This window comes from Streptomyces sp. NPDC047515 (assembly GCF_040643055.1).
GTDB lineage: Bacteria > Actinomycetota > Actinomycetes > Streptomycetales > Streptomycetaceae > Streptomyces.
Map to the genome: position 1 here is coordinate 1 of NZ_JBEYTM010000015.1, position 115,343 is coordinate 115,343.

General features: G+C 70.8%; 99 protein-coding genes and 4 pseudogenes (1 of these 103 running past the window's edge). 60 read left to right on the plus strand and 43 right to left on the minus strand.

Annotated features, from left to right (window positions below):
* Positions 1-258 precede the first annotated feature (258 nt).
* Together ABZ826_RS15135 and ABZ826_RS15140 are read right to left on the minus strand one after the other, a co-directional pair.
* Positions 259-474 carry a DUF397 domain-containing protein gene (locus ABZ826_RS15135; protein WP_361447218.1) on the minus strand — a complete coding sequence of 72 codons (216 nt, stop codon included), beginning with the start codon at positions 472-474 and terminating at the stop codon, positions 259-261.
* Positions 471-1,307 (minus strand): helix-turn-helix transcriptional regulator, encoded by an 837-nt coding sequence (locus ABZ826_RS15140; RefSeq protein ID WP_361447220.1) that lies wholly within the window; start codon positions 1,305-1,307, stop codon positions 471-473. Before ABZ826_RS15140 ends, ABZ826_RS15135 begins: the two co-directional genes overlap by 4 nt.
* Before the next feature lie 279 nt (positions 1,308-1,586).
* Here ABZ826_RS15140 and ABZ826_RS15145 point away from each other — a divergent pair, with 279 nt between their 5' ends.
* The 7 genes and pseudogenes from ABZ826_RS15145 to ABZ826_RS15175 all read left to right on the plus strand — a co-directional run bounded on the left by ABZ826_RS15145 (position 1,587) and on the right by ABZ826_RS15175 (position 8,106).
* Positions 1,587-1,802 (plus strand): hypothetical protein, encoded by a 216-nt coding sequence (locus ABZ826_RS15145; RefSeq protein WP_361447222.1) that lies wholly within the window; start codon positions 1,587-1,589, stop codon positions 1,800-1,802.
* A gap of 484 nt (positions 1,803-2,286) precedes the next feature.
* Positions 2,287-3,051 carry an SDR family oxidoreductase gene (locus ABZ826_RS15150; RefSeq protein WP_361447224.1) on the plus strand — a complete coding sequence of 255 codons (765 nt, stop codon included), beginning with the start codon at positions 2,287-2,289 and terminating at the stop codon, positions 3,049-3,051.
* Positions 3,052-3,274: 223 nt separating this feature from the next.
* Positions 3,275-5,173 (plus strand): LamG-like jellyroll fold domain-containing protein, encoded by a 1,899-nt coding sequence (locus ABZ826_RS15155; RefSeq protein WP_361447226.1) that lies wholly within the window; start codon positions 3,275-3,277, stop codon positions 5,171-5,173.
* Between the two features lie 523 nt (positions 5,174-5,696).
* Complete coding sequence (locus ABZ826_RS15160; RefSeq protein WP_361447228.1) at positions 5,697-6,164, plus strand: hypothetical protein; 468 nt, start codon at positions 5,697-5,699, stop codon at positions 6,162-6,164.
* 6 nt (positions 6,165-6,170) lie between these two features.
* Positions 6,171-6,419: pseudogene (locus ABZ826_RS15165) on the plus strand (toxin); the annotation flags it as partial.
* Positions 6,420-6,496: 77 nt separating this feature from the next.
* Positions 6,497-7,129 carry a hypothetical protein gene (locus tag ABZ826_RS15170; protein ID WP_361447230.1) on the plus strand — a complete coding sequence of 211 codons (633 nt, stop codon included), beginning with the start codon at positions 6,497-6,499 and terminating at the stop codon, positions 7,127-7,129.
* A gap of 128 nt (positions 7,130-7,257) precedes the next feature.
* Complete coding sequence (locus ABZ826_RS15175) at positions 7,258-8,106, plus strand: GNAT family N-acetyltransferase (RefSeq protein ID WP_361447232.1); 849 nt, start codon at positions 7,258-7,260, stop codon at positions 8,104-8,106.
* A gap of 30 nt (positions 8,107-8,136) precedes the next feature.
* Here the strand turns inward: ABZ826_RS15175 and ABZ826_RS15180 are convergent, their stop codons facing one another.
* The 3 genes from ABZ826_RS15180 to ABZ826_RS15190 all read right to left on the minus strand — a co-directional run bounded on the left by ABZ826_RS15180 (position 8,137) and on the right by ABZ826_RS15190 (position 11,223).
* Positions 8,137-9,765: a SpoIIE family protein phosphatase gene (locus ABZ826_RS15180; RefSeq protein WP_361447472.1), complete on the minus strand. Its 1,629-nt coding sequence runs from the start codon at positions 9,763-9,765 to the stop codon at positions 8,137-8,139.
* Between the two features lie 314 nt (positions 9,766-10,079).
* Positions 10,080-10,352 (minus strand): DUF1876 domain-containing protein, encoded by a 273-nt coding sequence (locus tag ABZ826_RS15185; RefSeq protein ID WP_351071777.1) that lies wholly within the window; start codon positions 10,350-10,352, stop codon positions 10,080-10,082.
* A gap of 94 nt (positions 10,353-10,446) precedes the next feature.
* Positions 10,447-11,223 (minus strand): alpha/beta fold hydrolase, encoded by a 777-nt coding sequence (locus tag ABZ826_RS15190; protein ID WP_361447234.1) that lies wholly within the window; start codon positions 11,221-11,223, stop codon positions 10,447-10,449.
* A gap of 97 nt (positions 11,224-11,320) precedes the next feature.
* On the opposite strand from ABZ826_RS15190, the gene ABZ826_RS15195 reads away from it, so the two are divergent.
* The 3 genes from ABZ826_RS15195 to ABZ826_RS15205 all read left to right on the plus strand — a co-directional run bounded on the left by ABZ826_RS15195 (position 11,321) and on the right by ABZ826_RS15205 (position 13,961).
* Positions 11,321-11,806: a peroxiredoxin gene (locus ABZ826_RS15195; RefSeq protein ID WP_361447236.1), complete on the plus strand. Its 486-nt coding sequence runs from the start codon at positions 11,321-11,323 to the stop codon at positions 11,804-11,806.
* A gap of 120 nt (positions 11,807-11,926) precedes the next feature.
* Positions 11,927-12,436: a hypothetical protein gene (locus ABZ826_RS15200; RefSeq protein ID WP_361447238.1), complete on the plus strand. Its 510-nt coding sequence runs from the start codon at positions 11,927-11,929 to the stop codon at positions 12,434-12,436.
* Between the two features lie 70 nt (positions 12,437-12,506).
* Positions 12,507-13,961 carry an SPFH domain-containing protein gene (locus ABZ826_RS15205; RefSeq protein WP_361447240.1) on the plus strand — a complete coding sequence of 485 codons (1,455 nt, stop codon included), beginning with the start codon at positions 12,507-12,509 and terminating at the stop codon, positions 13,959-13,961.
* 80 nt (positions 13,962-14,041) lie between these two features.
* Here the strand turns inward: ABZ826_RS15205 and ABZ826_RS15210 are convergent, their stop codons facing one another.
* Positions 14,042-14,437 (minus strand): nitroreductase/quinone reductase family protein, encoded by a 396-nt coding sequence (locus tag ABZ826_RS15210; RefSeq protein WP_361447242.1) that lies wholly within the window; start codon positions 14,435-14,437, stop codon positions 14,042-14,044.
* Positions 14,438-14,532: 95 nt separating this feature from the next.
* A complete protein-coding gene (locus tag ABZ826_RS15215; RefSeq protein ID WP_361447244.1) occupies positions 14,533-16,086 on the minus strand; it encodes an MFS transporter in 1,554 nt (517 codons plus the stop codon).
* 96 nt (positions 16,087-16,182) lie between these two features.
* Here ABZ826_RS15215 and ABZ826_RS15220 point away from each other — a divergent pair, with 96 nt between their 5' ends.
* From ABZ826_RS15220 to ABZ826_RS15230, 3 genes and pseudogenes are all read left to right on the plus strand, one after another.
* Positions 16,183-16,911, plus strand: coding sequence for a TetR/AcrR family transcriptional regulator C-terminal domain-containing protein (locus ABZ826_RS15220; RefSeq protein ID WP_361447246.1), 729 nt, complete (start codon positions 16,183-16,185; stop codon positions 16,909-16,911).
* Between the two features lie 18 nt (positions 16,912-16,929).
* Positions 16,930-17,253: pseudogene (locus tag ABZ826_RS15225) on the plus strand (DUF6204 family protein); the annotation flags it as partial.
* 365 nt (positions 17,254-17,618) lie between these two features.
* Positions 17,619-18,404: an amidase family protein gene (locus ABZ826_RS15230; RefSeq protein ID WP_361447474.1), complete on the plus strand. Its 786-nt coding sequence runs from the start codon at positions 17,619-17,621 to the stop codon at positions 18,402-18,404.
* 107 nt (positions 18,405-18,511) lie between these two features.
* Here ABZ826_RS15230 and ABZ826_RS15235 read toward each other — a convergent pair.
* Positions 18,512-18,847: pseudogene (locus ABZ826_RS15235) on the minus strand (5-formyltetrahydrofolate cyclo-ligase); the annotation flags it as partial.
* Positions 18,848-19,132: 285 nt separating this feature from the next.
* Between ABZ826_RS15235 and ABZ826_RS15240 the strand changes: the two are divergent.
* From ABZ826_RS15240 to ABZ826_RS15260, 5 genes are all read left to right on the plus strand, one after another.
* Entirely contained in the window at positions 19,133-21,286 is a 2,154-nt protein-coding gene (locus ABZ826_RS15240; protein ID WP_361447248.1) for a VCBS repeat-containing protein, read from the plus strand.
* A gap of 465 nt (positions 21,287-21,751) precedes the next feature.
* On the plus strand, positions 21,752-22,222 hold the full coding sequence (locus ABZ826_RS15245) for a TrkA C-terminal domain-containing protein (protein ID WP_361447250.1): 471 nt from the start codon (positions 21,752-21,754) through the stop codon (positions 22,220-22,222).
* 2 nt (positions 22,223-22,224) lie between these two features.
* Positions 22,225-23,472: a cation:proton antiporter gene (locus ABZ826_RS15250; RefSeq protein ID WP_361447252.1), complete on the plus strand. Its 1,248-nt coding sequence runs from the start codon at positions 22,225-22,227 to the stop codon at positions 23,470-23,472.
* 233 nt (positions 23,473-23,705) lie between these two features.
* The gene (locus tag ABZ826_RS15255) at positions 23,706-24,161 is read left to right on the plus strand and encodes a TerB family tellurite resistance protein (RefSeq protein ID WP_093547903.1); all 456 of its coding nucleotides are present in this window, start codon (positions 23,706-23,708) and stop codon (positions 24,159-24,161) included.
* Between the two features lie 363 nt (positions 24,162-24,524).
* On the plus strand, positions 24,525-24,929 hold the full coding sequence (locus ABZ826_RS15260; RefSeq protein ID WP_361447255.1) for an SAV_915 family protein: 405 nt from the start codon (positions 24,525-24,527) through the stop codon (positions 24,927-24,929).
* Between the two features lie 56 nt (positions 24,930-24,985).
* Here the strand turns inward: ABZ826_RS15260 and ABZ826_RS15265 are convergent, their stop codons facing one another.
* On the minus strand, positions 24,986-26,056 hold the full coding sequence (locus ABZ826_RS15265; RefSeq protein ID WP_361447257.1) for a helix-turn-helix domain-containing protein: 1,071 nt from the start codon (positions 26,054-26,056) through the stop codon (positions 24,986-24,988).
* Between the two features lie 316 nt (positions 26,057-26,372).
* On the opposite strand from ABZ826_RS15265, the gene ABZ826_RS15270 reads away from it, so the two are divergent.
* The 4 genes from ABZ826_RS15270 (at position 26,373) to ABZ826_RS15285 (ending at position 36,566) form a co-directional block, all read left to right on the plus strand.
* Positions 26,373-27,092, plus strand: coding sequence for a hypothetical protein (locus ABZ826_RS15270; RefSeq protein WP_361447259.1), 720 nt, complete (start codon positions 26,373-26,375; stop codon positions 27,090-27,092).
* Between the two features lie 108 nt (positions 27,093-27,200).
* Positions 27,201-29,360, plus strand: a complete 2,160-nt coding sequence (locus tag ABZ826_RS15275) for a flotillin family protein (RefSeq protein ID WP_361447261.1) — start codon at positions 27,201-27,203, stop codon at positions 29,358-29,360.
* Positions 29,361-29,571: 211 nt separating this feature from the next.
* Positions 29,572-34,548 (plus strand): DNA repair ATPase, encoded by a 4,977-nt coding sequence (locus ABZ826_RS15280; protein ID WP_361447263.1) that lies wholly within the window; start codon positions 29,572-29,574, stop codon positions 34,546-34,548.
* Between the two features lie 29 nt (positions 34,549-34,577).
* Entirely contained in the window at positions 34,578-36,566 is a 1,989-nt protein-coding gene (locus tag ABZ826_RS15285; RefSeq protein WP_361447265.1) for an NAD-binding protein, read from the plus strand.
* 54 nt (positions 36,567-36,620) lie between these two features.
* Here the strand turns inward: ABZ826_RS15285 and ABZ826_RS15290 are convergent, their stop codons facing one another.
* A complete protein-coding gene (locus tag ABZ826_RS15290; protein WP_361447267.1) occupies positions 36,621-37,892 on the minus strand; it encodes a choice-of-anchor A family protein in 1,272 nt (423 codons plus the stop codon).
* A gap of 302 nt (positions 37,893-38,194) precedes the next feature.
* The gene (gene trpS / locus ABZ826_RS15295) at positions 38,195-39,274 is read right to left on the minus strand and encodes a tryptophan--tRNA ligase (RefSeq protein WP_361447269.1); all 1,080 of its coding nucleotides are present in this window, start codon (positions 39,272-39,274) and stop codon (positions 38,195-38,197) included.
* 675 nt (positions 39,275-39,949) lie between these two features.
* Between trpS and ABZ826_RS15300 the strand changes: the two genes are divergently transcribed.
* From ABZ826_RS15300 to ABZ826_RS15310, 3 genes are all read left to right on the plus strand, one after another.
* Positions 39,950-40,159 (plus strand): hypothetical protein, encoded by a 210-nt coding sequence (locus ABZ826_RS15300; RefSeq protein ID WP_361447271.1) that lies wholly within the window; start codon positions 39,950-39,952, stop codon positions 40,157-40,159.
* A gap of 166 nt (positions 40,160-40,325) precedes the next feature.
* Positions 40,326-40,454 carry a hypothetical protein gene (locus ABZ826_RS15305; protein ID WP_361447273.1) on the plus strand — a complete coding sequence of 43 codons (129 nt, stop codon included), beginning with the start codon at positions 40,326-40,328 and terminating at the stop codon, positions 40,452-40,454.
* 90 nt (positions 40,455-40,544) lie between these two features.
* Positions 40,545-41,303, plus strand: coding sequence for a hypothetical protein (locus tag ABZ826_RS15310; protein WP_361447275.1), 759 nt, complete (start codon positions 40,545-40,547; stop codon positions 41,301-41,303).
* Positions 41,304-41,481: 178 nt separating this feature from the next.
* Here ABZ826_RS15310 and ABZ826_RS15315 read toward each other — a convergent pair whose 3' ends face one another.
* The 3 genes from ABZ826_RS15315 to ABZ826_RS15325 all read right to left on the minus strand — a co-directional run bounded on the left by ABZ826_RS15315 (position 41,482) and on the right by ABZ826_RS15325 (position 43,339).
* Entirely contained in the window at positions 41,482-42,621 is a 1,140-nt protein-coding gene (locus ABZ826_RS15315) for a Fic family protein (protein ID WP_361447277.1), read from the minus strand.
* Positions 42,622-42,675: 54 nt separating this feature from the next.
* Positions 42,676-43,086, minus strand: coding sequence for a VOC family protein (locus ABZ826_RS15320; RefSeq protein WP_361447279.1), 411 nt, complete (start codon positions 43,084-43,086; stop codon positions 42,676-42,678).
* 115 nt (positions 43,087-43,201) lie between these two features.
* Positions 43,202-43,339: a DUF6126 family protein gene (locus ABZ826_RS15325; protein ID WP_361447281.1), complete on the minus strand. Its 138-nt coding sequence runs from the start codon at positions 43,337-43,339 to the stop codon at positions 43,202-43,204.
* 161 nt (positions 43,340-43,500) lie between these two features.
* Here ABZ826_RS15325 and ABZ826_RS15330 point away from each other — a divergent pair, with 161 nt between their 5' ends.
* From ABZ826_RS15330 to ABZ826_RS15340, 3 genes are all read left to right on the plus strand, one after another.
* Complete coding sequence (locus ABZ826_RS15330; RefSeq protein WP_361447283.1) at positions 43,501-44,589, plus strand: LLM class flavin-dependent oxidoreductase; 1,089 nt, start codon at positions 43,501-43,503, stop codon at positions 44,587-44,589.
* A gap of 23 nt (positions 44,590-44,612) precedes the next feature.
* Positions 44,613-45,266 carry an FMN reductase gene (locus ABZ826_RS15335; RefSeq protein ID WP_361447476.1) on the plus strand — a complete coding sequence of 218 codons (654 nt, stop codon included), beginning with the start codon at positions 44,613-44,615 and terminating at the stop codon, positions 45,264-45,266.
* 174 nt (positions 45,267-45,440) lie between these two features.
* Positions 45,441-45,863 carry a universal stress protein gene (locus tag ABZ826_RS15340; protein WP_361447478.1) on the plus strand — a complete coding sequence of 141 codons (423 nt, stop codon included), beginning with the start codon at positions 45,441-45,443 and terminating at the stop codon, positions 45,861-45,863.
* Positions 45,864-45,942: 79 nt separating this feature from the next.
* Here ABZ826_RS15340 and ABZ826_RS15345 read toward each other — a convergent pair whose 3' ends face one another.
* Positions 45,943-46,377 (minus strand): hypothetical protein, encoded by a 435-nt coding sequence (locus ABZ826_RS15345; protein ID WP_361447285.1) that lies wholly within the window; start codon positions 46,375-46,377, stop codon positions 45,943-45,945.
* 119 nt (positions 46,378-46,496) lie between these two features.
* On the opposite strand from ABZ826_RS15345, the gene ABZ826_RS15350 reads away from it, so the two are divergent.
* The 4 genes from ABZ826_RS15350 (at position 46,497) to ABZ826_RS15365 (ending at position 50,806) form a co-directional block, all read left to right on the plus strand.
* Positions 46,497-47,381 carry a hypothetical protein gene (locus ABZ826_RS15350; RefSeq protein WP_361447287.1) on the plus strand — a complete coding sequence of 295 codons (885 nt, stop codon included), beginning with the start codon at positions 46,497-46,499 and terminating at the stop codon, positions 47,379-47,381.
* Positions 47,382-47,573: 192 nt separating this feature from the next.
* Positions 47,574-48,521 (plus strand): NADP-dependent oxidoreductase, encoded by a 948-nt coding sequence (locus ABZ826_RS15355; RefSeq protein ID WP_361447289.1) that lies wholly within the window; start codon positions 47,574-47,576, stop codon positions 48,519-48,521.
* 34 nt (positions 48,522-48,555) lie between these two features.
* Entirely contained in the window at positions 48,556-48,819 is a 264-nt protein-coding gene (locus ABZ826_RS15360) for a DUF2630 family protein (protein ID WP_361447291.1), read from the plus strand.
* Between the two features lie 22 nt (positions 48,820-48,841).
* Positions 48,842-50,806, plus strand: a complete 1,965-nt coding sequence (locus ABZ826_RS15365; RefSeq protein WP_361447293.1) for an FUSC family protein — start codon at positions 48,842-48,844, stop codon at positions 50,804-50,806.
* 52 nt (positions 50,807-50,858) lie between these two features.
* On the opposite strand, the gene ABZ826_RS15370 is transcribed toward ABZ826_RS15365, so the two are convergent.
* Entirely contained in the window at positions 50,859-51,263 is a 405-nt protein-coding gene (locus ABZ826_RS15370; protein ID WP_361447295.1) for an RNA-binding S4 domain-containing protein, read from the minus strand.
* A gap of 483 nt (positions 51,264-51,746) precedes the next feature.
* Here ABZ826_RS15370 and ABZ826_RS15375 point away from each other — a divergent pair, with 483 nt between their 5' ends.
* A complete protein-coding gene (locus ABZ826_RS15375) occupies positions 51,747-53,396 on the plus strand; it encodes a VWA domain-containing protein (RefSeq protein WP_361447297.1) in 1,650 nt (549 codons plus the stop codon).
* On the opposite strand, the gene ABZ826_RS15380 is transcribed toward ABZ826_RS15375, so the two are convergent.
* The gene (locus ABZ826_RS15380; protein ID WP_361447299.1) at positions 53,330-54,577 is read right to left on the minus strand and encodes a HAMP domain-containing sensor histidine kinase; all 1,248 of its coding nucleotides are present in this window, start codon (positions 54,575-54,577) and stop codon (positions 53,330-53,332) included. The two genes, ABZ826_RS15375 and ABZ826_RS15380, sit on opposite strands and share 67 nt — an antisense overlap.
* Entirely contained in the window at positions 54,574-55,227 is a 654-nt protein-coding gene (locus ABZ826_RS15385; protein ID WP_361447480.1) for a response regulator transcription factor, read from the minus strand. Before ABZ826_RS15385 ends, ABZ826_RS15380 begins: the two co-directional genes overlap by 4 nt.
* A 172-nt stretch (positions 55,228-55,399) precedes the next feature.
* Here ABZ826_RS15385 and metG point away from each other — a divergent pair, with 172 nt between their 5' ends.
* Both metG and ABZ826_RS15395 read left to right on the plus strand, forming a co-directional pair.
* Positions 55,400-57,004 (plus strand): methionine--tRNA ligase, encoded by a 1,605-nt coding sequence (metG, locus tag ABZ826_RS15390; RefSeq protein ID WP_361447301.1) that lies wholly within the window; start codon positions 55,400-55,402, stop codon positions 57,002-57,004.
* A gap of 585 nt (positions 57,005-57,589) precedes the next feature.
* On the plus strand, positions 57,590-60,361 hold the full coding sequence (locus ABZ826_RS15395; protein WP_361447303.1) for a hypothetical protein: 2,772 nt from the start codon (positions 57,590-57,592) through the stop codon (positions 60,359-60,361).
* 350 nt (positions 60,362-60,711) lie between these two features.
* On the opposite strand, the gene ABZ826_RS15400 is transcribed toward ABZ826_RS15395, so the two are convergent.
* The 5 genes from ABZ826_RS15400 to ABZ826_RS15420 form a co-directional block, all read right to left on the minus strand.
* A complete protein-coding gene (locus ABZ826_RS15400) occupies positions 60,712-61,293 on the minus strand; it encodes a Uma2 family endonuclease (protein ID WP_361447305.1) in 582 nt (193 codons plus the stop codon).
* Between the two features lie 66 nt (positions 61,294-61,359).
* Positions 61,360-62,184 (minus strand): L,D-transpeptidase family protein, encoded by an 825-nt coding sequence (locus tag ABZ826_RS15405; RefSeq protein WP_361447307.1) that lies wholly within the window; start codon positions 62,182-62,184, stop codon positions 61,360-61,362.
* A gap of 231 nt (positions 62,185-62,415) precedes the next feature.
* On the minus strand, positions 62,416-63,345 hold the full coding sequence (locus ABZ826_RS15410; RefSeq protein WP_361447309.1) for an intradiol ring-cleavage dioxygenase: 930 nt from the start codon (positions 63,343-63,345) through the stop codon (positions 62,416-62,418).
* Between the two features lie 73 nt (positions 63,346-63,418).
* The gene (locus tag ABZ826_RS15415) at positions 63,419-63,616 is read right to left on the minus strand and encodes a DUF397 domain-containing protein (RefSeq protein WP_361447311.1); all 198 of its coding nucleotides are present in this window, start codon (positions 63,614-63,616) and stop codon (positions 63,419-63,421) included.
* Positions 63,617-63,627: 11 nt separating this feature from the next.
* Positions 63,628-64,491, minus strand: a complete 864-nt coding sequence (locus ABZ826_RS15420) for a helix-turn-helix transcriptional regulator (RefSeq protein WP_361447313.1) — start codon at positions 64,489-64,491, stop codon at positions 63,628-63,630.
* Positions 64,492-64,695: 204 nt separating this feature from the next.
* On the opposite strand from ABZ826_RS15420, the gene ABZ826_RS15425 reads away from it, so the two are divergent.
* From ABZ826_RS15425 to ABZ826_RS15445, 5 genes and pseudogenes are all read left to right on the plus strand, one after another.
* Positions 64,696-65,112: an ATP-binding protein gene (locus ABZ826_RS15425; RefSeq protein WP_361447315.1), complete on the plus strand. Its 417-nt coding sequence runs from the start codon at positions 64,696-64,698 to the stop codon at positions 65,110-65,112.
* A 129-nt stretch (positions 65,113-65,241) separates the two neighbouring features.
* Positions 65,242-65,445: a hypothetical protein gene (locus ABZ826_RS15430; RefSeq protein WP_361447317.1), complete on the plus strand. Its 204-nt coding sequence runs from the start codon at positions 65,242-65,244 to the stop codon at positions 65,443-65,445.
* Between the two features lies 1 nt (position 65,446).
* Entirely contained in the window at positions 65,447-65,983 is a 537-nt protein-coding gene (locus ABZ826_RS15435) for a DUF6879 family protein (RefSeq protein WP_361447319.1), read from the plus strand.
* Positions 65,980-66,195, plus strand: a pseudogene (locus tag ABZ826_RS15440) (helix-turn-helix transcriptional regulator); the annotation flags it as partial. The gene ABZ826_RS15435 and the pseudogene ABZ826_RS15440, both read left to right, overlap by 4 nt.
* Before the next feature lie 598 nt (positions 66,196-66,793).
* Complete coding sequence (locus tag ABZ826_RS15445) at positions 66,794-67,390, plus strand: dihydrofolate reductase family protein (protein ID WP_361447321.1); 597 nt, start codon at positions 66,794-66,796, stop codon at positions 67,388-67,390.
* 106 nt (positions 67,391-67,496) lie between these two features.
* Here the strand turns inward: ABZ826_RS15445 and aspS are convergent, their stop codons facing one another.
* Positions 67,497-69,281: an aspartate--tRNA ligase gene (gene aspS, locus ABZ826_RS15450; protein ID WP_361447323.1), complete on the minus strand. Its 1,785-nt coding sequence runs from the start codon at positions 69,279-69,281 to the stop codon at positions 67,497-67,499.
* A gap of 194 nt (positions 69,282-69,475) precedes the next feature.
* Between aspS and ABZ826_RS15455 the strand changes: the two genes are divergently transcribed.
* Complete coding sequence (locus tag ABZ826_RS15455) at positions 69,476-71,569, plus strand: SpoIIE family protein phosphatase (RefSeq protein WP_361447325.1); 2,094 nt, start codon at positions 69,476-69,478, stop codon at positions 71,567-71,569.
* Between the two features lie 53 nt (positions 71,570-71,622).
* Here the strand turns inward: ABZ826_RS15455 and ABZ826_RS15460 are convergent, their stop codons facing one another.
* The 3 genes from ABZ826_RS15460 to ABZ826_RS15470 all read right to left on the minus strand — a co-directional run bounded on the left by ABZ826_RS15460 (position 71,623) and on the right by ABZ826_RS15470 (position 74,359).
* Positions 71,623-72,714 (minus strand): AI-2E family transporter, encoded by a 1,092-nt coding sequence (locus ABZ826_RS15460; protein WP_361447327.1) that lies wholly within the window; start codon positions 72,712-72,714, stop codon positions 71,623-71,625.
* 84 nt (positions 72,715-72,798) lie between these two features.
* A complete protein-coding gene (locus tag ABZ826_RS15465; protein WP_361447329.1) occupies positions 72,799-73,755 on the minus strand; it encodes a pirin family protein in 957 nt (318 codons plus the stop codon).
* 163 nt (positions 73,756-73,918) lie between these two features.
* Entirely contained in the window at positions 73,919-74,359 is a 441-nt protein-coding gene (locus ABZ826_RS15470; protein WP_361447331.1) for an SseB family protein, read from the minus strand.
* A 171-nt stretch (positions 74,360-74,530) separates the two neighbouring features.
* Here ABZ826_RS15470 and ABZ826_RS15475 point away from each other — a divergent pair, with 171 nt between their 5' ends.
* The 6 genes from ABZ826_RS15475 (at position 74,531) to ABZ826_RS15500 (ending at position 82,805) form a co-directional block, all read left to right on the plus strand.
* A complete protein-coding gene (locus ABZ826_RS15475; protein ID WP_361447333.1) occupies positions 74,531-76,357 on the plus strand; it encodes an acyl-CoA dehydrogenase in 1,827 nt (608 codons plus the stop codon).
* A 111-nt stretch (positions 76,358-76,468) separates the two neighbouring features.
* Positions 76,469-77,095, plus strand: coding sequence for a Uma2 family endonuclease (locus ABZ826_RS15480; protein WP_361447335.1), 627 nt, complete (start codon positions 76,469-76,471; stop codon positions 77,093-77,095).
* Positions 77,096-77,243: 148 nt separating this feature from the next.
* Positions 77,244-78,542 (plus strand): M18 family aminopeptidase, encoded by a 1,299-nt coding sequence (locus tag ABZ826_RS15485; protein ID WP_361447337.1) that lies wholly within the window; start codon positions 77,244-77,246, stop codon positions 78,540-78,542.
* Positions 78,543-78,647: 105 nt separating this feature from the next.
* Complete coding sequence (locus ABZ826_RS15490; protein WP_361447339.1) at positions 78,648-78,869, plus strand: DUF6458 family protein; 222 nt, start codon at positions 78,648-78,650, stop codon at positions 78,867-78,869.
* Between the two features lie 133 nt (positions 78,870-79,002).
* Positions 79,003-81,879 carry a BTAD domain-containing putative transcriptional regulator gene (locus tag ABZ826_RS15495; protein ID WP_361447341.1) on the plus strand — a complete coding sequence of 959 codons (2,877 nt, stop codon included), beginning with the start codon at positions 79,003-79,005 and terminating at the stop codon, positions 81,877-81,879.
* A 170-nt stretch (positions 81,880-82,049) separates the two neighbouring features.
* Positions 82,050-82,805: a hypothetical protein gene (locus ABZ826_RS15500; RefSeq protein ID WP_361447343.1), complete on the plus strand. Its 756-nt coding sequence runs from the start codon at positions 82,050-82,052 to the stop codon at positions 82,803-82,805.
* Positions 82,806-82,913: 108 nt separating this feature from the next.
* Here the strand turns inward: ABZ826_RS15500 and ABZ826_RS15505 are convergent, their stop codons facing one another.
* Positions 82,914-84,740 carry an NHL domain-containing thioredoxin family protein gene (locus ABZ826_RS15505; protein WP_361447345.1) on the minus strand — a complete coding sequence of 609 codons (1,827 nt, stop codon included), beginning with the start codon at positions 84,738-84,740 and terminating at the stop codon, positions 82,914-82,916.
* A gap of 81 nt (positions 84,741-84,821) precedes the next feature.
* Here ABZ826_RS15505 and ABZ826_RS15510 point away from each other — a divergent pair, with 81 nt between their 5' ends.
* Positions 84,822-85,316, plus strand: a complete 495-nt coding sequence (locus tag ABZ826_RS15510; RefSeq protein WP_361447346.1) for an LURP-one-related family protein — start codon at positions 84,822-84,824, stop codon at positions 85,314-85,316.
* 156 nt (positions 85,317-85,472) lie between these two features.
* Here ABZ826_RS15510 and ABZ826_RS15515 read toward each other — a convergent pair whose 3' ends face one another.
* On the minus strand, positions 85,473-86,273 hold the full coding sequence (locus ABZ826_RS15515) for a carbon-nitrogen family hydrolase (protein ID WP_361447348.1): 801 nt from the start codon (positions 86,271-86,273) through the stop codon (positions 85,473-85,475).
* Positions 86,274-86,585: 312 nt separating this feature from the next.
* On the opposite strand from ABZ826_RS15515, the gene ABZ826_RS15520 reads away from it, so the two are divergent.
* Positions 86,586-87,410 (plus strand): maleylpyruvate isomerase family mycothiol-dependent enzyme, encoded by an 825-nt coding sequence (locus tag ABZ826_RS15520; RefSeq protein WP_361447350.1) that lies wholly within the window; start codon positions 86,586-86,588, stop codon positions 87,408-87,410.
* Positions 87,411-87,563: 153 nt separating this feature from the next.
* Here ABZ826_RS15520 and ABZ826_RS15525 read toward each other — a convergent pair whose 3' ends face one another.
* Positions 87,564-88,874: an MFS transporter gene (locus ABZ826_RS15525; RefSeq protein WP_361447352.1), complete on the minus strand. Its 1,311-nt coding sequence runs from the start codon at positions 88,872-88,874 to the stop codon at positions 87,564-87,566.
* Entirely contained in the window at positions 88,871-89,554 is a 684-nt protein-coding gene (locus ABZ826_RS15530; RefSeq protein ID WP_361447354.1) for a GntR family transcriptional regulator, read from the minus strand. The genes ABZ826_RS15525 and ABZ826_RS15530 overlap by 4 nt, the downstream gene beginning before the upstream one ends.
* Positions 89,555-89,883: 329 nt before the next feature.
* Here ABZ826_RS15530 and ABZ826_RS15535 point away from each other — a divergent pair, with 329 nt between their 5' ends.
* Both ABZ826_RS15535 and ABZ826_RS15540 read left to right on the plus strand, forming a co-directional pair.
* Positions 89,884-90,783 carry a serine hydrolase gene (locus tag ABZ826_RS15535; protein WP_361447356.1) on the plus strand — a complete coding sequence of 300 codons (900 nt, stop codon included), beginning with the start codon at positions 89,884-89,886 and terminating at the stop codon, positions 90,781-90,783.
* A 76-nt stretch (positions 90,784-90,859) separates the two neighbouring features.
* Positions 90,860-91,048 (plus strand): hypothetical protein, encoded by a 189-nt coding sequence (locus tag ABZ826_RS15540; protein ID WP_361447358.1) that lies wholly within the window; start codon positions 90,860-90,862, stop codon positions 91,046-91,048.
* Positions 91,049-91,149: 101 nt separating this feature from the next.
* On the opposite strand, the gene ABZ826_RS15545 is transcribed toward ABZ826_RS15540, so the two are convergent.
* The 6 genes from ABZ826_RS15545 to pdhA form a co-directional block, all read right to left on the minus strand.
* On the minus strand, positions 91,150-91,539 hold the full coding sequence (locus ABZ826_RS15545; RefSeq protein WP_361447360.1) for a VOC family protein: 390 nt from the start codon (positions 91,537-91,539) through the stop codon (positions 91,150-91,152).
* A gap of 239 nt (positions 91,540-91,778) precedes the next feature.
* The gene (locus tag ABZ826_RS15550) at positions 91,779-92,276 is read right to left on the minus strand and encodes a DUF2004 domain-containing protein (RefSeq protein ID WP_361447482.1); all 498 of its coding nucleotides are present in this window, start codon (positions 92,274-92,276) and stop codon (positions 91,779-91,781) included.
* A gap of 5 nt (positions 92,277-92,281) precedes the next feature.
* Entirely contained in the window at positions 92,282-92,482 is a 201-nt protein-coding gene (locus ABZ826_RS15555; RefSeq protein ID WP_361447362.1) for a hypothetical protein, read from the minus strand.
* Positions 92,483-92,610: 128 nt separating this feature from the next.
* A complete protein-coding gene (locus tag ABZ826_RS15560; protein WP_361447364.1) occupies positions 92,611-94,026 on the minus strand; it encodes a dihydrolipoamide acetyltransferase family protein in 1,416 nt (471 codons plus the stop codon).
* A gap of 10 nt (positions 94,027-94,036) precedes the next feature.
* Positions 94,037-95,017: an alpha-ketoacid dehydrogenase subunit beta gene (locus ABZ826_RS15565; protein ID WP_361447366.1), complete on the minus strand. Its 981-nt coding sequence runs from the start codon at positions 95,015-95,017 to the stop codon at positions 94,037-94,039.
* Between the two features lie 2 nt (positions 95,018-95,019).
* Positions 95,020-96,225, minus strand: coding sequence for a pyruvate dehydrogenase (acetyl-transferring) E1 component subunit alpha (pdhA, locus tag ABZ826_RS15570; protein WP_361447368.1), 1,206 nt, complete (start codon positions 96,223-96,225; stop codon positions 95,020-95,022).
* Between the two features lie 340 nt (positions 96,226-96,565).
* Here pdhA and ABZ826_RS15575 point away from each other — a divergent pair, with 340 nt between their 5' ends.
* From ABZ826_RS15575 to ABZ826_RS15585, 3 genes are all read left to right on the plus strand, one after another.
* Positions 96,566-97,225, plus strand: coding sequence for a response regulator transcription factor (locus ABZ826_RS15575; RefSeq protein ID WP_361447484.1), 660 nt, complete (start codon positions 96,566-96,568; stop codon positions 97,223-97,225).
* Positions 97,226-97,531: 306 nt separating this feature from the next.
* Positions 97,532-97,960, plus strand: a complete 429-nt coding sequence (locus ABZ826_RS15580; RefSeq protein ID WP_361447370.1) for a pyridoxamine 5'-phosphate oxidase family protein — start codon at positions 97,532-97,534, stop codon at positions 97,958-97,960.
* Between the two features lie 126 nt (positions 97,961-98,086).
* Positions 98,087-99,079 (plus strand): phosphotransferase, encoded by a 993-nt coding sequence (locus ABZ826_RS15585; RefSeq protein ID WP_361447486.1) that lies wholly within the window; start codon positions 98,087-98,089, stop codon positions 99,077-99,079.
* Between the two features lie 73 nt (positions 99,080-99,152).
* On the opposite strand, the gene ABZ826_RS15590 is transcribed toward ABZ826_RS15585, so the two are convergent.
* Positions 99,153-100,781 (minus strand): protein kinase, encoded by a 1,629-nt coding sequence (locus ABZ826_RS15590; RefSeq protein WP_361447372.1) that lies wholly within the window; start codon positions 100,779-100,781, stop codon positions 99,153-99,155.
* A gap of 294 nt (positions 100,782-101,075) precedes the next feature.
* Here ABZ826_RS15590 and ABZ826_RS15595 point away from each other — a divergent pair, with 294 nt between their 5' ends.
* The 6 genes from ABZ826_RS15595 to ABZ826_RS15620 all read left to right on the plus strand — a co-directional run bounded on the left by ABZ826_RS15595 (position 101,076) and on the right by ABZ826_RS15620 (position 108,739).
* Positions 101,076-102,719, plus strand: a complete 1,644-nt coding sequence (locus ABZ826_RS15595) for a protein kinase (RefSeq protein WP_361447374.1) — start codon at positions 101,076-101,078, stop codon at positions 102,717-102,719.
* Positions 102,720-103,452: 733 nt separating this feature from the next.
* On the plus strand, positions 103,453-103,605 hold the full coding sequence (locus ABZ826_RS15600) for a hypothetical protein (RefSeq protein ID WP_361447376.1): 153 nt from the start codon (positions 103,453-103,455) through the stop codon (positions 103,603-103,605).
* Between the two features lie 85 nt (positions 103,606-103,690).
* On the plus strand, positions 103,691-104,320 hold the full coding sequence (locus ABZ826_RS15605; protein WP_361447378.1) for a PadR family transcriptional regulator: 630 nt from the start codon (positions 103,691-103,693) through the stop codon (positions 104,318-104,320).
* 137 nt (positions 104,321-104,457) lie between these two features.
* On the plus strand, positions 104,458-105,231 hold the full coding sequence (locus ABZ826_RS15610; protein WP_361447380.1) for an ABC transporter ATP-binding protein: 774 nt from the start codon (positions 104,458-104,460) through the stop codon (positions 105,229-105,231).
* Positions 105,228-108,071, plus strand: coding sequence for an FtsX-like permease family protein (locus tag ABZ826_RS15615; RefSeq protein WP_361447382.1), 2,844 nt, complete (start codon positions 105,228-105,230; stop codon positions 108,069-108,071). Before ABZ826_RS15610 ends, ABZ826_RS15615 begins: the two co-directional genes overlap by 4 nt.
* A gap of 119 nt (positions 108,072-108,190) precedes the next feature.
* A complete protein-coding gene (locus tag ABZ826_RS15620) occupies positions 108,191-108,739 on the plus strand; it encodes a bacterial proteasome activator family protein (protein WP_323183884.1) in 549 nt (182 codons plus the stop codon).
* A gap of 213 nt (positions 108,740-108,952) precedes the next feature.
* Here the strand turns inward: ABZ826_RS15620 and ABZ826_RS15625 are convergent, their stop codons facing one another.
* The 5 genes from ABZ826_RS15625 to ABZ826_RS15645 all read right to left on the minus strand — a co-directional run.
* Positions 108,953-109,939, minus strand: coding sequence for an NAD(P)H-quinone oxidoreductase (locus ABZ826_RS15625; RefSeq protein ID WP_361447384.1), 987 nt, complete (start codon positions 109,937-109,939; stop codon positions 108,953-108,955).
* 275 nt (positions 109,940-110,214) lie between these two features.
* A complete protein-coding gene (locus ABZ826_RS15630) occupies positions 110,215-111,351 on the minus strand; it encodes a potassium channel family protein (protein WP_361447386.1) in 1,137 nt (378 codons plus the stop codon).
* The gene (locus ABZ826_RS15635; protein ID WP_361447488.1) at positions 111,309-113,054 is read right to left on the minus strand and encodes a molybdopterin-binding protein; all 1,746 of its coding nucleotides are present in this window, start codon (positions 113,052-113,054) and stop codon (positions 111,309-111,311) included. Before ABZ826_RS15635 ends, ABZ826_RS15630 begins: the two co-directional genes overlap by 43 nt.
* Before the next feature lie 338 nt (positions 113,055-113,392).
* Positions 113,393-114,241, minus strand: coding sequence for an NTP transferase domain-containing protein (locus ABZ826_RS15640; protein WP_361447388.1), 849 nt, complete (start codon positions 114,239-114,241; stop codon positions 113,393-113,395).
* A 99-nt stretch (positions 114,242-114,340) separates the two neighbouring features.
* Positions 114,341-115,343 carry the 3' portion of a dihydrolipoamide acetyltransferase family protein gene (locus ABZ826_RS15645; RefSeq protein ID WP_361447390.1) on the minus strand. 584 nt of this gene lie beyond the right edge of the window, so the window shows 1,003 of its 1,587 coding nt (coding positions 585-1,587); its start codon lies off the right edge, out of view; its stop codon occupies positions 114,341-114,343.

The following is a 115,343-nucleotide window of genomic DNA, read 5'->3' on the forward strand; positions in this document are numbered from 1 at the left end:
GGGATAAGGAGCGGGGCCGGGTGCGTGCAGCTGCAAGGCGGAGGAGGGAGGCAACGCGGAGCGTTGTTGACCGACGACAACGCCGGAGGGGGTCCCCCCTGGCCCTTAAGGCCTTGGGGGAGTGCGTGCCCGGCCCCGCGACGCCGCCCTCCATTTGCCGGTCGGGCTTAGCCCCCGGCTGCGCGACGCCGCCAGCGAGAAGCCCCACCATGCCGTGCACGATGGGGACTTCGGGATCGCATGCGAGGGACGGAGCGGTCAGACGGCGCCGAACTCTCCGGCCTTGACGCCCGCCACGAAGGAGGCGAACGCGGCGGCGGGAACGTTCAGAACCGGGCCGCCAACATTCTTGGAGTCGCGGACGGGGACCACGCCGCGCGGCGCGACGAGGTTGGCGGCGACCTCCACGCAGTTGCCGCCGTTGTTGCTGTACGAAGACTTGAACCAGCGGGGGGACTCGGTCGTGGTCGTCACGGGGTGCCCTTTCGTGCCTCATTGATCATGGCCACCGATGCCGCCTGGGACAGCGATTCGGCCTGTAGCTGATGGTAGGCCGCCAACAGGGGAAGCACGGAGGTCGTATCGCGTTCCAGATGTCCCCGCATCTGGGATTCCGCGTATGCGATCACGGCCAGGTCCGACAGCGTCAGCAGGTTCATCGGGAGATCGAACGGACGGCGCTCGCCTACGTCGTACGGGGCGATCTGGAGCACGGTGTTCGGCAGCTCGGCGAACTCCAGCAGCCGGTCGAGCTGGGCGGCCATGACCTCGTCCCCGCCGACCCGCCTGCGAATACAGCTCTCGTCCATCACCACCAGCATCGTGGGTGGGCGCGGGCGCACCAGAGCCGCCTGCCGCTCCGCCAGGAACGAGACCCGCTCGGCTGCCTGTTCGGGGACGATCGCTCCTCGCCGCACGGCGCTGTCCGCCAGGACTCGGGCGTACTCCGGTGTCTGCAACAGCCCAGGGATGATGCCGATTTCGTACAGCCGGATCTCTACCGCGCGTCCCTCGTGCCCCACGTACTGCGGGAAGCCCTCCAGCAGTGAGCCGTGCCGGATCTCGCGATACTGGCGTTCGAACGTGTCTGCTGTTTCCCCGGTGCCGAAAACCTGGTCCGCATTGCGCGAGAACCGAAGAGTCGGCATCTTGCGACCAGTTTCGACGGCGGAGATGTGGGTGCCGGAGTAGCCCATCCGATCGGCTAACTCCTCCTGCTTCCACCCATGTTCCTCTCGCAAGCTGCGGATGCGTGCACCGAAGGCGGCCTCAGGACTGCTCTCGGGGTCCAAGTCCTTGCGATTCAACGGCTGTCACCGACTTTCCGTTCGTTCCCCACAAGTTGAAGCGCCTCAAACTCTAGGACACGCTGAGCCACCTGAGTAGTGGAATGACTACGGAGAGGAGTGGCCCGTGTCCGCAAAGACCGGTTCCCCGACCGGGCAGGAGCCTTGTCGCGGGTGTCAGAAACTCCGCCTGGCCGAAGCGCTCGCCAACGATCAGCACGACTACAGCAAGGCGACGGACTGCCGGGTGCTGCTCCGGCGCCACCGGAACACGGCGGCCTGTTCGGAGCGGGGGCCGGCATGAGCGAACAGGAACAGGAGTCGGAACAAGAGCCGGAGCGCACACCGGAGTTGCCCGAGTTCAACCCGCTGCGCTGGCCACCGTGCGAGTGCCCGCGGTGCCGCTCCCCCAAGAACGACAGTGACGCCGCCGGGGACTCCACGTTGATACGACAGCTCCGGACCAGGGTCACCGAGGAGAACGGGCTGCGCAGCTCCCTCCGGCGGACGCGGTGAGGACCCCGGCACGCTTCAGCTCGCGCTGGCGGTACTCGGTGCCGGACCGGGTGGTGTCCGTGGTTGTCGTGGCGCGTGCGGGAGGCGGGGGACAGGCGCGCTCGGGGGCCGTGACGAGGCCGACGACCACGGCCCGGCCCCGCGACCGGACGTAGGCGGGGACGGCCGGCGTCCCCTGCCACCGCAATGCGAGGCGATGGCAGAGGAACGCCGTTGGGGAGGAGCCGTCACCGGACGTCGGGCGATTCAACCCGGTCCACGCCGGCAGCGGCCCGTCAGCCGTCGACCCTAGGCACCCCGTCCGCCCCGTGGCACACACCACGCCAACGGCCCGCCCCGGCACCACTCCAACAGCAGGCGCCGGGGCGGGCACGGGCCCGGCCGTCGCCCGTCGGGGCCCTCGGCGCAAGGGCTCCCCCGCAGGCGCTCTCCGTACAATCCGCGTACGGCGTGGCAGGCATGACCCGAACGAGAGGTTCCTCCAGTGGCAGTCGACAGCACCACTCCGTCGTCGCGGCCCGTCACCGTCGTCACCGGTGGCAGTCGCGGCATCGGCGCGGCAACCTGCGTCCGTCTCGCGTCCGAGGGGCACGACCTCGCCCTGGGCTTCGTGAGCGACGCCGAGGCCGCCGAGCGGACCGCGGCGGCGGTGCGGGCCGCGGGGGCACGCTGTGTCGCGGTGCGGGTGGACACCTCCGTGGAGGCCGACGTGGAACGGCTCTTCGACACCGCCGCCGCGCAGCTCGGCCCCGTCACCGGGCTGGTCAACAACGCGGGAGTGACGGGACCTCTGGGGCGGCTCGTCGACACCTCCGCCCGGACGCTGCGTCACGTCCTCGACGTGAACGTCCTCGGCTATCTGCTGTGCTGCCGCCGGGCCGCGAAGGACATGGCGGCCACCGGGTCCGGAGCCATCGTCAATGTCTCCTCGGCCGCCGCCACCCTCGGCAGCCCCGGGGACTTCGTCCACTACGCCGCCACGAAGGGGGCGGCGGACACCCTGACGATCGGGCTGTCCAAGGAACTGGGGGCCGACGGCATCCGGGTCAACGCGGTCGCCCCGGGAATGATCGACACCGATATGCACGCCGCGGCGGGCGACCCCGGCCGCGCGTACGCGGCCGCGGCAGGCATCCCGCTCGGCCGCCCGGGGGCCGCCCCGGAGATCGCGGCCGCCATCGCGTGGCTGCTCTCCGCCGAGGCGTCCTATGTGACCGGAGCGGTGCTCCGGGTCGCGGGCGGACGGTGACGGGGGCGGGGCGCTTCGGACTCGGGCGGGCGGGCCGGGTCCGCGGACCGGCCCTGCGAGTCCGTCCCACCGACCAGGGCGCACGGCACCCCCGCCCGCCGTCCGGCGTTGTACAGTTCATGGAGTCTTCGCCCGGCTGTCGCCCTTACGGGCCGGTTTCTCCCCCGCCCCGCGGCTAGCTTGCAGACGAACCCCCTCGACGTTCGTCCCCGCGGAGACATCCATGTGCAGCCCCCTCCACCAGCCCGACGGACCGCTTCTGCCCGGCGCCAGCCGTCGTACGTTCCTGCGGGCCACCGCACTCACCGGTGCCGCCACCGCGGCCACGGGGCTCGTGTCCGCCACTCCCGCCGCGGCTCTTCCCCAGCAGAACGCCGGTGCCGTCACGGCCGGTTGGCGGCCGGACCCCCAGAGCCCCAGATTCACTCTCGTCGTCATGCCGGACACCCAGTACCTCTTCGACGGGGCGAGCATCGACAAGGCGCCGGTCGAGGCGTCGTTGCGTTACGTCCTCGAACACGGGCGCGACGAGAACATCGTCTTCCTGTCCCACCTGGGCGACCTCACCGAGAGCGGTCAGGCGGGCGAATTCGCGGCGATCGGAGAGGCGTTCGGACTGCTCGACCGGCGCCGGGTCGGCTACAGCGTCGTCGCGGGCAACCACGACATCAAGTCGTCCACCGACGACCAGCGCGGTCGCACCCCGTACCTGGACACGTTCGGCCCGCAGCGCATGCGGCGCCTGCCGACGTTCGGCGGCGCGACCCCGGACGGCTACAACACGTACCACCTGTTCCACGCCGCCGGTCGCGAGTGGCTGGTGCTGGCGCTCGACTGGCGGCCGTCGGCGGCCGGTCTCGCCTGGGCGAAGAACGTGATCGCCCAGCACCCGGACACGCCGGTCATCCTCACCACCCACGAGCTGGTGTACGCGAACGCGGACGGCGACGAGGCCGAATTCTCCGACCACGGAAAGCAGCTGTGGGACGAGCTGATAGTCGGGCACGACCAGATCTTCCTCACCCTCAACGGCCACTACTGGCCCGCCGGACGCACCACCCGCAAGAACACCGCGGGCAACGACGTCCACCTGCACATCACCAACTATCAGAACCGCTACTACGGCGGCAGCGCGATGATCCGCCTCTACCGCTTCGACCTGGCCAGGAACACCATCGACGTGGAGACGATCTCCCCGTGGGTCCTCGGCCGCGCGGGCGAGAAGCTCAACGAGCTGGAGCGCGGCGAGATCGAACTGACCGGTCCGCAGGACCGCTTCGCCGTCCCCATCGACTTCGAGAAGCGGTTCGCGGGCTTCGCGCCCGTGCCCGTGCGAGGCCCCCGTCCGGCGAAGCAGCTGCTGATACCGGGCACCGTCGCCTACTGGCGCTTCGACTCCCCCTCGCACCGGGACGGTTCGGCCGCCGACGCGAACCTGCGTGTCCCCGATCTCTCCGGGCACCGCAACGACCTGCTCCGCGAAGCTGTCCCCGGCAGTGCGCCCGACGCGCTGCGCTGGTCCACCGGCCACCACCCCGACCAGCCCGCCCACGGCAGCCTCTACTTCGACGGCTCGAAGCCCCCGCTGCGCGGCGCGTATCTGCGCACGGAGAACAACGCACCGCTCAACACCAACACGTTCAGGGCCGGTTACACCATCGAAGCCTTCCTCCGCCTCCCCGCCGACTGGGACGCAGGACGCAACGCCTGGGGCGCCGTACTCAGCCGCCGCGGCACGCTCGGGGCCGCGGGCAAGACCTCCGGCGACCCGGAGGAGCCCGTCGCCACCCTCTCCGTGTCGGACGGCCCCGGGCTCCAGTGGGCGGCGGCGCCCCTGAACCAGGCGGGGGCCGTCACCAACTGGAGCCATGAGCTGCCACGGGAACGGTGGTGGCATGTGGCGGTCGTCAACGACGCGAAGCACACGACGATGTACGTCGACGGCTGCGTCGTCGCCCGCAACCCCGCCACCCGCGCCACCGGTCTCGCCACCGCGGGCCTGCCCTGGTTGCTCGGCGCCTACGAGTACGGGGGCAGGCTCGACCAGCTGATGCACGGCTGGCTCGGCGACATCCGGATCGTCGAACGCGCTCTGCCCGCAAGGGACTTCATGATCGCCTGAGGCGGCACGGCCCCGGGGTCAGCCCGCCCGGTTGGTGCGGCGCTGCTTGGCGGCGGCGCGCGCCTCCGGCGTGGGCGGGTCCGAGCGGCGCGACTGCCCGGACCGGACGGGACGGCCGCGGCGGCCGGCGTCGTCCCGGCGATGCCGACGGCGTGGGACGGTGCGGGACGGCGCGGGACGGCGCGCGGCACACTCACTGACCCGCTGGTCAGTTGATGACGACCTGACCAGCGGTCATAATGTACGGGTAGCCCTTCACGCATCCCCCGTCGTGAAGGGCTACACCACTTTGCGAAGCATGCCCCTTTTACCCATGGCGACTTCACGGGCAGGGGACTCCCCTCGTGGTTCCCTGCCCGTGTTTTTTCGAGTTAACAGTGACGCAGAGTGTTTGCGCAAGCCCACTTCCGTACCGCCTCCCGCGCCGAGGACACCCCGTCAGGGTTCGTTACAGTACGAGCCCGTTGACCGAATCGGAGACCGTGCGGCGCCGGTCGGACGTGGCGGATACGTGGGGGACCGGATGGACAGCGGCAAGGAACGCGCGCCGGAGCTGCGGACGTTGCAGCAGAAGGTCGAGTACATGGTGGAGAAGGCGTTCCCCGGCCAGAAGGTCTCGGGACGGGTCTTCGCCGATCTGGTCAAGGAACGCGGCGGCTCCCTCTCGCACAGTTACTTCTCCAACATTCTCGCCGGAAAGGTCACTCAGCCCTCCGAGGACATCCTCAAGACACTCGGTCTGGGCTTCGGCGTGGACTGGCGGTTCTTCAAGGAGGAGTCCGAGGTCGTCGACGACGTCGTCGCCGGACTCCAGTTCCTCGCGAAGCGGCGGACGGGGGAGATCAGCGGACTGGCCGGGCGCGGCCTCGACCAGGACGGACTCCCGCCGGAGCTGCTGCAGTTCGCCCTCTCCCTGCTGGAGGACGCCAAGAGCCGGCGCAGCACCACCGGCGGCGACGGCGACGCTCCCCTCGGCGAGCAGGAGAAGTAGGTCCTCATGTCGCTGCGCCAACTGCGCAAGGAGTGCGAGGCCGGGCTGGCCGACCTGCCCATCCCCGCCCCCTTCTCCATCGACGCACTGGTGGCGAAGATGGAGGCCGCCCGCGGCCGCACCATCGTGCTGCACGAGATGCCCGACCGGCTGGCCCGCGTCAACGCCGCCTGCGGTCTGCGGCTGAAGACCGGCGGGACCAGCTTCGTGCTCTACCGGCGCCGCCCGACCGCGTACCAGGCCCAGCACGCCATCGACCAGGACGGCGAGGTGGCCTGGCTGGTCCGGGTGGCCACCGGGCCGGCCCGCACCCGGTCCCTGGAGGAGACAGCATGACGTCCACCGACACCACCGACACGACGGGTTCCACCGGTGCGACCGACGCCGCCGCGTCGCCGCGCACCGGCGCCGCGCGCACCGTCACCGATGTCTTCCAGCCCCGCAACCTCCTGCTGATCGGCATGCTCGGCATCGGCCTGGCCGCCGCCGGTCACTGGACCGGACTCCTCTGGGGCCTCCTCGGCGCCCTGTGCGCCGGGATCGTTCCCGCCGGGTACATCGAATGGGAGCGGGGGCGCGGCACCTGGGGCGACCGCCATGTCGTCGACCGCACCAAACGGGCCCCGATCTTCTTCGTCATCCTCGGCTCCATAGGCGTCGGTTCGCTGGTGATGGTCCTGGGCCACGCCCCCACCGGCATCCTCGTGGCGATGCTCGCCCTCTGGGCGATGACGGTGATCCTGCTGGCCGTCAACACCGTCTGGAAGATCTCGGTGGACGCCGCCGTCGCCTCGGCCGTCGTCGCCCTGTCCGCCGTGGTCCACTCGCCGTGGTGGCTGCTCGCGTACGCGATGACCGTCGCCGTGTGCTGGTCGCGTGTCGCGCTCGGGTACCACTCGGTGGCGCAGACGGTCGCCGGGGCGTCCCTGGGGGCCGCCACGGCGGGCACGTTCCTGTTCGTCTGAGGACCGTGACGGGCGTGCGCCCGTGCTCCGGCCGGACGACGGCGGTTCGACGACACCACCTGTCCACGGACCGGGTGATGGCGTGAAGAGCACCGTTGAACGGATCGCCCCCGGGGTACAGGTGCCCCGTGCCGAACTTCGAGATCACCACCGCAAGCGCCGACGACCTGACGATGCTGGCCGAATGGGCCCACGAGGAGAGCTGGAATCCCGGGCTGACCGACCGTCACGCCTTCTTCGCCGCCGACCCGCGCGGCTTCCTGGTCGGCCGGCTCGACGGCGCTCCGGTCTCCTGCGTATCCGTGGTCCGCTACGGCCGCGACTTCGGATTCCTGGGTTTCTACCTCACCCGCCCCGAACTGCGCGGCCGGGGCTACGGCATCCAGCTGTGGCGGGCCGGCATGGCCCGGCTGGACGGACGCAACGTCGGGCTGGACGGTGTCGTGGCCCAGCAGCCCAACTACCGCACATCCGGCTTCCGTTCCGTCTGGACGAACAGGCGCTACGAGGGCCGGCCGGCCGCCGAACCGGCCGCCCCGTCCGGCATCACCCTGGTCGACGCCCGCTCCGTCCCGTTCGACCGGCTGGCCGCCTACGACCGCCGCTTCTTCCCCGCGGACCGCGACAGCTTCCTCGCCCCGTGGATCGCCGGTCCCACGCGCACCTCGCTCGCCGCCGTCCGCGACGGCGAACTGCGAGGCCTCGCCGTGACGCGCCCCTGCCGTACGTCGTCCCGCATCGGCCCCGTGTACGCGGAATCGCCCGAGGTGGCGGGTGCCCTCATCGGCGCGCTCGCGGCCACCGACCCGGACACCCCGGTGGCGATCGACGTACCTGACGTCAATCCGGCGGCCGTGCGCCTCGCGGAACAGCTGGGGCTCACCCCCTCGTTCGAGACCGCCCGGATGTACACGGGCCCGTCACCGGACGTCGACCACACCGGCCTGTTCGGCATCACCAGCCTGGAGCTGGGCTGACCGGCCCCGGGTGCCGGGCGGCGTCCCGGGTCAGGAGGCGGTACGCGGCCGGGTGCGCGAGGCCAGGACGGCTATGTCGTCCTCCGCGCCCGGCCCGAACCGCCGAAGGACGTCGTCCAGCAGCTCGTCGAGGCTGCCGCCCGCGGGCAGCGTCAGCTCCCTGAGGCGGCCGACGGAGACGTCTATGTCCTCACCGCGCCGCTCCACCAGGCCGTCGGTGTACAGGAACAGCACCGTGCCCGGCCCGAACTCCACCGATGTCGTCTGATACCCGCCGAACCCGGTGCCGAGCGGCGGTCCCACCGGCATCTCGTCGCACACCCTGGTTCCCGCCGCTCCCGGATCGATGAGCACCGGCGGCAGATGGCCGGCGCTCGCCACCTCGCACGCCCCGCCGTCCCGGTCGACGACGGCCAGCAGACAGGTCGCCGCCCGGTCCAGTCCGGACCGTTCGACCATCCGGTCCAGCCGTTCCAGGATGTGGTGCGGCGGCAGCTCGTCGTCGGCGAACATCCGCAGCAGCGAGCGGTAGTGGCTCATGGCGACCGCCGCCTCCACCCCGTGGCCCATCACATCGCCCATCGCCTTCAGATGCCGTCCGTCCCGCAGCGGGATCACGTCGAACCAGTCGCCGCCGACCATCACGCTCCGGTCGGCCGGCAGATAGCGGGTGGCGATCTCGATGTACGGGTGCGGCGGGCGCGGCTCGGACAGCAGGGCGCGCTGCAGCTCCAGGGCGATGGTGTGCTCGTGGCCGAACCGGCGGGCATGGTCGAGATCGACGGCGGCGCGGCCGGCGAGCTCCCGGGCGACCACCACGTCCTCGTCCGTGAAGACCGGTGAGTCCCCCGCCCGGATCAGGCCGAGGATGCCGAGCGGACGGCTGCGTACGGTGAGGGGCACGATGACCGCCGAATGCATCCCTAGGGCGCGGTAGGCGGCGACCCGACCGGGAGCGGGGGCGGAACGCCTGAGCTGTTCGTCGGTGGTGTGGTTCTCCACGACCGGCTGGTTGGTCGCCAGACAGCGCTGTACGGCCGCGCCTTCCTGGTAGTCGATGTACTCACCGGTCAGCCCGAACCCCGGCAGCTGGGCGCGCAGCCCGGTCACCGCCGTCAGCGCCGCCCTGCGCAGCCGCAGCACACCGGCGGGCGCGGGGCGTACCGGAGCGGCGACATCGGGCGGGAACACCTCGACCGTGGCGAGGTCCGCCAGGCCCGGTACGGCGAGGTCGACGAGTTCCGAGCAGGTGGTGTCCATGTCGAGCGTGGTGCCGATCCGGGTGGCCGCCATGTCGAGCAGGGTCAGATGCCGCCGGGCCTGCGCCAGCTCCTGCCGTCCCCGGTCCGAGGACATGATCTCCAGCATGATCCCGGCCAGGCCCACGATCCGCCCGTCGACCTCCAGCCGGTGGTACACCCCGTGCCAGTACCGCCGGCCGGTGCCCGCCGCGGCGGTGAATCCGCTGGAGGTGATCTCACGGGGTTTCCCGTCGGCGAGCACGGCCCGCATCATGTCCTCGCCCGCGTCGACCCCCGGGAGGACCTCGGAGACGGTGCGTCCGAGGTGATCGGCGGCCGGGACTCCGTTGAGCCGTTCGAGGGCCGGGTTGACGTAGAGGTACCGCAGCCCCATGTCGAGGACGCCCACCCCGGCCATGGTGCCCTCGACCAGAGCCGCCAGGCTCGCCGGGTCGAACGGCGTGGCGCCGTGGGCGTACGCATCGGCCTGCACGTCAACCTCCTGGGGCGGGGGCACGGGCCTCCCGCAGCCCGGCCTTCCATCGTCGGCCGCCCGCCCCCGCCGCGCATCCGCAGCCGGGCCGCGCCGTCCCGTCGTCCGCCGGGTGGGCCCGGCCGCCCCTTCGCGCACACGCGGCGCCTTCCGCGAGGGAACGGCCCGCACATGGCCGCCGGGCCCCGGACGCGTGAACGTCCGGAGCCCCGGCGGCGGGGACTCCGGTTGGTCGCGGCTCAGGTGAGCGGGTGCGATGTCCGGCCGGACGCCTCGTCTATCTCGTCGTGCGCCTTCGTCAGCATCTTCATCGCCAGCTCATTGAGCGCTCTCGCTCCCGCGATCTCCTCACCGACCCTCGGCTGATCCTTGTCGGAGGGGTGACGGCTCGCATACCCATGGGCCCGCACCTCGTTCCCGTCCGGAAGCCGGACCAGGGCGGCCGCGCGGGTGCGATGGGTGTCCTCCTCGAATTCCAGATCCACATGCCACCCGACAGTTGTCTGCACCATGACGATCACCTCCCTACCAGGGTGCTCCCGTTCCCCCGCCCCTGCACCACGGCACCACCCCGGGAAACGAACGTGACCCCCGCGCCCCGAGCCGTCACGTGCTACCGGTGCCCGCCCGCCGGGCCGGGCGGTGTCCGGACGAGGCGTAGGCCCGTCGGCCGAGGCCGAGACCGAGGTCCAGCCGGTCCAGGTCGAGCGTTCCGTCCGTCGCCGGGGCGGCCGGTGGCAGGCTCAGTGCCGTCGTGACCGCGTCGGGGAGCGGGTTCTGGCCCAGCAGGCCGGTGACGACACAGGTCGTCAGCCGGTGCCAGGCACCGGCGCGCCGCAGCATCGCGTGGTCGCTGTCCCGGATCGCGACCAGACAGGCGTGGGCGCCGGCCCGGCGGGCGCGGGCGGTGAAGGACTGGGACTCCCGGGGATTCGTGACCCGGTCGCGGGTGCTGTGCAGCAGAACGACATCGCGACCGGCGAGCTGGGTGACCGGATCGTCGGCCGGGCACCACGGGGCGAGGCCCACCACGCCGCGCACCAGCGGATGACCGGCGGCGCGCAGGGCGGCGCGGGCGCCCATCGAGTGGCCGACCAGGACCACCGGGATCTCACCGGCCTCGCGGCGCAGCGCGTCGAGCGCGCGTACGGCGTCGTGGAACGGGTCCTCGCGGGAGCCGTTCCAGCCTCGGTGGGTGTAGCGGGCGGGGCGTACGAGAACGTCCGTCGCGCCGTCGCCCGTCGCCGCGGCGAGGGCCCGCGCGAACGGACGCATCCGCGCGGCGGGCAGGTTCAGCGGACCGGGCGGGGGCGGGCCCAGGCCCGTCTCGCGGCCGCCGTGCAGCAGGAACACGGCGGCGGACGGTGGTCGTCGGTCTGGCATGGGTACCTCCTGGTGCGGGGGCCGGTCCCGTAACGAGCATGCTGTACGGAACACCGCCCAAAAGACTTCCGCAGCACCGAACCTCGGAGGAACCGACATGGGATCGTCACCGCACATCGGCCGGACCGCACCTGACTTCACGCTGCCGGGCGGTGTGCTCGCCGCCGAGACGTTCGAGCGCCGCGACTACACCCTCTCCGCCGCACACGGGCGCGCCGTGGTCCTCGCGTTCTATCCGGGCGACAACACGGCCGTGTGCACCAAGCAGCTCTGCTCGTACTCCTCGGGCATGGAGACCTTCGACGAGCTCGACGCGGAGGTCTGGGGAATCAGTCCACAGGGTGTGGACAGTCATGAGTCGTTCGCCCGCGCCCGCGGACTGCGGATGCCGCTGCTCGCGGACGCCGGACGGGAGACCGCCCGCGCGTACGGCGTCGCGGCGCCCGGGATCGGGGTGCGCCGCGCGGTCTTCCTCATCGGGCCGGACGGCGTGCTGCGCTGGAAGCACGTGGCGCTCGTCGGAGCCACGTTCCAGTCCCTGGACACGTTGGCTGAACAACTGTCCGGCATCAAAACCACATAGAGATTGCCGTAACCCGGCAGTGTTCGTTGCCTGGCGCGTGTGGGAGCATGCAGCCAGTTCGATGGAAATGTTCGGGGGAGACATGCGCGGGGGATTCCGGAGATCGGGGAGGGTGTTCACGTGACGTTGTTTCTCGGTCTCGGAATCGCGGGAATCGTCCTGCTCGCCCTGTCGCTGATCTTCGACGGGATCCTCGAAGGCCTTTTCGGAGGCGTACTGGACGGCCTCTTCGACGGCCTCCTGTCCCTCCCCGTCATCGCCGGATTCCTCTCCATGCTCGGCTTCGGCGGCGCGATCGTGCTCGGCACCACCGGCGCCGGCACGGTCGTCGCGACCGCCGCCGGAATACTGGCCGGGATCGTCGCGGCCTGGCTGACCTGGAAGTTCAGCCGGGCCCTGATGAGGGACCAGACCAGCACCACTCCGCGCAGCGAGGATCTCGTCGGCACGTCCGGGTCGGTCGTCACGGCCATCCCGGCCGACGGCTACGGCGAGGTCCTGCTGCGGCTCGCGGGTCAGCCCGTGAAACTGGCGGCGAAGAGCCCGGTGCCGGTCGCACGCGGCACCGAGATCTGGGTGGAGGCGGCGCTGTCGACCACCTCGGTCGCGGTCCGCCCCGTCGAGCGCTGAGCACCGTCGGCCGATACACCGCCCGAAAACAAGCTGCCGTCCCCGCAGGGAGGCAGAGGGGGACACCCTTATGAGCCCAGTCGTGACCGCAGTCATCGGAGTCGTCGTACTCCTGGTGCTGCTCGCCCTCGTCGTCATCACCCGCTACAAGGTCGCCGGGCCCAGCGAGGCGTTCATCATCACCGGACGCCGCGGCAAGAAGTCGACCGACCCGGTGACCGGCCGCACCAGCATCGACAACAGCGGCCAGAAGGTCGTCGTCGGCGGCGGCGTCTTCGTCGTCCCGTTCGTCCAGCAGAAGTTCACCCTGGACCTGTCCAGCCGGCACATCCCGGTGGCCGTGCGCGGAGCCGTCACCCTGCGCGGTGTGAAGTCCAACCTGGAAGGCGTCGCGATCGTCAAGGTCGGCGGCAGCGAGGAAGCGATCCGGGCCGCCGCCCAGCGATTCCTCCAGCAGCAGGACGGCATCGTCGGCTTCACCCAGGAAGTGCTCTCCGGCGCGCTGCGCGCCATCGTCGGCCGGATGTCGGTCGAGGACATCATCCGCGACCGTGCCGCGTTCGCCGGCCAGGTCGCGGAGGAGGCCGAGGCCAGCCTCTCCGGCCAGGGCCTGATCCTGGACGCCTTCCAGATCCAGGACATCACCACCGAGGGCTCCTACCTCGAAGACCTCGGCCGCCCCGAGGCCGCCCGCGCCAAGCAGGAGGCGGACATCGCCGAGGCGATCGCCAGGCGCGCCTCCGAGCAGGCCCGGCTGAAGGCGGCCGAGGAGATCGCCGTCGCCGAGCGGACCTTCTACCTCAAGCAGGCCGAGATCAAGGCCGAGACGGAAGCCGCCGCGGCCAAGGCCAACGCGGCGGGCCCGCTCGCCGAGGCCGCCCGCCAGCAGGAAGTCCTTCAGGAACAGGAGAAGGTCGCCCAGCGGCAGGCCGCACTGACCGACCGCGAGCTCGACACCAAGGTCCGCAAGCCCGCCGACGCCGCCCGCTACCAGGCCGAGCAGGAGGCCGAGGCCCGCCGGATCGCCCAGGTCAAGGAGGCCGAGGCGGACGCCGAGCGCTCCCGGCTGACCGGTCAGGGTGAGAAGCTGCACCGTTCGGCGCTCGCCGACGCCGTACGCATCGAGGGCGAGGCGGAGGCCGCGGCCATCGCGGCCAAGGGTGCGGCCGAGGCCGAGGCCATGCAGAAGAAGGCGGACGCGTTCGACCGGTACGGCGACGCGGCCGTGCTCCAGATGCTGGTCGAGGTGCTGCCGCAGGTCGTCGCCAAGGCGTCCGAACCGCTGAGCGCCATCGACAAGATGACCGTGATCTCGACGGACGGCGCGAGCCAGCTGTCGCGTACGGTCACGGACAACGTCGCCCAGGGCATGGAACTCCTCAGCTCCGCCACGGGAGTCGACCTGGCCGCCCTGCTGAAGAACCTCAAGGGCGCCACCCGCACCGCGGCTTCGGCCGAGCTGCCCGACCGGGCCGCGGACGCGACCGCCGCGACCGCCAACGGGAAGATCGAGATCACCGACTGATCCGGACCGCACCCCCGCCCGTGCCCGGCCGGCACCGCACCGGCCGGGCACGCGCATGTCCGGACCGGTGGGGGCCGACGTCAGTCCGCCAGATCCACCCGCACCGTCAGCAGGTTCGTCCCCAGCGCCCGCACCGCGGCGCTGTTGTACCGCGGCAGCTTCTTGAGCCGGGCACGGGCGTCGTCCTCGGGCAGGAGGTGGGCGGTACCGGTGTGCCACCGCCCCTCGATCCTGACCCGGACCCGGGGGTCGGCCTGGATGTTGCGGATGTAGTGCGACTTCTCGCCGTACTCCGACACCAGCCAGAACTCCTGGCCCACGCGCCGGCCGCCGACCGGGGTGGGGCGCGCGCGGCCCGATGTGCGGCCCGTCGTCTCCAGCAGGGTCTGCGACCGCAACCGTCGGGTGAGCGGGTTGGCGACATGCCGCTGGAACGCCGTGACCGCCCGGAACTTCAGATCCCGAAAGTCCGCCATCGCGTATCCCTTCCGCCTGTCGTCGCCCATGGGCATCCCGGCCGGTCCCTGACGACTGTGACCGCGAGCTTACGACCCTGGCGCCGTATCCCCTCTTATTGGTAAGCCGGTTCGTCTTGCTGTGTCGGTTTGGCGGCGGGCGCGGTGGCGGCCTGGCTCGATGCCGAGCGGAGGAGGACGGCCACGAGCACAGCTGCGGTGGCTATGGCAGCGCCGCCGCAGCGCAGGGCCAGATGGAGCCCTTCGATGAAGGCGGTGTTCACGGCGTCATGGACGGGTACGGGCAGCACCTGGGTTCTGCCTGCTCCCGTGCCGACGACCGAGTCTGCGATGCCCTGGCGGGTTTCAGGGGGAACGCCGAGCCGATCGAGCGATCCGGTCAACGTGGCGGCCAGGCGGCTGGTGAGGACGGCTCCCAGGGCGGCGACGCCGACGACGCCGCCGATCTCGCGCAGCATATTGAGGGTCGCAGAGGCCATACCGGCCTGGGCGAGAGGTACGCGCTTCATGACTGTGACGGACACCGGTGTGAAGGTCATCCCCATGCCGATGCCCATGGCGAGCAACACCCACAGATACTCAAGGTAGCGGGCGTGCTGACCGTAGAGCGAGAGGCCGCCGAGAGCCGCCGCGCACAGGGTCAGGCCGGTCACCAGAGGAATCCGGGGGCCGCAGCGCGCGGTGAGTGTGCCGGACAGCGGCGCGGCGATGACGATCATCGCGGTCATGGGCAGCCCTGCCAGACCCGCGTTCGACGGTGTCCAGCCCATCAGGTCCTGCATGAGCAACGGCAAGAAGAACGACGCCCCGAACATGCCGAAGCTGATCATGAATCCGCTCACCGCGGCTCCGCTGAGCACCGGGTCCCGGAAAAAGTGCAGGTCGAGCATGGGGTCGGTGGTGTGGCGTTCGACCGCGACGAAGGCCAGCAGGGCTACTGTCGCCACCGCTGCGAGGGTCAGGACGCGGGTGTCGGTCCAGCCGCGGGCCGGTCCTTCGATGAGTGCGTAGACCAGGGCGCCGAAGCCGAGCACCGAGAGCAACTGGCCCGGAAGGTCCAGTCGCCTGGCCCGGCCTGCGAACTCCGGGAGCGCTCGGGCGGCGAGCAGCAGCCCTGCCGCTCCGATCGGGACGTTGATCCAGAACACGCTGGCCCATCCGAACGCGTCCACCATCGGCCCGCCCAGGACCGGGCCGATGGCCAGGCCCAGGGCGGAGACACCGGACCAGAGTCCGACAGCCCGGGCCCGCTCCTTTTCGTCGGTGAAGACGTGCCGCAGAATCGACAGGCTGCCCGGCGTGAGCAGTGCCGCGCCGAGTCCTTGCAGCATCCGTGCGGCGATCAGCAGGCCGATCGACCCGGACAGTGCTGCCGCCGCTGATCCTGCCGTGAACAGCGCCAGTCCGGTGAGGAAGATCCGTTTGCGGCCGTACCGGTCGCCGAGCGTGCCGCCGGTGAGCAGGAGGGCGGCGTAGACCAGGCTGTAGCCCTCGACCACCCACTGCAGTCCGCTGACACCGGCGTGCAGCTGTTGCCCGATGCGGGGCAGGGCGTTGTTGACGATGACGTTGTCGAGCATCGCCATGAACATCGTGGCGCACAAGGCGGCAAGCACGAGCCCCTTGCGCCGGGAGGTCAACTCCTCCATCACGCTCCCTAACGGTGTTAGTTGGCTGTCCGGGCCGCTAGACTCCCCCTAACAGCGTTAGATTGCAAGCTGGGTTTCTTTCTACGGAGGTGGCCGATGGCACGAGACAGCGCAGCTGAGGGCGCTCCACAGCCAGGACTGACCCGCCAGACGCTCGTTGCGGCGGCCCTGCGAGTGCTGGAACGTGAAGGCATCACCGGGCTGTCGATGCGCAAGGTCGCCGCCGAACTGGGAGTGAAGGCAGCCTCCCTGTACTGGCACGTCCGCAACAAGGAACAGCTACTGGACCTGCTCACCGACGAGCTCATGGCTGATGCCGAGCCGCCACCCAGGCAGGGCGACTGGCGGGAGCAACTCCGCGAGTACTCGCTGCGCTACCGGCGGCACCTGCTGGCGAAACGCGACTCCGCCAAGGTCGTCGCAGGGCGGCTCGCACTGGGCCCGAACCTGCTGCGTCTCATGGAGGAGCAATTGGACCGGCTACGGGAAGCCGGATTCTCCGACGCCGACGCCGCCCTGGCCAACTACCTTCTCGGTGCCTTCGTCCAGGGCTTCGTGCTCCAGGAACAGTCACCCATCTCCGCATCCGAGACCGAGGGCGCCAGCCGTTTTGAAGTCGCCCAGGCGGCGGCCGACCGACTGCGCGGACTGCCGGAAACGACCTTCCCGAACCTCGTCGCCCTGGCCGACGACCTCACCGCCCCGTCCATGGAGGACCGCTTCGCCTTCGGCCTCGAACGTCTCCTCGACGGACTGACAGCCCTGCTCACCGAGAACCACGCACATCCGACAGCCGAACCCGCCCCCCTCGAAGGGAAGCCCTGACCCAGCAGTGACCGCACCTACCGCGTCATTGTCCGCGGCACGTTTACCGACCTCGACGAGGCCCAGCGTGCCGCACTCATAGAGAGCGCCGCCGAACACGACCTCCTCAACGCCACGTCGACCGACGAGGGAACCCTTGTCCACGAGCTGCCGCCACGTACTTTCACCTACCGCTGCATGGTCCGGCAACCCGAAGCCGATGACGCCGTCGCGGTCCAACGGGCGTGCGACAGAGCAGCTGCCGCCCTGGCCAACCGCGAAATCCGCGAAATCCGCGACAGCACGCTGCGCGCCACCGCCACCAGCCTCGACGACATGAAAATCCGGCGCGCCCGACGCTGACCCACTTCTGTCTCAACCTCTCACCGTCACGGCTCGCCACCAGGTCAGGAATGCGATCTGGCAGGCGGCAATCACGACAGGACCCGGATGCGGGCAGTGCGCTCTGTGCGCCGAAGCGTCGTGCGAAGGCGATGCAGCACCATCTGCGTGCCACCGGGACAGAGGGCTCCGACCTCGTGAACAGACAATTGCCGGGCCGCGACCGCCCGTCCCGTTCGTGATCGGCGCGACCCGGGCCACAACGACGCGGGGGGTCAGCGGGATCCGTCGTTGTCGTCACCTTCACCGATGTTCCTGTCGGTGTCCGGCGCCCGCAGGGCCCCTCCCGTTTCCCGGTCTGGCCCCGGCACACGGTCCTCGGCGCGATCACGCGCACCGTCCGGGACGCCGCGCTCCACCTCGACCTCGCCGCCGGGCACCACCCCGCCGACCCGGGCTCGCTGCCCGCACCGGGACTCTCGTACCAGGCATGCGTCGACCGCGCCGTACCGCGGCTGCGCGTCGGCGTGCTCCGCACCCTCGGCGTGGCCGATCCCCGGCCGGAGATCCTGCAGGCCGTCGACCGCGCCGCGGACGTCCTGCGAGGCCACGGTCACCAAGTGACGGACGACGACAGCGCGTTGCCGGACCACGAGTGCTTCCCCGCATCGATCCAGCTTCGCCAGCAGGTCCTGGCCCACTATCGGCTCACGAGCCGACTCGATGCCTTCACCACCCGGAGGGACGACTTCGAACCATGGTTCGCCGACGTCCTGGCACGCGGCCGTGCCCTCACCACGGAAGACTTCGCCCGCTACTGGGAACACCGGGCGCGGCTCGCCCAGTGGGCCGCCGACCTCTTCACCCGTTACGACATGCTCCTCATGCCGACCGTGCCCACCACCGCCTGGCCCGCCGAAGGGCCGGACGTGGCGACCGCCGTGCGGGAACGGACCATCCCCATCACCTTCACCTCCGTCTTCAACGACACCGGAAATCCCGCGATCAGCCTCCCGGCCGGACTGGCACCCGACGGCCTCCCCCGGGCCGTACAACTCGTCGCGCCGCACCACCGAGAGGACCTTCTGCTCGGCGCCGCCACGCTCCTGGAAGCGCCCGGCGACCGGGCCCACCCGCCTGTTCCCTACAACGAACAATCCCCTGGTCGCTGACCTTGGGCTTGGAGAGAAGAGTGAATGACGGGAATCGAACCCGCTCCATGAGCTTGGGAACCACAAGGCTCGACCGCACTGGGATCGGCTGCTCCCCTCCATGGCCATCAAGCAATGTGCTGTGCCACCAGTGCCGGGATCGCGGCGACCTTCTCCGCCGTGAGGTCGGACCAGCGGACGCCGGCAGGCCGGTGTGGGTTCGGGCAGACGATGGTCTCGTCGGGCGTCACGATCAAGTCGACGCTTACGTCGTGCGGGGTGGTGGGGATCGGGGTGTCGGTCACCTGCACTGCGTGAACCGTGGTGACGCCGATGGTCTCTGAGGTCACCAGGCCGGCCTCGCTGAGGAGGGCGAACTCGATGTCGGAGTAGCCGGCGCCTTTGCCGATGCGGGCGCCGTCGCGGTTCACGGCGACGCCGCCCAAGGTGATCAGATCCAGGGGCGGAGCGCGTCGACCTCGACAGTGGGGGGCGACAGTGGCTGCGTTGTGGCTGACTGCGGCCCCGGCGGGCGGCGAACCAGGCAGGTGGATGCCGATCGGCGGGCGCGGGCCGGCCGAGGCCCTGCCGGTGCTGCGCGCGCCGGCCTAATTCCTCTGAACAGGGGGAGGGAAACCCCCGAACGGATCTGAACGGGCCGATCTTGGCTGATATACGCTGCGCCTGACTTGATCGAACAGTTCGGCGAATCCGCGCCGCCGGATACGCCTGCCCGGGGGGGCATTCCCATGACTTCGCAGTCCCGCGCGGTGCTCGGCATCGCGCTCACTCCCATCCTCGCTCTGGCGGCCGGGGCCCCGGCCGCCGCCCACGCCACCGCCACGGTCGCGGCCCCGGCCGCCGGCACCACCGCCACGGCCGCCGTCGAGACGCGTGCGCCGGGCCCGTGGGGCACCCGCACCCTGCACGCCCCGAGCCCCGACCCCGCCTCGGGCGGGCTGAACGCCCTGGAGTCGGCCGGGAACGGCGCCCTCGTCTCCCTCACCGGCAACGGGCTCTCCCGTTCCACCCGGATCCGGCCCGCCGGCAGCACCCGTTGGCTCGCCCCGCAGACCTGGCCGGACGCCGGCGGGTACAACACCGAGCTCGTCTCGCTCGGCGACGGCTCGGTGCGCCTGGTCTGGCGGGCCAAGCGCGCCGGCGACCACAACAACTACTGGCTGAAGGTGGCCACCCTCGCGCCCGGCGCGACCGCCTTCTCCGAGCCCGAGTATGTCGCCGCGGTCCCCGAGAAGGGCTACCACCACCTGGCTGCGGCCCCCCATGGCCGGCTGGTCGCCGTGTGGTCGGTCTCCGGCGTGGTGAAGGCCGCCGAGAAGACCGGCCCGCAGGCCGCGTGGACCGCTCCGGCCGACCTCGACGAGCAGCCGCCGTCCGGCAGCCGGGACATTTCCGCCATGGACCTGGCGGTGGCCAAGGACGGCACCGCCCTGCTGGTGTGGCAGTGGCAGGCGGGCAAGGCCGTCGTCGCCCTGGAGAAGGCCCCCGGCGCGTCCGCCTGGACCGCGGTCAAGGGCTTCCCGGTCCCGGGCGTGGACCTGGCGCGCCCGAAGGTGTTCGCCGATCCACAGGGCGGCTTCGACGTGTTCTACGACGACACCGCGCACCTCATGCACACGCGCCGGCCCGTCGGCGCCACGCAGTGGAGCACCCCGCGGTCCGCCGCCGACTCCGGCAGCACGTACGGGATGACGGCACCCGTCCACCTGCCCAACGGCGACCTCTTCGTCGCCGGCGGGCCCGGCTACTCGACCGGCCCCTGGTACGCGGTGCGCTCGGCGGCCACCGGCGCCTGGCAGCCGTACACGCAGCGCTTCTCCACGCACAAGAAGGTGCGCGCGGTCGGCGCGGCCGCCGCCTCGGGCGGCACGGTCACGGTGACGTGGCGGGAGGGCTACTCGGGCGAGGAGTACACGATGGCCGCCGTCTTCAAAGGCGGCACCTGGTCCGTCCCGCGGCGGCTGAGCGCGACGAGTGCCCAGTCCACCGGGGCGCCCCAGGTGGCCACCGATGCGCTCGGCCGACCCGTCGTGCTGTGGGACGAGTACAAGCGGACCGCGACGAACAGCATCGTCCTGGACGGCGTCCACCAGGCCACCACCACCAGCCGCGCGCTGCCCACGTGGCGTGACCACACGGACGACGGCAAGTCCGACCTGTTCGGCCGAAACAGCACCGGGCTGAAGGTGTACGCGGGCGACGCGACGAAGCTGTCCGCGGGGCAGCGCGCGAGCAGCTGGCCGACGGGCACGCTCGTGCTGCCGTTCGGCGACCTCGACGGCGACCGCTGCAACGACGTGTTCGTCCGCTACCCGAAGGGCGAGGCCCGTGTCTACCCGACGATCTGCGGCGGGCTGCCCGACCAGCAGTCGTTCCACGTCAAGGTCTCCTCGGACTGGAGCGGGTACGACGCGGTCGTCTCGCCCGGCGACGTGACGGGCGACGGCCGGGCCGACTTGCTGACCCGGTCCGCATCGACCGGGAAGCTGTACGTGTACGCGAACAACGGCGCAGGCGGCTTCAAAGCCCGCTCGCTCGCCGGGTCCGGCTTCGGCGGCTACAAGAGGCTGATCGCCGCCGGGGACCTCGACGGTGACGGCAAGAACGACCTGCTGGCCCTCGACGCGTCGAACGGACTGTGGCGGTTCCGAGGGACCGGCGCCGGCACCTTCAAGCCCCGGTCGCTGGTCTTCAAGGACTGGGGCACCTCCTACAAGGACGTGGTCGGCGGGCTCGACCTGTCCGGGGACGGCCGGGCCGACCTGATCTCTCTCGACAAGAACGGCCGCGCCTGGCTGAACCGGGGCAACGGTCACGGCGGCTTCGCCAACCGGTCGCAGATCGGCAAGGCCACGAACTGGTCGGACATCCGCATCTCCTGACGGCGCGGATGCGGGGCGACTCGGGACCACGGCGGTCCCGGGAGCCGGCTTCGCGTCGCGTTCCGGCGGGCCCGCCCGGTCCACCTCGCCCCGGAAGGGGCAGGTGGACCGGCCGGGCCCGTTCCACGTACGCCGCCGCGTCCACGGCGGCCGGGTCAGGCACCTTCGGTCTGCGGGCGGTTGCAGCGGGCGCGCCGGGTCGTGGCCGCTGCTTGTGCGCCGGCCATCGAAGCGGTGAGCGCATCCGTGCGCCATTGACTGCTCGATGTGCAGTTCCGCAACAACTCGTCGGCGGACGTCGTGGGTCAGGTGCGTCGCGGTCGATGTCGAGGGCATGACGCATGCCGGATGCGAACCCGGCAGCCCCGCGCCCCAGAGGCGGCGGAAGCCTCCGGATAGGGTAATGGGCAGCTAAAGAGATCACCAAGTGTGCCAAAGAGCCGCCGCACCCCTCGGGAGGACGTCATGGGAACCCACCGCACCACGCTGCCCGGAGTCGGTGTGCAGTACGACTACACGACCGAGTCGGGACAGCACATCTCCGTCGTCGTCCACCACGACGGGCGGCGGTTCATCGGCTTCTACGACCAGGACGACCCTGATTCGTGCCGCCTCTCGGTACCCCTGACACCGCAGGAGGCCACCGGCCTCGCCCACCTCATCGACTCCGCGCCCATCGACGCGGTACGCACCGAGGGCATCGACCTCGTCACCGAGCACATACCGCTCGGAACCCGCTCCCCGTACGGCGGGCGACTGCTCGGGGACACGCAGGCGCGGACGCGGACGGGGGCCTCGATCGTGGCCGTGCTGCGGACGCACAGTGCGCATCCGTCTCCCGGGCCGGACTTCCGGCTGGCCATCGGAGACACGCTCGTCGTCGTGGGTACGAGGGAGGGCGTCGACGCGCTCTCCGAGATCATTTCGGAGGGCTGACCGTGCACGACACGACCGCGCTGCTGGTGGAGCTCGGCTCCGTCATTCTGGGACTCGGCATCATCGGGCGCTTCGCCGGGCGAATAGGGCTCTCGCCGATCCCGCTGTATCTGCTGGCGGGGCTCGCCTTCGGGCAGGGTGGGCTGCTGCCGCTGGGGGCCAGTGAGGAATTCACCGCCGTCGGCGCCGAGATCGGCGTCATCCTCCTGCTGCTCCTGCTCGGCCTCGAATACAGCGCCTCGGAGCTGGTGACCAGTCTCAAGACGCAATACCCCTCCGGGGCCGTGGACTTCGTGCTCAACGCGACCCCCGGAGCGGTGGCGGCGCTGCTGCTCGGCTGGGGACCCGTGGGGGCCGTGGCGCTGGCTGGCGTCACCTGGATCTCGTCGTCCGGGGTGATCGCGAAGGTGCTCACCGATCTGGGACGGCTGGGAAACCGGGAGACACCCGTCATCCTGGGCGTGCTGGTCATCGAGGACCTGTCGATGGCCGTGTATCTGCCGCTGCTCACCGCGATGCTCGCGGGAGTGGGGCTCGCCGGCGGCAGCATCGCGCTGCTCATCGCGCTCGGCACCGTCGGGTTCGTGCTCTATCTGGCACTGCGGCACGGACGGCTGATCAGCCGGGCCGTGTCCTCCGACAATCCGGAGATGCTGCTCCTGGTCGTGCTCGGCCTGACCGTCCTGGTGGCCGGTGTGGCACAGGAGTTGCAGGTGTCCGCGGCCGTCGGGGCGTTCCTGGTCGGGATCGCGCTGTCGGGCGAGGTCGCCGAGGGCGCGCGCAAGCTGCTGACCCCGCTGCGGGATCTGTTCGCCGCCGTCTTCTTCGTCTTCTTCGGACTCTCCACCGATCCGTCCGCGATCCCGCCGGTGCTGCTTCCGGCGGCGCTGCTGGCGATCGTCACCGTCTTCACCAAGATCGGCACCGGCTGGTACGCGGCCCGGCGGGCCGGGATCGGTTCGCGCGGACGCTGGCGGGCCGGTGGAACGCTCGTCGCCCGCGGCGAGTTCTCCATCGTCATCGCCGGCCTGGCCGTGGCGACCGAGCCCCGTATCGGGCCCATCGCCACCGCGTACGTCCTCATCCTCGTCATCGTCGGACCGCTCACCGCCCGCTGGACCCAGCCGGTCGTGGCCCGGGTCCAGGCGTGGCGCGGCCGCGACGGCGGGGACGCTCCGGGCAGCGGCCGGATTCCCGCGGCCCGTCCGGCGCCCGCCGCGCAGGAGGAGTTCGCCTCGTCCGCCGACTGAGAGCCTGTCGAGCGGCCTTCGATCGGACCGGCTCCGAGGCCGGACGGCCGTCGGGACGACGTTGCGGCCCGGGCCACGACCGGCTGGGTCCAGCGCACGGGCATACCGCGTCCCCAGCATCGCACTTACCTCCGTTTCCGGACACACCAGGCACCCATCCTGCTAACTTCTACACGTCTGTAGAGTTGGTTTTCGTTCCGGCAACACAACGCAACGCAACGTATGGAGACGACATGGCACTGTGGGATCGGATCAAGGAATCCGCTTCGTCGATGCAGTCGCAGCTGGAAGCGAAGAAGAACGACCTGAAGAGCGGTGCGTTCCGCGACGCGAGCATGGCCATGTGCGCCCTGGTCGCCGCCGCCGACGGTTCCATCGATCCGTCCGAACGCCAGCGTGTCGCCTCGCTGATCGCCACCAACGAAGTTCTGCAGAACTTCCCGGCGGACGATCTGCAGCGCCGCTTCAACGACTATGTGAACAAGCTCACCGCCGACTTCGCCTTCGGCAAGGTCAGCGTGCTCCAGGAGATCGGCAAGGCGAAGAAGAAGCCCGCCGAGGCGCGCGCCGTCATCCAGATCGGCATCGTCATCGGCGGCGCCGACGGCGACTTCGACAAGACGGAGCAGGCCGTCGTGCGGGAGGCGTGCTTCGCGCTCGACCTTCCGCCGCACGAGTTCGACCTGTAGGGCCTCCCGTTCGGATCACGCCGGGCTCGCGTGCCCCGGTGGCCGATCCCGGCTGATCCGGACGAAAGACCCGAGGTACCCCACGCGGACCGGCCCCCGGTCCGCCCCCGTACCGCCGGAACGACCACGGACCGACTGACCACCGGTCCGCGTCCGGCAGGCCGGGGGTGCGCTACTCCCCCGATGCGCACCCCCGGCCACTTCCTGCCGAGACCCCGCCCCGCCCGCACGCGTCAGCATCGCGTAACGGGGGCGGGGTTTCGCGTCACGTGCGCGTCAAGGCACTCCCGGCGCCACTGCCCCCGGGGCATAACGTTGAGGTGCGCAGCAGCCCCGTACCCCGGCCCGTCGAGGAGGCACACCATGTCCGAACGCAGCGGAACGGACGATCCCGAACCCTTTGAACCCGGCCCGGCCGTACCGCTCTTCGTCCCCGTCCGGCCGGGACCGGCCGGCTGCGCCACCGGGTGGACGACACGCTTCTTCCGTACGCCGCTGGGCGACCGCACGGCCGTCGGCTTCACCTCCGCGCACCGGCTGGCCGCCACCCTGGGCGACGGACAGCACTGGATCCGGCTCTCCGAACCGGCCCTGCGCGCACTCGGCACACCGCTCGGGGTGACCGTCCTCACCGTCGATCCCCAACTGACCGCGCAGGCCCCGGGACGGGCCCTCTCCGCTGCCGCCGGGGCCGCTGCCGACGGGGCGCGGCGGGCCGGCCCGTACCCGAGGTCGGGTCCCACCGCCGCCACCCGTTGCGGACGTTGACGACCGGCCGTAAGGAACCCGGCGCCCGCACGGGCGGCGCATCGGTGCGGGGCGGGTCACAGATCCTTGGCCGGCCAGTCCAGCAGCCGGGCACCGATGACCGCCGTCTGCAGCGTGTAACGGTGCATCGGGTCGGACGGATCGGCACCGGTCAGCTGATGGATCCGCTCCAGCCGGTAGGTCAGCGCCCGCACGCTCAGCGACAGCCGGCGCGCCGTCTCGGCGGCCACGCAGCCCGAGTCGAAGTAGGTGGTGAGCGTCCGCAGCAGGGGCTCGGCGCCGCCGCGCGCCTGCTGGAGCGGGCCCAGCTGACTGCGCACCAGATCGGCCATCGCCTGCCGGTCCCGGGTCAGCACCGGATAGACCAGCAGATCGGCCGCGTACAGCACCGGATCGTCCAGATCCATCCGCTCCGCGAGATCGAGTGCGTCGAGCGCCTCGTCGTAGGACTGGACCACGCCGCCGGGTCCTCGGTGCGGGCGGCCGACGGCGACCCGGCCGCCGTCCGTCGCCGCGTGCGACTGCTTGGCGAAATACCGCAGGACGTCGGGCTGGCCGCCGGGAGCGATGCAGACCAGCCGCCCGTCCTTCGTCGTGATCAGGATCTTCCGGCCGCTGAACCGCGTGAGCAGCGCCGCCTCCACGGTGCGCGGCACCGAGTCCGTCTCGGTGTACGCCTCCGGGCCCGACGCCACCGCCACCGCGTGGGCGCGCGAGAGGCGCAGCCCGAACCGGGTGGCCCGCTCGGCGAGCCGGCCCAAGTCGCTGCGTCCGTACAGCAGATCGTCGATGAACTCGCGGCGGGCCGCCTCCTCGCGCCGCACGGTGAGCCGCTGGGCCCGCTCGAAGCCCTCGGCGAAGGCGTCGACGGCCTGCTCGACCGCGGCCAGCACGGAGTCGGTGGACGTGGCACCGGCCGACGCGATGCGCGGCCAGTCGGTACGGGTCGCCGCGAGATGGAGGCTGACCAGGGCTCGCAGCTGGCATCCGGCCTCGGCGGCCTCCCGGCCCAGGAGACGGCGGTTGTCCAGCTCATCCCGGGTCAGTCGGCGCCCGGTGGCGGCGACATCGGCCAAGATGCGGACATAGTCCCCCAGATACTCATCGGAAACCTCTGGCACCGCCACGCGTACTCCTCCAGTTCTGACGCGACCTCGACACCCACCACAACGCACACCGGCCGGTGCCGGTGCCCGGCATCGAGGGCGTACAAAGATTGCCGGATTCCGGCAGTGCCATGCCATGGCATCGAATGACACGATCAGGTCAGCACCAACCGGGGGAACACGGGGGAATACGGGGGATACGGGGGATACGGGGGATACGGGGGAGATCCGGCTGCTGCGGCGCCGCTGTCGGCGGGCCGCAGCACCGGAATCGCCACCGAAGTCACCACCGGAACCACCACCGCAACCGCCCCCGACGACACAGAGGGGGTGGACGATGCGGGAGTTCCTGAGCGCGACAACCGCCTTCCCGGCCGTCCTGTTCGTCGCCGCGCTGGTCGTGGTCGTCTTCTTCTGGCTCCTCGTGCTGGCCGGTGCGGCCGATCACCATTCCTTCGACGGGGACCTCGACACCCACATGGCCGGGATCGGCGGAGTGCCGGTCACCGTCTCGGTGTCCGTGATGGTCGTCGTCGGCTGGTTCACGAGCCTGGCCGGTACGGTCCTGCTGCACCGCAGCGGTGTCACCGGCCTCACCCGCGCCGGGCTGGCCTGCGCCGTGCTCGCCGGGGCGCTGCTGATCGCCTGGGCCGTGACGCGGATGCTGGGGCGCTGGGCGCGCCGGCGGTTCCCGGACGAGCCCCCTCCGTCGCGGCAGGACTTCCTCGGCCGGGTCTGCACGATCCGTACCGGTTCCGTCAGCGCCGACTTCGGCCAGGCCGAGGTCGCCGCGGCCGACGGCTCCACCGCCATCGTCCAGGTCAGGCTGTTGCGTCCGACGGACGGCCCGCAGGCCACGGACGATACGCGTGCCACGGACGGCGCGGTTCTCGTCTCGGGCAGTACGGGGCTTCTCTACGCGTACGACGACGAGGGCGAGTTCTTCTGGGTCTCGCCGTACGACAAGGCGCTGGACCCGGGACCGCCGAAACCACGCACGAGCCCGCGCCCGGACACCGGTCCCGGTGTGCGCCGGACTCCGCGTCGCGCCGGCTGACCGTCCCGCCCGTCCCGCCGCAGTCGTGGTCGCGGCCACGAAACCGCCCGGCCGTCCGTCCGGGCCCCTCTTCCTCTCCACCTTCCTCACCAGCCGTCAAGGACTGCCATGGATGCCATCACCCTGGGCTTCGGTGTGCTCGTAGCCGTTGTCCTGCTCATCGCCGTCGCCCTGCTTGTCGTCATCAGCCGGCTCTTCCGCAAGGTGGAACAGGGCAAGGCCCTGATCATCTCCAAGACCAAGAAGGTCGATGTCACCTTCACCGGGGCCGTCGTCCTGCCGGTGCTGCACAAGGCCGAGTACATGGACATCTCGGTGAAGACCATCGAGATCCGCCGCACCGGGCGCGAGGGCCTGATCTGCCAGGACAACATCCGCGCCGACATCCACATCAACTTCTTCGTACGCGTCAACAAGACCGTCGAGGACGTCATCAAGGTCGCCCAGTCCATCGGCACGGAGCGGGCCAGCGACAAGGTGGCGATCCAGGAGTTCTTCGCCGCGAAGTTCGCCGAGGCGCTCAAGACCGTCGGAAAGCAGCTGGACTTCGTCGATCTGTACACCAAGCGCGAGGAGTTCCGGGACCGGATCATCCGGGTCATCGGCACGGACCTGAACGGCTACCACCTCGACGACGCGGCGATCGACTTCCTGGAGCAGACGCCCATGGCGCAGCTCGACGGCGCCAACATCCTCGACGCCCAGGGCATTCGCAAGATCACCGAGCTGACGGCGATCGAGCACGTGCGCACCAACGAGTACCAGCGCACCGAGCAGAAGGAGATCACCCGGCAGGACGTCGACGCCCGCGAGACCATCCTGGAGTTGGAGCGCCGGCAGGCCGAGGCCGAGATCAAGCAGCGCCGCGAGGTCGAGACGCTGCGGGCCCGCGAGGAGGCCGCGACCGCGAAGGTGCAGGAGGAGGAACGGCTCGGCGCCCAGGCCGCGTTCATCCGTACCGAGGAGCAGCTCGGCATCCAGCGCGAGAACCAGGCGCGGGAGATCGCCGTCGCGCAGAAGAACCGCGAGCGGGTCATCGCCGTGGAGAACGAGCGCATCGAGAAGGACCGCCTGATCGAGGTCATCGGGCGCGAGCGGCAGACCGAACTCGACCGGATCGCCGCGACGAAGGAGGTCGAGGCCGAGCGCCGCGAGGTCGCCGATGTGATCCGGGAGCGGATCGCCGTGGACCGCACGGTCGCGGAGCAGGAGGAATCCATCAAGACCCTGCGGGCCGTCGAGGAGTCGGAGCGCACCCGCAAGTCGGTCATCATCGCCGCCGAGGCGGAGGCCCAGGAGAAGCTGGTCAAGGACATCAAGGCCGCGGAGGCGGCGGAGGCGGCGGCCGGCCACCTGGCGGCCGAGCAGCTGACGCTCGCCGAGGCCCGGCTGAAGACGGCGGACCTGGACGCCCAGGCGAAGCTGCGGCTGGCCGAGGGCATCCAGGCGGAGTCCGCGGCGCCCGGCCTCGCGGAGGTCCAGGTGCGCGACGCGGAGGCCGACGTCATCGAGAAGACCGGTCTCGCCGAGGCCGAGGCCGCGTCCGCCCGGCTCAGGGCCGAGGCGGAGGGGGCCAGGCTCAAGGCGCTGGCCACCGCGGAGGGCACCCGGGCCCAGGCGACCGCCGACGCGGCGATGATCGGCGAGAAGCTGAAGGCCGAGGCCGCGGGCCTCACCGAGAAGGCGGCCGCCATGGCGGCGCTCGACGACGCCTCGCGCGGGCACGAGGAGTACCGGTTGCGGCTCGCCGCGGAGAAGGAGATCCGGCTGGCCGGGCTCGATGTGCAGCGGCAGGTCGCCGAGTCGCAGGCGACGGTGCTGGCCACGGGGCTGGAGAACGCCGACATCGACATCGTCGGCGGGGAGTCGGTCTTCTTCGACCGCCTGGTCTCGGCCGTCTCGATGGGCAAGAGCTTCGACGGCTTCGTGGAGAACTCGGACACGGCGAAGGCGCTCGCGGGTCCGTGGCTGAACGGCACCTCGTCGTTCACCGACGATCTGACGCGGGTGCTGGGCTCGGTGACGACGGGGGACGTGCAGAACCTCACGGTGTCGGCGCTGCTGATGCGGATGATGCGGACGCCGGGCGCGGGGCTCGCGCCGGGGCAGGCGCAGAAGCTGCTGACGGTGGTCCAGGAGCTGGGCCTGGCCGACGTGCCGGTGTCCGCGGTGACCGGGGCGGTCGGCGGGGCCGCGGTGAGCGGTCCGACCGCCACGGCGGGTGGCTCGGACGTACCCGCCGCACGGAACGGGTCGCCGGTCGCATAGGGCCTCTCGTTCGGATCACGCCGGACTCGGGTGCCCCGGCACCGCTCCCTGATCCGGCCTGATCCGAACGAAGGACCCCAGCGGCATCCGGGGCCGGGCGACAGGGCCCGGCCCCGGGCGACCCCGGGCCCGTCCGGTGACCGCTCCCGTCCCCAGCACCGGGCGGGCCCGCACCACCCGCACCACAGACCTCGTAGGGAGAGCCGTACGTATGGAAACCGACACCGCGACCGCACCGCCCGCCGGCGGCCCCGTGGACGCGGGGACGTACGACGTCCTGCGCCGCCGGCTGGCCGACCGGGCCGCCGAACTCGCGAGCCGCGCCGAGACGCTCAACACGCGGCGCACGGAGGAGTTCGGCTCGACCGAGCTGCGGCTCACCGGCTCCGAGCGGATCCGCACCGAGCAGGCGTCCGTCCCCCGCGACCTGGTGGCCGTCGGCGGCCGGCTGCTGTTCGGCTTCGAGCGCGGGCCGGGGGCGGCACAACCGCCCGAGGTCCGGGACGTACTCGCCCTGTACGAACCGGAGTTGACCGCACCGGACCAGGACGGCCTGCTCGGGGACGAGGCCTTCGTACGCGAGTTCACCGCGCTGCACCGCTACTACCGCGACGCCCGCCTGCTGCGGCTGCGCCGGGTGGACGGCAGGCTGCTCGCCGTCTTCCGTACCGGCGAGAGCGCCGACGGCATCCGCGTACTGCGCTGGGCGCTCGGCCCGAACGGTTCGCCCGGCGCCTTCCTCGACGCGCGCGGCGACCGCGACCACGTCTTCCCGCCGTCGCACGACTTCACCTGGACCGTCGCGGGCCGCGAGTCCCATGTCCTGGGCCGGCACCCGCACATCGCCGTGGGCGGGGACGCGGACGGCACGGGCGCCGCCCTGTTCGTCGACACGCTCGGCGGCACCCTCACCGTCAAGACGGTCGACGACACCGACTCCCCGGACGGGATCTACGAGGAGCCGGTCACCGAACCCCTCCAGTCCCTCGCCGACGCGGACGTCGAACATGCCGCGATCGGGCCGCTGATCCTGCTCCGCGTCCGTCCGTACAACGAGGAGTCGTGGCGGTACCTGGTCTTCAACACGCTGCTCGGCACGGTCCTGCGCCTGGACGGCATCGGGCCCGCCTGCCATCGGCTGCCGGAGGACCAGGGGATCATCTTCCCCGGCGGCTACTACCTCACCACCGGCACCGCGAAGACCTTCGACATCGCCGAGCCGCTCACCGACCCGGTCTTCGAGGGCGCGGTCCGCTCCCCGAACGGCGAGGACGTCCTCTACGTCTTCCGCTCCCCCGACGACGGCCGCGGCCTGCTCCTGCCCTACAACCTGATCCGGCAGGAGGTCGCCACTCCGCTCCAGGGCCGCGGCCACGCCCTGCTCGACGACGGCACGCTGGTCCTGCTGCGCTCCACCGCCACGGGTGACGAACCGGCCCGGGTCCACCCGGTGCAGCGCTGGCTGACCCCCTACGTCTCCGACACCCATGCCGCCTCCCGTCCCGCCGGGTCCGGTCCGCTCGCCCGGGTCGGCAACGCCGATCTGGTGCGCGGCATCTCCGACTGCCTGGCGCTCGCGCACAGCGCCGCCGAGACGACCCCGACCGCCGCCGTGTACGCCCAGCTGGTCGCGGACTGCACCCGCGCCACCGACCGCTACCACTGGCTCACCGACCCCGAGCTCGGCGCGCTCGCCGCCCCGCTGGCTGAGCTGCGGGACACCGCCCAGCAGGTCCTCGCCGAGTTCGAGACGGTGCGGGAGCTGACCCGGCAGGCCGCCGACGCCCTCACCGAGACGACCGACCGGCTCACCGCGCTCGTCCGCCGCATCCGTGGCGAGGCCCCGCGCACGGCCGCCGCCTGGGTGGCCCAGCTCACCGAACTGCGCCGGGCCCACGGCCATTTGGCGACCCTCGCCGAGATGCGGTACGCGGACACCGAGCGGATCGCCGAGCTGACCGCCACCACGGCCGAGGACATCGACACGGCCGGCCGGCGCGCGGTGGCGTTCCTCGGCCGGGACGACGCGTTCGCCGGCTACCACGAGGACATCGCGCGCCTGACCGCCGAGGCGTCCGCGCTCACCACCGTCGTGGACGCCTCGGCGCTCGGCGACCGGCTGACGGAGATGACGGACGGCCTGGGCACCGTCACCGACGTGGTCGCCGGGCTCGACATCGGTGACGCGACGGTCCGTACGTCGATCCTGGAGCGGATCGCCGAGGTCCTCGGCGGGGTCAACCGGGCCCGCGCCACCCTCGACGCGCGACGCCGCGAACTCCTCGACCACGAGGGCCGCGCCGAGTTCGCCGCCGAGTTCGCACTGCTCGGACAGGCCGTCACCGGGGCGCTGGCCGCCGCGGACACCCCGGACGCCTGCGACGACCACCTGAGCAGGCTGCTGCTCCAGTTGGAGAACCTGGAGTCGCGGTTCGCGGAGTTCGACGACTTCCTCGCCGAGCTGGCCGGGCGGCGCACGGAGGTGTACGAGGCGTTCTCGGCCCGCAAGCAGACCCTGCAGGACGCCCGTGCCCGGCGGGCGGAGCGGCTGGCGGATTCGGCGGCCCGGGTCCTGGAGACCGTCTCCCGGCGGCTGGCGGCGCTGCCCGACCTGGACGCCGTCCACACGTACTTCGGCTCCGACCCGATGGTCGCCAAGGTCCGCCGCACCGCGGACGAGCTGCGGGAGCTCGGTGACCCGGTGCGCGCCGAGGAGCTCGACGGGCAGCTGCTGGCCGCCCGCCAGGAGGCCGGGCGGGCCCTGCGCGACCGTGGTGAGCTGTACGCGGACGGCGGCGCCACGATCCGGCTCGGCCGGCACCGGTTCGCAGTGAACACCCAGCCCTTCGACCTGACGCTCGTCCCACACGGTGACCGGCTCGCGTTCGCGCTCACCGGCACGGACTACCGGGCGCCGGTCACCGACCCGGAGTTCGAGGCCACCCGCCCGTACTGGGACCAGGCGCTGCCCTCCGAGTCCCCGCAGGTCTACCGCGCCGAGCACCTGGCGGCCCGGCTCCTGGACGAGCACGGCGCCGACACCCTCGCCGCCCTGGACGCCGGGGAACTCACCTCCCTGGTGCGGAAGTCGGCGGCGGACGCGTACCACGAGGGCCACCAGCGCGGTGTCCACGACGAGGACGCCGCCGCGATCCTCACCGCCCTGCTCGGGCTGCACGCCGGGGCCGGACTGCTGCGCCGCCCGCCCGCCGTACGAGCGGCGGCCCAGCTCTTCTGGGCGTACGGGACGGACGAGGCCCGGCGCGTCTCCTGGACCCGGCGGGCCCGCTCGCTGGCCCGCGCCCGTGAGACGTTCGGCCTCGCCCCGGCCGTCGCCACGCTCCAGGAGGAGTGGGCAGACGTCATCCGGGGCGGGGGCGTCCGGGGCGCGGACGCCGGGGCCGTCGCCGCGTACCTCTTCGAGGAGCTGACGAGCGGACCGGCCGGATTCGTCACGAGCGCCACCGTCCGCACGTTCCTGGACAAGTTCCGTCGTGCGACCTGCTCCTCGGCGTACGACGAGGATCTCGCCGCCCTCCACGACGACCTCTCCGCCCGGCGTCAGCTGGTCGAGGGCTGGCTCGCCCCGTACGCCGCCGCGAACGGCAACGAGATCGACGCGGGCGATCTGGCGGAGGCCGTCGCCGTGGAGCTGTGCCCGGAGCCGGTGCTCGACCGGTACGACTGCGAGGCGCCGCTCACCGCGACCGTGGACGGCCTGCTCGGCACCCATCCACGCGTCGACCGGGGCCGGCTGACCGTTCGCATCGACGAACTCCTCGCCCGCACAACCGAGTTCCGCACCAGCACGGTTCCCGGGTTCCGGGCCTACCAGCGCCGGCGCACCGCACTCGTGACCGCCGAACGCGCCCGGCTGCGACTGGACGACCTCCGGCCGCGCGTGATGTCGGCGTTCGTCCGCAACCGGCTCCTGGACGAGGTGTATCTGCCGCTGATCGGCGACAGCCTCGCCAAGCAGCTGGGCACCGCCGACGCCGACCGGCGCACCGATTCGCAGGGCCTGCTGCTGCTGGTGTCGCCGCCCGGCTACGGCAAGACGACGCTCATGGAGTACGTGGCCGACCGGCTCGCACTGGTCCTCGTCAAGATCAGCGGGCCGAACCTCGGCCACGACGTGACCTCCCTCGACCCGGCACAGGCGCGCACCGCGACCGCCCGCCAGGAGATCGAGAAGATCAACTTCGCCCTGGAGGCGGGCAACAACACGCTGCTCTACCTCGACGACATCCAGCACACCTCGCCCGAACTGCTCCAGAAGTTCATTCCGCTGTGCGACGCCACGCGCCGGATCGAGGGCGTGCGGGACGGCGAGCCGCGCAGCTACGACCTGCGGGGCAAGCGGTTCGCGGTGTGCATGGCGGGCAATCCGTACACCGAGTCGGGGGCGCGGTTCCAGGTCCCCGACATGCTCGCCAACCGGGCCGACGTGTGGAATCTCGGCGAGGTGCTGAGCGGCCGCGAGGACGTCTTCGCGCTGAGCTTCGTCGAGAACGCGCTGACCGCCAACCCGGTGCTGGCGCCGCTCGCCGGGCGGTCCCGCGAGGATCTCGCCCGGTTCCTGCGGCTCGCCTCCGGCACGGCCCCGGCCGTGGGCGCGGACCGGTTCGACCATCCGTACGCGCCCGCCGAGGCGGAGCGGATCGTCTCCGTCCTGCGCCATCTGCTGACCGCGCGGGACACGGTGCTGGCCGTGAACGCCGCGTACATCGCCTCGGCCGCGCAGACGGACGCGACGCGCACCGAACCGCCGTTCCGGCTGCAGGGCTCGTACCGCAACATGAACAAGATCGTCGAGCGGATCGTGCCGGTGATGAACGACGCGGAACTCCTCGCCGTCATCGACGACCACTACGCGGGCGAGGCCCAGACGCTGACCACCGGCGCCGAGTCCAACCTGCTGAAACTCGCGGCGCTGCGCGGCCGTCTCACCGCCGAGCAGTCCGCGCGCTGGTCCGCGATCACCGCCTCCTACGTCCGCACGCAGACACTCGGCGGCCCGGACGGCGACCCCCTGGCCCGGGCGGTCGCCGCGCTGGGGCTGCTCGCGGACCGGATCGCGGCGGTGGAGTCGGCGATCGTCCGGGCCACCGACCCCCGCCATCTGCTCGCAGGCCCGCCGGCCCGGCACGCGGCGCCGCCGCCCCGCGTTCCACAGGAAGATCACTGACAGGCCGCTACGACGGAGAGGAGCAGGGCATGCTGGGTCCCGTGCCTCCATTTCCCCAGCAACCCCAACGCTCCCTGTTCAGCGGTCACATGGTCGTCTGCGGTGACGACGCACTGGCCCAGCGGCTCGCCGTGGAACTGCGCTATGTGTACGGGGAGAGAGTCACCCTCGTCCTGCCGCCCCGACGCGACGCGCGCCGGTCCGAACTGCAGCTGACCGGGCGGGGCCGGGCGGCGGCGCTGTTCGGCCGGATGTCGCAGGCGATGAACCGCAACGGCGGGAACGGGGCCGCGGGTGCTTCCGGGGACGGCGACACCAACGCCGGGGTCGAGGCGGTACGCATCCTGGAGGCGCCGGAGCCCTCCGACGAGGTCTTCGAGGAGGCGGACGTCCCGGCGGCCGCCGCGCTGGCCCTGGTCTACGACGACGACGAGCGCAACATCCGCGCCGCGCTGACCGCCCGCCGCCTCAACCCCCGGGTCCGGCTGGTCATCCGGCTCTACAACCGCAAGCTGGGCCAGTATCTGGAGACCCTGCTCGACCAGGCCGCCGCAGTCTCCGCACCCGGCCTCGACCCGGCCGCGCTGGACGCCTCGACCACCGTCCTGTCCGACGCGGACACCGCCGCGCCCGCCCTCGCGGCGACCGCCCTCACCGGTTCCAGCAAGGTCATCCAGGCGGAGGGTCTGCTGCTGCGCGCCGCCGAACGCACCCCGCCCGGGGACGGCCGGATCGCCGACCCCGGTCTGTGCACCCTCGCGCTGCTCTCCTCCACCACCCATGACCCGGCGGGCACCGAGGGATCCGACAGCAGCGGCGACGAGGGACCTCAACTCCTGCCCGACGAACGGCAGGTGGCTGCGGCGACGGGCCGTGGCACGGTCGTCCTGGAGACGGTCAGCCAGTCGGACCCGGCCGGTCCGCCGCCCCGGATGGGGGGCCGGGGCGCACCGCTCGGCCAGGTCTTCTCCCGGCGGCTGCGCTGGTCGGCGCTGGGGGTGGGGCTGGCCGTCGTAGGACTCGCCGTCGCCTCCTGGCTCACCACCGGCGACAATCCGGCGCACGCCGCGTATCTGACACTGCTGGACCTGTTCGCGATGGGCGACCCGGCGATCGGCGATTCGACGGCGCGTCAGCTCCTCCAACTCCTGTCGGGCGTGGCCGGTCTGATGCTGCTGCCGCTGCTCGTGGCGGCCGTGCTGGAGGCCTTCGGCTCACTGCGTACGGCGTCGTCGCTGCGCCGTCCGCCGCGCGGTCTGTCCGGTCATGTGGTGCTGCTCGGTCTCGGCAAGATCGGTACGCGGGTCCTGGTCCGGCTGCGCGAGCTCGGCGTTCCCGTGGTGTGCGTGGAGGACGACCCGGACGCGCGCGGCATCGCCGTGGCCCGGCGGCTGCACGTGCCGGTGGTGCTCGGCGATGTCACCCAGGAGGGCGTGCTGGAGGCGGCGAAGATCCAACGCGCCCGCGCGCTCCTCGCCCTCACCAGCGTCGACACCACCAATCTGGAGGCCGCGCTGTACGCCCGCTCGGTCAAGCCGAGCCTGCGCGTCTCCCTGCGTTTGTTCGACGACGAGTTCGCCACGGCCGTCTACCGCACCCTGCGCGCCGCCCACCCGCAGGCCCTGACCCGCTCCCGTTCCGTCTCCCATCTGGCCGCGCCGTCCTTCGCGGTGGCCATGATGGGGCGACAGATCCTGGGCGCGATCCCGGTCGAGCGGAAGGTGATGCTGTTCGCGGCGGTCGAGGTCGCGGGGCACCCACAGCTGGAGGGCCGCACGGTGGAGCAGGCGTTCCGGGCGGGCGCCTGGCGGGTGCTGGCCCTGGACGCCGCCCCGCCCGAGGCCCGCCGCCCGGACCTGGCGGTGCCCGCACCCGCGTCCCCGGACCGCTCGTCGGGCCTGGTCTGGGACCTGCACCCGGGGTACGTACTGCGCCCCCAGGACCGGGTGGTGATCGCCGCGACCCGCCGCGGCCTGGCCGAACTGCTGCGTCGGCGGGTCTCGTCGACGCACCGCTGAGGCGGGCGGGCGGCGGGGGTCAGGCCCGCCGGGAGCGGCGGCGGGCCGCAGGGGTCAGGCCCGCCTGGAGCGGCGGCGGACCGCCACGACCAGGCCGGTGCCCGCGGCGAGCACCGCGGCGGTGCCGATGACCAGCGGGACTGTGCCGCTACTCCCCGTCGAGGCAAGGTCACCACCGCCGGTGCCGGGCGCCGTGCTCTGCGACGGGGCGGGCGTGCCCGGTGCGGCGGGTTCGGAGGAACCGGCGGACGGCGTGCCGCTCGCCGGGGGCGGCGTCGCGGAGTCGGAGGGCGTGCTGGTCACCGGCGGCGTGACTCCGGGGATACCGCTCGGCGTCGGCGTGGCGGACGGGGTCTTCCCGGTCTCCGGGAGGCAGCCGCTGAAGGGGAAGTGGTGCGTCTCCGCGCCGCCCGAGCCATGCAGCGAGGCCACCCACACGGAGCCGTTGACCGGCGCGCCGGTGCCCAGCTCCAGGTGCGCCCGGGGGGCCAGCACGCTGCCGGGCCAGGCCGCCGAGCTGCTCTTGGTGACCGTGCGGGCCTCGGGGAAGTTCCACAGCAGGCGGGCGCGGACCTTGCCGTCGGAGGCGCTCTGGAGCTTGTCGTCCAGTACGTAGTCCTGGCCGCCGGACAGGAAGAAGCCGGTGGTGCCCGCCTTGGCCATGTCGTAGTTCTCGCCGCTCACATTGACGATCGCGGTCGCGCCCGCCGGAACCTTGAGGTAGACGTCCTTGGCCTGTTCGAGCTGACCGGCCGTCACCTCGAAGACGTTACGGGTGGCGTCGGTGCCCTTCAGGGTCAGCTCGGCGCCGTCCAGCGTGACGTCGGCACCACCGGTCACCGGCTCCTCGGCCAGCGCGGAGGAGTAGGACCGGAGCTTGGCGAACTCGGCGTCGAAGTCGATCAGCCGGGCGTTCTGGCGGAAGGCGCCGGAGTGCAGCTCGACGGCGCGGTCCCGGACCTGGCCGCCGACGACCGCGTCGCCCTTCATCACCGCGGTGACCGACCCGCCGTTGAGCAGATCACCGCGGACCACGAGCGAAGCCCGGCCGGGCAGGGCGTCGACCTCCGCCGTCGTCAGCTCGTGGGCGACACTGAAGCCGCCGCGGAAGTCGGCGTCGCCACCGACGGCGACGGCGCCCTCCGCGTCGGGTGTGTGGACGTCGTCACCGAGGACGAACTCGCCGTACTTCCCGGCGACTCCGAAGGCGTCGGTGGCGCATCCGACCGAACCGGCGGGCGCGGCCTGGGCGGCCGGGACGGCCGCGAGGCCGAGGACGAAAGCTCCACCGAGCACAGCTGCTGCGGCGGTTGCGGATATGCGCATGGGGCTTGATTCTCCCGCGGAGGTGATTGTAAAGATTCCGTGGTGGCTTTGCCCATAGTTTTCACACCTTGAGATATTGGTCAAGACCAATGCCCGAAGCGCTGACGAAGCGCCAGGAAAGAGAGTCATGTCCGGTTGTTACCGCTCACGCGCGTCCAGTGCGGGCGGTCCAGGCGCGGCGCGATGCCGGGGGCACGCGGACCGGAGAGGCGCGGCGCGATGCCGGGGGCACACGTGCCGACGCACTCCCCAGCACCGGGGCACGTGAGCCGACGCGCCCCCGGCACCGGAACACCAGGCTCCTAGAGCAGGCCCCCCATGGCCGCCCGCACCTCCGCCAGCGTCGCGTCGGCCACGGCGTTGGCCCGCTCGTTCCCCGCCCGCAGCACCGACCGCACGTACCCCATGTCCCGCGCGTACTCCGCCCGCCGGGCACGGATCGGCGCCATCCTGCTGTTGACGGCCTCGGTCACCGTCCGTTTGAGAGCGGCGGCGCCCCGGCCGCCCACCTCTTCCGCCACCGCGTACGGGTCCCGGTCCAGACAGAGCGCGGCCAGCAGCACCAGCCCGGACACCCCGGGACGCCCTTCGGGGTCGTAGGTGATGTGCCGCTCGGCATCCGTCTTCGCACCCTTGATCAGCCGCGCCGTCTCGTCCGCGTCGGCGCCCAGCGCGACGGAGTTGGCGCGGCTCTTGCTCATCTTGGTGCCGTCCGTACCGAGGAGGAGCGGCGCGGCGGAGAGCAGCGCGTCCGGCTCCGGAAAGACCGCCCCGTACCGCTCGTTGAAGCGGCGGGCGACGGTCCGCGTCACTTCGAGGTGCGGCAGCTGGTCCTGCCCGACGGGGACGAGGTTGCCCTTGCAGAACAGGATGTCGGCCGCCTGGTGCACGGGGTACGTGAACATCAGCCCGCTGACGGCGGACTGCCGGGAGTGCGCGATCTCGTCCTTGACGGTGGGGTTGCGGTTCAGCTCGGCGACGGAGACGAGGCTGAGGAAGGGCAGCATCAGCTGGTTGAGCGCGGGCACGGCGCTGTGGTTGAAGATCGTCGAGCGTTCCGGGTCGATCCCGATGGCCAGGTAGTCCAGCAGCAGCCCCTCCGTGATCTCGGTGAGCCGTTCGGCCACGTCCCGGTCGGTCAGCACCTGGTAGTCGGCGATGATCACGAAGACGTCCACCCCGAGGTCCTGGAGCCGGACGCGGTTGTGGAGGGTGCCGAAGTAGTGCCCGAGGTGTAGTGCTCCGGTGGGCCGGTCGCCGGTCATCACCCGGAACCGGTCGGGGTCCTGCTGAATCCGCTCCTCCAGCTCGACACTGCGGCGCCGTGCGGCGGCTGAAGCGGGTACGTCGGCTACGGATTCGACGGCGGGTGCGGTGGTCATGGGGCTCTCTCCTCGCGAATGCTGGTTGCGTGGAGGACGGCCCGCCCGGATCTGCTTCCGTACCCGTACGAGGGCAGAGAAAAGGGCCGTCCATATCGAACGGCCCTGGTTCCGTGCAGATGAGGCGGCCGCTCCTAGGAGGAGCGCCACCAGTTTCGGCACGGTACGGAGGTCATGGATCGAGCTTAACGGAGCCGAACTCCGCATGCGCGACCTTTCCGGGCCCGTGCCGCGCCCCGTACCCCCACCGTAGCGGGGGGTCCCGGAGGTGGAGGGCTATGCGGAGACCTGCGCACCACTGACCGCGACTGCTCCGCCGCTGCCCCTCATCGTCAGCAGGGAGGATCCTGGTCGCAGTGGAGGCGGACAGCTTCTCCGTCGACGCCTGACACTCAATGCCTGCGCGAGGTGCCCCGGGCCGAATCCCGGTCGAGGTACCGACCAATTCTGGCTGTTCGACTCCCGCGTGCTCGCGCGCTTCAACTGGGACGACGCATCTCGTCGCCTCGAACTCACAACGGAGCCCCAGGCCGTCGTCCGAGCATGCCAAGTCCGGGATGGATTCGGCTGGTTGGAGAAGCCCGACGGCACGGGGCGGCTGACCGATCCCGCTGATCTCGGAGCTGCCTTCGGTAGCCGGGCAACGTGTCCGCGCCTGCCCGCAGGGGCTTTCGGATGACAGGTCTCGAAAGCTCCGGCGAGTTGCCACCCGTGGCCGCGCTCTCCCGGGAGCAGCGGCGCGGCGTGCACTGCGTGTGGTGCTCAGCAGCTCTGTCGGTGCGCACCGCCGTGGACTTGGGCGCACGCGAGATCGCCGTCTTCGGCAGCACCGTCCAGTGGTTTCCCCGTTGCTGCACCACCTGCCGCGACAGCCACCCGGAGTGAATTCCTTCCAGGACTCCGTCCTCGCCGACAGGCCCCCGTGCCGCCGACAGGGACGGTCGAGGTCCCGCCCCCGGGAATGTCCGGCAAGACCGTCCGGGGGCGGGCTGCAAGTGCACGGCAGGGCAGGGAATCCGCCCTGTCCTGGTGACTTGAGGAGGCGACAGCGTTGACCTTCAAAGAAGCACTGACGCGCCAGGCAACCGTATCGGGCGAGGACAACGGGGGCCACGGGTCGGACGACACCGATATCGAGGACGGCGACGGCAACGGGGGAAGTGGCTCACCCGGCCACTGATCAACGGCAACCGATCACCGTCCCGGCAACAGTAGGAGCAGGTCCCCGGTTCCGGCCGGGGGCCTCGTCCACCCGGAAATGACTCCGCTCATGAATCTCTTGGTCATCGACTGGGACTTCTTCTTTCCCACCCCGGCCTCGGGTGGCCCCCAGGGCCCGCACGACGAACTCTTCGCCTGGCCGGTCGCCGAGGACGAGTTCCACACGGAGACCATCTGGGAGGCCAGACTTCGGGACTTCCGCGCAGCGGGAATCGATCCGCCGCAGGTGGAGGGATGGCAAGGCTTCTGGGACCGCTTCGCCTTCACTCCCGGCACATCCCTCACGTATGCCGACAGCAACGCGTGGGCCGCCCATCTCTGGCCGTCCGACCTCGGCGCGGACGTGCCTGCCTGGGATTCGGTCCATTTGTACGACGCTCACCACGATGCCGGGTACCGGACGAACCATGACAGTTTCGACGCCTGGAAGGAATCGGGCGACGGCATCCGGTGCGAGAACTGGATACTTGCCCATGCTTGGGCGGGTGCCGATCTCCATGTCCACTTCCCGCCCTGGCGCGAGTCACTCGCCCGGCCACTGGAGACTCCACTCGTTCCGGTCACCATGACCATCGACGACGGCACACCCCCGGCCGTGGCGTTCGACCTCGTCTTCGTCTGCCGATCGGGAGCGTGGGTTCCGCCGTGGGCGGACGGGGCGTTCACCGAGTTCCTGCGGAGCGCCCCGGTGCCGCGAACGGTCTTCCACCGGAACCGCTGGGTTCATCCACGACCCGACCCGGCACGCATGGCGGACGTGAAGGCCGCGCTGTACGGCAGGGTCGAGGAGATCACCGGCGACAGCTGACAGAGGCGATACGCCCTCCGGCTGCGCGGCGCCGGAACTCCGCCCACGCGACCTTCCGGGCCCGCCACCGCAACGGCCCCGATCACCGACTTGGCGTGAGCAGACATGGCGTTGGGACGCCGGCCTGGCCCCGTCCACGGGCGAGCCCTGGGACCAGTAGCTACGCGGCACTGCGAGATTATGTGGCATACGGGTTGCTGATGGTGTGATGTCGACGCGCGGTGGCCAGCACCCGCTCCGGAAACCGCGGCCCGGCGACGTAGTGGCGGCCTTTCGTCCGGCCCACGGCCGTCAGCAACTGCGCCTTGGTGAGTGCCTGCAGATCCCGCGTGGCCTGCTGCGTGTTGATCGCTTCGGCCTTCTCGTAGCGGCTGCGCCGCACCCGGCCGACCATGGCCACCTCGTGCAGTGCGGCGACCTGCCGCTCCGTGACTCCGTGTGTCTCTGTCTCCTCCATCAGCTGCATCCAGCAGTCGTTGGATCGGTCGACACGCCGTTGCACCCGCTGAGTCTGCTGGTGGTAGGCGAGCAGGTTGAATTTGATCCAGGGCAGGGTGTCGCGCTCCGGCGACCAGACCGGTCCACCGACCTCTCGCAGCACCTTGTAGTACTCCCAGGTGTTGCCCGGCATGCCCAGCCATTCCTCGATCGAGGAGAACTCGGGGGCGAGGGCGCCGCCGCGTGCGATGAGAAGGGTCTGCAGCGAGCGGGACATGCGGCCGTTGCCGTCGGACCAGGGGTGGATCTTCACCAGGTTCAGGTGGGCCATGGCAGCACGGAGCAGGACATGACTGTCCAGGTCGCCCTCGTTGAGCCAGTCCACGAGCTCGCTCATGAGCCCCGGAACACGTTCCTGGTCCGGGCCTTCGTAATCGGTGGCGAGCTCGTCGCCCGGTGCGGTGATGCGGATCGATGTCCTGCGCCACTGTCCGGCGAGCTTGCGGGGGTGGTGATGCCCCTGGAGCATCCAGTGCAAGCTGTTGAGGAGTTCCTTGCTGTAGCGGAAATCGGTCACATCATGCAGTGACTGGATGTACGTCATGGCCTGCTGGCAGGCCAGCGTCTCCGCCTTGTTCTCGTCACTGGCCTCGACCTCGCGCTCGCCGTCCATCAGGTCGGCGACGTCCACGGCATCGACCCGGTAGCCCTCGATCGTGTTCGACGCCGCGATGGCGCTGGCCGTCAGGGCCTTGCGCAGATCAAGGGTCCACTTCATCGGAGCCTGCTGCACCGCATGCCGCAGCTGTTCGCGCAGGCCGTTGATCTGCTCCAGGACCTGAAGGTCGGCCGAATCCAGGCGTGGCATCTCGTACAGCATGACGTAATGATACCCAGTAACTATCATTTCCGTCGATGCGCCCTCGCGGCGCCGTCAGGAGTTGGACCACCCGCGCCGGCAGAGGACGGGGCGGTATCCGTCCGGGTCCTCGATGGTGACGCCCCACTCGTTCCAGTACGGGTTCGGGGACGCGACCCGCCTGCCGCCGTGTTCCCGTAGTCGGTCCACCGTGTCCTCCGGTACCGGGCCGTCGAAGTAGAGGACGAGCAGGTCCTCGTCGGTGGGACGGGGGTCGGTGGGGTGGTCGCCGCCGTGGACGAGTTCGAGGTGCCAGGACGCGTTCGGGTGGCCCACCATGAGCAGGTCGTGTGTGCCTGGCTCCCGGCCCGCGTCGGCGCGGAACAGGACCGTCAGCCCGAGTCCCGCCACCCAGAAGCGTCCGGCGGCGGGGAGGTCCCGGGACGGCCGGGCGATGCGGACATGGGTCTGACCGGCGAGCGGCATGGCGGCGCCCTCTCTGGCGTCGGCGCCCTCGGCTGCGTATCGGAGCCCGCAGCGTAGGCGTCCGGCCCGGTCGTCCGCATCGGCGGATGGTCCTGGTCCCCCCGCCCCGCTCACTTCACTTCTTGGCGTGCTCTCCCACGTAGAAGAGGATCCAGACGAAGCCCGCGAAGAGGTGCGTGGCGAAGACGTACACGAAGACGCGCAGGGCGACGCCGCGCTCCTTCCAGCGCTCGCTCTCGCTGCCCTCGCTCACGGCCCGCCTCCGTCCGGCGCGGTCCGTGGCCGGCCCGCGCATCCCGTCCAGGGTACGCACGCCCCCGGTTCCCACCCGCGGAATAGGTCAGGGGGGCGTTCCGTTGTAGGGTGTGCCTACATAGTTCAACATTCAACCAATTACTTCTGGAGGCGGGCGCCATGCAGTTCGGGATCTTCACCGTCGGGGACGTCACGACCGACCCGACGACCGGCAGGACACCGAGCGAGCACGAGCGGATCAAGGCCACCCTCGCCATCGCGCAGAAGGCGGAGGAGGTCGGTCTGGACGTCTTCGCGACCGGCGAGCACCACAACCCGCCGTTCGTCCCGTCATCGCCGACGACCACGCTCGGCTACCTCGCCGCCCGCACCGACCGGATCATCCTGTCCACGTCCACGACGCTGATCACCACCAACGACCCGGTGAAGATCGCCGAGGACTACGCGACGCTCCAGCACCTCGCGGACGGCCGTGTCGACCTGATGATGGGGCGCGGCAACACCGGACCGGTCTACCCCTGGTTCGGCAAGGACATCCGCCAGGGCATCCCGCTCGCCATCGAGAACTACGCCCTGCTGCACAAGCTGTGGCGCGAGGACGTCGTGGACTGGGAGGGCAAGTTCCGTACGCCGCTGCAGTCCTTCACCGCGACCCCGCGCCCGCTGGACGGCGTCCCGCCGTTCGTCTGGCACGGCTCGATCCGCTCCCCGGAGATCGCCGAGCAGGCCGCGTACTACGGCGACGGGTTCTTCCACAACAACATCTTCTGGCCCATCGAGCACACCAAGAAGATGGTGAACCTCTACCGGCAGCGGTACGCGCACTACGGGCACGGCACCGCCGAGCAGGCCATCGTCGGCCTCGGCGGGCAGGTGTTCATGCGGAAGAACTCGCAGGACGCGGTACGGGAGTTCCGCCCGTACTTCGACAACGCGCCGGTCTACGGACACGGTCCTTCCCTGGAGGACTTCTCCCAGCAGACCCCGCTGACCGTCGGCTCCCCGCAGGAGGTCATCGAGCGGACCCTGTCCTTCCGGGACGCCGTCGGTGACTACCAGCGCCAGCTGTTCCTGATGGACCACGCGGGACTGCCGCTGAAGACGGTCCTGGAGCAGCTCGACATCCTCGGCGAGGAGGTCGTCCCGGTGCTGCGCAAGGAGTTCGCCAACCTGCGGCCGGCCGGAGTCCCGGACTCCGCCCCTGTCCACCCGGCCGTCGCCGCCCGCACCACCACGAAGGAGGGCTGACCACCGTGTCCACCACGCCCGGCGTGTTCGCCACCGAACCCCTGAGGATCGTCGCCGTCTCGGCCGGACTCAGCCAGCCGTCCTCGACCCGGCTGCTGGCCGAGCGACTGGCCGGCGCCGCTCGCGAGCGCCTGCTGGCCGAGCAGGACCGCACGGTCGAGGTGCGGGTGATCGAGCTGCGTGACCTGGCCGTCGACATCGCCAATCACCTGGTGACCGGATTCCCGCCGAGCACGCTGGACGAGGCGATCAAGGAGGTGACGGAGGCGGACGGACTGATCGCCGTCTCGCCCGTCTTCACCGCCTCCTACAGCGGACTGTTCAAGTCGTTCTTCGACCTGATCGACAACACGGCGCTGACCGGCAAGCCCGTCGTCGTCGCGGCGACGGGCGGCACCGCCCGTCACTCGCTGGTCCTGGAGCACGCGATGCGTCCGCTCTTCGCCTACCTGCGGGCCACGGTCGTACCGACCTCCGTGTACGCGGCGTCGGAGGACTGGGGATCGTCCGGCGACGAGTACACCGACGGGCTGCCGTCCCGGATCCGGCGCGCGGGCGGCGAGCTCGCGGCCATGATCGCGGGCGGCCGGGCGGCCTCCGGGGCGCGGAGGACCCTCGGGCTCGACGACGAGGTCGTGCCGTTCGAGCAGCAACTCGCCGACCTCCGGCTGGACTGACGGCCGGACCGCCGGACCCTCGGGCCGGGAGGCCGCCGGACCGACTCCCGGCCCCGGCACCCCGCCACCTGCAGCCCTGTCCGGTTTGACTAGAGTTGGAGCGAAAGATGCGTCGTGCGAGGTTTTCTCGCGCGACGCCTCTGCGCACTGAGCCGAACCGAGCTGGAGGCAGAGATGGGCAGGATCGTGGTGGGCGTTGACGGCTCCGAGTCGTCGATCAAGGCACTGCACTGGGCCGTACGCCAGGCGGAACTGACCGGCGACACGGTGGAGGCGGTCAACAGCTGGGAGTACCCCGCGACCAGCTGGGCGTCCATGATGCCGGGCATGCCGGAGGACTTCGACCCGCAGGCGGTGGCGACCGTGGCCCTCACCGAGACGCTGGAGGAGGCTCTGGGCGCCGAGGGCGCGGCGGCGATCAGCAAGGTCGTGGTGATCGGCAACCCGGCCCAGTCCCTGCTGGAGCGCGCCAGGGGCGCGAACCTGCTGGTCGTCGGGGCGCGCGGCTACAGCGGCTTCAAGGCGACCCTGCTCGGCTCGGTCAGCCTCCACGTCACCCAGCACGCGCCGTGCCCGGTGACGGTCGTACGCGACTGAGCACGGCCGCGTGCAGGTCAGGACATGAGGGCGGGCCCGCGCCGAGCGCGGGCCCGCCCTCATGTCCTGTGCGCCGGGGCTACGCCCTCCGCCGCCCCAGGCCGCCCACGTCTTCCCGTGTGTAGAAGATGTAGAACGTCGTGATGAACATCCCGAGGCCGACCGCCAGCCCCAGTGCCGAGGACCGCAGCACACTGGAATCGGTCAGTCCGACCAGCAGGCCGATCGCCGCGGCCGTCAGCGCGCCGTACGCCACCGCCCGGAACAGGGGCAGCATGGTGTGCTGGATGCGGCCCAGCCCGAAGCACAGAGCGGCGAGCACCGCCGCGACGATCAGGCCGTACCAGAACTGCCGGAAGCCGCTCGCGCCGTGGTTGCGGAGGATGAACGAGGCATAGAGGCCGTACGCGGCGCCGAGCGTGGCGGGAACGGCCCAGGCGCGCGCGCTGTGCCGGTGCGTCCGCGCCCCGGACCGGGCCCGTCGGCGGGACGGCATCGCTGCATGAGTGGCCATGGCGGAGAACTCCTTCCGTCGCCCCTTTTCCCTCCAGAGCACACCCGGCCGTGCCGCCCGGCAACTCGGATGGCGTACGGCCCGGGGCGTGCCGCTTCCGTACGGGATTCCCTGGAGGGGTGCGGACGAATCTCTCGACGGCTCTGGCGGCGGTGGTGCTGGTGCTGCTCGCCGTGCTCGTCCCGCTGAGCGCGCTCGCCGCCTGGGTGGATCTGGAGATCGACAACACGGACCGTTACGTCGCCGCGGTGGCCCCGCTCGCCTCCGACCCCGAGGTGCGGAACACCGTCGGTGACCTCATCACCGACGCGACGATGCAGCAGATCGAGGCGGGGGCGCTGCAGAACACCGTGCGCGACTTCCTCCATCAGGCGGTCATGTCCTTCACCACCACCGACGCCTTCCAGAACGCATGGAACGCCGCCAACCGCACCGCTCACGAGGCCGTCACCGCAGCGCTGAACGGCAACACCGGCGAGGCCGTGATCATCGATCTGGCCCCCGTGACCGAGCAGGTCAAACGGAACCTGCAGGAGAACGGGGTGCCGTTCGCCGACCGGATTCCGGTCCAGCACACCGACATCACCCTCATCTCCGCCGACCGCGCCGACCAACTGCGCCAGAGTTTCCGGTTGCTGCGGGCCGGCAGCGTCTGGCCCGCCGTGGGCACGGTCGTCCTCGCCGCCCTGACCGTGGTCGTGGCCCATGTGCGCGGTGGACCGGGGCGCCGGCGCTCCGCGCTCGCCGCGCTGTCGGCCACGGCGGTGACCGGGTTCGGCTTCGCGCTCGGGGCGCTCGTCCTGCGCGCGGTGGTCGCGGTCGCCCGCGCCCGGGTGCTCGCCGAGGTGCCGGACGGCGAGACGGGCGGTGCGGCGGCGGTGTACGACGCGCTGACGAGCTCACTGCGCACGACCGCGTGGATCGTGTTCGGTACGGGGCTGGCAATCGCGCTGGGAGCGCTGCTCGGTCGGCTGTGGGCCCTGCGGCGCTCCACGGGCCCGTAACCGTACGGACCGTGGCGGCACGGGCCGTACGGACCGGCCGGGGTTCGATGTCCGGCGGCGGACAGGTGCCGCCGCGGGCCGGCCCTCGGCGGCCCGGCGGACGGGCCGGGGCTCGACGTGCGGCGGCGGACCGGCCGGGGAAGAGTGGTTCTCGTGACCGCCGGATCGAGGGGCGACTGAGAGGTCTTCCATATGCGAGCCATAGCCGTCGGCGCGTTCCAGGCCGACCCCGAACTGGTCGAGATACCCAAGCCGGAGCCGGAAGCCGGTGAGGTGCGGGTCCGGATCGAGTACGCCGCACTCAACCCGTGCGACTGGCAGGCCGCCCGGGACCCCCTGGACGGCCGACTCACCCCTCGGGTGTTCCCGCTGGTCATCGGCGTGGACTTCGCGGGCCGGGTGGACATGATCGGCACCGGCGGCAACCGGTTCCGCGTCGGTGACCAGGTCTTCGGCCGAACCCCCGGGCCGGCGACCGGCATGGGTACCTACTGCGACTACGTCTGCGTACCGCAGGACTCCGCCATCGCCCTCGTCCCGGAAGGTCTCTCCCTCCGCACCGCCGCGGCGCTGCCGTCCGCGGGGATGGCCGCCGCCCAGATCCTGGAGATCGCGGTGCTCCGCGGCCACGAGAGCCTGCTGGTCATCGGGGCCGCGGGCGGCGTCGGCAGCTGTCTGGCCCAGCTCGCGGCGGCCCGCGACGTACGCGTGATCACGGCCGTGCGCGGCGACGAGCGCGGCCGGATGGAGGCGCTGGGCGCCACCGCCACGATCGACACCACGGACCGCCCCCTGGAAGCGGCGATACGGGAGAGCTGCCCGGACGGCGTCGACGCGCTGGTCGACCTGGTCTCCACCACCTCGGACGACTTCGCCGCTCACGCCGCGCTCGTACGCGACCGCGGAATCGCCCTCACCACGCGGGGCGTCGCCGCCGGGGCCGTCCTCCCCACGGGCGTGACCGGCATCGACTTCCGGCTCGAACCCTCCCCGGTACTCCTGGACGTCCTGGCCGCGGGCGCCGCCGAGGGCGTACTGCGCGTGCCCATCGACATCGAACTCCCGCTGGAGAAGGCCCCGCAGGCCCTCGACCGCAACCGGACGGGCGGCGCGCGCGGCAAGACCGTCATCGCGCTCTGAAGCCCACGCCGCGCGCATGACCGAAGGAGGCGTCATGGACGACCGGGAACGGGACATCGAGCACGACATCATCGACAACATCGGCGGACTCATCTCCGAGGAGCGGGACCTGCGCAACCGCTCCGCCCGGGAATCGGGCCTCACCGCGGACGAACGAATCCGACTGCGTACGGTGGAGGTCCGGCTCGACCAGTGCTGGGACCTGCTGCGACAGCGCCGCGCCCTCAGCGAGTTCGGCGAGGACCCGTCCACGGCGAAGATCCGGCCGGTCGGCGAGGTCGAGGGCTACCGGGGCTGACCGAGCGACACAGGGGGACGCGTTGACCGACACGGCGGCCGAATCCGGACGCAGGCGTACCGCCCCACCCTCCTGGCTGCTCAGCGGACTTCGCCCCCAGCCGTCCACCCCCATCGCCTGGGCCGCGGTCGTCCGCGCCTCCATCGCGCTGGCCGCACCGCTCGCCGTCGGCTTCGCGCTCGACCGGCCCGCGTACGGCGCGCTCGTCTCCATGGGCGCGCTCTCCGGCGTCATCGGCGACACCGCCGACGCGTATCGGATGCGCATCCTCAACATCGCCGTACCGCAGCTCTTCGGCGCGCTCGGCATCATGCTCGGCACGCTGGTGTACGGGACCGGCTGGGCGGCCGTCGCCGCGCTGACCCTGGTCGGCCTGGTCTCCGGAATGATGTCGACGATCGGCGCCGTCGCCTCCGTGTCCGGGCTGCTGCTCCTGCTCAACGCGGTCGTCGGTGCCGGACTCCCGATGCCGAGCCCCTGGTGGGTGGCGCCGCTGCTGCTGACGGTCGGCGGGCTGTTCGTCCTCACCATGACCCTGCTGGCGTGGCCGCTGCGGCGGAAGCTGCCGGAGCGGGTCGCGGTCGCGGGTACCTACCTCGCGGTCGCCGACCTGCTCGCCGCCGCGGGCACCGACGCCTACGAGGAACGGCGGCAGGCCGTCACTCAGTCCCTCAACACCTCCTACGACCTGATCCTGGCCCGCCGGGCCCGCTACCACGGCCGCAGCGGCGCCATGGTCCGGCTGCTCGCCCAGCTCAACGTCGTCATCCCGCTCGTCGAGGCGGCGCCCGCGGTGCATGTCCGCCGTCGCCCGCTCCCGGACGCGATCCCGGCGGCGGTACGTGAACTGGCCGCCGCCGTCGAGGAGAGCCGCACCGGCGGTGCCGAACTCGCCCTGCCCGCCCCGGACTCGCCCGCGACCAGGGCGGTCGACGGCGCGCTGCGGCACGCGGCGGTCGTCGTGCACGAGGCCGACCCCGATCCGTACAACGTCGACGACCGGCTCGGCCGCCCCGCCGTGCTCGGGGTACGGATCCGGCGGACCACCCGCGACGTGCTGCTCTCCGGGGCCTCCTGGCGGTACGGGCTGCGCCTCGCCCTGTGCATCGGTCTGGCGCAGGCACTGACCTCGCTGATCCCGGTGCCGCGCTCCTACTGGGTCGCGCTGACGGTCACCTTCGTCCTCAAGCCGGACTTCGGCTCGGTGTTCTCGCGCGCCGTGCTGCGCTCGGTGGGCACGGCGGCCGGTCTCGTGATCGCCGCGCCGGTGCTCGCCGCGGTACCGATCGGCTGGTGGGACGTGCCGGTGATGGTGGTGCTCGCGGCACTGATCCCGGCGCTCACGGCGAAGGGGTACGCCTTCCAGACGGCGGCCATCACCCCGGTCATCCTGCTCCTGTCCGACCTGCTGAACCATCAGGGCTTCCACCTGGTCTGGCCGCGTTTCCTGGACAGTCTGATCGGCTGCGCCATCGTGCTGGTGGCGGGCTATCTGCTGTGGCCGGAGAGCTGGCACGTCCGGGTCGGGCACCGGCTGGCCGACGCGGTCACGGACATCGCCGGCTACGTGGCGTGCGCGTTCGAGCCCGGCGGCTCCGGCGACCGGGCGGAACGGGTGCGGGCCCGGCGCCGCATCTACCGCGATCTGTCGGTCGTGCGCTCCGAATTCCAGCGCGCCCTGACGGAGCCGCCCCCGGTCGGCACCCGCGCCGCCGCGTGGTGGCCGCTGGTCGTCGCGGTCGAACGCATCGTGGACGCGACGACGGCCGCCCGGGTCCGCGTCGACCACGGAGCACCGGAGCCGCCCGCCGCGGAGGTGGCCGAGGTCCAGCGGCAGTTGCGAGAACTCGCGGACGGCATCCGTGCGAGCGAGGTCCTGGTCGGCGTGCGCGCCGACCTGCCGGGCGACGAGGAGGGAGTACTCGCTCCGCTGCGCCAGGAGGTCGCGGCAGCACGCGCGATCGCGTCACCGCAGCCCCAGCCGTAGCCGCGGTCGCCGACGCGGTCGCCGCCTCTCCGTGCCCCCGCGGGGCCGGCCGTCAGCCGCCCGTCGGACCCGGTCCCCGCAGCCGCTCCATCTCCCGTCGGTCCCGCTTCGTCGGCCGACCCGCGCCCCGGTCCCGGACCGGAACCTGGATCGTCGCCTCGCGCGGCGGCGGGGGCGGGCTGTTGTCGACGAAGCACTCCGCCGCCACCGGAGGGCCGACCCTCTTCTTGACGAGCTTCGACACGACGACGATCCGGTCCCGGCCCGCGTGCCGGAGCCGTACCTCGTCGCCGACACGCAACGCCTGGGCGGGCTTGGCGCGCTCGCCGGCGATCTTCACATGACCCGCGCGGCAGGCGGCAGCGGCCTGCGAACGGGTCTTCGTCAGCCGGACCGACCAGATCCAGACGTCGACCCGAACGCTTCCCTCCGCCTGCGGCGCCTCACCGGAAACCATGCAACCGACTCTAGTGCGGCATACGTGTCGGGTCAGTCCGGGGCGGATCGGGTCGGGGCGGATCAGGTCGGGCCGGGAGCGGGGCAGGCCTGGACCGGGACAGGCTTGAATCGGGACTGGCTTGAATCGGTCGGGCCGGGACCGGCCGAAGTCGCCGCTTTCCCCACCTGAGTTACGGCTGTCCGCCTCACGCGCGTGCGCGGGGCGGAACAACGATGTGACTGACCGCTTGTCGGACACGTCGGCCACTCATACCGGCAAGGCGACCCGGGACCGAACAGGCCCGTACGAACGGGGCACATCAGGTCCGTCCGGCATGCGCGGGACTCAACCCGAGCTCGGTTGCGGCACAGTTGTCCCACGGGCGGGCCGCGCCACCGAACGGCCGGATCCGGCCGCTAACCTTACGTATCCGTCCTGGCCAGGGATGAATCCCGCAGGTCGGACATTTATCGCACCCAACTCACGCGAAAGGCCTCGCCCATGGGCATTCGGAGCTTGCTGCGCAAGGTGTTCGGCCGCGACCGCGCGGAGCAGGACGCGTCGGCGCCGGCGCCGACGGCCACGGTCCCGCCCCAGACCGAACGCACCGCGTCCGCGGAGTCGGAGCCGGTCGCGGCCACGGTGGACGAGCCGGCTGCGGAGACCGCCTCGGTGCGCGAAACCGCCCCGGTCACCAAGGCCTCGGTACCGGCCCCCGCTTCTCCCCGGTCCGCCATCGGCGACAGCGGCCTGGCGTCGGACCTGGTGGCGGCGGCCTTCGACAAGGCGTCCCTCCCCACGGTCCCGGCACAGGGCTCGGCCCCGAAGTCGAAGCCGGAGAAGCAGGTGGAGCCGGAGAAGCCGGTGGAGGCCACGGTCGCCGCGCCGGAGGCCGCCGAGGTCACGGAGCCGGAGCTCGCCGAGGCCGAACCGGTGGCCGCGAAGGCCGACGAGGCCGAGGCCACGGAGCCGGAAGTCGCCAAGGCCGAGGCCACGGAGCCGGAGTTCGCTGAGGAGCCGAAGGCCACGCCCGCCGCCGCTGAGGCCGAGACCGCGCCCGCGCCCGAAGCCGAGCCGAAGCCCGAGCCCGTCGCCGCCGAGGCCTCCGCCGAGCCCTCCCCGATCACCATCGAAATGGACCCGGAGGCCGAACCGGAACCGGAGCCCGAGCCCGCGCCCGCAGCCGACGCCACGCCCGAACCGGAACCCACTCCGGCACCCACAGCCGACGCCACGCCCGAGCCCGAGCCCGAGCCCGAGCCCGAAACGGAACCGGAGCCCGCGCCCGAGCCCGCGGCCGACGCCACGCCCGAACCGGAAGCGGATCCCGCAGCCGCACGCGAACCCGCAGCCGACACAACCCCCGAAGCGACCCCCGAATCGGCACCGGCACCCGAATCAGCACCGGCACCGGCCGCCGACGCCGCACCGGCCGCCGAAGCCGCACCGGCCGCCGCCGACAAGCCCGCCGTCCCCCTCGCGCGGGTCAAGTCCCGTGCCCCCGGGCTCGTCGACTCGTACAAGGCCGCCCAGGGCGGGCTGAAGGCGCACGGGCTGAGCGGGCTGCGCGCCACCGTCTACCTGGTCCTCGACCGCTCCGGCTCCATGCGGCCGTTCTACAAGGACGGCAGCGCCCAGCACCTGGGCGACCGCACCGTGGCCCTCGCCGCGCACCTGGACGAGAGCGCCACCGTCCCCGTCGTCTTCTTCTCGACGGACATCGACGGCACCGGCACGGTCGACCTCGCCGCCCACGAGGGCCGGATCGACGAACTCAACGCAGGCCTGGGCCGCCTCGGCCGTACGAACTACCACCGCGCCGTCGAAGAGGTGGTCGCGCACTACGAGAAGTCGGAGGCGACCGGTCCGGCTCTGGTGATCTTCCAGACGGACGGCCCGCCGGACGCCAAGCAGGCCGCCAAGCAGGCGCTCGCCGATGCCGCGCGGCTGCCGCTGTTCTTCCAGTTCGTCGCGTTCGGCGAACAGGACGCGAAGGGCTTCGACTTCCTGCGGAAGCTGGACGTCCCGAACGCCGGGTTCTTCCACGCGGGCCCCGCCCCTCGCGAGGTCGCGGACACCACGTTCTACCGTGAGGTCCTCGCCGCCCTCCCCGCCTGGATCGCGGACCGCGAAGCGGCGACCGAGGGCTGATCCGCCGGCAGGCGTACGGTCACGGCGAGCCCGCCCTCGGGGCCCGGCACCGCCGTGACCGTACCGCCGTGGGCCACCGCGATAGAACGCACGATCGAAAGGCCGAGGCCCGAGCCCGGCCCCATCCGGTCCTTGCCCTCACCCCGCCGGAACGGCTCGAACAGCCCGGGGATGTCCGCCGCGTCCACCACGGGCCCGGTGTTGCGCACCTCCAGCAGCGCCCCGTCCCCGGCCGTCACCAAGGACACCTCCACCGTCCCGTCCGGCACGTTGTACGTGACGGCGTTGGCCAGCAGATTCGCCACCAGCTGGGCGAGCAGCATCCGGTTCGCCCGCACCGCACAGGGTGCGGCGTCGACCTTCACACCGGGATGCCGGGCCGCCTCCTCCGCCACCACCTGCGCGAAATCCACCGCTTCCCGCTCGCCCGTCGCCAGCCCGCGCTCGCTGCGCGCCAGGACCAGCAGCCCCTCGATGAGCCGTTCGCTGCGCCGGTTGTTGTCCAGGAGCGTCTGCCGGGTCCGTACGAGATCGTCGGGGGACGGATCGTCCAGGCCGATCTGGATCGCGGCCCGCTGGGTGGCCAGCGGTGTCCGCAGTTCGTGGGAGGCATTGGCGATGAACCGGCGCTGGCTGTCGAACGCCTTCTCCAGCCGGGCCAGCAGCGCGTCGAGCGTGTCGCCGAGCTCCTTCAGCTCGTCGTCGGGGCCGCTGGACGCGATCCGTTCGTGCAGGGTGTGCTCGGACAGCCGGCGCGCCTTGGCGGTCATGGCGTGGACGGGCCTCAGCACCCGGCCCGCGGTCCACCACCCCACGCCGACCGCGCAGGCCGTCATGACGAGCAGCGCGGCCGCGGACCAGACGAGCAGCTGGTGACCGGCCGCGTCGCTGACGTGGTCCGTGAGGTCGTAGACGGTGGGCGGTCCGAGACTGCGCCGGGTGATGAGGGGGCCGTTCACCGCGTATCCGGGCTGGACGACCGCGGCCGTGCGGGCGATGGCGCGCGCCTGGGAATCCGTGCCCGCGCGCGAGGCGAGGTTGACGGTGGCGAGCAGCGCCGTCCCGAGCACCAGGAACACCCCGCCGTACACGAGCGCTATCCGGGTCCGGATCGTGGAGTGCTGGACGTGCGGGACGCGAGCGGCGCGCAGGACGCGCGGGAGGCGTGGCGGGCGCTTCACAGGGCGTACCCCACGCCCTGCACCGTACGGATCAGGGCCGGCTCACCGAGCTTGCCGCGCAGCTTGCTCATGCAGACGCGGACGGCGCCGGTGAACGGATCGGCGTTGGCGTCCCAGGCCCGCTCCAGCAGCTCCTCCGCGCTGACGGTCCCGCCGTCGGCCTCCAGCAGCAGCTGGAGCACGGAGAACTCCTTCGGCGAGAGGTCCAGCTCCCGCCCCTCCCGGGAAGCGGCGCGCCGTACGGTGTCGAGCCGGATGCCGTGCCGCTCCAGCTGCGGCGGTACGGGGCGGGCGCTGCGCCGCCGCAGCGCCCGCACCCGCGACACCAGCTCGGGGAACTCGAAGGGCTTGCCCAGATAGTCGTCGGCGCCGAGATCGAGCCCCGCGACCCGGTCCTCCATGGACCCGGCGGCGGTGAGCATCAGGATCCTGGTCCGGGAACCGGAGGCGACCAGTGCGCGTGCCACGTCGTCGCCGTGCACCCGTGGCAGGTCACGGTCGAGAACGACGACGTCGTAGTCGTGCAGTCCCAGGTAGGCGAGGGCGGCGTCGCCGCTGTAGACCGTGTCGACGGCGAACCCCGCCCGCCGCAGCCCGGTGGCGACCAGCTCCGCCAGGATCTCCTCGTCCTCGGCGACCAGTACCCGCATCGTGATGTCCCTTGCCTCGTCCATGCGTGTCCACTCCCTCCCAGGATGCGTCTTTGCTACGGGAAGGGATGTTTCGCAAAGGTCTCCGTAGGGGGCGCCACAGAGGTCTGCGCACCCGGGCCCCGGTTTATCGGTGTGAGTCGATCTTCCGCAGGCCGTTAGGATTTCGACCATGGCGGCCACTGGATCCGAGAAGCAGGGGGCGACGGCGTACTACGTCTCGACCCCCATTTACTACGTCAACGACGCTCCTCACCTGGGCCACGCCTACACGACCGTCGCAGGCGACGTGCTCACGCGCTGGCACCGCCAGCGCGGCGAGAAGGTGTGGTACCTCACCGGCACGGACGAGCACGGTCAGAAGATCATGCGTACGGCCGAAGCGAACAACGTCACCCCGCAGGCCTGGTGCGACAAGCTCGTCGAAGAGGCGTGGAAGCCTCTCTGGGAGCACCTGAACATCAGACACGACGACTTCATCCGTACGACGGAGAAGCGGCACACCGACCGGGTGCAGGAGTTCGTGCAGGACCTCTACGACAAGGGCGAGATCTACAAGGGCGGGTACGAGGGCCCGTACTGCGTGGGCTGCGAGGAGTACAAGCTCCCCGGCGACCTCATCGAGGACGAGAACGGCGTCAAGCTGTGTCCGATCCACAAGAAGCCGGTGGAGATCCTCAAGGAGGAGAACTACTTCTTCAAGCTGAGCGCCTACGGCCCGAAGCTGATGGAGTTCTACGCGAACAACCCCGGCTTCATCCAGCCCGAGTCGGCCCGCAACGAGGTCGTGAACTTCGTCAAGCAGGGCCTGCAGGACCTCTCCATCTCCCGTTCGACGTTCGACTGGGGCGTCCCGGTGCCGTGGGACGAGAAGCACGTCATCTACGTGTGGGTCGACGCCCTGCTGAACTACGCCACGGCGGTCGGCTACGGCGCCAACCAGGAGAAGTTCGACGGGACGTTCCCCGCCGATGTGCACCTGGTCGGCAAGGACATCCTCCGTTTCCACGCGGTGATCTGGCCCGCGATGCTGATGGCGCAGGGGCTGCCGCTGCCGGGCCGGGTCGCGGCCAACGGCTGGCTGATGGTCGGCGGCGAGAAGATGTCGAAGTCGAACCTGACCGGCATCAAGCCGCAGGACCTGACCTCGCACTTCGGCGTGGACGCGTACCGCTGGTACTTCCTGCGCGCCATCGCGTTCGGCAGCGACGGCTCGTTCTCCTGGGAGGACTTCTCCGCCCGCTACACCTCCGAGCTCGCCAACGACTACGGCAACCTCGCCTCGCGCGTCGCCGCCATGGTCGGCAAGTACTTCGGCGGGGCGCTTCCCGAGGCCACCGCCGCGGGTGACGCCGAGAAGGCGGTCCAGGAGGGGCTGGCGAAGGCCGTCGCCACGGCCGACGAGAAGATCGGCGAGGAGCTGGACTTCCAGGCCGGCATCCTGGCGATCTTCGACTTCGTGAAGCAGGTCAACGGCTACATCACGGAGCAGGAGCCCTGGAAGGTCGCCAAGGACACCTCCCCCGAGGGCCAGGCCCGCCTCGCGACGATCCTCTACACGGCCGCCGAGTCACTGCGCGGCGTCGCCGTCCTGCTGAACGCCGTGATGCCGGAGACCTCGCAGAAGCTGTGGGACTCCCTGGGCGCCGAGGCGTCCCTGGGCGCACTGTCCGACCAGCGCGTACAGGACGCGGGCACCTGGGGCCGGCTCCCGGCGGGCACGACGGTGACGAAGGGCGCGGTGCTGTTCCCGCGCCTGGAGGAGAAGCCGGCGTAACCGGATCCACGCACGGGGAAGGGCCGGTACCGCTGGAAAACACCCTTGCAGCAGGGCCCTTCGACGTTCGTAGTCGTGGGTGACGGGTTCGAACCGTTTGCGGCCCGGACAGCGCTGTCTGTCCGGGCCTTCGGCGTTCTGCTCGCTGTCCGGTCAGGTGCCGAAGGCCGCGGGTCAGCACCCCGAGGCACAAGACCATGAAGCCGGCGAACGCCGTGCCGGCTACGAAGACAGCCTCGGGTTGTCCTGTCCCTGAGCACCTTTTCAGCACGAAGGCCGGCAGGGCGACGACCACGGAAGCCGGTGCAGCCACGAAGAGCCAGATGATTCGCGTCGCAGCGGGCAGGGCGCGGTTCGCCGCACGGACGTCGGACCGCCGCTCCGGGCCAGGATTCCTCGATCAGCGGACCGGCCCCATGAGTCTCGACCGGCTCCTGTTCGGCTCCTGTTCGACTCCTGTCAGATTGCTGTCAGGTTTATCGCGTGGGACAACCGGTGACGACACGTCACCCTCTCCTCGGTGCGGGGGGTGCTCCTGGGATTCCTGGGGCGCTGAAGCACGAACGACAACGAGGAGACACCATCGTGAGACAGGTCTCACGCGCACTGACGGCTGCCTTCGCGGCCGTGGCGCTGGCGGCGAGTGCGCCAGGGCCGGCGCACGCGCAGCCGGCCGCCGAGTCCATACCCGGAGCGCCGCCGGGCGCCGCCGGGGAGCGGCTGCCGGAGGGGTGGCGTGTCGAGGGCGGGGAGCTGATCTGGAATTCGCCCGAGCCCGTGGGCATGGGCGGCGCCCTGGTCGAGTTCCGCTCGGGGGAGCGGACCCTCGGCGTCCCGAAGCCCTCCCCCGACCAACGCACCTTCCGGCTCCGCCTCGACAGGGCGAAGGTCGGACCGGTGAGCAAACTCCAGGTGGTCGCCGGTTCGCGGCGGCTGGACGCCGCAGGGGCCGGCCAGGCACCCGGTCAGCGGCGCTCGTCGGCCGCGGCGGCGCCCCAGGACCCGTTCCCCGCCAACCCGGTCGACCCCGGTGTCGCCGGTAAGTACCGCACCACCAGCGGTGAGTACGTCCTGAAGTCGGTGAGGCTGCCGGGCTACGCCGAGCCCGTGGAGATGCGCGCCACGGTCGTCGGCCCGACGGACGCGCCGGGGAAGCGACCGCTGGCGCTCTTCCTCCACGGCCGCAGCGCCACCTGCTACGAGCCCGGCAAGAACAGCGCGGGCATGGAGTGGCCGTGCAAGCCGGGCAACAAGGAGATCCCGAGCTACCGCGGCTTTCTGCACGACCAGAAGCTCCTGGCATCCCAGGGCTATGTGACGGTCTCCATCTCCGCGAACGGTGTCAACGCGCAGGACGGCCGCGCGGCCGACTTCGGGGCGCAGGCCCGTTCGTCCCTGGTGCGCCGGCACCTCGCCCGCTGGGCGGAGTGGGGCGCGAACCCCGCGAAGGCCCCCGGGGCCGTGCGCGCGACGGAGCCCGCGGACCTCTCCAAGGTGCTCCTGGTCGGCCACTCCCGGGGCGGCGAGGGCGTCAACCGGGCGGCCCTCGACAGCGTCTCCCCGCCGCCGCCCGCCGAGGACGGCTACCGGGGGCCGGTGGGCTGGCGGATCCGCGGCACCGTCCTGATCGGCTCCACCCTCTTCGGCCAGAACCCCACACCCGATGTGCCGTCCATGACCCTCCTGCCGGGCTGTGACGGCGATGTGAGCGACCTCCAGGGCCAGATCTACGTCGACGGCACCCGGGGCATCGGCCGGGGCACGGCGCTGCACAGCGCGGTGTACATGGTCGGCGCCAACCACAACTTCTTCAACACGGAATGGACACCCGGCCAGGCCGAGGCCCCGGCCTCCGACGACTTCTGGGACGACAAGAACAACCCGGACCCGGTCTGCTCGGCACAGGCCGAGACCCGGCTGAGCGCCAAGCAGCAGCAGACGGCGGGCGCCACCTACATCGCCGCCGCCGCGCGGCTCTTCCTCGCGGGCGACGACCGGGTCCGCCCGCTGCTCGACGGCTCCGACCGGCGCGCGCCCTCGGCCGGCCCCGCCCGGGTGCTGACCCACGCCGTCGGCGGCAACCGCACCCCGGCGATCCGGCCCGACGACCCGCTCTCGGTGACGAACGGGCGCGTGTGCCAGCAGGTCACGACGACCGCCACCCAGGCCTGTAGGCCTGACTCCGCCCCCGGTGCGTCGCCACACTTCGCGTCCTGGGCGGACACCACCAGTGAGCCGGGCCGCAACGCGGTCACGGCCCGCTGGACCAAACCAGGCACCCCGGTCCGGCTGACGCCGGAGCGTGCCTTCTCGCTGGCGGGCTCCGACGCGCTCGCCCTGCGGGTGATGGTGCCGCCGAACACCCGGGGCACCCGGCTCGACGTCGCCCTCACCGACACCTCCGGCAAGCGGGTGGGGCTCGGTCAGGTCACCGTCGACGGCCTTCCCGGCTCCGACTCGACGGCCGCGTACTGGGCGCGTGAGGTCCGCGTCCCGCTGAAGGCCGCCGTGAACGCCGGTGTCGACCTGAAGCGGGCGCAGTCGCTGGAGCTCACCCCGCGCAGCGCCTCCGGCGAGCTCTGGCTGATGGACGCCTGGGGCTGGCGCCCCGGCACTCCGGCGGTACGCCCCGTCGCGCTCTCACGTGTCGACATCGGCAAGCTGACGGTCAAGGAGGGCGACTCCGGCACCCGCACCTACAACGTGCCCGTCCAGGTCACCGGCAAGGGCACCGGCGTGGTCAAGCTCGCCGTCCGCGACCCGGAGACCCACGAGTCCACCGTCCGCACCGTGACGGTGAAGGCCGGTGGCTCCGTGGACGTGCCGATCACGGTCAAGGGCAACTCCCGCTTCAACTACGACCTCAACCACGAGGTCGCGGCGAAGGCCGTGCGCGGCACGGCGGTCGGCGGCGCCTTCGGGGGCGTGCTCGTCGAGAACGACGACCCCATGCCCACGGTCAGCGTGACCCCGGTCGCCGACTCGGTCACCGAGGGCCAGAAGCTCACCTGGAAGGTGGAGCTCTCCGAGCCCGCCGACGTCAACATCGAGACGCGGTTCGACCTCCTGCCGGTGAGCGAGGGCACGGAGCTGTCCACGAAGGACGTCGACGAGGAGTGGCTCTCCAGTCTCGGCGAGGCCGCCGACCCGGAGCGGCCCCTGTCCACGAACAGCCCCTCCCTCTGGGTGACCGTCCCCAAGGGCGCGACGAGCACCGAAGTGTCCGTGCCCACGGTCGCCGGCGCGCTGACCGAGTCGGAGAAGTCCCTGCGGATGCAGGTGTACATCCTCAAGGAGGACGAGTGGCTGGAGGGCCCCCTCCTCACAGGGAAGGTCACGGACGCGCGCCAGGGCTGAAGCCCAGGGTCCACGTCCCGCGCTGACGGTGCCCGAGCGCACCACCTGAACGATGGCACCGGCCCCGCCACGGGGCCGGTGCCATCGGCGTGAGGGGCCACGGAAACCCGCTTCCCCCCTCGACGGCCACTGCCGCTCCCGCCGATGCGACGGGCAGGAATGGCGCCGGGACCGGACTCGACCGCTACTGCCGGCCGGCCGAGCATGGGGAAAGCCTGTGGGGGCAACCCCTCACGAGTTCGAATCTCGTATCCTCCGCCATTGCCCTCACCGGGCAATACGTCGAAGGGTCCCGCTGGAAACCACCCGACTCGGGTTCCGGCCCTTTCCGCTACTCAGCCGCTGCCGGGTCAGCGGACCCAGTTCTTCAGCGGCTCGGTGTCCAGTTCGATGCCCACGGGGTCGGGGAGTTCCACGGACTTCCCGTACGGCACCGTCACCACTTGCTCGTACCGCACGCCGTCGGGCTGCGAGTGCACCTTGACCTCGCTGGTGTCGCGGTCGATGAGCAGGTAGACGGGGATGCCGGTCTCGGCATACGCACGCGGCTTCTCGACACGGTCCCGGCGGTCGGTGTCCTCGTCGTACGAGGTGACCTCGACGACCATCAGGACGCCGTCGGGACTGGCCCACTCGCCCTGGCCGACGAAGATGTCGAGCGGGGCGAGCACACCGTCCGGGCGTGCGTTGCCCTTCCGGTACGTCTCGATGCGCAGCCCCTGTTCGGCGAAGAGCCAGTTGCCCGGATCCGACTGCATGCACATCTGCGTCAGCCAGGCGATGATCCGCCCGTGGTCCCCGTCCGGCACAGCCTTGACCCCCAGTTTCCCGTTCACGAACTCCAGGCGCAGCGCTTCTTCGGCGCGTATGGCATGACGGGCGAGGTCCTCGAAGACCTCCTGGGTCAGCACACTCTCCTCAACCACACTCATCACTGCCTCCTGAAGGAAACCGGGCTGCGTCCAGCGTACGGGCGCTCCACCCGGCCCGTACCCGGTTCACCGCTCCAGCGCCTCCACGTCCCCCATCACGACGACCGGCTTCTTCTGGGGGTCGAGAAGGCGGAGCAGTTCCCTCATCCGGTCCTCGGGGAGGGAGATGCAGCCCTGGGTCGGACCGCCGTGGTCCGCGTGGATCCAGATGCCGCCACCCCGTTCCTTGCCCAGCGGACGCTCCTGGTCCAGGGGGGAGGCGCCGGGGGTCCGGTTGTAGTCGACGGCGACGACATAGTTGAAGGAACCTTCGAGGGACTCCCCGTCGAACCCCTCGCCGCTCACGGCGAACGACGGGCTCTGGTTGTACGGGAACATGGTGCCCGGGGGTTCGAGCAGGCCGCCCGCGGCCGTCAGCCCGTAGACCCCGACCGGGGTGCGGAGGTCGTCCTCCCAGTGCTCGTCCGTCCAGCCGTTCAGGGCGTTGTGGGCCGGCCAACGGTCCGTGGCCGCGCGCCAGCCCCGGGCGGGATCATCACGGGTGTAGAGGACCGCGGTGGACAGGCTGGAATTGTAGAAATCGCCGCTGACGACGAGCGCCTGCCGGGAGTCCGCCGGGATCTCGGCCCGTATCTGCGGCCCCAGCGCGGGGATCTCCCGGGGGTGAAGGCGCGGGGCCACCGGGGCCGGGGCGGCCTTTCCCGGTATCCCGTCGGCCTGCGGCCCCCCGACACCCGCGGAAGCCGTGGCGGATGCCCGGACCTTGCGGGTGGCGATGTCGGTTTCGGAGGTGTTGTCGCAGGCGGTGAGCAACAGGATCGCGGCGACGCAGGTGGCGGCGCGGACGGCGTGCGGGGGACGCCGGGCGGCCGACGGCCGGTACACGGACACGGGTACTCCTCAGCGGTCGTGGGCGCAGGCTGTTCGGGCGGGCTCCCCGTCACGCTTCGTCCCGCCGAAATCCAGTTAACGCCGCGACACGCCGACGCGAATCCGCACGAGGGCCATACGGCTGTACCGCCCGCAGAACACACCCGCGCGAAGGACCCGGAACCGCTGGTCGTCCATGCGGGTTCCGGGCCCTTCGCCTCCGTGGGGGGAGAGCAGGCGGCTGAGGCCCGGTCAGAGGTCCGTGCCGTCGTGCGTCTCGTCCGGGTCCACGCCCATCGTGATCGAGCCGACGACGCCGCGCGCCATGTGGCGCTTGCGGTACGAGAGCGTCATCAGCCCGCCGGTGACCCCGCTCCGGTCGTAGATGGTGTCCTCGGTGAGGGTGGTACGGGTGGTGGTGCTGGTCGCGTACGGCTCGATCTTCGCCGAGTCCAGGACCGCCGACTCGGCGAAGAAGAACTGCCCCGTGTGGCAGGTGTGCCCGCCCTCGTACCCGGCGTCGGTCATCTTCCCGCCGACGTGCACCTTGGTGTGGATGTGCACGCAGCGCCCCTGGTACCAGCCCGGGAAGATCGTCTTGAACTCCACGTACCCGTGCTTGTCGGTGAGCTGGGTGCCCCTCAGATACCGCTCGTCGTCGGTGGGCTCACTGTGCCCGTCGCCGGGGCCGCCGGGTCCGCCGGACGGGGGAGCGCCGGTGGGGGCGTCGGTCGGCGCACCGGTCGGCGGCGTGCCCCCGTCGCCGGGGCCGCCGGGTCCCCCCGGCCCGCCGGAGCTCATCGCCTCGTAACCCGAGTAGACGCCGAGCGCGTCGCAGTGCCAGATGTCGACGGCCGCGTGCGCGACCGGCCTGCAGGTGTCGGAGTCGATCACCTTGAGTCCGAGGGTGAGCGGGATGCCCTCCTTGTCCTCGGTGATGTCCTTCCGGAACTTGTCGGCGTCGATGTAGTACGGCCCCTCGGTGGTCTCCGAGGTGAGCCGGTAACACGCCGCGCCGTGTCCGCCCCCGGACTTCTTGGCACCGGTCGTGTCCTCATCGGCCGAGGCACTGGCAACGGCGCCCGCCCCGATCCCGGCGGCCACGATCACCGCACCTCCGGCGAGCACCACACGGCGGCGGGACATGTCCTTCTTGTGCGCGGGCTCTTGGGTCTCTGTCATGAACGGCGAGGCTAGACAGGGAAGTTGGGAGTGGCGTGTGCGCGGGCTGTGCGTTGCTGTGAGGCCGCGGAAATCACACCTCGCCGAACCGCCCACCCTTCACCCGGCCAAGGAGCCGGGCCAACTGATCCGGGGTGACCGCCAGCTCCGTACTGGGGTCATCGCTCTCGCGGAGGCGTATCAGGCCGTCGTGCGCGGCGAGTTCGACGCAGTTGGAGGAATCGCCCCCGCCCGAGTACGAGGACTTCTGCCACACGATGCCCTTTGTCATGCCGGGACCTTTCACATGCTCCGCACAAGGCGATGGATGAAGTTCCTCGACTCTATGACGCCCAACGAGACCGTCTCCAGCTTGCGCACGACCTCGCGGTACCGGCAGAGCTGTGCCTGCGCGTCCAGAAATGCGCCACCGTGCGGGGTGTCCGTGAGAACGGTATCGAGCGACGGCACCGGCCCACCCACGTACACCAGGGGATCCCCCATTCCCGCAAACCCATCCAGGTCGAAAGGAATGACCCGCACCGTCACATGCGGCAGCTCGGACTGGTCCAGGACGTGCAGAAGCTGGCCTCGCGCCACTTTGCCGTCAGCGACCCTGATCCGGAGAGCGGCTTCGTGGATCACCGCTTCGTAATGACCCATCCGCCCCTCGGCAAGAACCTCCTGCCGTCTCAGCCGGAACCGTACCCGCACCGCCAGTTCCTCCTCGGACAGCGCCGGTACCGTCGCGGAGAAAATGGCCCGGACCTGCTGCTCCGTCTGCAACAACCCCGGCACGTGCACGGTCTCGAAGTTCTTCACCCAGGCGGCATGGTGCTCAAGCTCGGCCAGGTCCAGGTACCCGGAGGGCACCTGTTCCCGGTATTCCTCCCACCATCCGCGTACCCGCTCGACAGCCATGCCCGCCAGGGCATCGATCAGCGCGGCGTCGTCACACGCGTACTGGCCGGCCAGGTGACGCACGCGTTCAGCGCTGACACCCACCCGGCCCGCCTCCATGCTGGAAATCTTGCTCTCGGCCACGCCCATGGTCCTTGCGGCATCGCGACCGGTCAGACCAGCCCGCTCGCGAAGCTTGCGCAGTTCGGCCCCCAACCGTTCCTGGCGTGCCGTGATGACGCTCCTACCGGGCATGTTGCCTCCCATTCAGGCGAGTTGAACGTATGAGTATCACAGTCACGATTGACCGGGGGAAAGCTTTACCCCTACCGTCAGTGATGCACCGCACACGCTGCGAATTGCCGGGGCCCCGGAAGCGCACCGCACCGTCATGCCACGACGGGCGCGGCATGCCACCGCCCGTAGACCGCCACGCCCCACAACCACTCGCGCACCAAACGGAGTTCCCGTATGCCGAACTCGCCTGTAAGCACCGACGCCCCGTGGGAGTACACCCTCTACATCCCCCACGACTCCCGCGCGGTCACGGTCTCCCACCGCACCCTGCGTCTGATCCTCGCCCTGCGCGACCTGCTGCCCCTCTCCGAAACCGCCGAGCTCGTCGCCACCGAACTGGTCGGCAACGCGGTACGCCACACCAAGGGCCCGGCCGCCTTACGCCTGCGCTGGGCGGGCCGCGTACTGCGCATCGGCGTCTGGGACGCGGACCCCACCCCGCCTGCGCCGCCGCTGTACCCGACCGCAGAAGCCGAGAACGGGCGCGGTCTCGACCTGGTCCGCAACAGCACGGACAGCTGGGGCTGGTATCTACTCAGCGGCAAGGGCGACTCCGGCAAGTTCGTCTGGTGCGAACTCCTCGCTGCCTAGCGAGACATGACCCCTTCGTTGCGAGCGATGCGACGGCCTTGGGCCAGATCCGCAATCTGCCGCAATCGCCACACATACGAGGGCTACCCAGCGCATCCAGATCATCAACCCACCTGGCTGGAGGGCCATATGACGCTCAGGTTCATCGGCACCACCTCGGAACATGGCAACTGCCCCACCCTGTACGAAGTGGTAGAGACGGGCGACATCCTTGTCCAGGGGGAGAGGGAGACCAACCCGGAACATCTGGCTCAACTTCGTGACGTCAAGGAAAGTGAGACGTTCGTCGTCGTCCCCCGTGAGTTGCTGACACGCTTCGCCCCCAAGGAGTGACATGCCTTCTCTCGTCCCGTTCGAGGAGATCGTGCATCTCTTCGATGAATTCGAGCACACCGCGTGGCGACTGGAGACCCAGCGCGGCTACGCCACCGACCGCGTCAGTCAGAACTGGGCCCGCTTCCAACGAGGGGAGACCCTGGGATTCGACCCGGACAGCCCGTGGCATGCCAGCGTTCGCGAGAAGACTCAGAAGGGAAAGACGTTCGCACGAGTGCGCCTGGTCGACGACCCTCCCACCGAGGGCCAGCAGTTCCTTTTGGCCAGTGGACTGGGCAACGTCGAGGCTGGCGAAGACATCCGCAACTTGTACCGGGGCGACGCGGAGCGTCTTGGGCTACCCACCTTCGACTTCTGGCTGTTCGACTCGCGGACCCTCGCTCGCTTCCACATCGATGACCAAGGCGTGACGATGGGCGTCGAACTCATCGACGATGCCCCCGCCGTGCTTCGAGCCTGCCAAGTCCGCGATGCCGCCTGGCACCACGCGATCCCGACAAGGGTGTTCCAGGCACAGGTACCGTCGACTGCGTGAGTACGGACTTCCAAGCCGGACGTATCGCCCTCGGTGCGCGGCTGCGTGAGCTGCGCACCGAAGCCGGCCTGAACGGCAAGGAGATTACCGAGAGGCTTGGCTGGCAGCGGTCGAAAGTGTCCCGGCTGGAAACGGGGAAGCAGACCGCCACGGCCGATGACCTTGAGGCTTGGGCGGCTGCGGCTGGTGCCGACGTGGAGGCCGCAGATCTGCCGCAGCCACATTCGCGGCCGATGATGTCTCAGAAGCTGACACTTCATGCGCAATCTGCACCCGGACCGTCAGACGCCGAGTCGCCTCTGTGTCACACGCCCTCATCGCCGACGTCAAGCCATCACAGAGCCCGGAAGCGCGACCGTGCCGCCACACCAGAAGGTGCGCTTTAATCCTAATGTCGCAATTCAAAGAAGTGAGTAAAAACAGCCACCGCATCGCCTAAAACTGCAGGTCAGGAACTCTGCTCCCCGCGCACGCGGGGTTGGTCCCGCGAGGAGTGCGGCGGTCGGGGGGACAGCGGCCTGCTCCCCGCGCACGCGGGGTTGGTCCCGCGCCGGACAGGAAGAAGGTCACCGTCCAGGCCTGCTCCCCGCGGATGCAGGGTTCGGCTCTGCTCACTTCGAACAACTGTGTTTCTTGGCTGGTTTCAGCAGCCGCTGGGCCGGTCGCGCGTGCGAATGTTCACAAGAATTGACGTTACGGTGCTCGCGCAGTCGGCCCGGTGTGATGATCACTCAGCGGTCTCGCACCCTGGCACCCAGACGGCGGCCCCGGGGCCGCACCGCGGCAGCGGACCGACGGAAGGGACACGGCGTGCGCAGACTCGTCCACTACATCGCCACCACTCTCGATGGCTTCATCGCGGGCCCGGACGGCGCGGACCCCAGTGGTCCGAACGGCTTCTGGCCCATACCGGAGGACTACGTCCAGCACCTCGTGGCCGAGTACCCGGAGACGCTTCCCGTGCATGCCCGGCAGGCGCTGTCCGTCACTGCGGGGGGCACGCACTTCGACACTGTGCTTGAGGGGCGGCGCAGCTACGAGATCGGTCTTGCGGCCGGGATCACCGATGCCTACCCCCACCTGCGTCACCTGGTATTTTCCCGGACCCTGACCGAGAGCCCGGCCCCGGCCGTCGAACTGGTCGCCGACGACCCGGTGGCGACCGTGCGCGAGCTCAAGCAGCAGGACGGCAAAGACATCTGGCTGCTCGGCGGAGCCGAGCTGGCGGGCTCCCTGTACGCCGAGATCGACACGCTGATCCTCAAGGTCGGCCCGCTGACCATCGGCGACGGAATCCCTCTGTTCTCCCGCAAGGCCGCCTTCGACCCGCGCACCTGGACGCTCACCGACCACACCGCCCTCAAGAGCGGCGCGGTGTTCCTCACCTACACGCGCGTCGCCGGCTGAGCACTCCGGGCGGGCGGCGCCGGCGAGGCCGGGCGCGCTCAGCGAACAGCCCCCGGCCATCCGGCCGGGGGCTGTTTCACGTGGAACCGGGACAAGCGGCGCGTGGCTACTTCTCCGTCTTGTCCTTCGCCGTCGCGGCCGGCTTGCGGAGCTGGATGTTCAGCTCGCGCAGGCGGGACTCGTCCAGCTCGGTCGGGGCGCCCATCATCAGGTCCTGGGCGTTGCCGTTGAGCGGGAAGGCGATCGTCTCGCGGATGTTGGGCTCGTCGGCCAGCAGCATCACGATGCGGTCGACGCCCGGGGCGATGCCGCCGTGCGGCGGGGCGCCGAGGCGGAAGGCGCGGAGCATGCCCGCGAACTCGTGCTCGACGGTCTCGCGGTCGTAACCGGCGATCTCGAAGGCCTTGAGCATCAGCTCGGGCTCGTGGTTACGGATGGCGCCGGAGGACAGCTCGATGCCGTTGCAGACGATGTCGTACTGCCAGGCGAGGATGTCCAGCGGGTCCTTCTCCTCCAGGTCCTTCAGGCCGCCCTGGGGCATCGAGAAGGGGTTGTGGGAGAAGTCGATCTTCCCGGTGTCCTCGTCCCTCTCGTACATCGGGAAGTCGACGACCCAGCAGAACCGGAAGACGCCCTCCTCGAAGTGGCCGGCGCGCTTGGCTGCCTCGACGCGGACGGCGGACATGATCTTGGAGACCTCGTCGAACTCGCCCGCGCCGAAGAAGACCGCGTGGCCGGGGACGAGAGACAGACGCTCGGTGAGGGTCTTGATGTCGGTCTCGGTGAGGAACTTGGCGATCGGGCCGGTCAGGCCGCCGTCCTCGCCGACACGGACCCAGGCCAGGCCCTTGGCGCCGTGCTGGACGGCGTAGTCGCCGAGGCCGTCGAAGAACTTCCGGGACTGGCCCGCGGTGTCCGGGACAGGGAGGGCGCGGACGTGCTTGCCGGCGAACGCCTTGAACTCCGAGTCGGCGAAGATGTCGGAGATGTCGACCAGTTCCAGCTGGGCCCGCAGGTCCGGCTTGTCGTTGCCGTACTTCAGCATCGCCTCACGGAACGGGATGCGCGGGAACGGCGAGGTGACGTGGCGGCCGTTGCCGAACTCCTCGAAGAGCTCGGTCATCAGCTTCTCGATCGGCCGGAAGACGTCCTCCTGCTCGACGAACGACATCTCGACATCGAGCTGGTAGAACTCGCCGGGCGAGCGGTCGGCGCGGGCGTCCTCGTCGCGGAAGCAGGGCGCGATCTGGAAGTAGCGGTCGAAGCCGGAGATCATCAGCAGCTGCTTGAACTGCTGCGGGGCCTGGGGCAGGGCGTAGAACTTGCCCGGGTTCAGGCGGGACGGGACGACGAAGTCACGGGCGCCCTCGGGAGAGGTCGCGGTGAGGATCGGGGTCGCCATCTCGTTGAAGCCGAGGGCCACCATCTTGGCGCGGATGGAGGCGATGACGGCCGAGCGCAGCATGATGTTGCGGTGCATGCGCTCACGGCGCAGGTCGAGGAAGCGGTACTCCAGGCGCCGCTCCTCGTTGACCCCGTCCTCGGCGTTGATCGTGAAGGGCAGCGGGGCGGCCTCGCCCAGCACCTCGACCTCGGTGACCTCGATCTCGATCTCGCCGGTCGGGAGCTCCGGGTTCACGTTGTCGGCACCGCGCGCGGAGACCTTGCCGTCGATCCGTACGACGGTCTCCTTGGTGAGCTTCGCCAGGGCCTCGTTGCCGGGGGTGCCGGGACGGGCGACGAGCTGCACCAGACCGTAGTGGTCGCGCAGATCGATGAAGAGGATGCCGCCCAGGTCTCGGCGATTGTGCAGCCAGCCGCTCAGCCGGACGTCGGTGCCGACATCAGAGGCGCGGAGCTCGCCGCAGGTGTGTGACCTGTACCGATGCATTCTCGTTCATCCAGTCTTCGCGGTTCGGGGTGGATTCAGCCTCCCCAGGCTACCGCTCGTCCCCGCACCGATTCATTGACATTGACATTTCAAGATCATCGGGAGGGGTGGCAGGCGGCCGGGACCCTGCCCTACGGGCCCCGGCCGCCCGCCCTCGGTGGCGTCCGCCGAGCAGATCTTCTTAAAGTGGGGCAATGCGCACCGAGGACGTCCTGGCCGCGACCGCGACCGGCCTGTGGCGCTGGGACAACGCAGCCGGGACCGTCACGCTCGATGCCGAGGCGGCCCGGCTGCTTGAGCTGCCCGCCGCGGCCGGTGTCTTCCGCGAGTCCGCGGTGCGTTCCCGTTTCCATCCGGTCGACTGGAACGAGATCTACGGAGTGGTGAATCTCGCGGTCGCCGAGGGCACCCTCGCCGAGGCCCGGCTGCGGATCGTGGACGAGCACGGCCGGGTGCTGCGTACCGTGCGCAGCCGTTCCAAGCCGTTCCCGCCCGAGGCGCCCGGCAGCACGTCCTATGTGCTGATCGGCACGCTCCAGGAGGTCGCCGAGCCGCAGCCGGGCACCACCGGGGCGCACACCCCCATCACCGGGGACTGGCGCCGCTCGCGTGAGGCGTTCCTGCTGGACGCGGGCCGGGCGCTGGCCGAGGCCCGGTCGACCGCGGAGGTGCTGCGGGTCGCCGCCTCGCTGTCCATGCCCGGGTTCTCGCCGGACGGCCTGGCGGTCTTCGGTATCTCGGGCGAGCGGCTGACGATCATCGGGCACCACGGGCACGGCGTGGGAGACGAAGGACCGTTCAACGACATGCCGCTGGAGACCGACTATCCGGCCGCCGAGGTCGTACGTACGGGACGCGCGATCTACCTGCCCTCTGCCGAGGAGTACAGCCGCCGCTACCCGATCACCTGGCCGCTCGCCCGCCGATTCGGCCGCCGCTCCTGGGCCTTTCTGCCGCTGATCGTGGCAGGGCGGACCATGGGCGCCTGGATGGCCGGCTTCCGGCACCCGGTGTCGTTCTCGCCGGACGAGCGTGCCGTACTGACGACCGTGGCCCGGATGCTCGCCCAGGCCCTGACCCGGGCCGGGGTCGCCGAGACGGAGCGCGAGCTGTCGCTGGGACTCCAGCGCTCGATGATGCCGTCGCTCGGCCCCGAGATCCCGGGGATGACGGTCGCCGCCCGCTACGTGCCGACCGGTGGCGGGCTCCAGGTCGGCGGCGACTGGTACGACATGATCCCCCTCCCCAACGGCCGCATCGCCCTCGTCATCGGTGACGTCCAGGGCCACGACGTGCGCGCCGCGGGCCTGATGGGCCAGTTGCGGATCGCCCTGCGCGCGTACGCCTCCGAGGGTCATCGCCCGGACGCGGTGCTCTCCCGCGCGTCCCGGTTCCTCTCCGGCCTCACCGACGCGTACGAGGACGGGGCGGGGACGGGGCTGCGCTTCGCGACCTGTCTGTACGCGGAGGCCGACCCGGAGACCGGCGTTCTCGACATCGCGCGGGCCGGCCACCCGGATCCGGTGGTGGTGACCGCCGACGGGACCGCGATGATCCGCCAGACCGAGGGCGGGCTGCCGCTCGGCATCGAGGCGGACGCCGACTACCCGACGACCCGGCTCACCCTGGAGGCCGGGGAAACGATCATGCTCTGCACCGACGGGCTGATCGAGACCGGCGGCCACGATCTGGCGACCGGCTGGATCCGGCTGCGGCCGATCCTGGAACAGCACACGGACGACCTGGAGAAGCTCGCCGACGCCCTCGTGCAGGCCGTGCACGGGCCCACGTCGCACTACACGACGGGGCCGCTGGCGGACCGCCGGGAGGACGACATAGCGGTGCTCCTGCTACGGCGCGACGGGGGGACGTCGAAGGAGACCGCGCGGCGCACCGCGCTGACCATCGCGCAGGCGGAGCCGGAGCGGATCGCGGCGGCCCGGCAGCATCTGCGGGAACTGCTCCACGACTGGGCCGATCCGGAGCAGGTCGACGCGGCGGTGCTGATGATCTCCGAGATGGCCACCAATGTGCTCGTCCACACGGACGGGGACGCGCTGGTGGTCGCCGAGGCGACGGGGGAACCCGGGAAACGGCGGCTGCGGGTGGAGGTGGCCGACGCCAGCGACGAGCTGCCGCACCGTCGGCGGCCCGGGGAGATGGCTTCCAGCGGGCGGGGGCTGATGCTGATGGAGATGCTCGCCGACGCGTGGGGGGTGGATCCGCAGGGGGCGGGGAAGTCGATCTGGTTCGAGCTCTACGAGCCGTGGCCGGACGAGATGGGCTGAGCGCGAGGGGCCGGGACGGCGCCGTCCCGTCCGGAATGACGTCGGCCGCCCGGTCAGGCGTCGGGCGGGGCCGGGGAGGAGGCGGGGCCGCCGCCCTCGCCCTGTGCTCCCCGCTCCCCCCGCAGTTCGCCGACGATGCCGAAGGCCGCCGCGCAGACCGGCACCGCGAGCAGCATGCCCAGCAGTCCCGCCACTCCGGCGCCCGCGGTGATCGCGATCATGATGGTGGCGGGGTGCATCTGGACCGTACGGCTCTGGATCATCGGCTGCAGGACGTGGCCCTCCAGCACCTGCACGGCGAGCACCACCCCCAGCGCCCAGAGCGCGATCACGAACCCCCGGTCGGCGAGCGCGACCAGCACCGCGACCGCGCCGGAGATGAAGGCCCCGAGATAGGGGATGTAGGCACCGACGAAGACCAGCGCGCCGAGCCCCACCGCGCCGGGGACGCTCAGGATCAGCAGGCCGACGGTGATGCAGATCGCGTCGATCAGCGCGATGAACGTGGTGCCTCGCATGAAGCCCTGGACGGCTTCGAAGGCCCGCCGTCCCATGGCTTCGACCTGGTCTCCGGTGCCGCGCGGGGCGATCGAGTGGGCGAGGCCCGCGGCCCGGTCGGAGTCGCGGAGGAAGAAGAAGGTCAGCAGGAGGGCGAGGACGCTGGTGGCGATCAGCGAGCCGATCAGGCTGATCCCGGAGAGGAGTCCGCCCGCCGCGCTCGCGCCGAACTTCTGGAAGATTTTCCGGGCGTTGGCGATGAGGTCGTCCACATTGGTGTTCTTGCTGATCCCGAAGTGGTCGATGACCCACTGCCCGGCGTCCTTCAGCGAGTGGACGATCTGGTCGCCGGTGTCGACGAGCGCGGTGACGACGATGTATCCGGCGCCGCCGACCACCGCGACGAGCAGGGCGCAGGTGAGCCCCGCGGCCAGTGAGCGGTTCAGTCCGCGGCTGGTCAGCCAACGATGGACCGGCCCGAGCAGCGCGGTGCCGAGCAGCGCGAGCAGCACGGGGGTGACCGCCGTCTTGAAGATGACGCACAGCCAGACGGCGACCGCGGCGACCCCGGTGACGAGGAGAACGACACCGCACCAGGCGGCGGTACGCCGCGCGCTGTCGGGCAGGAGGGGCTTGGGGGTCTGCACCCTCCCACCCGATCACGGCGCGGGGGCGATGTCCCGCTTGTGCGGCCGTACGGGTGGCGGTCTGTCACACATCGGCCTCACGGGTCACATTCCGTGGACGGCGGGCACCGTGCCGAGGCGGCCGGCCTGGAAGTCCTCGAACGCCTGCTTCAGTTCGGCCTGGCTGTTCATCACGAACGGCCCGTAGTGCGCCATGGGCTCGCGGATCGGACGGCCGCCGAGCAGCACGACCTCCAGGTCCGGGGTGTTGCCGTCCTGCTGCTCGTCCGCACGGACGGTCAGCGAGGAACCGGCGCCGAACACCGCGGTCTGCCCCATGTGGACGGGGCGGCGCTCCGTACCGACGGAGCCGCGCCCGGCGAGCACATACGCGAGTCCGTTGAAGTCCTCGCGCCACGGCAGGGTCACCTCGGCACCGGGACGGACGGTGGCGTGGATCATCGTGATCGGGGTGTGCGTGATGCCGGGACCCTCGTGCCCGTCGAGCTCACCGGCGATGACGCGGAGCAGCGCGCCGCCGTCCGGGGAGGCGAGGAGCTGGACCTGACCGCCGCGGATGTCCTGGTAGCGGGGGGCCATCATCTTGTCGGCCTTGGGCAGGTTCACCCAGAGCTGGAGGCCGTGGAAGAGGCCGCCCGACATCACCAGGGACTCCGGCGGGGCCTCGATGTGCAGGAGGCCGGACCCGGCGGTCATCCACTGGGTGTCGCCGTTGCGGATGGTGCCGCCGCCACCGTTGGAGTCCTGGTGGACGAAGGTTCCGTCGATCAGGTACGTGACGGTCTCGAAGCCGCGGTGCGGGTGCCAGGGAGTGCCCTTCGGTTCGCCGGCCGCGTACTCCACCTCGCCCATCTGGTCCATCATGATGAACGGGTCGAGGTACTTGTAGTTGATCCCGGCGAACGCGCGGCGCACCGGGAAGCCCTCCCCTTCGAATCCGCTCGGCGCCGTGGTGACGGCGAGCACGGGACGGGCCTTGGCATCGCCCGAGGCGGCGACCTTGGGCAGGGTCAGCGGGTTTTCGACGGTCACTGCGGGCATGGGAGCCACCTCCGGGTTTGTCCTGAGCTCAATTTAGTTGAATGGTGAACATTCCGCAAGGCGTCATCCATTCCCGGACCGTCACAACAGGGAGAAGGAGCCCGCACCGAAACGCGAAGGGGCCCGTACCAGGCGGTACGGGCCCCTTCGTGAAGCGCGGATCTCAGCCGTACATACGGCGCATCGCGAAGTCGACCATCTGCTCCACGGCCTTGGCGTCGAAGACCATGCGGTGCTCACCCTCCATGTCGAGGACGAAGCCGTAGCCCGTCGGCAGCAGGTCGATCACCTCGGCCCCGGTGATCACGAAGTACTTGGACTCCTTGCCCGCGTACAACCGGAGCTCCTTGAGCGTGGTGAACATCGGGATCACCGGCTGCTGGGTGTTGTGCAGCGCGAGGAAGCCGGGGTTGTCGCCGCGCGGGCAGTAGACCTTCGACGTCGCGAAGATCTGCTGGAAGTCCTCGGCGGCCAGCGAGCCGGTGGTGAAGGCACGTACCGCGTCCCCCAGGGAGGGCGGCGAGGGCTCGGGATACAGCGGCTGCTCGCCGTAGCCGCCGCCCATCTGCTGCTGTGCACCCGGGTTCTGGTCGTAGCCGTACATACCGCAAAGAGTAATCGGCCACATCGGGCCCTTGAGGGGTTGCGTCTTATTACTGGCGGGTAGCATCATCGTAGAGGTCAGCTGATATACGCACGCCAGCTCGTCGCCCACCCGGCCCACACCCCCCTCCCGGGGTGCTGCGCGCCACTGCTATTGATTACGGAGCCTTCCATGGGGCACTACAAGTCGAATCTCCGCGACATCGAGTTCAACCTCTTCGAGGTCCTCGGGCGCGACAAGACGTACGGCACCGGCCCGTTCGCCGAGATGGACGTCGAGACGGCGAAGAGCATCCTCGACGAGGTCGCCCGTCTCGCGGAGAACGAGCTGGCCGAATCCTTCGCCGACGCCGACCGCAACCCGCCGGTCTTCGACCCGGAGACCAACACCGCGCCGGTCCCGGAGACCTTCAAGAAGTCGTACCAGGCCTTCATGGACTCCGAGTACTGGCGTCTGGGCCTGCCCGAGGAGATCGGCGGCACCACCTCGCCGCGCTCCCTGATCTGGTCCTACGCGGAGCTGCTGCTCGGCTCGAACCCGGCCGTGTGGATGTACTCCTCGGGCCCGGCGTTCGCCGGCATCCTCTTCGAGGAGGGCAACGAGGCGCAGAAGAAGATCGCCGAGATCGCCGTCGAGAAGCAGTGGGGCTCGACGATGGTGCTGACCGAGCCGGACGCCGGTTCGGACGTCGGCGCGGGCCGCACGAAGGCCGTCGAGCAGGAGGACGGCTCCTGGCACATCGAGGGCGTGAAGCGCTTCATCACCTCGGGCGAGCACGACATGTCCGAGAACATCATTCACTACGTGCTGGCCCGCCCCGAGGGCGCCGGTCCCGGCACGAAGGGCCTCTCGCTCTTCATGGTCCCGAAGTTCCACTTCGACTGGACCACCGGCGAGCTGGGCGAGCGCAACGGCGTGTACGCGACGAACGTCGAGCACAAGATGGGCCTCAAGGCGTCCAACACCTGCGAGATGACCTTCGGCGACCAGCACCCGGCCAAGGGCTGGCTGATCGGTGACAAGCACGACGGCATCCGCCAGATGTTCCGCATCATCGAGTTCGCCCGCATGATGGTCGGCACGAAGGCCATCGCGACCCTGTCGACCGGCTACCTGAACGCGCTGGAGTACGCCAAGGAGCGCGTCCAGGGCACCGACCTCTCGCAGTTCATGGACAAGGCCGCCCCCAAGGTCACCATCACGCACCACCCCGACGTGCGCCGCGCGCTCATGACGCAGAAGGCGTACGCGGAGGGCATGCGCTCGCTCGTGCTGTACACCGCCACCGTCCAGGACGCGATCCAGGAGAAGGAGGCCGCGGGCGAGGACGCCAAGGCACTGCACGGCCTCAACGACCTGCTGCTCCCGATCGTGAAGGGCTACGGCTCCGAGAAGTCGTACGAGCAGCTGGCGCAGTCGCTCCAGACGTTCGGCGGCTCCGGGTACCTCCAGGAGTACCCGATCGAGCAGTACATCCGTGACGCCAAGATCGACACGCTGTACGAGGGCACGACGGCGATCCAGGGCCAGGACTTCTTCTTCCGGAAGATCGTCCGCGACCAGGGTGCCTCGCTGAACGCCCTCTCCGAGGAGATCAAGAAGTTCCTCGCCGGCGCCCAGGGCCACGAGGAACTGTCCGGCGCGCTGGACTCGCTCGCCAAGGCCGCCGTGGACCTGGAGGCGATCGTCGGCACGATGATCACCGACCTGACCGCGACCGGCGAGGACGTCAAGAACATCTACAAGGTGGGCCTCAACACCACCCGCCTGCTGATGGCCTCCGGCGATGTCGTCGTCGGCTACCTGCTGCTCAAGGGCGCGGCCGTCGCGACCGAGAAGCTGCCGACCGCCACGGCGAAGGACGTCGCCTTCTACCAGGGCAAGATCGCCGCCGCGAAGTTCTTCGCCGCGAACGTCCTGCCGGGCGTCTCCACCGAGCGCGCACTCGCGGAGTCCGTCGACAACTCGCTGATGGAGCTGGACGAGGCCGCGTTCTAGCCTCAGGCCCCGCTCACGATCGTCAACACGCACCGTCACCCGGACAGGCTTTCGGGTGGCGGTGCTGTCGTATCAGCTGGGTACGCTGGCTGCAGGGCCAGAACCCCGTCCATGGGAGGAACCATGACCGCCGAGGCACTGCCCGAGGCGTCGCAGCTGCGGCGCGAGACATCCAAGTGGCCGGTCCCGCCTGAGGACGGCTACACCGTGGACGACTTCTTCACGCTTGATGACCTCCCGCCGCACACAGAGCTGATCGACGGGAGCCTGGTTTTCGTGAGTCCGCAGCGCAATTTCCACACGCTGGCGATGTATCTGCTGGAACAGGGCCTGCGCACGCACGTACCCGCCGACCTCCGCGTGCGCCGGGAGATGGCCATCGTGCTCGGCAAGCGGAACGCGCCGGAACCCGACCTGGTCGTGGTGCGGGAAGAAGGTGCGGTGAACCAGCGGCAGACACGCTACGACGCCGCCGACGTCCTGCTCGCCGTCGAAGTCGTATCCCCCGACTCCGAGGACCGCGACCGCGACACCAAGCCGCACAAGTACGCGGGCGCAGGCATCGAGCACTTCTGGCTCGTCGAAATGGCCGGCGAGAACGACCGGCCCGTGGTCTGGACGTACACACTCGACCCGATCAACAAGACATACGTCTCCACCGGCGTCCACCACGACCGCCTGAAGCTCTCCGCCCCGTACGACATCGACATCGACCTGACCGCCATCGACCAGCTGTAGGCCCGGTCTCCCCGCACCCGCCCCGGTCTCCACGGACGCGTCGCGGCGCCGCTCTCCCCGCACCCGCCCCGGTCTCCACGGACGCGTCGCGGCGCCGCCGCGGGACGACGGTGAATCCGGCCGGTCCGGCCTCGTTACAGTGAAGAACATGAGTTCCTCCCTCCGCTTCGACCGCGGCCACACCGACGATCTGATGGCCTTCCTGATGTCCTCCCCCTCCCCGTACCATGCCGTGGCCACCGCGGCCGAGCGGCTGGAGAAGGCCGGGTTCCGCCAGGTCGAGGAAACCGCGGCCTGGGACGGCACCAGCGGGGGGAAGTACGTCCTGCGCGGCGGTGCGATCGTGGCCTGGTACGTGCCCGGGGGCGCCGCGGCCCACACCCCGTACCGGATCGTCGGGGCGCACACCGACTCGCCGAACCTGCGGGTCAAGCCGCTGCCCGACACCGGCGCGTACGGCTGGCGGCAGGTCGCCGTGGAGATCTACGGCGGGACGCTCCTCAACACCTGGCTCGACCGGGACCTCGGCCTCGCCGGCCGGATCTCGCTGCGCGACGGCACGCACCGGCTGGTGAACATCAACCGGCCGCTCCTGCGCGTACCCCAGCTGGCCGTGCATCTGGACCGGTCGGCCAACCCCGACGGCCTGAAGCTCGACCGGCAGAAGCACATGCAGCCGATCTGGGGGCTCGGGGAGGTCGAGGAGGGCGACCTGATCCGGTTCGTCGCCGCGGAGGCGGGCGTCGCCGCCGAGGACGTGACCGGCTGGGACCTGATGCCGCACCCCGTCGAGCCGCCCGCCTACCTGGGCCGGGACCGCGAGCTGCTGGCCGGGCCCAGGATGGACAACCTGCTCTCCGTGCACGCGGCGACCGCCGCGCTCGCCGCCGTCTCCGGGCAGCCGGACGCCGAGCTGCCGTACATCCCGGTCATGGCCGCCTTCGACCACGAGGAGAACGGCTCGCAGTCCGACACGGGCGCCGACGGACCGCTGCTCGGCACGGTCCTGGAGCGTTCCGTCTTCGCCCGCGGCGGTACGTACGAGGACCGCGCCCGTGCCTTCGCCGGGACCGTCTGTCTCTCCTCCGACACCGGCCACGCGATCCACCCCAACTACGCCGAGCGCCACGACCCGACCCACCACCCGGTGGTCAACGGCGGACCGATCCTCAAGGTCAACGTCAATATGCGGTACGCGACCGACGGCAGCGGCCGGGCCGTGTTCGCGGAGGCGTGCCGGAAGGCCGACGTGCCCTGGCAGACGTTCGTCTCCAACAACTCGATGCCGTGCGGCACCACGATCGGCCCGATCACCGCCGCCCGGCACGGCATCCAGACCGTGGACATCGGTGTCGCGATCCTCTCGATGCACAGTGCCCGTGAACTGTGCGGCGCGAACGATCCGTATCTGCTGGCCAACGCGCTGGCGGCGTTCCTGGCGGGCTGAGTCTCCCTCCGCCCCGACCACGGTCCGGGGCATGGCCGTCACCGGGCCGGGTACGCGAGCCGTACACCGGCCCGGAACTGCCGGGCCGTCGAGGAGGCGGGAATCATGGGACTCGGAGGATGCATCATCCTCATCGGCGCCGGGGCGATACTGGCCTTCGCCACGGACTGGAAGATGGACACCGTCGACGTCGACCTGGTCGGCTGGATCATGATGATCGTCGGCATCATCGGGGTCTTCGTCTACGCGAGCATCGCGCGGCGCCGCCGGATGATCGTGCCGCCCGGCACCACGGTGGTGTCCGAGCACGAGCGCCACCACCCCTGACCCACGACGCCTGTCGGATCGCGCCCCGCCAACCCGGCGATGACCCCTCGTCGACTCCGCGGCACCCTCGATATCCTGGGACATTGCCCGTGCCCCCACCACGGGTGCACCCCGCCCGGAAGGGAAGCCGTACGTGGAGTTCCGGCTGCTCGGCACCGTCTCCGTCGACACGCGTACCGGGCCGCTGCCCCTCGGCCCCGCAAAACGCCGCAGCCTGCTGGCCGCGTTGCTGTTGTCCGCCAACACACCCGTATCCATCGCCCGGTTGACGGACTCCCTGTGGGACGACGAACCACCGTTGCACGCCCGCAGTGTCATCCAGGGCCATGTCTCCCGGCTCCGCGCCCTCCTGGTGGGCGCGGACGCGGAGGCGTACGGGGTGGAGCTGATCACGCTCGGCGACGCGTATGTGCTGCGGGTGCCGGAGACCCTGCTGGACTCGCAGCGGTTCGAGGAGTTGCTGGTACTGGCGCGGGAGCAGCGCAGCCCCGCCGACTCCGCACTGATGCTCAAGGAGGCCCTGTCCCTGTGGCAGGGCCCGGCGCTCACCGGCGCGTTCGCCGGCCCGCCGCTGCAGGCCGCAGCGCACTCCCTGGAGGAATCCCGGCTGGCGGCGGTCGAGCAACTGGCGCACGCCTACACGGCGCTGGGGGAACACAGCCGGGCCGCGGCGGTGCTGCGGGCGGAAGCCGTCGCGCATCCGATGCGGGAGTCGCTGGCGGCAGCCCTGATGACGGCGCTGTACCGGGCGGGGCGTCAGTCGGAGGCCCTGGACTGGTTCCACCGCACGAGGCGGCTGCTCGCCGACGAGCTCGGGATCGACCCGGGACACGAACTCGCCGACGCGTACGCGCTGATCCTGCGCGGCACCCCGGGACCGGATGCGCCGACCGACCGCCCGGACGACTCGACCGGCGGTGCGAAGCCCAGGCCCGGTACGGAGCCCAGGCCCGGTACGGAGGCCAGGCCCGGTACGGAGCCCGGGGCCGGTGTGAAAGCCGGGATCGTGGCGGAGGCCTGGGCCGGTGCGGACAGCACCTCCGGCCCGCCGCTTCCCCGCTCCGCAGTCCCACACCCCCTCGTCGGTGAGCCGCATCCCACCGATCTGCTGCCCCGGGCACCCCGCGGCTTCCACGGGCGGGGCGCCGAACTGGCCGCGCTCAGCCGGGCCGCGGCGGGCGAGGCACCCGTCTGTCTGGTCACCGGACCGGCGGGCGTGGGCAAGACCGCGCTGGCCCTCCAGTGGGCGCACCGGAACTCCGCCGCCTTCCCGGACGGACGGCTCTTCGCCGATCTGCGCGGGTTCAGCGACACGGGTGAGCCCACACTCATCGAAGTCCTGCGGGAGTTCCTGCTGGCGCTCGGCGTCGCACCGCGCCGCATCCCCGAGTCCGCCCCCGCCGCGGCCGCGCTCTTCCGGTCCCTGACCGACCGGCGCCGGCTGCTCGTCGTCCTCGACAACGCCCGCGGCTCCGCCACGGTCAGGCAGCTGCTGCCGGGCGGCACCGACTGCGTCACGCTGGTCACCAGCCGGCACCGGCTGGAAGGCCTCATCGCCTCGGACGCGGCCCGCCCCGTCCCGCTCGACGTACTCGAACCGCAGGACGGCACGGCCCTGCTGGCCGGTGTGCTCGGCGAGGAGCGGGTCCTCGCCGAACCCGTGGCCGCCCGCCGGCTCGCCGGACTCTGCGGAGGACTGCCGCTCGCCCTGCGCGTCACCGCGGCCCGGCTGGCGGGACGCCCGCAGCGGACGCTGGCCGGGCTGGCCGACGAACTGGCCGACGAACGCAGCCGGCTGACGTACCTCGCCGTCGACGACACCGGCGTCTCGGCCGCGCTGCGGCTGACCGTGCAGCAGCTTCCGCCGGACGCCGTCCACCAGTTCACCCGGCTCGGCCACCACCCCGGCAGCCACGTCGACCGGCACACCGCCGCCGCACTCGCCGGCACGGATCCGGTCGCCGCCGCCGCGGCGCTGGAACGGCTCGCCACCGCCCACCTCGTCACCGAGACGGCACCCGGTCGCTGGGTGCTGCACGATCTGGTCCGTCTCTACGCCCGCGGCCTGGACCCCGCGTCCGGACCCGAGGCCCTCGTCGGCGTCCTCGACCACTACATAGCCACCGCGCTCGCAGCCGCCGACACGGCCGAACCTGGCGGCGAGCCCTGCTTCGTCCTGCCGGACGACTACCATCGCCCCGCCGCCGTCCAGGACTTCACCGACCGCGCGGCGGCGATGAACTGGCTGGCCGCCGAACGCGACGATCTGGCCCGGGCCGCCGTCGCGGCCCGGGCCGCCGGGCTCGACGACCGGGCCTGGCGGATCATCCTGCTCCAGTGGCCGCAGGTGGTGTGGCGGGTCCGGGACGGCTGGGCCCCGCTGCTGGAACTGGCGCTGGACGCCGCGCGCACCGAGCACGATCCGTACGCCGAGTCGCGGGTGATCAATCTGCTGGGCTGGGTGCTGACCGAGGAGGGCAGGAGCGCCGAGGCCGTCGCCCTGCTGGAGCGCTCGCTCGACCTCGCCCGGCAGGCCGGAGACCGGCTCGGCGAGGCGACCGCGCTGATCAACCTGGCCATCGTCCAGGCCGAACAGGGCGGGCTCGACACGGCGCTGAAGGGCTGCGCGCTCGCCGTCGACCTGGCCCGCGAGGAGGCCGACGCGCACACCGAGATGCTCGCCCTGCAGCACCTCTCCCGGATGCAGCTCACCGCCAACCGGCCGCAGGAGGCGCTGCACTCCGCCCGCACGGCGCTCGACCTCGGCCCCGAGCACGAGGAGGTCGCGCGCCGGGTGCTGCTGCTGACCGTCAGCGGCGAGGCCCGGCTGGCGCTCGGCGACGAGGAGGAGGGCATCCGGATGCTGGACCTGGCGGCAGCGGAGGCGGAACGCGCCGAGTACGACCAGGGAGCGGTGCGGGCCCTCGAAGCCCTGCTGCGGGTCACTGCACGCGCGGAGTACCGCAGGCGGTACGAAGAGGCGGTCGGACGGCTCGCCCACGACGGCTGAGCCGCACGCCGACGCGATGACGTGAGAGTGACGGTCCGAACGTCAGCGGGACGTCAGCGGGACGCCGGCAGAACATGAGCGGCCCGCCCCAGACTCATAAATGTCAGCAGGACAGGGGCGCTCGCCAATGACCAGGCGTCCGTCTCACCGTCAGACTCGGGGGAATTTCCATGAGCACTCTCCGTCACCGCACCACCGTCCTCGCCGCCGCGACCACCGCCGTGCTGGCCCTGGCCCTCACGGCCTGTGGCGGGGACGGCTCCGGTACGAAGTCCGCCGGGCCGGCGGGCGACGCCGCAGCGGCTGCCGCTTCGACGGACACCACCCAGCCCGCCTCCGACGCGACGACCACGGGCACCTCGAAGACCGGCGGTGCCGGGCAGAACACCGGAGCCACGAAGACGGGCGCCTCGACGACCGGCGCGTCCAACGGCAGCGCCAAGACGGGCGGCAGCACCAGCGACAGCTACGCCTACACGCACCCGTGCAAGAGCGAGGACCTGTCGGTACGCGTGTACCCCCGCGAGGGTTCGGCCACCCAGCAGGTGATCGAGGTCAACAACGTCGGCGCGAACTCCTGCGGCCTGAGCTACTTCCCGCGGGTCAGCCTGGGCGCCGCGAAGGCCTCGGACCACAGCTCCGACATCAGGCCGGCCGTTCCCGGCGGCCTGGGCGGCGCACCCGCGTACCCGGTCAAGCCCAAGACGGCCGCCATCGCGGTGATCGACCTCAACCCGAGCGGCGCGAACGGTCTGACCTGGATCAACGAGATGAACGTGCTCGCCGACGGCGACCACATGCCCAACGCGGAGACGCAGAACTTCGAGCTCGGCCCCGATGTGAAGGTGCGCGACCCGAAGCTCAGCCTGTACCGGAGCACGGTCGCCGAAGCGGTGAGCTCCATGAAGCAGGCGGGCACCTCCTGACCCGCTGAGCCGGGCCGTACGACGAGCCCCGCGGGACGCGGCCCCTACCCCGCCGCACACACCGCACCCGGCGCAGAAGGCCCTCCGTGTCCGGGGCTCCGCGCGCCGTCAGGCCCGCTCGTCCATTCCTGCCAGCACCAGCGGCAGCCGGGGCGTTCCCTCCGCACTCACGCGGACGGGGACGCCCCAGTCCTGTTGGTGGACATGGCAGGCCGGGTACTCGTTCGCCGGGTCGTCGTCGCAGGACGCCGCCATCGCGGACACATGCAGGACGCCCTCGGTGACCCCGTCGGCCAGGACCAGGTCGCGGAAGAGATCGGTACCGGGGCCGGAGCCCTCCGCCAGCAGCTCGGGCGGGGTCGCCGAGACGAGCAGCCGGGTCGAGGGACCGTACCGGGTGTCCAGCTTCTGCCCGGCGGGCGCCTGGAAGACCACATCGAGCCGGAGCGTGCCCGGGGCGATCTCGGTCGCCGCACGCTGTGTGCGGTGCGCCCGGTCGGCGACCCGCACGGCCTCCTCCGGGAGCCGCAGCCGGGTCAGCCGGTGTCGCGCGGACTCGACGACGACGAGATCGCCGTCGACCAGCACCGCGTCGCTGGGCTCGCGCAGATCCGTGGCCAGGGTGGTGACCTCGCCGCTCACCGGGTCGTAGCGGCGCAGCGCGTGGTTGTACGTGTCGCAGACGGCGACCGCCCCGTCGGGCAGCGCGGTCACGCCCAGCGGGTGCTGGAACAGCGCCTGATCCGCTCCGCCGTCGCGGTGGCCGAAGTCGAAGAGACCGGTGCCGACGGCCGTGCGGACGGCGAAGCCGGTGGCGTCGCGTTCGACGTACCGCAGGGCGGAGGTCTCCGAGTCGGCGACCCACAGCCGCTCCCCGTCGGCCGACGCGGCGAGCCCCGACGGCTGGGCGAACCAGGCTTCGTCGGCCGGCCCGTCGACCAGGCCCTCGTTGGTCGTGCCCGCCGCGACCCGCACGGTCCCCGTCCCGGGGTCGTACGTCCACATCTGGTGGACGCCCGCCATGGCGATCCACAGCCGGTCCGCGAACCAGGCGACGTCCCAGGGCGAGGAGAGGTCGACCTCGCGGGCCGGGCCGGCCGTCGGCGAACCCTGCCACCACTGACGGCCGGTGCCGGCGAGGGTCGTCGTGATCCCGGTGGTGAGGTCGAGGGCGCGAACGGCGTGATTGACCGTGTCGGCGACCGCGATCCGGCCGTCGGGCAGCACGGCGAGTCCCTGGGGCTCGGAGAACCGGGCCTCGTCGGGCCCGCCGTCGGTGAATCCCCTGTCGCCCGTTCCGACGTGACGGCGGACCGTTTCACCGTCGGGTTCGATCTCGACCAGGCGGTGCCGGGTGGTGTCGGAGACCAGGAAACCGCCGTCGGGCAGGAGCAGGGCCTTGCCGGGGAAGCGCAGATGCGTGGCGACCGGCTCGGGCGCGACATAGGGGCCGTCGCCCCGGCGCAGCGTGCCCTTCGCCTCGTGCTCGGCCTCCAGCTCCTCGACCAGCTTCTCGATGGCGTGCGCGTGTCCCTCACCCGCGTGCTGGGCGACGACATACCCCTCGGGGTCGATGACGACGAGCGTGGGCCAGGCCCGTACGGCGTACTGCTTCCAGGTCGCCAGCTCCGGGTCGTCGAGGACCGGATGGTGGACCTCGTACCGCTCGACGGCGTCGACGACTGCCTGGTGCTCGGCCTCGTGCACGAACTTCGGCGAGTGCACACCGATGATCACGACAGTGTCGCGGTGCTTCTCCTCCAGCTCGCGCAGCTCATCGAGGACATGCAGGCAGTTCACACAGCAGAAGGTCCAGAAATCCAGGATCACAATGCGTCCTCGCAGGTCAGCGAGGGTGTACTGCTGGTCGCCTGTATTGAGCCAGCCGCCCTTGCCGATCAGCTCGGGGGCCCTGACGCGCGCACGTGTTGCCATGTGAACAGTCAACATCACCGTGGCCCGCGCGCATTCCTGAGGTCCACGCATTCCAAGGAGTCCTGGGGGAACCTGTGAGCCATGAGATTCCTGGTACGTGAACGGCTCTTCGCCATCGGTGACGACTACTGGATCGAGGACGCGGACGGCCGGAAGGTCTTCCTCGTCGACGGCAAGGCTCTGCGGGTGCGTGAGACCTTCGAGCTGAAGGACGCGCAGGGCCGGACCCTGGTCGAGATCCGGCAGAAGCTGCTCAGTCTGCGCGACACGATGCTCATCGAGCGCGATGGCGAGGAGCTCGCCAAGGTCAAGCGCAAACGGCTGTCGCTGCTGCGCAACCACTACCGGGTCACGCTGGTGGACGGCACCGAGCTCGATGTCAGCGGCAAGATCCTGGACCGCGAGTTCGCCATCGACTACGACGGGGAACTGCTGGCCCAGATCTCGCGGCGGTGGCTCACCGTCCGGGACACGTACGGCATCGACGTCGTACGGGAGGACGCCGACATGGCGCTGCTGATCGCCGTATCGGTGTGCGTCATCGTGCTCGCCGACAAGGAGCACGACAACGACTGACCGGCTCGGAGATCGAGCCCGTCCGGCAGTCGAGGGCGAAGCCGCCGATGTACCGCGGGCCGAGGGCGGAATCGTCGGTGGCCCGCGGCCCGAGGGCGGAATCGTCGGTGGGCGGGCCCGGTGACGGCACCGGGCCCGGTTTCACGTGAAACGGGACTACTTGCCCGTCCCGGGTGGGGCCAGCCCCAGCCGCCGGTCCTTGAGCGCCGGGAACTGTTCGCGCGTGACGGCGACCTTCGACGGGTCGAACTCCACGCTCAGCACCTCCTCGTCCGCGCCCGCCTCGGCGAGCACCTCGCCCCATGGGTCGACGACGATGCTGTGTCCGGCCTGCTGGATTCCGGCGTGGGTGCCCGCGGTGCCGACGGCCAGGACGTACGACTGGTTCTCGACGGCACGGGCCTGGGCCAGCAGCGTCCAGTGGGAGCGGCGGCTCTCCGGCCAGCCCGCCGAGACGATCAGTGTCTGGGCGCCCGCGTCGACCAGACCACGGAACATTTCCGGGAAGCGCAGGTCGTAACAGGTGGCAAGGCCCAGCGTGGTCTGAGGCAGGGTGACCGTGACCAGTGCCTCGCCGGCGCCCATCATGACCGCCTCGCCCTTGTCGAAGCCGAAGCGATGGATCTTGCGGTACGCGGCGGCCCGCTCGCCCTCGGGCGTGAAGACGAGCGTGGTGTTGTAGAGGCTGCCGTCGTCGGCGCGCTCGACGAAGGAGCCCGCGTGCAGCCAGACCCCCGCATCGGCCGCGGTCTTCGCCATGATGTCGTGGGTGGGCCCCTGGAAGGGTTCGGCCTCGTCCTCGAAGGCGGTGTAGGCGAAGGCGCCGACGGGCCAGAGTTCGGGAAGAATCACCAGATCCGCACCGCGCTGGGCCGCGACCAGCGAAGCCGCACGCTCCCTGCGGGAATTGACGGATTCGTCCGGGTCTACTGCGATCTGGATGAGGGAGGCGAGCACACTACCACCGTCCTGGCATTCGAGCCGTCAACACAGGCCTACGATCGTCACACGAAAGCACTGCCGGGGTGCCTGCTCGCAGCGTAACTTAGAGCGTCCGGCGACTGGGGAGTGGAAGAAGGAGCGGACCTGGGTGCGTGCAGCTGCAAGGCGGAGCGTTGGTGACCGACGACAACGCCGCAGATGTGCGTGGCCGGCCCCGTGACGCCACCCCTTGGTCACCGGACGCTCTGAGCGACCGAACCTCCCACGCAGCCCGCCGCCCGCGCCCAGCATCCAGCCCATGCACCGCAGAACCGCACGAGGGGTCCCGTGACCGTCCATCCCAGCCTCCAGACCTACGCCGATGCCTGGACCCACTCCATCGAGTCGATAGCCGAGCTGGTGAAGCCGCTCGCCGAGGGGGAGTGGAACGCCCGTACACCGTGCCCCAACTGGTCGGTGCGCGACATCGTCTCGCACATCATCGGCATGGAGAGCGAGCAGCTCGGCGATCCGCGTCCGATCCACACGCTGCCGCGCGATCTCTTCCATGTGCAGAGCGACTTCGCTCGCTACATGGAGATGCAGGTCGATGTGCGGCGTCACCACACCGCGCCGGAGATGACCTCCGAGCTGGAGTACACGATCATTCGCCGTGCACGTCAGCTGCGCAACGAGACGCGTGGCCCCGAGACCATGGTCCGGGCGCCGCTGGGCGCCGAGCAGACCCTCGAACTCGCGCTGCGGATGCGGGCCTTCGATGTCTGGGTGCATGAGCAGGATCTGCGGACGACGCTGGGGCAGCCCGGCAATCTGGACTCCCCCGGCGCCTCCATCGTCCGGGACACCCTGCTCGCCGCGCTGCCGAAGGTGGTCGCCAAGGACGCGGGCGCGCCGAACAACTCGGCGGTCGTGCTCGATGTGCACGGGCCGATGGAGTTCCTGCGCACGGTCAGGGTCGACGCCGAGGGACGCGGCTCGGTGGACGGCTCGCCGTCGCTGGGCCCCGCGGTGACGCTCGCGATGGACTGGGAGACGTACTTCCGCCTCGCGTGCGGGCGGGTGCGGGCCGGCGCGGTCGCGGACCGGGTCAAGATCGAGGGCGACCAGGAACTGGCGGCGGCGATCCTGCAGAACTTCGCCGTGACGCCGTGACCTTGCGGGGCCACGAGGTCGCGAGGCCGTGACGCCCCGAGGCCGTAGCGCCCCGGCACCGTGCCACCGTGGGTCGGCGGCGCCCGTCGTGCGAGGACGGGCGCGCCGCCGATCCGGCGCGACATACGCGGCCGGTCCGGTACGCCAGGCGCGTCACGCGGGTACGTGCACGGCTTCCACGCGGCTGATCACATGGTGGTCCCGCTCACGGTGCGTGGCCCGGGAGTGCAGCCGCAGGATCTGTACGACGCCGAGCGCCTCCAGCACGAAGACCGAGGCGAACGCGATCCGGTAGTTGTCGTCGGTCGCGTCCAGCAGCACACCGACGGCGAACAGCGTGGTCATCGAGGCGATGAAGCCGCCCATGTTGACGATGCCCGACGCGGTGCCCTGGCGCTCCGGCGGGTTGGCGGGCCGTGCGAAGTCGAAGCCGATCATCGAGGCGGGACCGCACGCGCCGAGCACCACGCACAGGACGATCAGCAGCCACATCGGCGCGTGGTCGCCCGGGTAGAAGATGGTCGACGCCCAGAGCAGCGCCGTCCCCGTGACCGTCCCGAGGGCCAACGGCGCGCGGGCCGCGTGGTGGCGGGCGATGATCTGCCCGTAGACCAGCCCGAACGCCATGTTGGAGAGCACCACCAGGGTGAGCAGCTCACCTGCGGTGGCCCGGCTCAGCCCCTGCGCCTCCACCAGGAACGGCAGGCCCCACAGCAGCAGGAACACCATGGCCGGGAACTGCGTGGTGAAGTGCACCCACATACCGAGCCGGGTGCCGGGCTCCCGCCAGGAGGCGGCGATCTGCTTGCGCACATAGGCGGCGCCCGCGTGCTCGACGGGCGGCGGCTCGTGGCCCTCGGGGTGGTCCTTCAGGAACAGCAGAAGGAGGACGAGAACGAGAACCCCGGCGGCGGAGCTGCCGACGAACGTGGTGGTCCAGCCGAATCCGTGCAGGGCCCGCGCGATGAAGAGCGTCGAGACGAGGTTGCCGGCCATCCCGAAGAGCGCGGCGACCTGACCGATCAGCGGGCCGCGCCGGGCCGGGAACCAGCGGGCGCCGAGCCTCAGCACGCTGATGAACGTCATCGCGTCACCGCAGCCGAGCAGCGCCCTGGACGCCAGCGCCATGCCGTACGAGGGGGAGAGCGCGAAACCGAGCTGCCCCAGGGTGAACAGGACGGCCCCGAGGGTGAGGACCTTCTTGGTGCCGAGCCGGTCGACCATCAGGCCGACGGGTATCTGCATGCCCGCGTAGACGAGCAACTGAAGGATGGAGAACGTGGAGAGCGCGGAGGCGTTGACGTGGAACCGGTCGGCGGCGTCGAGCCCGGCAACGCCCAGGCTGGTACGGAAGATGATCGCGACGAAGTAGACGGCGACACCGATGCCCCACACCCACGCGGCACGCCGGCCGCCGGGTGGATCACCGGGCAGGGAGAGAGTCGGAGCGGAGGCAGAACTCACCGCTCCTCACCCCTGACCAGCACCTTGACCCGGCTGACATGACGCCGCACAACCTGCGCGGCACCGTCGGCGTCACCGGACCTGATGGCCTCCAGCAGCTCAGCGTGCTCGGTGATGTTCGCGGCGATCCTTCCCGGATGCGCCTCCATCACGGCGACACCCATCCGCAGCTGCCGGTCGCGCAGCTGGTCGTAGAGGCGGGAGAGAATGTCGTTGCCCGCGTTGCGCACGATCTCGGCATGGAAGCAGCGGTCCTTCACGGACACGGCGGCCAGATCCCCGGCCTCCGCCAACTGCCGCTGCTCCTCAAGAAGCTCTTCGAGCCGTGCGATCAACTGCGCGGAGGCGGGCACGGCCTTGCGGGCCGCGAACTCCTCGACCAGCAGCCGGGTCTCCACCACGTCCGCGATCTCCTGCGCGGAGACGGCGAGCACAAGAGCGCCCTTCTTCGGATACAGCTTGATCAGCCCCTCGACCTCCAGCCGCAGCAGCGCCTCGCGCACGGGCGTGCGGGAGACGCCGACGGCCTCCGCGAGATCACCTTCGGTGAGGAGTGTGCCGCCCTCGTAGCGGCGGTCCAGGACCGCTCCCTTGATGTGGGCATAGACGCGCTCGGCGGCGGGGGGCTGCTTGGCGGCGGACTTGACGGGGGGCTTCACGGCTGGGGGTGCGGCAGGCATGTACACAGCATAGATACAACATGCGTACATGGTGGCACCCGTCCGGGATCCGGACAGACCCCTGCCGGTTTTCCGGACAGATCAGATCCCGGCCATAGAAATGATCCATATCGGACTGTCGGGAAGATCCACGCCCCCCCAGGGAGACCCTTGCCGGACTCCAGGGAGGCCCGCGCCGGACTTCCGGGAGAGGGGCCCCCTCGAACCGAACCCTCCATTGCTCCGAAATTGCCCCAGGAATCAGCACATCCTTCTACCCACCTCATGAGTCTCATCACCGAGCGGCACCCTCATGTGGCCGCATTCCAGGGGCATTTGGAGCGTTCAAGTTGAAAATCGGCATTAAGGGCATAAACCGCGTTTCCGCCACTGCCACCGTGGCTCTCACCGCGGGTGCCGTCATCGCGGGCAGCGTGTTCGCCTCCACGGCGCAGGCTGCCACGCCGCCCACCCCCACGATCACCGCCAAGGGCGGTTTCGTGATGAACAACGGCACCGCGAAGACCCTGTTCAGCAAGGCCGCGGACACCCGTCGCTCCACCGGTTCCACCACCAAGATCATGACCGCCAAGGTCGTCCTGGAGCAGAAGAATCTGAACCTGGATTCCAAGGTCACGATCCAGAAGGCGTACAGCGACTACATCGTCTCCAAGGGCGCCTCTTCGGCCCACCTGATCGTGGGCGACAAGGTCACGGTCCGCCAGCTGCTGTACGGCCTGATGCTGCCGTCCGGCTGTGACGCCGCGTACGCGCTGGCCGACAAGTACGGCTCCGGCACCACCCGCGCGGCCCGTGTGAAGTCGTTCGTCGGCAAGATGAACGCCTCCGCGAAGTCCCTCGGCCTGAAGAACACCCACTTCGACTCGTTCGACGGCATAGGGAACGGCTCGAACTACTCGACGCCGCGCGACCTGACGAAGATCGCCAGCAGCGCGATGAAGAACTCCACGTTCCGCACGGTCGTGAAGACCAAGTCGACCAAGCAGAAGGTCACCACGAAGTCCGGTGGCTACCGCTACATGTCGTGGTCCAACACCAACACCATGCTCAGCAGCTACAGCGGGGCGATCGGTGTGAAGACCGGTTCCGGCCCGACGGCCAAGTACTGCCTGGTCTTCGCCGCGACCCGAAACGGCAAGACGGTCATCGGCACGGTGCTCTCCTCCACGAGCGCGACCACCCGCACTGCGGACATGAAGAAGATCATGGACTACTCCTTCAAGAAGTAGCCCCCTCGATCACGGCAACGCACCCAGAGGGGTCCCGCACCACGCGGGGCCCCTCTCGCGTTCCCCCACTCGCGAAGTGGGCTGTCGACAGGCCGTACTGGTACGGACCGGGGAAGCCGGCTCGGAGTACTACCGCTGGAAGTACCCCGTGTTCGGCACCTACTCGGGCGGAGTCCTGGTGGAAGCGTTCCGTGCGGCCGCGTCGGAACGAGCGGGCGCGCGGTGGCCCCGCCACACGCCGCCCTCGCTCATGAGCACGGACTGACACCGCTCCGCCGCCTCATCGGCTGTCTTCGTACGGGCCGGGAAGTGCCACGGCCCCAGCACACCAAAAGACAGCGCCGGTCCCGGGATCCCAAAGGCCGCTCAGTCCAGGCAGAACTCGTTGCCCTCGATGTCCTGCATCGCGATGCACGACTCGTTGTCGTCGTCGGCATACAGCACGTACTCGCACACCGCCCCGAGCGCGACCAGCCGATCGCGTTCGGCCTCAAGCACGGCCAGACGCTCCGCACCCACGAGCCCGGTACCGGCCCGCACATCGAGATGCACCCTGTTCTTGGCGACCTTGCCCTCGGGGACCTGCTGGAAGTACATGCGCGGGCCCTCACCTGTGGGATCGGAGCACACAGCCCATGAACCCTGTCCCTCGGAAGGCAGCGTTACGACGTACCCCAACACCTCGCACCAGAAACGAGCGACACGCTCGGGTTCTGCGCAATCGAAGGTGACCTGGAACTTCTTGACCGATGCCATCCGGCCAGCCTAACAGCGGGTCTGCTCCGGCCAATTCCCGTCGAGGGACGCCACGTTGAAGGCCCCCCGGTGCGGTCCCTCCCGCATGTCGATGATCTGCGCGTCCCCGTTGCCGTGCGCCCACGGAATCCACTGCGGGTCCCACCAGGGCTCCTTGCCGTCGTCCGTGTCCGCCCGGCCCTCCGGCGCCGACTCGCGGCAGCGGCGCCCGGTCTGCCGATCGGACGCCGTCCCTGTCGTCAGCTCTCCCGATCGACGGAGACCACCGTCCCGTCCCGGGTCAACTTGACGGCGAGTATTTGATCACTGAGATCAGGATCAAAGATGTAGTCCAAGATGACAGGGGGTCCATCGGACAGGTCGCTCAGCCATAGGCCGACGCTGCTCAGGCACATGGCGGCGGCGAAGGCATCGGCTCCGACCGCTTCGTCGGCCGCGTCCCGTACAAGACGAACGACCGTCTCGCTGTCTTCAAGCTCCTCGACGTGATGGTCGATGAAGTAGCGGTCCTCGTGCAGACACGTTCGCAGCGCCGTGCGAGCCGCTGTGTCGAGAGCCGACAGGCCGGTGAGGCATGCGGCAAACGCATCCAGCTCTTCGGCGTCCAGCTCGCTGGACGGTCCGGCCCACAGCTGGACCTCCACCTCATCGCCTCCAAGCCGTGAGGTGCTTTCCCAGACGACATCCGGGCCGTCCAGCGCACTTGTTTCCACGCGCCCGAAGTAGGCGTGGTCCATTACCTTCACGAGAGACCACCATCGTGGAACGCGTACGCCTGGTGCATGACCAGCACCGGCAGCCCGCCCGCGTCCCGGATCACGCCGCCGTCGTGCGCCAGGGCCGCCTGCGCGTACCGCTTGGCGTCGCGGCCGACCGCGTCCACGCCGAACGAGCCGCCGACCCGCCACAGCCCGTGGCCCACACCGCGCGTCGAGCCGCGCACCGTCGGCAAGACCGTGTACGCCGAACTCGCCCTGCGGCAGCGGCCGGACGCGCCGATAGGCCCGCGCGAACTCCGCGCGGACCCACCTCGTACACGTACCGCCGAAGGCGCACGTACCGCTGAAACCCCTACGCCCAGGTGATCAGACGCTTCGGCTGTTCCAGGATCGCGGCGACATCCGCCAGGACCTTGGAGCCGAGCTCACCGTCGACCAGGCGATGGTCGAACGACAGGGCGAGCGTGGTGACCTGACGTGGCTTCACCTTGCCCTTGTGGACCCACGGTTGGAGCTTGATCGCACCGACCGCGAGGATCGCCGACTCGCCAGGGTTCAGGATCGGCGTACCCGTGTCGACGCCGAAGACACCGACGTTGGTGATGGTCACCGTGCCGCCCGCCATGGCCGCGGGGGACGTCCTGCCCTCACGTGCCGTGGAGACCAGCTCGCCCAGCGCCGCGGCGAGTTCCGGCAGGGTCTTGTCGTGCGCGTCCTTGATGTTCGGCACGATCAGGCCGCGCGGGGTGGCGGCGGCGATGCCCAGGTTGACGTAGTGCTTGCGCACGATCTCCTGGTTCGCCTCGTCCCAGGTGGAGTTGACGTCCGGATTGCGCCTGATCGCGACCAGGAGCGCCTTGGCGATGATCAGGAGCGGGTTGACCCGGACCCCTGCCATGTCCTTGTCTTCCTTGAGCTCCGCCACCAGCTTCATCGTGCGCGTCACATCGACGGTCACGAACTCCGTGACGTGCGGCGCGGTGAAGGCGCTGTCGACCATCGCCTGGGCGATGGCCTTCCGTACGCCCTTGACCGGGACACGGGTCTCCCGCGCGCCCGCGACCACGGGGGCCGGCGCCTCGGGGGCCGGGAACGGCGTGGCTTCCACCTCGACCGGGGCCTGGGCCGGTACGGGCGTGGCCGCCGCGTGCACGTCCGCGCGGGTGATGATGCCGCCCTCACCGGTCGGCACGACCGTCGCCAGGTCGATGCCCAGATCCTTGGCCAGCTTGCGCACCGGCGGCTTCGCCAGCGGCCGGCTTCCCTGAACGGCCACGGATCCGTGGCCGTTCATCTCTCCCTGGATGGCCGCCGCCGCGGCGGGCACCGCCACCGCGGCGCCCTTGCGGGCGCGCCGCTTCGTGGAGGTCTCGGCGACGCCGTATCCCACCAGGACGGGCTGACGGCCCTTGGGAGCCTCCGGTTCCGGCTCCGGCTCCGGCTTCGCGACCGGCGCGGGAACAGCGGCCGGCGCCGGGGCGGCGTCACCGCTGCCCGGCGCCACGTCCACCGCGATGATCACCTGGCCGACGTCGACGGTCGTGCCCTCGGGGAACCGCAGCTCGTGCACCACCCCGTCGAACGGAATCGGCAGCTCCACGGCCGCCTTGGCCGTCTCGACCTCGCACACGACCTGCCCGTCGGTGACGGTGTCGCCGGGCTGGACGTACCACTTGAGGATCTCGGCCTCGGTCAGTCCCTCGCCCACGTCGGGCATCTTGAACTCACGGAAGCGAGCAGCGTTGGAAGTGTCGGTCATCGTTGTCACGCCCCAGTCCTCAGTACGCCAGCGAGCGGTCGACGGCGTCGAGCACACGGTCGAGACCCGGCAGGTACTCGTCCTCCAGCCGCGCCGGCGGGTACGGGGCGTGGTAGCCGCCCACCCTCAGCACCGGTGCTTCCAGGTGGTAGAAGCAGCGCTCGGTGATCCGGGCGGCGATCTCGGCCCCGGAGCCGTAGAACACCGGCGCCTCGTGGACCACCACGAGCCGGCCGGTCTTCTCGACCGAGGTCTGGATGGTGTCGAAGTCGATCGGGGACATGGACCGCAGGTCCAGCACCTCGATCGACTTGCCCTCCTCCTGGGCGGCCGCGGCCGCTTCCAGGCAGACCTTCACCATCGGGCCGTAGGCGACGAGCGTGAGGTCGGAGCCGGTACGCGCCACCGTGGCCCGGTGCAGCGGGCCGGGAATGGAGTCGGTCTCGACCTCTCCCTTGTCCCAGTAACGGCGCTTCGGCTCGAAGAAGATGACCGGGTCGTCGCTCTGGACGGCCTGCTGCATCATCCAGTAGGCGTCGCTCGCGTTCGAGGGCGAGACCACCTTCAGGCCCGCGACGTGCGCGAACAGGGCTTCGGGGGACTCGCTGTGGTGCTCGACGGCGCCGATGCCGCCGCCGTACGGAATCCGCACGACGACCGGCAGCTTGATCTTGCCGAGCGCCCGCGCGTGCATCTTGGCGAGCTGCGTGACGATCTGGTCGTACGCGGGGAAGACGAAGCCGTCGAACTGGATCTCCACGACGGGTCGGTAGCCGCGCAGCGCCAGGCCGATCGCCGTGCCGACGATGCCGGACTCGGCGAGCGGGGTGTCGATCACCCGGTCCTCGCCGAAGTCCTTCTGGAGTCCGTCGGTGATCCGGAAGACCCCGCCGAGCTTGCCGACGTCCTCGCCCATGATGAGGACCTTGGGGTCGGTGTCGAGGGCCTTGCGCAGCGACTCGTTGAGCGCCTTCGCGATGGACATCTTTTCCATGGCCATGGCTACTTGCCTTCCTCGGCGGAGTCCGCGAACGATGCCTGGTACGCGGCGAACTGGGCGCGCTCCTCGTCGACGAGCGGGTTCCCGTCGGCGTAGGCGTGGTCGAAGATCGCCATCCGGTCCGGATCGGGCATCGCCCGCACCGCCTCGCGCACCCGCTTGCCGAGGGCTTCGCTCTCCTCCTCCAGCGCGGTGAAGAACGCCTCGTCGGCGGCGCCCTCCTTCTCCAGGTACGTACGCAGCCGCAGGATCGGGTCCTTGGCCTCCCAGGCGAGCCGCTCCTCGTCCGCCCGGTACTTCGTGGGGTCGTCGGAGGTGGTGTGCGCGCCCATGCGGTAGGTGAAGGCCTCGACGAGCGTGGGCCCCTCCCCCCGGCGGGCCCGCTCCAGCGCCGACCTGGTCACGGCCAGGCAGGCGAGCACATCGTTGCCGTCGACCCGGACACCGGGGAAGCCGAAGCCCTGCGCGCGCTGGTAGAGCGGCACGCGGGTCTGCTTCTCGGTCGGCTCGGAGATCGCCCACTGGTTGTTCTGGCAGAAGAAGACGACCGGGGCGTTGTAGACCGCGGCGAAGGTGAAGGACTCGGCGACGTCTCCCTGGCTGGAGGCACCGTCACCGAAGTACGCGATCACGGCCGAGTCCGCGCCGTCCTTGGCGACGCCCATGGCGTAGCCGGTGGCGTGCAGGGTCTGCGAGCCGATGACGATCGTGTACAGGTGGAAGTTGTTGCTGTTGGGGTCCCATCCGCCGTGGTTCACACCGCGGAACATTCCGAGCAGATTCGTCGGGTCGACCCCGCGGCACCAGGCGACGCCGTGCTCGCGGTACGTCGGGAAGACGTAGTCGTCGTCACGCAGGGCCCGGCCGGAGCCGATCTGCGCGGCCTCCTGGCCGAGCAGCGAGGCCCACAGACCCAGCTCGCCCTGGCGCTGCAGGGCGGTGGCCTCGGCGTCGAAGCGACGGGTCAGGACCATGTCCCGGTACAGGCCGCGCAGCTCTTCGGCGGTCAGGTCGATCCGGTAGTCCGGATGCTCCACGCGCTCGCCCTCGGGTGTCAGCAGCTGTACGAGTTCGGGCTCGGAACTCTGTGGCTTCTTCGCGGACGTCCTGGCGGGCGTCTTCGCGGACGTCTTTGCGGGCGTTTTCACGGCGCTGGTCCGCTTACTGCTGCGTCGCGGTTTGCTCGCGGCAGTGCTCTCCACGGTCACGTGCGTGCTCCTCCGTCGGTCCGGCCCCCGGGGTCTGCCGGGAAGCCAGTGCGGCTCGCCTGTGTCCGTACCCGTGCACGGGGTGGGTGCCGCTCGGTCCGGAAACAGGCGTGACAGGTGCCCCGGCGAGCGCCCTGCCAAAAGCACGTTACCCAGTACGCCGCTTAACTGCGAAACCCTATCTGACCTGCGATTTTGCTTGGATTTCCAAGTAAATCGAAAAAGTCGGGAACTCTCGCTGGTCACAGCACTGGGAACAGCCTCGCAGGCCGCCGGAACAACGGCACGTTATCCCGCCGTTCGGCGGCAGGGAAGAGGCGAGTGTGTGAGACTGCGTTTTGTGCGCGAACAAGGAAAAATCACTGTTTTTCTGCTGGACGACCACGAAGTCGTCCGGCGCGGGGTCCATGAATTGCTCTCGGTCGAGCCCGACATCGAAGTCGTCGGCGAGGCCGGCACGGCGGCCGACGCGCTGGTCCGCATTCCCGCGACCCGGCCCGATGTGGCGGTGCTCGACGTACGGCTGCCGGACGGGAGCGGGGTGGAGGTCTGCCGGGAGATCCGTTCCCAGGACGAGACCATCAAATGCCTGATGCTGACCTCCTACGCCGATGACGAGGCGCTCTTCGACGCGATCATGGCCGGCGCCTCGGGATATGTGCTGAAGGCGATCCGCGGCAACGAACTGCTGAACGCGGTACGGGACGTGGCAGCCGGGAAGTCCCTGCTGGACCCGGTTGCGACCGCCCGTGTACTGGAGCGGCTGCGCGACGGCAAGAAGGGCCGCGGCGACGACAAGCTCGCGAGCCTCACCGATCAGGAGCGCAAGATCCTCGATCTGATCGGCGAGGGGCTGACGAACCGGGTGATCGGCGAGCGGCTGCATCTCGCCGAGAAGACGATCAAGAATTACGTCTCCAGCCTGCTCTCCAAGCTCGGCATGGAACGGCGCTCACAGGCCGCCGCGTACGTGGCCAGGCTGCAGGCGGAGAAGGGCTGAGCGGCGCGCGCGACAGGTGGGCGCAGAGGATCAGCGCCAGGTCGGCGACGGCGGCTGAGCAGCGCGCGCGACGGGCGGACCGGGGCGGGCCGAACGCCGCGTGACCGGACTGGTCACCGCGCACCCCGGCCGGCCGGGGGAGGGCAACTCGCCTGCCGGAGGAGGCCGGACGTCGCGAATCGGACGGGCCCGTACGTGGACAGGGCGGTCGCGCTCCTCGGTGGGTGATCTTCGGGACTTTGGTCCCGTACCACCTGGGGCCGCGGCCTCTTTTTACGACCTCTCCGGTGACGGAGAGTGGACGGCATGCCCTCTGAGCAACTCCACGCGCTCGAACTGCTCGGCCGCGTCCCGTACGGCCGGCTGGCGACGAGCATGCGGGCCCTCCCGATACTGGCGGTGGCCCGGCACATCGTGGTCGACGGCCGTGTCGTCCTGCGGATGCACGGCGGCCTCGGCTACCACGACGCCTGCGACGGCACGGTCGTGGCATACGGGGCGGACAACTTCGACGCCGCGCCCTCGGCGGACGACGGCGAGCTGTGGTCCGTGCAGTTCACCGGCCCCGCCGGGATCGTGCACCCGACCGCCGAACAGCGGGACCGCTTCGGCGCCACCCCCGCCCGGATCAACGGGGAGCCCTTCACCCCCGCGTTCCTCGGGGTCGACCCGCACTTCGTCTCCGTGCACACTCTGGGCTTCCACGCAAGTCAGCCGATCCGCAACGCAGCGTGATCTAACATCTGGTGAGTGCCGCGCTCATCTGTAACCCTTCCGTCTGCTCCACCGGCCGGCGAGGTGCTGTGCTCACCCGTGCCCCGCTCCTCCGCGCCCCGGCCGCCCGTACCTCCGGTGGACGAGGTGCTGCGCCGCTATCCGGACGCCGGTACGCCCCTCACCTGCAAGCCCGTGACCCAGGGGTTGCTCAATCACGGCTACCGCGTCTCCACCACCCGCGGCTCGTACTTCCTCAAGCACCACCTCGACGACTCCACCGGCGACCGCGCCACGATCGTCCGCCAGCACCGCGCAACTCAGCGGCTGCAGTCACTCGGCGTGCCCGTCGCCCCGCCCCTGGAGGACACCGAGGGCGGCACGGTCACGGAGATCGGTGGCCGGTGCTACGCCCTGCACCCCTGGGTGGACGGACTGCACCGGGCCGGCGCCCAGCTCACCACCGCCCAGTCGCAGCGGCTCGGAGCGCTGCTCGGGGCCGTGCACACCGGGCTCGAACAGGTCATGGAGACGGGATCGGGGCTTGCCGGGCGGTCCGGCGGACACCGGAGCCCCGACCCCGTCGACACCTTCGCGCTGATCGAGGACCTGCTGGCGGCCGCACGCGGGCGCCGCCCCCGGGACTCCTTCGACGAGCTGGCCGAACACCGCCTCCTGGAACGGCGCACCCTGCTGGAGCAGCACGCCGACCGCAGGCCTCCCACCCCCGACGTCCCGGCCACCGGCTGGGTGCACGGCGACTTCCACCCGCTGAACGTCCTCTACCGGGGCACGGACCCGGTCGCGATCCTCGACTGGGACCGGCTCGGCGTCCAGCCGCGCGCGGAGGAGGCGGTACGGGCCGCGGCGATCTTCTTCGTCCAACCGGCCGGGAAGCTGGAGCTGGAGAAGGTACGGGCGTACGCGGGGGCCTACCGGCGGGCGGCCGGGGCTGGGGCGGCGGAGCTCGCCGCAGCGGTGCACCGGGTGTGGTGGGAGCGGCTCAACGACTTCTGGATACTGCGCTGGCGGTACTGCCTGGACGACCGAAGGGCCGACCCGCAGTTCCCTGCGGTGTCGGCCCTGGCGGTCTGGTGGACGCGCGAGTACCAGGCGGTGTGCGAGGCGTTCACGGGCTGAGCCCGCCCCGTGCGGGGCACGGCACGGGGTCCGGAACACGGGCCACCGTGCGGGGCACGGAGCCGTGCCCGGGTTACGAGGTGGCGCCCGAGACGGTGCCCGCAGCCGCGGACGTGCCGGTGGTGGTCCCGGCGGCCTCGCCACCGGTGCCGCCGTCGGCCGTGCCCGTGCCGCCGTTGGTGGTCCCGGTGCCGCCGTCGGCCGTACCGGTACCGCCGTCGGCCGTGCCCGTGCCGCCGTCTGCCGTGCCGGTACCTCCGTCTGCCGTGCCGGTACCCCCGTCGGACGTGCCGCCCGTGGCCGGGGTGGACGGTTCGGTCGACGGCGGCTCGGCCGGCTGGCTCGGGGTGTACGACGGGGAGTAGGAGTGCCGCGGCGGCGTGTTCTGCTGGTTGCCGGTGGAGTTCTCCGGCTGCCGGCTCTGCTCGGTCTCCCGGTCGCTCGGCGAGGGCGAGCTCTCCGGCGACGACGACGAGCTGGACGTCTCCGCGGGTTTCTTCTCGTGCTGGCCGCCGTCGTTGCCCGCCGCGTTGACGGCGATGGCGACGCCGGCCCCGATCGCGATCAGCGCGAGCACGATGAAGAGCCACAGCTTGCCCCGGCCGCCACCGCCCTGCGGTCCGCCCTCGTAGCCACCGTCGTCCGGGTTCATCGGCGGCAGGATCGGCCCCTGCGAGGTGTCCCCGTGCTGCGGGTGCCCCATCGCCATCGTGCCCCCGGTGACACCCATGGGCGGGGTGTGACCGCCTTCGTGCACCGCGACCGGGCCGGTGTTCCACGTACCGGTGTGGCCGCCCTGCACCTGAAGCATCTGCAGGCCGTACTGGACGAGACCGCGCATCTCCTCGGCGCTCTGGAACCGGTCGTCCGGGTCCTTCGCGAGCGAACGCATGACCAGCCCGTCCAGCTCCGGCGGAACCGCCTCCAGCACCTCGGACGGCGGAACCGGGATGTCCTGCACGTGCTGGTACACGACGGAGAGCGGCGTCTCACCCGTGAACGGGGGCCGCAGCGCCAGAAGTTCATACAGCAGACAGCCGGTGGCGTAGAGGTCGGAGCGGTGGTCGACGGCCTTGCCCAGCGCCTGCTCGGGGGAGAGGTACTGCGGCGTGCCCATGACCATGCCGGTCTGCGTCATCGTCGACTGCGCGCCGTGCAGCGCACGGGCGATGCCGAAGTCCATCACCTTGACCGCACCCGAGTTCGTGATGATCACGTTGGCGGGCTTGATGTCACGGTGCACGATGCCGTGCTGGTGCGAGTACGCGAGGGCTTCCAGCACGCCCGAGACGATGATCAGCGCCTGCTCGGGAGGCGGGGCCTCGGCATTGAGCAGCAGATCGCGGATGGTGTGGCCCTCGACGAGCTCCATCACGATGTAGGGGACGGTCTGGCCGCCCACGACGTCCTCGCCGGAGTCGTACACGGCGACGATCGCGTGGTGGTTGAGGCCCGCGACCGACTGTGCCTCGCGCGTGAACCGAGCCTTGGAGACCGGGTCCTCGGCGAGGTCGGAACGCAGGAGCTTGACCGCGACCGTACGTCCCAGCCTGACGTCCTCTGCCGCGAAGACCTCTGCCATGCCGCCCCGGCCGAGCCGGTGGGTCATCCGGTAGCGTCCGTCACCGACGACGCCGCCGACGCCCCAGGAGTCGGTGCCATCCGAAACTCCGCCGCCGTTTGCTTCGGAATCGGGTGCCATCAGTCCTCGCCGTCGTATCTGTCCGCGCGTCCGCGGGTTCTCACGGTGTCTAGCTGCATTGCCACGTCACGCTACAGCCTCCGCCGGACACACCGTTTCCGAGAGGGACGGGTCATCCAACCGGCCGGCGTGCCGCGCGCGCAAATTCCATGGGCTTCCTGTAACGCTTCCGGGACGCTTCTTGTGCGTAGGGTCACGGAACGGGCACCTGGCTTGACGTGTCGTACCCCTCGGGCAGACTTGGCGCGTAATAGGGATCACCGCGTCAGTCGCGCGCCGAGGGGGAAGCAAGTCATGAGCCAGGACGGCGCACACGGCGCTCAGGGGCGCTATGCGGGCGGTTCGGTCGCCCGCGGCCGGTACCAGCTGCGCGACCTGCTCGGCGAAGGCGGGATGGCATCCGTACATCTGGCGTACGACTCCGCACTGGACCGCCAGGTCGCGATCAAGACACTGCACACGGAGCTGGGACGCGAGCAGTCCTTCCGCGAACGGTTCCGGCGCGAGGCGCAGGCCGTCGCCAAGCTCCAGCACACCAACATCGTCTCGGTCTTCGACACCGGTGAGGACGAGCTCGGCGGCGCGCTGATGCCGTACATCGTCATGGAGTACGTGGAGGGGCAGCCGCTCGGCTCGGTGCTCCAGGCGGACATCCAGAGCTACGGCGCGATGCCGGCCGACAAGGCACTCAAGGTGACGGCTGACGTGCTGGCCGCGCTGGACACCAGCCACGAAATGGGGCTGGTCCACCGCGACATCAAGCCCGGCAACGTGATGGTGACCAAGCGCGGTGTCGTGAAGGTCATGGACTTCGGCATCGCCCGCGCCATGCAGTCGGGCGTCACGTCGATGACGCAGACCGGCATGGTCGTCGGCACCCCGCAGTACCTCTCCCCCGAGCAGGCCCTGGGCCGCGGGGTGGACGCGCGCTCCGACCTGTACTCGGTCGGCATCATGCTGTTCCAGCTGCTGACCGGGCGCATCCCGTTCGACGCGGACTCGCCGCTCGCCATCGCGTACGCGCATGTCCAGGAGGAGCCGGTCGCGCCCTCCACCATCAACCGGTCGATCACCCCGGCGATGGACGCGCTCGTGGCCCGCGCGCTGAAGAAGAACCCGAACGAGCGCTTCCCCAGCGCCGCGGCGATGCAGGACGAGATCGCGCGCGTGCTGAGCGCGGGCGGACAGACCGGCGCCCCGGTGATCGTCGCAGGTGGCGGCGCACCGGAGAACAGCGGTTCGGGTGTCGGCTCGGCGGTCTTCCCGCCGGTCGACCAGTCCACCCCGGTGCCGCAGAACGTCCAGACGCCGTACCAGCCGGGCCCGTACCAGTCGGGCGCCCAGCCGGGGCCGTACGGGGCGCCGACCCCGGCCCCGTCGTACGGATATCCGCAGTCGGCTCCGGCGTACCAGGGCCAGGCCCCGATGTCGCCGATGCAGCAGCAGACCCCGCCGCCGTACACGATCGCGCCCCAGACACAGACGCACGGCGGCTCCGGCGGGGGCGGCTCCAAGCGGAACACGCCGGTGATCGTCGGCTCGATCGTGGTCGCACTGATCGCGATCGGCGGCCTGATCACGGTTCTCTCGCTGAAGGGGGACCCGCCCTCGGGAGGCTCCTCCGCGAACGAGTCGCCGGTCGCGAGCGAGCACAAGGATCCGGAGCGGAACCGGACGATGAAGACCGAGGACTGCACGGACCCCATGGAGGATGCGGAAGACCCGGAGAAGGTGGACGCGCCGAAGTTCCTGTACAAGGACTTCCTCTCCGCGAAGGCCTGCGCGGATGCGGCGGGCTGGACCGTCAAGAAGGTCAAGGTGCCGGGGAACGCGTACGCGGAGGACCAGGTCATCGACCAGTTCCCGACCTTCGGAACGGCCGTCGACAAGACGGGCGCCCACTTCGAGCTGCGCGTCGCGACGGGCGACCCGGCCTGAGCGGGCGCGCACGCGGGTACGCGGAGGCGCGGAGGCGCGGCTTTCCGGGGCCGGTACGAGCCCAGGGAGGGTGTGGCGAGCTCAGAGGACGCGTTATGCCCGAGATGCCGGACATATCGTCACATGTGACGCTGCCCTCATGGCTCCAGGACTTCTCCCTTCACGGTCCACGAGGTGCGTAGTCGGTCTCATATTCTCGGCGGGCGCCGCACTGGGGGCCGCCACGGGCGAGGCGCACGCCCAGCAGCGCGCACCCGGCAGGGCACCGGGAGCGGTCAGCGCCTCGATGACGCCGCCCCCGACCGCGCCGGACGCGCCTTCCGCCCGCCCCACACCCCCCGGTGTCGAACCGTCAGCCGACGCTACGGACACCCCCTCGGCCACCCCTTCGGCCGAACCCTCGGCGATATCCACGGATGACACCTCGGCCGCCCCCGCACCCCCGGCACCGCCCCCGTCCTCTTCTCGGCCCCCCTCCCCGTCCGCCTCCGCCGATCCGTCCGCCTCTACCTCCCCCGGTGCCTCTACCTCCCCCGGCGCCTCGGCCGCCGAAGGCTCGGCGCCCCCCGACGCCCAGCCCCCGCTCGCCGGGCGCGAGGCCGGGGAAGGGAAACCGCGCCCCGGACGACCGCTCGCGCCATGGGACCTCGCACACGCGGACAGTTCCCTCGACGAGCCCGACACGCGCCCAGCGGCGAGCGATCCGGGCCCGGCGCCGGCCGTGACACCGACGGTGAGCACATCCCCCGCGGCCGGCCGGCTCGCACCCCAGGCCCTCGACGGACCCGCCGTACGACAGGCCCGGCACGTGTCACTGGGCGCCGGAATCGCCCTGATAGGGCTGGGGCTCGGCTTCCTGGCGCTCCGCATGCGCCGCTCGAACTGAGACGCCCCACCCCCCTTCACCACCAGCGTCCACACGCTCCGGCAGGAACTTGCGTCCACCAGCATACTCGGTATACATACTCAGTATGTCGATCCGTCACGGGCTGCTGGCCCTGCTGGAGCGGGGGCCCAGATACGGCTCCCAGCTCCGTACCGAATTCGAGTCGCGCACCGGCTCCACCTGGCCGCTCAACGTCGGCCAGGTGTACACGACACTGAGCCGGCTGGAGCGCGACGGCCTGGTCGCCCAGGACGACGAGGACGACCAGGGGCACGCCCTCTACGCCATCACCGACGACGGCCGTACCGAACTGCGGAGCTGGTTCGAGACGCCCGTCGACCGCAGCAGTCCGCCGCGCGACGAGCTGGCCATCAAGCTCGCCATGGCGGTCGGGGCGCCCGGTGTGGACATCCGCGCCGTCATCCAGTCCCAGCGCCGCCACACCGTGAAGGCGATGCAGGACTACACCCGCCTGAAGGCGCAGGCGCTCACCGATGTCCCGGCCAACCGCGACGAGGTCGCCTGGCTGCTCGTGCTCGAACAGCTGATTTTCCAGGCGGAGGCCGAGGCCCGCTGGCTGGACCACTGCGAGTCCCGGCTGGTCCGCCTCGCCGAGGCCGCCGCCACGGAGCCGGAGCCCGAGGCACGCGCGACCGGGCGCACCCCGGCCGTCCGCACTCCGGCCCGTGTCGCCCGCCCGCGCGGCCGGCACTGACCACACACCACCGCGCGCACGCGTCCCGGCTTCCGGCACCACGACGGACCACCGCGTACGCGCCCCGTGCCGGCCACGGACCGCCTCGGCGACCCGACGTCGGCCCCACAAACCGTTCCAAGGGGGGAACCACCACCATGTCCTCACGCGTCCCGTCCCGATCCGCGTCCGGCTCACCGCCGGCCGCGGACACACCGGTGCTCGAACTCCGAGCGCTCACCCGCACCCATGGCATCGGCGCCGCCGAGGTGCACGCCCTGCGCGGCATCGACCTCTCCGTGCACGCCGGTGAACTGGTCGCCGTGATGGGCCCTTCCGGCTCCGGCAAGTCCACCCTGCTGACCATCGCGGGCGGTCTCGACACCGCGACCAGCGGCCAGGTCGTCATCGAGGGCCAGGACATCTCCGGTCTCGGCCGCAAGGGCGTCGCCGCCCTGCGCCGCCGCAGCATCGGCTATGTCTTCCAGGACTACAACCTGATCCCGGCGCTCACCGCCGCCGAGAACATCGCCCTGCCGCGCGAGCTCGACGGCGTCTCCGTACGCGCGGCCCGCAAGGAGGCACGGGCAGCTCTGGAGGAGATGAGACTCCTGGAGATCGCCGACCGGTTCCCGGACGAGATGTCCGGCGGCCAGCAGCAGCGCGTCGCCATCGCCCGCGCGCTGGTGGGGGACCGGCGCCTCGTGCTCGCCGACGAACCGACCGGGGCGCTCGACTCCGAGACCGGCGAGGCCGTGCTCGCGCTGCTGCGCAGGCGCTGCGACCAGGGCGCGGCCGGCGTGATGGTGACGCACGAGCCGCGGTACGCGGCCTGGGCGGACCGGGTCGTGTTCCTCCGGGACGGATCGCTCGTCGACCAGACGCTCACCGCCGACGCCGACTCGTTGCTGACCGCCGAGGGCGCCAAGTGAGCGTCTTCACGGGCTGGCGCGCCTCCCTCCGCATAGCCAGGCGCGACGCGATGCGCGCCAAGGGCCGCAGCGCGCTGGTGGTCGCGATGATCGCGGTACCGGTACTCGGCGTCACGGCCCTCGATGTGACGTACCGCAGCGAGAATCCGTCTGTCGCCGAGACGCTGACCAGCGAAATGGGCTCCGCCGACGCGCTGTTCAGCGACGAGATGATGGGGCCCATCGAGCAACTCCCCGACGGGGCGGTGAGCCACATCTACATGGGCGTGGACGACGCACCGCCCGTGGAGAACGCCGACCCGCTCGACATCAGGACGACCTTCCCCAAGGGTTCACGGGCGATCAGCATCCAGTCCGTCCCGGCGAGTGTCACCACCCGGTACGGCGTCACGAACACCGACATCGTCGAGTTCCGGACGTCGGACGCGATGGCGCGCGGCAAGATCGACCTCGTGCGCGGCGCCTACCCGCACGGCAAGGGCGAGATGGCCGCCACCGAGCCGTTCCTGGAGGCGACCGGGCTGCACGTCGGCTCGACCACCACCGTGCGCAACTCCGGCCGGACGTACACCATCACCGGCGCGGTCGAGTCGCCCAGCGATCTGAAGACCGAGGCGCTCTACGCCGACCCCGGTGCGGTCATCGCGCCGTGGCAGGACAGGGCCGACCACGACAAGAAGGTGCTTCCGCCGAACGCCGGGTCCACGGACTGGCTGGTCAAAGGCCCCGCAGGGGTGGGTGTGACCTGGCCGCACGTCATGGAGGCCAACAAGTCGGGCGTGCTCGTCACATCCCGGCAGGTCGCCCTCGACCCGCCGCCGGACTCCGAGGTCCCGCTGATGGCCAGGAACCCACATATCGCCGACGGGGGCTCCGGAGAGCTCAGCACGGCACTCGTCACCGTGATCGCCATGGCGGTCCTGGAGATCGTGCTGCTCGCCGGACCGGCCTTCGCCGTCGGTGCACGCCGTTCCCGCCGTCAGCTCGGCCTCCTCGGCACCTGCGGCGGAGACAGACGCCATGTCAGGGCCGTGGTGCTCGGTGGCGGTCTGGTGCTCGGTGGCATCGGAGCGGTGACGGGTGTCGTGGTCGGCCTCGGGCTCACCGCTGCTTTCCAGCCCGTGATCGAGAACTGGGCCGGACACCGGTTCGGCTCTCTGACGATTGCGCCGCTGGAGTTGCTGGTCATCGCCGCGATCGGCCTGATCACCGGCCTGCTGGCGGCGTTCGCCCCGGCGATCGTGGCGAGCCGGCAGTCCGTACTGGAGTCGCTGACCGGCCGCCGGGGCGTCCGCCGCTCCTCACGGGTGCTGCCCGTCCTGGGCGCCTGCGTGCTGGCGCTCGGTGCCGCGGTTGCCCTCTACGGCGGCACCAGCGGGAATTCGACACTGGTCGCCGGGGGCTCGATGGTCGCCGAACTCGGGCTGCTCGGCTGCATCCCTGTGATCGTCGGTCTCCTCGGGCGGCTCGGCCGGAGGCTGCCTCTCACGCCCCGGATGGCGCTGCGTGACGCGGCCCGCAACCGCGGCCGTACCGCTCCCGCCGTCGCCGCGGTGATGGCGGCCGTGGCGGGTTCGGTGGGCATCGCCACGTACATGGCCAGCCGTGCGGCCGAGGCCGAGTACAACTACGTTCCCTCGCTCACCAAGGGGACCATCGTCGTCTCGGCCTCCGAGGAGGCAGCAGAGCACCTTCCGCTGGCACGGACGGCGGTGGAGCGGAACATGGCCGTCACCAGCGGACACGCGGACTTCCGGCGGGTCTGGGCAGGCAGCGACTGCAACACCTACGAGGAGAACCACTGCGGCTCGCTGGAACTGGTCAAGCCCACCGGCAAGGCCCACAGCTGCCCACTCACCCGCAAGGGAGCCAGGGAACTCGCCGCGCGGCTCTCCGCCGACGAGCACAAGAAGCTGATGCGGTCCCCCGCCTGCCTCACCGACCTGATGGCGTCGGGTCTCTTCGGCACCTATGAGAGCAACATCGTCGTCGCGGACGCGGCCCTGCTCGACACGTATGTGAAGCTCGACGACCCCGCGGCCGCCAAGGCGCTGGCAGCGGGCACTCCGGTGCTGCTCAACCCGGTGTACGCGGAGAACGGCGAGGTCATCGTCAAGGCGGTCCACCAGTACAGCGAGAAGGACAAGAAGTACGGGAAGCAGCACCTGGGCAAGGCACGGACCACCGTCGACAAGCTGAAGGTGTACGTGGCTCCCGCGAAGTACGCGTCCACCCCAGGAATCCGCATGATCCTTCCGGAGCGGACCGCGGAGCGGCTCGGCCTGCACACCAGGGCGGCCGGAAGCGTGTATGCCGTCGCCCATGCCCCGACGAACGCCGAGGACCAGCGGGTTTCCGGTGCCATCGCGCAGGCCGGCAGCGGAATCTGGGTGCAGTCCGAAAGCGGCCCCGTCCAGCAGGACGACACCGTACTGCTGATCCTGTCCCTGTTCGCCGGCGTGGTGACGCTGGGCGCGGCCGCGATCACGACGGGCCTCGCCAAGGCGGACGCGGAGGCCGATCTCAACACCCTCAGCGCGGTGGGCGCGCCTCCGGGCGTGCGGCGGAGGCTGTCCGGCTTCCAGTGCCTGGTGGTGGCGCTCACAGGTGTGGTGCTCGGCACATTGGCCGGCCTGGTGCCCGCGGTGGCGCTGCGCCTCGTCGACCTGCGGGAAGCCCTGAAGGCGATGCGGCTCGACCCCACGCAGTCGGCGTACACGCCGATCGTGCTGCCCTGGGCGACCATCGGTCTGCTCGTCGTGTGCATTCCGCTGCTGGCCGGGGTACTCGCGGCGGCGTTCACACGGTCGCGCCTGGTGGTGGCGCGGCGGGCCGGATGAGCGCACGGGCGGTGCGGCGAACGGCCTGACCGGCTGATTCGGTGCCCCTGTGAACGGTGGATCAACCGTTTGCGGGGGCACCACCGTGTTGTACAGCAGGTGTGCGAGACAATGACGCCATGGAGATGCCGAGGAATGAACGGTCGCAGGAGCACCCCCAAGTCCTCGTGGTGGGGCAGGACGGCATGGCGATCGGCGGCGGTGGCACTGACGACGAATCGCGCGAGGTCCCGGTGACGGAGATGGTCGAACAGCCCGCGAAGGTCATGCGCATCGGCAGCATGATCAAGCAGCTCCTGGAGGAGGTCAGGGCGGCTCCTCTCGACGAGGCGAGCCGGGTCAGGCTCAAGGAGATCCACGCGAGTTCCGTGAAGGAGCTGGAGGACGGCCTCGCGCCGGAGCTGGTGGAGGAGCTGGAGCGGCTCTCCCTGCCGTTCACCGAGGAGTCGGTGCCCTCCGAGGCGGAGCTCCGGATCGCGCAGGCCCAGTTGGTGGGCTGGTTGGAGGGCCTCTTCCACGGCATCCAGACGGCGTTGTTCGCCCAGCAGATGGCGGCGCGGGCACAGCTGGAGCAGATGCGGCGCGCCCTTCCGCCGGGGAGCGGCCACGAGGACGAGGACGGCAGCGGGGACCAGCACGGTGCCATCCGGTCCGGCCCGTATCTCTAGTGCCCCTCCCGGCACTAGTCCGTACGACCCGATTGGCCCGCACACCCCGATCACCTAGCAGCATCAAGGCCCGGCGCACATGGTCGACGACCTGTGCGCCGGGCCTTGTGCCGCACGCTGCGCGAAGCACCGGCGGGGGGTGGCGCGAGTGGGTGGCTCCGGGAGACGGTGTGGGGTAGGTGGCGCGGCGGTGTGGCGCCGGAGGGTGGTGCGTCAGCCCGCAGCGGTCCGCAGAAGCACCTTTCCGATGTGCGCGCTGGACTCCAGCACCCGGTGGGCCTCGGCGGCGTCGGCCATCGGCAGCGTGCGGTCCACGATCGGCCGGACCACGCCGTCGGCGATCAGCGGCCAGACGTGTTCGCGTACGGCGGCGACGATGGCGGCCTTCTCGACGAGCGGGCGACCGCGCAGCGAGGTCGCGGTGATGGCGGCCCGCTTGTTCAGCAGGGCGCTCAGATTCAGCTCGCCCTTGACGCCGCCCTGGAGGCCGATGACGGCCAGTCGGCCGTTGACGGCGAGTGCCTTCACGTTCCGGTCCAGGTACTTCGCGCCCACGATGTCGAGGATGACATCCGCACCGGCCCCGTCCGTCGCCTTGCGCAGTTCCTCGACGAAGTCCTGCTCCCGGTAGTCGATCAGGATGTCGGCGCCCAGCTCCGCGCAGCGCGCCAGCTTCTCCGGGCCACCGGCGGTCACCGCGACCTGTGCACCCACGGCCCTGGCGAGCTGGATCGCCATGGTGCCGATGCCGCTGGACCCACCGTGCACCAACAGCGTCTCGCCGGGGCGAAGGTGGGCCACCATGAACACGTTCGACCAGACGGTGGCCGTCACCTCGGGCAGCGCGGCGGCCGAGGTCAGGTCGACACCGGCGGGTACGGGCAGCAGCTGTCCGGCGGGTACGGCGACCTTCTCCGCGTATCCGCCGCCGGCGAGCAGCGCACACACCTCGTCGCCGACCGACCAGCCGGTGACACCGGGCCCGATCGCCGAGACGCGGCCCGCACACTCCAGACCCGGGTACGGGGACGCGCCGGGCGGCGGGTTGTAGAAGCCCTGTCGCTGCAGCACATCGGCGCGGTTGACCGCGCTGGACACGACATCGACAAGGACCTCGCCCTCGCCGGCTACCGGATCGGGCACCTCTGCCCATACGAGCGCCTCGGGGCCACCGGGTTCGGGGATCGTGATCGCATACATGGCGGCGAGGCTACTCCGTGACGCGGGCCGGACGACGGTGTGACGGCGGTGGGCCGGGAGGCCGCGGCACTGGGAGGCCGGGAGACCGGGGCGGCGTGAGGCCGGGAGACCGGGGCGGCGTGAGGCCGGGAGACCGGGGCGGCGTGAGGCCGGGGCGGCGGGGGAGGCCGGGGCGGCGTGAGGCCGGGGCGGCGGGGGAGGCCGGGGCGGCGTGAGCCCACTCCGTGGAGCGAAGGGCCGCGTCGGCGGATGCGTACCACGCCGGAGCAACGCCGCTACGGGCGCGGGCCCCCCGTAACCGGGTTGCTCAGCGGTGGCTCGTTCGAGGCGCGCACGATGGTGATCAGACGATCCGTCAACTGCAGCGGGCTGGCCGCCGGGTCGTCGTAGCCGATCAGCCGATGTCCCCGCAACACGCTGACCACGAGATCACCGGTCTCCCGGACGCTCTTGCCCACCTCGGCCTTTATCACCGGCCGTTCGACGAGATCGAGACCGCTGCCCTGCTGGATCAGGTCCTCCATCACCGTGCCCGCGCTGGGGCTGAGAACGGAGAGACCGAGCAGTCGGCCCGCCGCGCTGGCACTGGTGATCACGGCGTCGGCGCCGGACTGCCGCAGCAACGGAGCGTTCTCCTCCTCGCGCACCGCGGCGACGATCTTCGCGCCGCGGTTGAGTTGCCGCGCCGTCAGCGCCACCAGCACCGCGGTGTCATCGCGCTGAGTGGCGATGATGATCTGCCGTGCCTTCTGGAGTTCGGCCCGCAACAGCACCTCACTGCGGGTCGCATCGCCGACCACTCCCACGAACCCCTCGGCGTTGGCGATCTCGATCACCTTGGTCGCCGGGTCGACGATGACGATCTGTTCCTTCTTCAGGCCGGTGGCGCGCAGGGTCTGGATGGCCGAACGTCCCTTCGTGCCGAAGCCGACGACAACGGTGTGGTCACGCAAGTTGGTTCTCCAACGCTTCAGCCGAAAGTCCTCGCGGGTCCGTTCCGTAAGGACCTCAAGAGTGGTGCCGACGAGGATGATCAGGAAGAGCACCCGCAGCGGTGTAACGAGCACCACATTGGTGAGCCTGGCAACGTCCCCGTACGGGGTGATGTCGCCGTAGCCGGTGGTGGAGAGGGTGACGGTCGCGTAGTACACCGCGTCCAGCAGGTCGACATTGTCATCTGCGGCGTCGTGATATCCGCCGCGGTCGAGCCAGACGATCAGCACAGTGACGGCAAGCACCATCAATGCCATCAACAGTCGCTTGGCCACCTGACGCGCCGGTCCCTGCACGACCCTGCGCGGGAGCTGCACCCGCGTGGGCGCGACATACTCGTCGGCACGCCTGGCCATCGCATCGTGACCGGGAAGTTTCACGTGAAACACCCTTCCGTCCACGGCGTCGCCGAGGCCCACGGTAGGTCGAGGATCTCCACCTCGGTGCCGGACCGTACCCCGCCAGGCGGTACGACGGCCAGCCCGTCCGCCGCGGCAACCCCCCGGAGCATCGCCGGACCGTTGTAATGCAGCGGTACGACATGCTCGGCGCCGCTGTCGGTTCCCGTGCTGCCGAAGCCGCCGGCACGGGCACCCGCCCTGCCCGCTCGGTGGACGACGGGCACCAGACGGGTGTCGTGCGGGTGCCCGTGCACTTCGTCGCGCACGACGACCTGGTACGACGTCTCCGGTGCCCGGCCGGTCAGCCCACGGAGCAGCGGTTCGGCGAGCGTGAGGAGCCCGGATACGGCGGCCAGGGGGTTGCCGGGCAGCCCGACGAGATACGGGCCGGTGTCGGAGTCCTTCGTCTTGAGTCGGGCCAGCAGCATCGGATGGCCGGGGCGGACGGCGACTCCATCGACCAGCAACTCGGCCCCGGTCTCGGCGAGGACCGGGCGGACGTGGTCGACAGGTCCCGATGCCGTACCGCCGGTGGTGATGATCAGATCGGCGCCGGACGTGGTGAGAGCCCGTCGGAGGGCGTTCACGTCGTCACCGAGGCGCTGCGGCGCGGAGACCTCGGCGCCCAGCGCGCGCAGCCAGGGGCCGATCATCGGGCCGAGCGCGTCACGGATCAGCCCGTCGTGCGGGAGGCCACTGGTCAGCAGTTCGTCACCGAGGACGAGGACGTCGACGCGAGGACGGGAGACAGCGAGCAACTCGTCGTACCCGGCAGCGGCGGCCAGACCGAGGACAGCGGGCGTCACCAGGGTTCCGGTGGGCAGGAGTTGATCTCCGGAACGGCATTCCTGGCCACGCGGCCTGATGTCCTGCCCGGGGAGCACCTGGTGTTTGGCGTGGAGCAGCCCTTTGGCCTCGTCCACGTGAGCATGTTCGCTGCGGATCACGGCGTTGGCGTCCGCCGGGATGCGCGCGCCTGTGGCAATCCGTACGGCATCCCCGTCAGGGAGCGCGGCGGGGGCCCCATGTCCGGCGAGGATGCCGAGACTCTGGCCGGGGCGCTGGTCGGGGCGTGGGCCGGCACTCGTGTCCCGGGTTCCCTGCCTGTCCCCGGCGCCCTCTCCGCCCCCGGCTCCTTCCTTGCCCCTGGGCTCATCGAACTCGCGGATGGTCCACGGCCCCGGCCCGGTGACGACCCAGCCGTCCATGGCGGACGTGTCGAAGGACGGCAGATCGGTGAGTGCCACGAGCGGCTCGGCGAGTACGTGTCCGACTGCCTGGTCGAGGGGGATCCGCCGGGCGCGGACGGGGACGTCGCGGCCCGACCGTGCGGCCAGTGTGCGGGCCGTCTGCCAGGGCGTCGCCCGCCTGTGCCGTTCACGTGCGCGGGGCCGGTCGGCGCTCTGGTTCAGGGGCGGGGCCGCGGCTGCGCTCGCACCCTCCTCCGCGGGCCGGGGCGGGTTCGTGGAATGCGGCCGCCCCGGCGTGCGGGATTGATCCGGGGAACGCGGCTGCTCCGACGACCTGGGGTCCGCGCAGTGCGGCTCGTCCGCAGGCTGAGGCAGGCCTGCGAGGTGGGGCTGCTTCACGGAGTGAGGTCGCCCCGTGGGGCAGGACTCGCCCGGCGGCCGGCGTCCGACCAGAGCGAGCGCCTGTTCGACGGCCCGTTCCTCCTCGGCGGCCCGCAGTTCCTCCGGGGTCGGTCCCCCATCCGCCGACAGGGAACGGTCGCTCCCCGAGGGCGAGCTGACCACCGAAGACGTACCGGCGACGACCGAAGACGTACCGGCGACCGAAGACGTACCTGCGGACGAAAACCGGTCGCCCTTCGAAGACACCCCACCCGCAGAAGAAGAACTGTCCGGCGCGGAGGGGGCACCCGTGAAGGGGGCACCCGCCGAGGGGGGAGCGGCCTGCAAGGACGACCCGCCCGTCGAGAACCGTTCAGTCGCCGAAGCCTCGACACCCGCCAAGGAACCGGCGCCCATCGGCACGACGCCGGCGCCCATCGACGCGACGCCGGCGGCAGGAGGCGGGTCGGACCTGCTGTCGTGGGCCGTCATTGCGTCTCGTTCTCATCCGCCCACCGGAGGGCGAGTGCGGCAGCCTTGCGGGCGGCCTCGGCAACCGTCGCCGGGCCGTCGCCGTCGCTGCTCGCCTTCGCCGCCGCATAACCGACCAGGAAGGTCGTCAGGGGCGCGGCGGGCCGGGCGACGCCGTGAGCGGCGTCACGGGCCAGATCGAGCAGGACATCGGTGTCGACGTCGAGTTCGATGCCCAGTTCGTTCTTGACTGCGGTGATCCATTCATCCAGCACGGTCCCATGCTCTCTGATGCGGGCACGGGCCGACGCGATGTCCTCCCAGGTGTCGCAGTCGAAGGAGGCGAGAGGACCGGCCTCCACCCGGGCGAGGTCGAGTTCATTCGTCAGCAATCGCAGGGGGAGCCCGGACAGACCGCCGTGCTCGGCGGCGAGCAGGGCGAGCTCACGGCGCAGCGGCTCGGCACGGTAGACGGCGACGAGAGGCTGATCGCGACCGCCCTGATCGATGCACAGGGCCCCGTCGCGCCGCCCTTCACCGGCGGCGGCCAACAGAGCTCCGACGGTGCCCTTCCCCAGAAACGGCAGATCGGCCGAGAGAACGAGGACCCGCTCCGCGGTGGTACGCCGGACCCCGGCGTCGAGCGCGGCCAATGGGCCGCTGCCCTGCGGTTCTTCGCGCGTCCAGGTCACTGTGCGCACAGTGGGGCGCCGCCCACCCACCACCACGGTGGCCGAGGCATCGGCGCAGGCCGCGAGCACCCGGTCGAGCAGCGCGCGGCCACCGACCCGGATCCCCGGCTTGTCGGCGCCGCCGAGCCGCTTGGCAGCCCCTCCGGCCAGAACGATGGCGTCATACGCGGTCATGCCTCCGAGTATGCGGGCCGCGGTCCCCCGTCGATCCTCCCCCTCCGTAATCCGGCGGATCGACGAGGGGAGAGAACGAGAGCCCGCGGCCGATCTCGCCTACAACGTGCGCAGCAGCACCGCCGGTTGCTCCACGCAGTCGGCCACGTAGCGCAGGAAGCCGCCCGCAGTCCCGCCGTCGCAGACCCGATGGTCGAAGGTCAGCGAGAGCTGGACGACCTGGCGTACGGCCAGCTCGCCCTCGTGCACCCACGGCTTGGGCACGATCCGGCCGACGCCCAGCATGGCCGCCTCCGGGTGGTTGATGATCGGAGTCGAACCGTCGACCCCGAACACCCCGTAGTTGTTCAGCGTGAACGTGCCGCCGGTCAGCTCCGCAGGGGTCAGCCTGCCGCTCCGGGCCGCCTCGGTGAGCCGGGTGATCTCGGCCCCGATCGAGTCGACGTTCCCGGTGTGCGCATCCCGGACGACGGGGACGACCAGGCCCCTCTCGGTCTGGGCCGCGAACCCGAGATGGACCTCGGGCAGCCGCACGATCTCCCGCGCCTCCGCGTCCACCGTGGAGTTGAGCTCGGGGAAGCGGGCCAGCGCGGCGACACAGATACGCGCCAGCAGGGCGAGCACCGACACCTTGGGTCCGGCGGCCGGACCACCGGCCCTGTTCATCGCCGATCTGGCAGCCATCAGCTCGGTGGCGTCGGCGTCGACCCAGCACGTGGCATCGGGGATCTCCCGCCGGCTGCGCGCCAACTTGTCGGCTACCGCGCCGCGTACACCACGCAACGGAATCCGCTCCACGGCCGGGCTCGCCGCTCCCCGCGCCACCGGGGGCCGCCCCGGGGACCGCAACGAGGGTTCCGAAACCGACTCCGACATCGACTCCGGCACCGGGACTGAGACCGGCACCGTGGTCGACAGAGGGGCCGCATTCTGCTCGGCCTTTACTCTGATCGCGGATTCGACATCGGCCCGCAGGATCAGCCCGTCGGGCCCGGACCCCGCCAGTTGCCGCAGGTCGAGGTCGTGCTGCCGCGCCAGCTTCCGTACCAACGGGGAGACGACGGCCACCGGTCCCCGCACCGGGTCCGGCACGGATGCGGAA

Bases quoted from the DNA above. Each gene is read 5' to 3' on its own strand.
- ABZ826_RS15145 (WP_361447222.1), top strand. From the start codon at position 1,587: ATGAGCGAACAGGAACAGGAGTCGGAACAAGAGCCGGAGCGCACACCG.
- ABZ826_RS15155 (WP_361447226.1), top strand. From the start codon at position 3,275: ATGTGCAGCCCCCTCCACCAGCCCGACGGACCGCTTCTGCCCGGCGCC.
- ABZ826_RS15160 (WP_361447228.1), top strand. From the start codon at position 5,697: ATGGACAGCGGCAAGGAACGCGCGCCGGAGCTGCGGACGTTGCAGCAG.
- ABZ826_RS15170 (WP_361447230.1), top strand. From the start codon at position 6,497: ATGACGTCCACCGACACCACCGACACGACGGGTTCCACCGGTGCGACC.
- ABZ826_RS15180 (WP_361447472.1), bottom strand. From the start codon at position 9,765: ATGGCCGGGGTGGGCGTCCTCGACATGGGGCTGCGGTACCTCTACGTC.
- ABZ826_RS15185 (WP_351071777.1), bottom strand. From the start codon at position 10,352: ATGGTGCAGACAACTGTCGGGTGGCATGTGGATCTGGAATTCGAGGAG.
- ABZ826_RS15190 (WP_361447234.1), bottom strand. From the start codon at position 11,223: ATGCCAGACCGACGACCACCGTCCGCCGCCGTGTTCCTGCTGCACGGC.
- ABZ826_RS15195 (WP_361447236.1), top strand. From the start codon at position 11,321: ATGGGATCGTCACCGCACATCGGCCGGACCGCACCTGACTTCACGCTG.
- ABZ826_RS15205 (WP_361447240.1), top strand. From the start codon at position 12,507: ATGAGCCCAGTCGTGACCGCAGTCATCGGAGTCGTCGTACTCCTGGTG.
- ABZ826_RS15210 (WP_361447242.1), bottom strand. From the start codon at position 14,437: ATGGCGGACTTTCGGGATCTGAAGTTCCGGGCGGTCACGGCGTTCCAG.
- ABZ826_RS15215 (WP_361447244.1), bottom strand. From the start codon at position 16,086: ATGGAGGAGTTGACCTCCCGGCGCAAGGGGCTCGTGCTTGCCGCCTTG.
- ABZ826_RS15220 (WP_361447246.1), top strand. From the start codon at position 16,183: ATGGCACGAGACAGCGCAGCTGAGGGCGCTCCACAGCCAGGACTGACC.
- ABZ826_RS15240 (WP_361447248.1), top strand. From the start codon at position 19,133: ATGACTTCGCAGTCCCGCGCGGTGCTCGGCATCGCGCTCACTCCCATC.
- ABZ826_RS15245 (WP_361447250.1), top strand. From the start codon at position 21,752: ATGGGAACCCACCGCACCACGCTGCCCGGAGTCGGTGTGCAGTACGAC.
- ABZ826_RS15255 (WP_093547903.1), top strand. From the start codon at position 23,706: ATGGCACTGTGGGATCGGATCAAGGAATCCGCTTCGTCGATGCAGTCG.
- ABZ826_RS15260 (WP_361447255.1), top strand. From the start codon at position 24,525: ATGTCCGAACGCAGCGGAACGGACGATCCCGAACCCTTTGAACCCGGC.
- ABZ826_RS15270 (WP_361447259.1), top strand. From the start codon at position 26,373: ATGCGGGAGTTCCTGAGCGCGACAACCGCCTTCCCGGCCGTCCTGTTC.
- ABZ826_RS15275 (WP_361447261.1), top strand. From the start codon at position 27,201: ATGGATGCCATCACCCTGGGCTTCGGTGTGCTCGTAGCCGTTGTCCTG.
- ABZ826_RS15280 (WP_361447263.1), top strand. From the start codon at position 29,572: ATGGAAACCGACACCGCGACCGCACCGCCCGCCGGCGGCCCCGTGGAC.
- ABZ826_RS15285 (WP_361447265.1), top strand. From the start codon at position 34,578: ATGCTGGGTCCCGTGCCTCCATTTCCCCAGCAACCCCAACGCTCCCTG.
- ABZ826_RS15290 (WP_361447267.1), bottom strand. From the start codon at position 37,892: ATGCGCATATCCGCAACCGCCGCAGCAGCTGTGCTCGGTGGAGCTTTC.
- trpS (WP_361447269.1), bottom strand. From the start codon at position 39,274: ATGACCACCGCACCCGCCGTCGAATCCGTAGCCGACGTACCCGCTTCA.
- ABZ826_RS15300 (WP_361447271.1), top strand. From the start codon at position 39,950: ATGACAGGTCTCGAAAGCTCCGGCGAGTTGCCACCCGTGGCCGCGCTC.
- ABZ826_RS15310 (WP_361447275.1), top strand. From the start codon at position 40,545: ATGAATCTCTTGGTCATCGACTGGGACTTCTTCTTTCCCACCCCGGCC.
- ABZ826_RS15315 (WP_361447277.1), bottom strand. From the start codon at position 42,621: ATGCTGTACGAGATGCCACGCCTGGATTCGGCCGACCTTCAGGTCCTG.
- ABZ826_RS15320 (WP_361447279.1), bottom strand. From the start codon at position 43,086: ATGCCGCTCGCCGGTCAGACCCATGTCCGCATCGCCCGGCCGTCCCGG.
- ABZ826_RS15330 (WP_361447283.1), top strand. From the start codon at position 43,501: ATGCAGTTCGGGATCTTCACCGTCGGGGACGTCACGACCGACCCGACG.
- ABZ826_RS15340 (WP_361447478.1), top strand. From the start codon at position 45,441: ATGGGCAGGATCGTGGTGGGCGTTGACGGCTCCGAGTCGTCGATCAAG.
- ABZ826_RS15345 (WP_361447285.1), bottom strand. From the start codon at position 46,377: ATGGCCACTCATGCAGCGATGCCGTCCCGCCGACGGGCCCGGTCCGGG.
- ABZ826_RS15355 (WP_361447289.1), top strand. From the start codon at position 47,574: ATGCGAGCCATAGCCGTCGGCGCGTTCCAGGCCGACCCCGAACTGGTC.
- ABZ826_RS15360 (WP_361447291.1), top strand. From the start codon at position 48,556: ATGGACGACCGGGAACGGGACATCGAGCACGACATCATCGACAACATC.
- ABZ826_RS15370 (WP_361447295.1), bottom strand. From the start codon at position 51,263: ATGGTTTCCGGTGAGGCGCCGCAGGCGGAGGGAAGCGTTCGGGTCGAC.
- ABZ826_RS15375 (WP_361447297.1), top strand. From the start codon at position 51,747: ATGGGCATTCGGAGCTTGCTGCGCAAGGTGTTCGGCCGCGACCGCGCG.
- ABZ826_RS15385 (WP_361447480.1), bottom strand. From the start codon at position 55,227: ATGCGGGTACTGGTCGCCGAGGACGAGGAGATCCTGGCGGAGCTGGTC.
- metG (WP_361447301.1), top strand. From the start codon at position 55,400: ATGGCGGCCACTGGATCCGAGAAGCAGGGGGCGACGGCGTACTACGTC.
- ABZ826_RS15400 (WP_361447305.1), bottom strand. From the start codon at position 61,293: ATGAGTGTGGTTGAGGAGAGTGTGCTGACCCAGGAGGTCTTCGAGGAC.
- ABZ826_RS15410 (WP_361447309.1), bottom strand. From the start codon at position 63,345: ATGACAGAGACCCAAGAGCCCGCGCACAAGAAGGACATGTCCCGCCGC.
- ABZ826_RS15415 (WP_361447311.1), bottom strand. From the start codon at position 63,616: ATGACAAAGGGCATCGTGTGGCAGAAGTCCTCGTACTCGGGCGGGGGC.
- ABZ826_RS15420 (WP_361447313.1), bottom strand. From the start codon at position 64,491: ATGGGAGGCAACATGCCCGGTAGGAGCGTCATCACGGCACGCCAGGAA.
- ABZ826_RS15425 (WP_361447315.1), top strand. From the start codon at position 64,696: ATGCCGAACTCGCCTGTAAGCACCGACGCCCCGTGGGAGTACACCCTC.
- ABZ826_RS15430 (WP_361447317.1), top strand. From the start codon at position 65,242: ATGACGCTCAGGTTCATCGGCACCACCTCGGAACATGGCAACTGCCCC.
- ABZ826_RS15435 (WP_361447319.1), top strand. From the start codon at position 65,447: ATGCCTTCTCTCGTCCCGTTCGAGGAGATCGTGCATCTCTTCGATGAA.
- aspS (WP_361447323.1), bottom strand. From the start codon at position 69,281: ATGCATCGGTACAGGTCACACACCTGCGGCGAGCTCCGCGCCTCTGAT.
- ABZ826_RS15455 (WP_361447325.1), top strand. From the start codon at position 69,476: ATGCGCACCGAGGACGTCCTGGCCGCGACCGCGACCGGCCTGTGGCGC.
- ABZ826_RS15465 (WP_361447329.1), bottom strand. From the start codon at position 73,755: ATGCCCGCAGTGACCGTCGAAAACCCGCTGACCCTGCCCAAGGTCGCC.
- ABZ826_RS15470 (WP_361447331.1), bottom strand. From the start codon at position 74,359: ATGTACGGCTACGACCAGAACCCGGGTGCACAGCAGCAGATGGGCGGC.
- ABZ826_RS15475 (WP_361447333.1), top strand. From the start codon at position 74,531: ATGGGGCACTACAAGTCGAATCTCCGCGACATCGAGTTCAACCTCTTC.
- ABZ826_RS15480 (WP_361447335.1), top strand. From the start codon at position 76,469: ATGGGAGGAACCATGACCGCCGAGGCACTGCCCGAGGCGTCGCAGCTG.
- ABZ826_RS15485 (WP_361447337.1), top strand. From the start codon at position 77,244: ATGAGTTCCTCCCTCCGCTTCGACCGCGGCCACACCGACGATCTGATG.
- ABZ826_RS15490 (WP_361447339.1), top strand. From the start codon at position 78,648: ATGGGACTCGGAGGATGCATCATCCTCATCGGCGCCGGGGCGATACTG.
- ABZ826_RS15500 (WP_361447343.1), top strand. From the start codon at position 82,050: ATGAGCACTCTCCGTCACCGCACCACCGTCCTCGCCGCCGCGACCACC.
- ABZ826_RS15505 (WP_361447345.1), bottom strand. From the start codon at position 84,740: ATGGCAACACGTGCGCGCGTCAGGGCCCCCGAGCTGATCGGCAAGGGC.
- ABZ826_RS15510 (WP_361447346.1), top strand. From the start codon at position 84,822: ATGAGATTCCTGGTACGTGAACGGCTCTTCGCCATCGGTGACGACTAC.
- ABZ826_RS15530 (WP_361447354.1), bottom strand. From the start codon at position 89,554: ATGCCTGCCGCACCCCCAGCCGTGAAGCCCCCCGTCAAGTCCGCCGCC.
- ABZ826_RS15545 (WP_361447360.1), bottom strand. From the start codon at position 91,539: ATGGCATCGGTCAAGAAGTTCCAGGTCACCTTCGATTGCGCAGAACCC.
- ABZ826_RS15550 (WP_361447482.1), bottom strand. From the start codon at position 92,276: ATGGACCACGCCTACTTCGGGCGCGTGGAAACAAGTGCGCTGGACGGC.
- ABZ826_RS15565 (WP_361447366.1), bottom strand. From the start codon at position 95,017: ATGGCCATGGAAAAGATGTCCATCGCGAAGGCGCTCAACGAGTCGCTG.
- ABZ826_RS15580 (WP_361447370.1), top strand. From the start codon at position 97,532: ATGCCCTCTGAGCAACTCCACGCGCTCGAACTGCTCGGCCGCGTCCCG.
- ABZ826_RS15590 (WP_361447372.1), bottom strand. From the start codon at position 100,781: ATGGCACCCGATTCCGAAGCAAACGGCGGCGGAGTTTCGGATGGCACC.
- ABZ826_RS15595 (WP_361447374.1), top strand. From the start codon at position 101,076: ATGAGCCAGGACGGCGCACACGGCGCTCAGGGGCGCTATGCGGGCGGT.
- ABZ826_RS15605 (WP_361447378.1), top strand. From the start codon at position 103,691: ATGTCGATCCGTCACGGGCTGCTGGCCCTGCTGGAGCGGGGGCCCAGA.
- ABZ826_RS15610 (WP_361447380.1), top strand. From the start codon at position 104,458: ATGTCCTCACGCGTCCCGTCCCGATCCGCGTCCGGCTCACCGCCGGCC.
- ABZ826_RS15620 (WP_323183884.1), top strand. From the start codon at position 108,191: ATGGAGATGCCGAGGAATGAACGGTCGCAGGAGCACCCCCAAGTCCTC.
- ABZ826_RS15625 (WP_361447384.1), bottom strand. From the start codon at position 109,939: ATGTATGCGATCACGATCCCCGAACCCGGTGGCCCCGAGGCGCTCGTA.
- ABZ826_RS15640 (WP_361447388.1), bottom strand. From the start codon at position 114,241: ATGACCGCGTATGACGCCATCGTTCTGGCCGGAGGGGCTGCCAAGCGG.